106 protein-coding genes, 1 other RNA gene and 2 pseudogenes (2 of these 109 only partly in view) are annotated in these 113,278 nt (G+C 61.2%); 58 read left to right on the top strand and 51 right to left on the bottom strand.

Features of this window, described 5'->3' with window-relative positions; all coding sequences use genetic code 11:
• A protein-coding gene (locus tag V3W39_RS09095; protein WP_003208757.1) for a c-type cytochrome crosses the window boundary here: on the top strand, positions 1-133 show its final stretch. Its footprint begins 284 nt before the window's first position; only the last 133 of its 417 coding nucleotides appear in the window; its start codon lies beyond the left edge, outside the window; it ends in the stop codon at positions 131-133.
• 135 nt (positions 134-268) lie between these two features.
• Positions 269-2,191, top strand: coding sequence for an acetyl-CoA hydrolase/transferase C-terminal domain-containing protein (locus V3W39_RS09090; RefSeq protein ID WP_330212516.1), 1,923 nt, complete (start codon positions 269-271; stop codon positions 2,189-2,191).
• A 161-nt stretch (positions 2,192-2,352) separates the two neighbouring features.
• Here V3W39_RS09090 and V3W39_RS09085 read toward each other — a convergent pair whose 3' ends face one another.
• Together V3W39_RS09085 and rep are read right to left on the bottom strand one after the other, a co-directional pair.
• Positions 2,353-2,925 (bottom strand): xanthine phosphoribosyltransferase, encoded by a 573-nt coding sequence (locus V3W39_RS09085; protein WP_177043730.1) that lies wholly within the window; start codon positions 2,923-2,925, stop codon positions 2,353-2,355.
• A gap of 58 nt (positions 2,926-2,983) precedes the next feature.
• A complete protein-coding gene (rep, locus tag V3W39_RS09080) occupies positions 2,984-4,993 on the bottom strand; it encodes a DNA helicase Rep (protein WP_008439414.1) in 2,010 nt (669 codons plus the stop codon).
• A gap of 267 nt (positions 4,994-5,260) precedes the next feature.
• Here rep and V3W39_RS09075 point away from each other — a divergent pair, with 267 nt between their 5' ends.
• A complete protein-coding gene (locus tag V3W39_RS09075) occupies positions 5,261-6,931 on the top strand; it encodes a putative bifunctional diguanylate cyclase/phosphodiesterase (protein ID WP_177043731.1) in 1,671 nt (556 codons plus the stop codon).
• A 157-nt stretch (positions 6,932-7,088) separates the two neighbouring features.
• Here V3W39_RS09075 and V3W39_RS09070 read toward each other — a convergent pair whose 3' ends face one another.
• A complete protein-coding gene (locus tag V3W39_RS09070) occupies positions 7,089-8,492 on the bottom strand; it encodes a NorM family multidrug efflux MATE transporter (protein WP_330212515.1) in 1,404 nt (467 codons plus the stop codon).
• Between the two features lie 152 nt (positions 8,493-8,644).
• On the opposite strand from V3W39_RS09070, the gene V3W39_RS09065 reads away from it, so the two are divergent.
• Positions 8,645-9,565: a LysR substrate-binding domain-containing protein gene (locus V3W39_RS09065; protein WP_177043733.1), complete on the top strand. Its 921-nt coding sequence runs from the start codon at positions 8,645-8,647 to the stop codon at positions 9,563-9,565.
• A gap of 178 nt (positions 9,566-9,743) precedes the next feature.
• Positions 9,744-11,720 carry a methyl-accepting chemotaxis protein gene (locus V3W39_RS09060; protein ID WP_259195492.1) on the top strand — a complete coding sequence of 659 codons (1,977 nt, stop codon included), beginning with the start codon at positions 9,744-9,746 and terminating at the stop codon, positions 11,718-11,720.
• Positions 11,721-11,896: 176 nt separating this feature from the next.
• Here the strand turns inward: V3W39_RS09060 and V3W39_RS09055 are convergent, their stop codons facing one another.
• From V3W39_RS09055 to V3W39_RS09040, 4 genes are all read right to left on the bottom strand, one after another.
• On the bottom strand, positions 11,897-13,393 hold the full coding sequence (locus V3W39_RS09055) for a YifB family Mg chelatase-like AAA ATPase (RefSeq protein WP_177079181.1): 1,497 nt from the start codon (positions 13,391-13,393) through the stop codon (positions 11,897-11,899).
• Positions 13,394-13,600: 207 nt separating this feature from the next.
• Positions 13,601-14,227 (bottom strand): hypothetical protein, encoded by a 627-nt coding sequence (locus tag V3W39_RS09050; RefSeq protein ID WP_330212514.1) that lies wholly within the window; start codon positions 14,225-14,227, stop codon positions 13,601-13,603.
• 146 nt (positions 14,228-14,373) lie between these two features.
• Positions 14,374-14,892, bottom strand: a complete 519-nt coding sequence (locus V3W39_RS09045) for a BRO-N domain-containing protein (RefSeq protein WP_330212513.1) — start codon at positions 14,890-14,892, stop codon at positions 14,374-14,376.
• A 354-nt stretch (positions 14,893-15,246) separates the two neighbouring features.
• Positions 15,247-16,155 (bottom strand): LysR family transcriptional regulator, encoded by a 909-nt coding sequence (locus V3W39_RS09040; RefSeq protein ID WP_330212512.1) that lies wholly within the window; start codon positions 16,153-16,155, stop codon positions 15,247-15,249.
• A 234-nt stretch (positions 16,156-16,389) separates the two neighbouring features.
• On the opposite strand from V3W39_RS09040, the gene cfa reads away from it, so the two are divergent.
• The gene (gene cfa / locus V3W39_RS09035; protein WP_177043738.1) at positions 16,390-17,502 is read left to right on the top strand and encodes a cyclopropane fatty acyl phospholipid synthase; all 1,113 of its coding nucleotides are present in this window, start codon (positions 16,390-16,392) and stop codon (positions 17,500-17,502) included.
• A gap of 51 nt (positions 17,503-17,553) precedes the next feature.
• Here the strand turns inward: cfa and V3W39_RS09030 are convergent, their stop codons facing one another.
• Positions 17,554-17,814: an accessory factor UbiK family protein gene (locus tag V3W39_RS09030; protein WP_003208783.1), complete on the bottom strand. Its 261-nt coding sequence runs from the start codon at positions 17,812-17,814 to the stop codon at positions 17,554-17,556.
• 422 nt (positions 17,815-18,236) lie between these two features.
• Here V3W39_RS09030 and glnK point away from each other — a divergent pair, with 422 nt between their 5' ends.
• The 4 genes from glnK (at position 18,237) to sutA (ending at position 21,015) form a co-directional block, all read left to right on the top strand.
• Entirely contained in the window at positions 18,237-18,575 is a 339-nt protein-coding gene (gene glnK / locus V3W39_RS09025) for a P-II family nitrogen regulator (RefSeq protein ID WP_002555808.1), read from the top strand.
• Positions 18,576-18,609: 34 nt separating this feature from the next.
• The gene (locus V3W39_RS09020) at positions 18,610-19,950 is read left to right on the top strand and encodes an ammonium transporter (protein WP_177043739.1); all 1,341 of its coding nucleotides are present in this window, start codon (positions 18,610-18,612) and stop codon (positions 19,948-19,950) included.
• 209 nt (positions 19,951-20,159) lie between these two features.
• On the top strand, positions 20,160-20,585 hold the full coding sequence (locus V3W39_RS09015; protein ID WP_017476675.1) for a secondary thiamine-phosphate synthase enzyme YjbQ: 426 nt from the start codon (positions 20,160-20,162) through the stop codon (positions 20,583-20,585).
• Positions 20,586-20,688: 103 nt separating this feature from the next.
• A complete protein-coding gene (gene sutA, locus V3W39_RS09010; protein WP_064454697.1) occupies positions 20,689-21,015 on the top strand; it encodes a transcriptional regulator SutA in 327 nt (108 codons plus the stop codon).
• 255 nt (positions 21,016-21,270) lie between these two features.
• Here sutA and V3W39_RS09005 read toward each other — a convergent pair whose 3' ends face one another.
• From V3W39_RS09005 to lptM, 6 genes are read right to left on the bottom strand one after another with little or no spacing between them, the layout of a single operon-like run.
• Positions 21,271-21,969 (bottom strand): HAD family hydrolase, encoded by a 699-nt coding sequence (locus V3W39_RS09005; RefSeq protein ID WP_330212511.1) that lies wholly within the window; start codon positions 21,967-21,969, stop codon positions 21,271-21,273.
• Positions 21,966-22,865, bottom strand: a complete 900-nt coding sequence (gene xerC / locus V3W39_RS09000) for a tyrosine recombinase XerC (RefSeq protein ID WP_177128876.1) — start codon at positions 22,863-22,865, stop codon at positions 21,966-21,968. The genes V3W39_RS09005 and xerC overlap by 4 nt, the downstream gene beginning before the upstream one ends.
• Positions 22,866-22,867: 2 nt before the next feature.
• A complete protein-coding gene (locus V3W39_RS08995; RefSeq protein ID WP_167664014.1) occupies positions 22,868-23,584 on the bottom strand; it encodes a DUF484 family protein in 717 nt (238 codons plus the stop codon).
• 13 nt (positions 23,585-23,597) lie between these two features.
• Positions 23,598-24,428 carry a diaminopimelate epimerase gene (gene dapF, locus V3W39_RS08990; RefSeq protein ID WP_177043743.1) on the bottom strand — a complete coding sequence of 277 codons (831 nt, stop codon included), beginning with the start codon at positions 24,426-24,428 and terminating at the stop codon, positions 23,598-23,600.
• A 4-nt stretch (positions 24,429-24,432) separates the two neighbouring features.
• The gene (gene lysA, locus V3W39_RS08985) at positions 24,433-25,680 is read right to left on the bottom strand and encodes a diaminopimelate decarboxylase (protein ID WP_177043744.1); all 1,248 of its coding nucleotides are present in this window, start codon (positions 25,678-25,680) and stop codon (positions 24,433-24,435) included.
• 9 nt (positions 25,681-25,689) lie between these two features.
• Positions 25,690-25,851 carry an LPS translocon maturation chaperone LptM gene (gene lptM, locus V3W39_RS08980; RefSeq protein WP_003208801.1) on the bottom strand — a complete coding sequence of 54 codons (162 nt, stop codon included), beginning with the start codon at positions 25,849-25,851 and terminating at the stop codon, positions 25,690-25,692.
• A gap of 239 nt (positions 25,852-26,090) precedes the next feature.
• On the opposite strand from lptM, the gene cyaY reads away from it, so the two are divergent.
• The 3 genes from cyaY (at position 26,091) to rnk (ending at position 27,186) form a co-directional block, all read left to right on the top strand.
• Positions 26,091-26,423 carry an iron donor protein CyaY gene (gene cyaY, locus V3W39_RS08975; protein ID WP_177043745.1) on the top strand — a complete coding sequence of 111 codons (333 nt, stop codon included), beginning with the start codon at positions 26,091-26,093 and terminating at the stop codon, positions 26,421-26,423.
• A gap of 2 nt (positions 26,424-26,425) precedes the next feature.
• Positions 26,426-26,644, top strand: coding sequence for a DUF1289 domain-containing protein (locus tag V3W39_RS08970; protein ID WP_177043746.1), 219 nt, complete (start codon positions 26,426-26,428; stop codon positions 26,642-26,644).
• A 131-nt stretch (positions 26,645-26,775) separates the two neighbouring features.
• Positions 26,776-27,186, top strand: a complete 411-nt coding sequence (rnk, locus tag V3W39_RS08965) for a nucleoside diphosphate kinase regulator (protein WP_010168013.1) — start codon at positions 26,776-26,778, stop codon at positions 27,184-27,186.
• Here the strand turns inward: rnk and V3W39_RS08960 are convergent.
• From V3W39_RS08960 to V3W39_RS08950, 3 genes are all read right to left on the bottom strand, one after another.
• Entirely contained in the window at positions 27,183-30,023 is a 2,841-nt protein-coding gene (locus V3W39_RS08960) for a class I adenylate cyclase (protein WP_330212510.1), read from the bottom strand. The two genes, rnk and V3W39_RS08960, sit on opposite strands and share 4 nt — an antisense overlap.
• A 168-nt stretch (positions 30,024-30,191) precedes the next feature.
• The gene (locus V3W39_RS08955; protein WP_177119991.1) at positions 30,192-30,440 is read right to left on the bottom strand and encodes a TIGR02647 family protein; all 249 of its coding nucleotides are present in this window, start codon (positions 30,438-30,440) and stop codon (positions 30,192-30,194) included.
• 148 nt (positions 30,441-30,588) lie between these two features.
• Positions 30,589-30,873 carry a hypothetical protein gene (locus V3W39_RS08950; RefSeq protein ID WP_088422102.1) on the bottom strand — a complete coding sequence of 95 codons (285 nt, stop codon included), beginning with the start codon at positions 30,871-30,873 and terminating at the stop codon, positions 30,589-30,591.
• A 125-nt stretch (positions 30,874-30,998) separates the two neighbouring features.
• Here V3W39_RS08950 and V3W39_RS08945 point away from each other — a divergent pair, with 125 nt between their 5' ends.
• Positions 30,999-31,658: a glutathione S-transferase family protein gene (locus tag V3W39_RS08945; RefSeq protein ID WP_177043749.1), complete on the top strand. Its 660-nt coding sequence runs from the start codon at positions 30,999-31,001 to the stop codon at positions 31,656-31,658.
• Between the two features lie 110 nt (positions 31,659-31,768).
• On the opposite strand, the gene argH is transcribed toward V3W39_RS08945, so the two are convergent.
• The gene (gene argH / locus V3W39_RS08940) at positions 31,769-33,163 is read right to left on the bottom strand and encodes an argininosuccinate lyase (protein ID WP_177043750.1); all 1,395 of its coding nucleotides are present in this window, start codon (positions 33,161-33,163) and stop codon (positions 31,769-31,771) included.
• A 564-nt stretch (positions 33,164-33,727) separates the two neighbouring features.
• On the opposite strand from argH, the gene V3W39_RS08935 reads away from it, so the two are divergent.
• From V3W39_RS08935 to V3W39_RS08905, 7 genes are all read left to right on the top strand, one after another.
• The gene (locus tag V3W39_RS08935; RefSeq protein ID WP_259195498.1) at positions 33,728-34,474 is read left to right on the top strand and encodes a LytR/AlgR family response regulator transcription factor; all 747 of its coding nucleotides are present in this window, start codon (positions 33,728-33,730) and stop codon (positions 34,472-34,474) included.
• A 138-nt stretch (positions 34,475-34,612) separates the two neighbouring features.
• Positions 34,613-35,554, top strand: coding sequence for a hydroxymethylbilane synthase (gene hemC, locus V3W39_RS08930; RefSeq protein ID WP_177043752.1), 942 nt, complete (start codon positions 34,613-34,615; stop codon positions 35,552-35,554).
• Positions 35,551-36,318, top strand: a complete 768-nt coding sequence (locus tag V3W39_RS08925) for a uroporphyrinogen-III synthase (protein WP_177043753.1) — start codon at positions 35,551-35,553, stop codon at positions 36,316-36,318. Before hemC ends, V3W39_RS08925 begins: the two co-directional genes overlap by 4 nt.
• Positions 36,319-36,336: 18 nt before the next feature.
• Entirely contained in the window at positions 36,337-37,455 is a 1,119-nt protein-coding gene (locus V3W39_RS08920; RefSeq protein ID WP_177043754.1) for a uroporphyrinogen-III C-methyltransferase, read from the top strand.
• A gap of 5 nt (positions 37,456-37,460) precedes the next feature.
• Complete coding sequence (locus V3W39_RS08915; protein ID WP_177128888.1) at positions 37,461-38,702, top strand: heme biosynthesis protein HemY; 1,242 nt, start codon at positions 37,461-37,463, stop codon at positions 38,700-38,702.
• A 237-nt stretch (positions 38,703-38,939) separates the two neighbouring features.
• Complete coding sequence (locus V3W39_RS08910) at positions 38,940-39,461, top strand: disulfide bond formation protein B (protein WP_177043756.1); 522 nt, start codon at positions 38,940-38,942, stop codon at positions 39,459-39,461.
• A gap of 206 nt (positions 39,462-39,667) precedes the next feature.
• On the top strand, positions 39,668-40,126 hold the full coding sequence (locus V3W39_RS08905; RefSeq protein ID WP_008439329.1) for an Rsd/AlgQ family anti-sigma factor: 459 nt from the start codon (positions 39,668-39,670) through the stop codon (positions 40,124-40,126).
• Between the two features lie 51 nt (positions 40,127-40,177).
• Here V3W39_RS08905 and V3W39_RS08900 read toward each other — a convergent pair whose 3' ends face one another.
• The gene (locus V3W39_RS08900; RefSeq protein WP_177043757.1) at positions 40,178-40,843 is read right to left on the bottom strand and encodes an FKBP-type peptidyl-prolyl cis-trans isomerase; all 666 of its coding nucleotides are present in this window, start codon (positions 40,841-40,843) and stop codon (positions 40,178-40,180) included.
• A 192-nt stretch (positions 40,844-41,035) separates the two neighbouring features.
• Between V3W39_RS08900 and V3W39_RS08895 the strand changes: the two are divergent.
• Positions 41,036-42,031 (top strand): annotated as a pseudogene (locus V3W39_RS08895) (AlgP family protein); the annotation flags it as partial.
• A gap of 278 nt (positions 42,032-42,309) precedes the next feature.
• Here V3W39_RS08895 and V3W39_RS08890 read toward each other — a convergent pair.
• The gene (locus V3W39_RS08890) at positions 42,310-42,771 is read right to left on the bottom strand and encodes a TIGR02444 family protein (protein WP_330212508.1); all 462 of its coding nucleotides are present in this window, start codon (positions 42,769-42,771) and stop codon (positions 42,310-42,312) included.
• Positions 42,772-42,821: 50 nt separating this feature from the next.
• On the opposite strand from V3W39_RS08890, the gene V3W39_RS08885 reads away from it, so the two are divergent.
• The 3 genes from V3W39_RS08885 (at position 42,822) to V3W39_RS08875 (ending at position 46,216) form a co-directional block, all read left to right on the top strand.
• Entirely contained in the window at positions 42,822-44,732 is a 1,911-nt protein-coding gene (locus V3W39_RS08885; RefSeq protein ID WP_177043760.1) for an ATP-binding cassette domain-containing protein, read from the top strand.
• Complete coding sequence (locus V3W39_RS08880; RefSeq protein WP_177043761.1) at positions 44,732-45,295, top strand: mechanosensitive ion channel family protein; 564 nt, start codon at positions 44,732-44,734, stop codon at positions 45,293-45,295. Before V3W39_RS08885 ends, V3W39_RS08880 begins: the two co-directional genes overlap by 1 nt.
• A 288-nt stretch (positions 45,296-45,583) precedes the next feature.
• Entirely contained in the window at positions 45,584-46,216 is a 633-nt protein-coding gene (locus tag V3W39_RS08875) for a LysE family transporter (RefSeq protein WP_003208844.1), read from the top strand.
• A gap of 138 nt (positions 46,217-46,354) precedes the next feature.
• On the opposite strand, the gene V3W39_RS08870 is transcribed toward V3W39_RS08875, so the two are convergent.
• The 4 genes from V3W39_RS08870 to V3W39_RS08855 are packed head-to-tail and all read right to left on the bottom strand — an operon-like array spanning position 46,355 to position 49,498.
• On the bottom strand, positions 46,355-47,098 hold the full coding sequence (locus V3W39_RS08870) for a penicillin-binding protein activator LpoB (protein WP_259195505.1): 744 nt from the start codon (positions 47,096-47,098) through the stop codon (positions 46,355-46,357).
• Positions 47,099-47,101: 3 nt separating this feature from the next.
• Complete coding sequence (lpoB, locus tag V3W39_RS08865; protein WP_010167979.1) at positions 47,102-47,689, bottom strand: penicillin-binding protein activator LpoB; 588 nt, start codon at positions 47,687-47,689, stop codon at positions 47,102-47,104.
• Between the two features lie 29 nt (positions 47,690-47,718).
• A complete protein-coding gene (locus V3W39_RS08860; protein ID WP_003214024.1) occupies positions 47,719-48,090 on the bottom strand; it encodes a YcfL family protein in 372 nt (123 codons plus the stop codon).
• Positions 48,091-48,100: 10 nt separating this feature from the next.
• Positions 48,101-49,498 carry a COG3014 family protein gene (locus tag V3W39_RS08855; protein ID WP_177119994.1) on the bottom strand — a complete coding sequence of 466 codons (1,398 nt, stop codon included), beginning with the start codon at positions 49,496-49,498 and terminating at the stop codon, positions 48,101-48,103.
• A 296-nt stretch (positions 49,499-49,794) separates the two neighbouring features.
• Between V3W39_RS08855 and V3W39_RS08850 the strand changes: the two genes are divergently transcribed.
• Entirely contained in the window at positions 49,795-51,690 is a 1,896-nt protein-coding gene (locus tag V3W39_RS08850; RefSeq protein WP_177079187.1) for an FTR1 family protein, read from the top strand.
• A 2-nt stretch (positions 51,691-51,692) separates the two neighbouring features.
• The gene (locus V3W39_RS08845) at positions 51,693-52,145 is read left to right on the top strand and encodes a YaiI/YqxD family protein (protein WP_177043765.1); all 453 of its coding nucleotides are present in this window, start codon (positions 51,693-51,695) and stop codon (positions 52,143-52,145) included.
• Here the strand turns inward: V3W39_RS08845 and elbB are convergent.
• Positions 52,142-52,807 (bottom strand): isoprenoid biosynthesis glyoxalase ElbB, encoded by a 666-nt coding sequence (gene elbB, locus V3W39_RS08840; RefSeq protein ID WP_177043766.1) that lies wholly within the window; start codon positions 52,805-52,807, stop codon positions 52,142-52,144. The genes V3W39_RS08845 and elbB overlap by 4 nt on opposite strands.
• A gap of 115 nt (positions 52,808-52,922) precedes the next feature.
• Between elbB and V3W39_RS08835 the strand changes: the two genes are divergently transcribed.
• Positions 52,923-54,158, top strand: coding sequence for a sterol desaturase family protein (locus V3W39_RS08835; RefSeq protein ID WP_177043767.1), 1,236 nt, complete (start codon positions 52,923-52,925; stop codon positions 54,156-54,158).
• Here the strand turns inward: V3W39_RS08835 and V3W39_RS08830 are convergent.
• Complete coding sequence (locus tag V3W39_RS08830; protein WP_177043768.1) at positions 54,139-54,777, bottom strand: DedA family protein; 639 nt, start codon at positions 54,775-54,777, stop codon at positions 54,139-54,141. The two genes, V3W39_RS08835 and V3W39_RS08830, sit on opposite strands and share 20 nt — an antisense overlap.
• A 229-nt stretch (positions 54,778-55,006) precedes the next feature.
• On the opposite strand from V3W39_RS08830, the gene hemB reads away from it, so the two are divergent.
• Complete coding sequence (gene hemB / locus V3W39_RS08825; protein ID WP_177043769.1) at positions 55,007-56,020, top strand: porphobilinogen synthase; 1,014 nt, start codon at positions 55,007-55,009, stop codon at positions 56,018-56,020.
• Between the two features lie 18 nt (positions 56,021-56,038).
• Positions 56,039-58,267 carry a polyphosphate kinase 1 gene (ppk1, locus tag V3W39_RS08820; RefSeq protein ID WP_177043770.1) on the top strand — a complete coding sequence of 743 codons (2,229 nt, stop codon included), beginning with the start codon at positions 56,039-56,041 and terminating at the stop codon, positions 58,265-58,267.
• An 88-nt stretch (positions 58,268-58,355) separates the two neighbouring features.
• Here the strand turns inward: ppk1 and ppx are convergent, their stop codons facing one another.
• Positions 58,356-59,858, bottom strand: coding sequence for an exopolyphosphatase (ppx, locus tag V3W39_RS08815; protein ID WP_177043771.1), 1,503 nt, complete (start codon positions 59,856-59,858; stop codon positions 58,356-58,358).
• A 473-nt stretch (positions 59,859-60,331) separates the two neighbouring features.
• Here ppx and V3W39_RS08810 point away from each other — a divergent pair, with 473 nt between their 5' ends.
• From V3W39_RS08810 to V3W39_RS08795, 4 genes are all read left to right on the top strand, one after another.
• Complete coding sequence (locus V3W39_RS08810) at positions 60,332-60,994, top strand: DUF1120 domain-containing protein (RefSeq protein WP_177079188.1); 663 nt, start codon at positions 60,332-60,334, stop codon at positions 60,992-60,994.
• Positions 60,995-61,117: 123 nt separating this feature from the next.
• A complete protein-coding gene (locus V3W39_RS08805; protein ID WP_330212507.1) occupies positions 61,118-61,834 on the top strand; it encodes a fimbria/pilus chaperone family protein in 717 nt (238 codons plus the stop codon).
• 40 nt (positions 61,835-61,874) lie between these two features.
• The gene (locus V3W39_RS08800) at positions 61,875-64,364 is read left to right on the top strand and encodes a fimbria/pilus outer membrane usher protein (RefSeq protein ID WP_330212611.1); all 2,490 of its coding nucleotides are present in this window, start codon (positions 61,875-61,877) and stop codon (positions 64,362-64,364) included.
• Entirely contained in the window at positions 64,315-64,932 is a 618-nt protein-coding gene (locus tag V3W39_RS08795; protein WP_177119998.1) for a hypothetical protein, read from the top strand. The genes V3W39_RS08800 and V3W39_RS08795 overlap by 50 nt, the downstream gene beginning before the upstream one ends.
• Before the next feature lie 4 nt (positions 64,933-64,936).
• On the opposite strand, the gene V3W39_RS08790 is transcribed toward V3W39_RS08795, so the two are convergent.
• The 4 genes from V3W39_RS08790 to V3W39_RS08775 are packed head-to-tail and all read right to left on the bottom strand — an operon-like array spanning position 64,937 to position 67,783.
• Positions 64,937-65,674, bottom strand: coding sequence for an amino acid ABC transporter ATP-binding protein (locus V3W39_RS08790; protein WP_177043776.1), 738 nt, complete (start codon positions 65,672-65,674; stop codon positions 64,937-64,939).
• The gene (locus V3W39_RS08785) at positions 65,661-66,311 is read right to left on the bottom strand and encodes an amino acid ABC transporter permease (RefSeq protein WP_177043777.1); all 651 of its coding nucleotides are present in this window, start codon (positions 66,309-66,311) and stop codon (positions 65,661-65,663) included. Before V3W39_RS08785 ends, V3W39_RS08790 begins: the two co-directional genes overlap by 14 nt.
• Positions 66,308-66,976, bottom strand: a complete 669-nt coding sequence (locus V3W39_RS08780) for an amino acid ABC transporter permease (RefSeq protein WP_003213995.1) — start codon at positions 66,974-66,976, stop codon at positions 66,308-66,310. The genes V3W39_RS08785 and V3W39_RS08780 overlap by 4 nt, the downstream gene beginning before the upstream one ends.
• A gap of 21 nt (positions 66,977-66,997) precedes the next feature.
• Complete coding sequence (locus V3W39_RS08775) at positions 66,998-67,783, bottom strand: transporter substrate-binding domain-containing protein (RefSeq protein ID WP_017476630.1); 786 nt, start codon at positions 67,781-67,783, stop codon at positions 66,998-67,000.
• Positions 67,784-68,037: 254 nt separating this feature from the next.
• On the opposite strand from V3W39_RS08775, the gene V3W39_RS08770 reads away from it, so the two are divergent.
• The 6 genes from V3W39_RS08770 to V3W39_RS08745 all read left to right on the top strand — a co-directional run bounded on the left by V3W39_RS08770 (position 68,038) and on the right by V3W39_RS08745 (position 75,343).
• Positions 68,038-68,733, top strand: a complete 696-nt coding sequence (locus V3W39_RS08770) for a FadR/GntR family transcriptional regulator (RefSeq protein ID WP_177043778.1) — start codon at positions 68,038-68,040, stop codon at positions 68,731-68,733.
• Positions 68,734-68,854: 121 nt separating this feature from the next.
• Positions 68,855-69,184 carry a thioredoxin TrxA gene (trxA, locus tag V3W39_RS08765; protein ID WP_003213989.1) on the top strand — a complete coding sequence of 110 codons (330 nt, stop codon included), beginning with the start codon at positions 68,855-68,857 and terminating at the stop codon, positions 69,182-69,184.
• Positions 69,185-69,418: 234 nt separating this feature from the next.
• Positions 69,419-70,678 carry a transcription termination factor Rho gene (rho, locus tag V3W39_RS08760; RefSeq protein ID WP_008438874.1) on the top strand — a complete coding sequence of 420 codons (1,260 nt, stop codon included), beginning with the start codon at positions 69,419-69,421 and terminating at the stop codon, positions 70,676-70,678.
• Positions 70,679-70,833: 155 nt separating this feature from the next.
• On the top strand, positions 70,834-72,819 hold the full coding sequence (locus V3W39_RS08755; protein WP_177043779.1) for an acyltransferase family protein: 1,986 nt from the start codon (positions 70,834-70,836) through the stop codon (positions 72,817-72,819).
• Between the two features lie 89 nt (positions 72,820-72,908).
• The gene (gene ubiD / locus V3W39_RS08750) at positions 72,909-74,375 is read left to right on the top strand and encodes a 4-hydroxy-3-polyprenylbenzoate decarboxylase (protein WP_177128922.1); all 1,467 of its coding nucleotides are present in this window, start codon (positions 72,909-72,911) and stop codon (positions 74,373-74,375) included.
• On the top strand, positions 74,375-75,343 hold the full coding sequence (locus V3W39_RS08745; RefSeq protein WP_330212506.1) for a CDP-6-deoxy-delta-3,4-glucoseen reductase: 969 nt from the start codon (positions 74,375-74,377) through the stop codon (positions 75,341-75,343). Before ubiD ends, V3W39_RS08745 begins: the two co-directional genes overlap by 1 nt.
• Here the strand turns inward: V3W39_RS08745 and V3W39_RS08740 are convergent.
• Positions 75,340-75,816: a sn-glycerol-3-phosphate transporter gene (locus tag V3W39_RS08740; protein WP_177079194.1), complete on the bottom strand. Its 477-nt coding sequence runs from the start codon at positions 75,814-75,816 to the stop codon at positions 75,340-75,342. The two genes, V3W39_RS08745 and V3W39_RS08740, sit on opposite strands and share 4 nt — an antisense overlap.
• A 327-nt stretch (positions 75,817-76,143) precedes the next feature.
• Between V3W39_RS08740 and V3W39_RS08735 the strand changes: the two genes are divergently transcribed.
• The gene (locus V3W39_RS08735) at positions 76,144-78,537 is read left to right on the top strand and encodes a TonB-dependent receptor plug domain-containing protein (protein WP_177043782.1); all 2,394 of its coding nucleotides are present in this window, start codon (positions 76,144-76,146) and stop codon (positions 78,535-78,537) included.
• Positions 78,538-78,577: 40 nt separating this feature from the next.
• Entirely contained in the window at positions 78,578-79,231 is a 654-nt protein-coding gene (locus V3W39_RS08730; RefSeq protein ID WP_177043783.1) for a gamma-glutamylcyclotransferase, read from the top strand.
• On the opposite strand, the gene glpT is transcribed toward V3W39_RS08730, so the two are convergent.
• From glpT to V3W39_RS08715, 3 genes are all read right to left on the bottom strand, one after another.
• On the bottom strand, positions 79,228-80,565 hold the full coding sequence (gene glpT / locus V3W39_RS08725) for a glycerol-3-phosphate transporter (RefSeq protein WP_088422139.1): 1,338 nt from the start codon (positions 80,563-80,565) through the stop codon (positions 79,228-79,230). The two genes, V3W39_RS08730 and glpT, sit on opposite strands and share 4 nt — an antisense overlap.
• Before the next feature lie 220 nt (positions 80,566-80,785).
• Positions 80,786-81,403, bottom strand: coding sequence for a flagellar basal body-associated protein FliL (locus tag V3W39_RS08720; protein ID WP_177043784.1), 618 nt, complete (start codon positions 81,401-81,403; stop codon positions 80,786-80,788).
• 75 nt (positions 81,404-81,478) lie between these two features.
• Positions 81,479-82,456: an NADPH:quinone oxidoreductase family protein gene (locus V3W39_RS08715; RefSeq protein ID WP_330212505.1), complete on the bottom strand. Its 978-nt coding sequence runs from the start codon at positions 82,454-82,456 to the stop codon at positions 81,479-81,481.
• Positions 82,457-82,605: 149 nt separating this feature from the next.
• On the opposite strand from V3W39_RS08715, the gene V3W39_RS08710 reads away from it, so the two are divergent.
• Complete coding sequence (locus tag V3W39_RS08710) at positions 82,606-83,013, top strand: flagellar basal body-associated protein FliL (protein WP_177043786.1); 408 nt, start codon at positions 82,606-82,608, stop codon at positions 83,011-83,013.
• A gap of 159 nt (positions 83,014-83,172) precedes the next feature.
• On the opposite strand, the gene V3W39_RS08705 is transcribed toward V3W39_RS08710, so the two are convergent.
• From V3W39_RS08705 to V3W39_RS08690, 4 genes are all read right to left on the bottom strand, one after another.
• The gene (locus tag V3W39_RS08705) at positions 83,173-84,291 is read right to left on the bottom strand and encodes an ABC transporter permease (RefSeq protein ID WP_177112415.1); all 1,119 of its coding nucleotides are present in this window, start codon (positions 84,289-84,291) and stop codon (positions 83,173-83,175) included.
• A 1-nt stretch (position 84,292) separates the two neighbouring features.
• Complete coding sequence (gene rbbA, locus V3W39_RS08700; protein WP_177043788.1) at positions 84,293-87,013, bottom strand: ribosome-associated ATPase/putative transporter RbbA; 2,721 nt, start codon at positions 87,011-87,013, stop codon at positions 84,293-84,295.
• On the bottom strand, positions 87,010-87,975 hold the full coding sequence (locus V3W39_RS08695; RefSeq protein WP_177120001.1) for an HlyD family secretion protein: 966 nt from the start codon (positions 87,973-87,975) through the stop codon (positions 87,010-87,012). Before V3W39_RS08695 ends, rbbA begins: the two co-directional genes overlap by 4 nt.
• A gap of 139 nt (positions 87,976-88,114) precedes the next feature.
• Positions 88,115-88,564 (bottom strand): EVE domain-containing protein, encoded by a 450-nt coding sequence (locus V3W39_RS08690; RefSeq protein ID WP_259195516.1) that lies wholly within the window; start codon positions 88,562-88,564, stop codon positions 88,115-88,117.
• A 196-nt stretch (positions 88,565-88,760) separates the two neighbouring features.
• Between V3W39_RS08690 and V3W39_RS08685 the strand changes: the two genes are divergently transcribed.
• A complete protein-coding gene (locus V3W39_RS08685) occupies positions 88,761-88,910 on the top strand; it encodes a hypothetical protein (protein WP_177043791.1) in 150 nt (49 codons plus the stop codon).
• A 7-nt stretch (positions 88,911-88,917) separates the two neighbouring features.
• On the opposite strand, the gene V3W39_RS08680 is transcribed toward V3W39_RS08685, so the two are convergent.
• The 4 genes from V3W39_RS08680 to V3W39_RS08665 form a co-directional block, all read right to left on the bottom strand.
• Positions 88,918-89,547, bottom strand: a complete 630-nt coding sequence (locus V3W39_RS08680; RefSeq protein ID WP_330212504.1) for a 5-formyltetrahydrofolate cyclo-ligase — start codon at positions 89,545-89,547, stop codon at positions 88,918-88,920.
• 56 nt (positions 89,548-89,603) lie between these two features.
• Positions 89,604-89,782, bottom strand: a non-coding RNA gene (gene ssrS, locus V3W39_RS08675) — 6S RNA.
• 30 nt (positions 89,783-89,812) lie between these two features.
• Positions 89,813-90,130, bottom strand: a complete 318-nt coding sequence (locus V3W39_RS08670) for a cell division protein ZapA (RefSeq protein WP_003213956.1) — start codon at positions 90,128-90,130, stop codon at positions 89,813-89,815.
• Complete coding sequence (locus V3W39_RS08665; RefSeq protein WP_003213954.1) at positions 90,127-90,336, bottom strand: TIGR02449 family protein; 210 nt, start codon at positions 90,334-90,336, stop codon at positions 90,127-90,129. The genes V3W39_RS08670 and V3W39_RS08665 overlap by 4 nt, the downstream gene beginning before the upstream one ends.
• 138 nt (positions 90,337-90,474) lie before the next feature.
• Here V3W39_RS08665 and V3W39_RS08660 point away from each other — a divergent pair, with 138 nt between their 5' ends.
• The 9 genes from V3W39_RS08660 (at position 90,475) to gcvH (ending at position 99,946) form a co-directional block, all read left to right on the top strand.
• A complete protein-coding gene (locus tag V3W39_RS08660; RefSeq protein WP_003213952.1) occupies positions 90,475-91,032 on the top strand; it encodes a YecA/YgfB family protein in 558 nt (185 codons plus the stop codon).
• 20 nt (positions 91,033-91,052) lie between these two features.
• Entirely contained in the window at positions 91,053-92,375 is a 1,323-nt protein-coding gene (gene pepP, locus V3W39_RS08655; RefSeq protein WP_259195517.1) for a Xaa-Pro aminopeptidase, read from the top strand.
• Entirely contained in the window at positions 92,372-93,559 is a 1,188-nt protein-coding gene (ubiH, locus tag V3W39_RS08650) for a 2-octaprenyl-6-methoxyphenyl hydroxylase (protein WP_330212503.1), read from the top strand. Before pepP ends, ubiH begins: the two co-directional genes overlap by 4 nt.
• Entirely contained in the window at positions 93,552-94,037 is a 486-nt protein-coding gene (locus V3W39_RS08645; protein ID WP_330212502.1) for a DUF4442 domain-containing protein, read from the top strand. Before ubiH ends, V3W39_RS08645 begins: the two co-directional genes overlap by 8 nt.
• 9 nt (positions 94,038-94,046) lie before the next feature.
• On the top strand, positions 94,047-95,264 hold the full coding sequence (locus V3W39_RS08640; RefSeq protein WP_330212610.1) for a 2-octaprenyl-3-methyl-6-methoxy-1,4-benzoquinol hydroxylase: 1,218 nt from the start codon (positions 94,047-94,049) through the stop codon (positions 95,262-95,264).
• Between the two features lie 209 nt (positions 95,265-95,473).
• Positions 95,474-96,478, top strand: coding sequence for an extracellular solute-binding protein (locus tag V3W39_RS08635; protein ID WP_259195519.1), 1,005 nt, complete (start codon positions 95,474-95,476; stop codon positions 96,476-96,478).
• Between the two features lie 177 nt (positions 96,479-96,655).
• The gene (locus V3W39_RS08630) at positions 96,656-98,272 is read left to right on the top strand and encodes an ABC transporter permease (RefSeq protein ID WP_177079202.1); all 1,617 of its coding nucleotides are present in this window, start codon (positions 96,656-96,658) and stop codon (positions 98,270-98,272) included.
• Between the two features lie 156 nt (positions 98,273-98,428).
• Entirely contained in the window at positions 98,429-99,511 is a 1,083-nt protein-coding gene (gene gcvT, locus V3W39_RS08625; protein ID WP_177043797.1) for a glycine cleavage system aminomethyltransferase GcvT, read from the top strand.
• Positions 99,512-99,562: 51 nt separating this feature from the next.
• A complete protein-coding gene (gene gcvH / locus V3W39_RS08620) occupies positions 99,563-99,946 on the top strand; it encodes a glycine cleavage system protein GcvH (protein WP_177043798.1) in 384 nt (127 codons plus the stop codon).
• Positions 99,947-99,988: 42 nt separating this feature from the next.
• Here the strand turns inward: gcvH and V3W39_RS08615 are convergent, their stop codons facing one another.
• From V3W39_RS08615 to V3W39_RS08580, 7 genes and pseudogenes are all read right to left on the bottom strand, one after another.
• Positions 99,989-101,128, bottom strand: coding sequence for a DegT/DnrJ/EryC1/StrS family aminotransferase (locus V3W39_RS08615; protein WP_177043799.1), 1,140 nt, complete (start codon positions 101,126-101,128; stop codon positions 99,989-99,991).
• Between the two features lie 158 nt (positions 101,129-101,286).
• Complete coding sequence (locus V3W39_RS08610) at positions 101,287-101,958, bottom strand: outer membrane protein (protein ID WP_259195523.1); 672 nt, start codon at positions 101,956-101,958, stop codon at positions 101,287-101,289.
• Positions 101,959-102,116: 158 nt separating this feature from the next.
• Positions 102,117-102,434 carry a DUF2388 domain-containing protein gene (locus tag V3W39_RS08605; protein ID WP_010167882.1) on the bottom strand — a complete coding sequence of 106 codons (318 nt, stop codon included), beginning with the start codon at positions 102,432-102,434 and terminating at the stop codon, positions 102,117-102,119.
• Positions 102,435-102,503: 69 nt separating this feature from the next.
• Positions 102,504-102,950, bottom strand: coding sequence for an NfeD family protein (locus tag V3W39_RS08600; RefSeq protein WP_177043801.1), 447 nt, complete (start codon positions 102,948-102,950; stop codon positions 102,504-102,506).
• A 10-nt stretch (positions 102,951-102,960) separates the two neighbouring features.
• Positions 102,961-103,881, bottom strand: a complete 921-nt coding sequence (locus tag V3W39_RS08595; protein ID WP_003213925.1) for an SPFH domain-containing protein — start codon at positions 103,879-103,881, stop codon at positions 102,961-102,963.
• A gap of 59 nt (positions 103,882-103,940) precedes the next feature.
• Positions 103,941-105,645: pseudogene (locus V3W39_RS08585) on the bottom strand (GspE/PulE family protein).
• A gap of 84 nt (positions 105,646-105,729) precedes the next feature.
• Positions 105,730-106,068 carry a hypothetical protein gene (locus V3W39_RS08580; RefSeq protein WP_330212501.1) on the bottom strand — a complete coding sequence of 113 codons (339 nt, stop codon included), beginning with the start codon at positions 106,066-106,068 and terminating at the stop codon, positions 105,730-105,732.
• Positions 106,069-106,195: 127 nt separating this feature from the next.
• Between V3W39_RS08580 and V3W39_RS08575 the strand changes: the two genes are divergently transcribed.
• Positions 106,196-106,666 (top strand): Lrp/AsnC family transcriptional regulator, encoded by a 471-nt coding sequence (locus tag V3W39_RS08575; protein ID WP_010167872.1) that lies wholly within the window; start codon positions 106,196-106,198, stop codon positions 106,664-106,666.
• Between the two features lie 86 nt (positions 106,667-106,752).
• Here V3W39_RS08575 and V3W39_RS08570 read toward each other — a convergent pair whose 3' ends face one another.
• A complete protein-coding gene (locus tag V3W39_RS08570) occupies positions 106,753-108,120 on the bottom strand; it encodes a CYTH domain-containing protein (protein WP_003213918.1) in 1,368 nt (455 codons plus the stop codon).
• Between the two features lie 158 nt (positions 108,121-108,278).
• On the opposite strand from V3W39_RS08570, the gene argE reads away from it, so the two are divergent.
• From argE to V3W39_RS08550, 4 genes are all read left to right on the top strand, one after another.
• Entirely contained in the window at positions 108,279-109,427 is a 1,149-nt protein-coding gene (gene argE / locus V3W39_RS08565; protein WP_177043804.1) for an acetylornithine deacetylase, read from the top strand.
• A gap of 135 nt (positions 109,428-109,562) precedes the next feature.
• Positions 109,563-110,861, top strand: coding sequence for an amino-acid N-acetyltransferase (gene argA / locus V3W39_RS08560; RefSeq protein ID WP_177043805.1), 1,299 nt, complete (start codon positions 109,563-109,565; stop codon positions 110,859-110,861).
• 594 nt (positions 110,862-111,455) lie between these two features.
• Entirely contained in the window at positions 111,456-112,814 is a 1,359-nt protein-coding gene (locus V3W39_RS08555) for an OprD family porin (protein ID WP_177043806.1), read from the top strand.
• 276 nt (positions 112,815-113,090) lie between these two features.
• On the top strand, positions 113,091-113,278 hold the start of the coding sequence (locus V3W39_RS08550; RefSeq protein WP_177112435.1) for a peroxiredoxin. It continues 451 nt past the right edge of the window; the window shows 188 of its 639 coding nt (coding positions 1-188); its start codon is at positions 113,091-113,093; its stop codon lies off the right edge, out of view.

The following is a 113,278-nucleotide window of genomic DNA, read 5'->3' as shown; positions in this document are numbered from 1 at the left end:
CCAGGGTGGCCTCGACGGCCTGCTGGCCAAGGCCATCACCGGCCTGAACGCCATGCCGCCAAAAGGCACCTGTGCCGATTGCTCGGATGCCGAGCTCAAAGGCGCGATCGAGAAGATGTCGGGTCTGAAATAAACCGATCTTCGCCAAAAAAGCCGCTGACCAGCGGCTTTTTTGTGCCTGCGATTTGCCTTTTGAGGCTGTTCTTTGCAGCAAAGACCCGGCAAGCTCGGTCCAACCCCAATTCATGGAATGTTCGGGAGAAGTCGGATGGTGCAGTTGTGTTCAATCGAGCAAGCGGTCGACGACGTACTGGCACGGTTGCCGGCGCATATTCACATGGGCATGCCCCTGGGCCTGGGCAAACCCAACCTGTTCGTCAATGCGCTGTACCGGCGCATCGCCAAGCTGCCGGACCGGGCGCTGACGATCTACACCGCATTGGCCCTGGGTCGCCCGACCTTGGGCGATGGTTTGCAGAAGCGCTTTCTGGAACCCTTTATTGAGCGGGTTTTTGGTGATTATCCCGAGCTGGATTTCCTTGCCGCCCTGCGCAAGGACAACCTGCCATCCAACATTCACGTGCAGCAGTTCTTCATGCAGCCCGGCAGTTTGCTCCACAGCCTTTCGGCCCAGCAGGATTACGTCAGCAGCAACTACAGCCACGCCGCCCGTGATATCAACGCTGCCGGCCTGAACCTTGTCGCGCAACTGGTTGCCAGCAGCGCCGAACACCCGGACCGCCTGAGCCTGAGCTGCAACCCCGACATCACCCTCGACCTGTTGCCGATGATCGCCAAGCGCCGTGAGGCCGGTGAGACCATTCTGGTGGTGGGCCAGGTTCACAGTGATTTGCCCTACATGCCCGGCGATGCCGAGTTGGGCATGGACGCATTCGACTTCCTGATCGACGAGAAGGACAGCACCACGCTGTTTTCCACCCCGAACATGCCGGTGGGTTTCCAGGATCACTTTATCGGTTTGCACGCCAGCACCCTGGTGCGCGACGGCGGCACCTTGCAGATCGGCATTGGTTCCATGGGCGACGCACTGACCGCCGCCTTGCTGGCGCGCCAGGCGGACAATGAGGCGTATCGCCTGCTGTTGACCGACCTGGATGTGTACCAATGGGCGCCGCTGATCAGCCATGAAGGCGGCGTCGCGCCCTTTGCCCGTGGCCTGTACGGTTGCAGTGAAATGTTCGTCAACGGCCTGCTGGTGCTGGCCGATGCCGGGATTGTGCGGCGCAAAGTGTACCCGGACGTGGCGACCCAGGAGCGGGCCAACGCCGGCACTCTGGACGAAGCGGCGCAGACCGACGGGATATCGGTGCACGGCGGCTTCTTCCTCGGGCCGCGCAGTTTCTACGAGCGCCTGCGGGACTTGCCCCAGAGCAAGCGCCTGGAATTCAACATGACCCGCATCAGCTACATCAACGAGCTGTACGGGCAGGAAGAACTCAAGCGTTTGCAGCGCCTGGATGCGCGGTTTATCAATAGTGCGTTTACCGTGACCCTGATGGGCGCGGGCGTGGCCGACCAGTTGGAAGACGGTCGCGTGCTCAGCGGCGTGGGCGGCCAATACAACTTTGTTGCCCAGGGCCATGCGCTGGAAGGCGCGCGTTCGATCCTGATCCTGCGCAGCTGGCGCGAATCAGGCGGCGAGGTCAGCTCCAATATCGTCTGGGAGTACGGCCACTGCACCATTCCCCGGCACCTGCGAGACATCGTCATCACCGAATACGGGATCGCGGATTTGCGTGGGCAGACCGATGCCAAGGTGATTGAAAGGCTGCTGAACATCACCGACTCGCGCTTCCAGGACGACTTGATCGAACAGGCGCAAAAAGCCGGGAAGTTGCCGAAGGATTTCCAGCTGGATCCGCGCTTTGCCGACAACACGCCGGAGCGTTTGCAGGGGATTCAGGCGCGGCATCCACGGTTGTTCCCGGAGTATCCGCTGGGTAGTGATTTCACCGAGGAAGAGCGGGATTTGTTGCGGGCATTGAACTGGCTCAAGAGCAAATTCAAGCTGACGGAGATTCTGGAGTTGGGCAAGGCGGCGCTGGATGCACCGGAGCCGGAGGCGTTTCCCGAGCACTTGGTGCGGATGCGGCTGGATAAGCCGGAGGGGTTGAAAGAGGACCTGTACCAGCGGCTGCTGCTCGCCGGCCTACAGGCCACCGCGCACTAACAAACACCACAAATCAAATGTGGGAGCTGGCTTTTGTGGGAGCTGGCTTGCCTGCGATAGCATCAACTCGGTATGAATGAAGTACCGAGGTGCCTGCATCGCAGGCAAGCCAGCTCCCACATTTTGAACTGTGCTCACCCCAGCATTTGAGGCGTTATCGATTACTCGATGAAGGTCACAACCCCACCCGCCAACGACTGCACCCGCGCCAGCGACTCAACCCGGTAACCCTGCGCATCCAGCTCCGCACGGCCGCCCTGGAACGACTTCTCGATCACAATCCCCAAACCAGCCACGGTCGCGCCGGCCTGCTTGATGATCGAGATCAGCGCCTGGGACGCCTTACCATTGGCCAGGAAGTCATCGATGATCAGCACGCGGTCGCTGCTGGTCAGGTGGCGCGGGGAAATCGCCACGGTGCTTTCGGTTTTCTTGGTGAAGGAATACACCGTGGCCGACAGCAGGTTTTCAGTCAGGGTCAGGGACTGCTGCTTGCGGGCGAAAATCACCGGCACGCCCAGGTTCAGGCCGGTCATGATCGCTGGCGCAATGCCCGAGGCTTCGATGGTGACGATCTTGGTGATCCCCGAATCCTTGAACAACGCAGCGAATTCGTCGCCGATCAGTTTCATCAGCGCCGGGTCGATCTGGTGGTTCAGAAAGGCGTCGACCTTGAGTACCTGATCGGAAAGCACGATGCCCTGTTCGCGAATTTTTTTGTGCAGTGCTTCCACGGAAAGCTTCCTCTGTTGGCGCAACACGCGCCGAAAGTAGATTAAAAAGTAGTCGATTCTAGCGCTTTAACATCGCGCGTATATCCGCCAGGGCGGTGTTGCCGCGAACGGCTTTGACTTCGGTGGGTGTGTCGTCGTTGCCTTCCCACGCCAGGTCGTCCGGCGGCAGTTCGTCGAGGAACCGGCTGGGGGCACAATCGATGATTTCGCCGTACTGCTTGCGCTTGGCGGCAAAGGTGAAGGCCAATGTCTGACGCGCGCGGGTAATGCCCACGTAGGCCAGGCGCCGTTCTTCCTCGATGGTGTCGGCTTCGATGCTGGAGCGGTGCGGGAGGATTTCCTCTTCCATGCCCATGATGAACACGTAGGGGAATTCCAGGCCCTTGGACGCATGCAAGGTCATCATCTGCACGCCTTCGGCGCCGTCTTCCTCTTCCTGCTGGCGTTCAAGCATGTCGCGCAACACCAGCTTGCCGATGGCGTCCTCGACGGTCATCTCGCCTTCTTCGTCCTTCTCCAGGGTGTTTTTCAACGCCTCGATCAGAAACCACACGTTGCCCATGCGGTAATCGGCGGCCTTGTCGCTGGAGCTGTTGGTGCGCAGCCAGTTCTCGTAGTCGATATCCATGACCATGCTGCGCAGGGCGCTGATGGGATCTTCGCCGGCGCACTGCTCGCGCACCTTGTCCATGAAACGCTTGAAGCGCGCCAGGCGATCGGTGAAGCGGGTGTCCAGGTGTTCGCCCAGGCCGATTTCGTCGGTGGCTGCGTACATCGAGATCTTGCGTTCGGTGGCGTAGTTGCCGAGCTTTTCCAGGGTAGTCGAACCGATTTCCCGGCGTGGGACGTTGATCACCCGCAGGAAGGCGTTGTCGTCGTCCGGGTTCACGATCAGCCGGAAGTAGGCCATCAGGTCCTTCACTTCCTGGCGTCCGAAAAAGCTGTTGCCGCCTGACAGACGATAAGGGATCTGGTGGTGCTGCAGCTTCAACTCGATCAGCTTGGCCTGATAGTTGCCGCGGTACAGGATCGCGAAATCGCTGTAGGGCCGGTCGGTGCGCAGGTGCAGCGTGAGCAGTTCGACGGCCACGCGCTCGGCTTCGGCGTCTTCGTTGCGGCAGCGGATCACACGGATCTCGTCGCCATGGCCCATCTCGCTCCACAGCTGTTTTTCAAACTCGTGGGGGTTGTTGGAGATCAGCACGTTGGCGCAACGCAGGATGCGGCTGGTGGAGCGGTAGTTCTGCTCCAGCATCACCACTTTCAGGGATGGGTAATCGTCCTTGAGCAGCATCAGGTTTTCCGGGCGGGCGCCGCGCCAGGCGTAGATCGACTGGTCGTCGTCGCCCACCACGGTGAACTGGTTGCGCTTGCCGATCAGCAACTTCACCAGCAGGTATTGGCTGGCGTTGGTGTCCTGGTATTCGTCCACCAGCAGGTAGCGGACTTTGTTCTGCCACTTTTCGAGGATGTCGGCGTGTTCCTGGAACAGCTTTACCGGCAGCAGGATCAGGTCGTCGAAGTCCACCGCGTTGAACGCCTTGAGCGTGCGCTGGTAGTGGGTGTAGACGATGGCGGCGGTCTGTTCCTTGGGGTTGCGCGCAGCTTCCAGGGCTTCGGCGGGCAGGATCAGGTCGTTTTTCCACGAGCCGATCATGTTCTTGATCTCGTCGACGCCGTCGTCGCCCGCGTATTCCTTCTGCATGATGTCGGTCATCAGCGCCTTGACGTCAGTCTCGTCAAAGATCGAGAAGCCCGGCTTGTAGCCCAGCCGCACGTGCTCCTTGCGGATGATGTTCAGCCCCAGGTTGTGGAAGGTACACACGGTGAGGCCACGGCCTTCGCCACCCTTGAGCAGGGTGCCGACGCGCTCTTTCATCTCCCGCGCCGCCTTGTTGGTAAAGGTCATGGCGACGATGTACTGGGCACGGATGCCGCAGCTCTGGATCAGGTGCGCGATCTTGCGGGTGATCACGCTGGTCTTGCCGGAACCGGCACCGGCGAGCACCAATAGAGGGCCGCCGACGTAGTTCACGGCTTCTTGCTGCCGGGGATTGAGTCGGGACATACGAAATTCAGGAAGTCATTGATCAAAAGGGCGGGCATTTTAACAGGCTGGCAAGATTCTGCTGCCTCTGAACGACAGTGTGACGTACCACTCGATCTAAATTTGCCGGTTTTGTTACTTTGCCGCAGGATGTGCAGGGTATTTCGGACTATTGTTCGGTCTAGAGCTGCGCAGTGCGTATTTGATAAGCCCTGTCATTGGTCATTATCGGGTCGCACGTCATAATGCCCGCCGCCAACGAAATTTTGCAGAGTCTAGGGAGCTAGCTTGTCTACGCCTGTCGAACCCTTGCGTTTGCTGCTACTGGCCGATGAGCCAGCGTGGGCAGCGTTATTGCGCGAGTGCCTGGCGCCGATGGGCATCGGTGCCGTGTTGATCAGCGCACCCAACTGGGAGTCTGTGAGCAATCTGTTCGACGACGATCACAGTGCGGTGTTGCTGACCACGGCCAACCTTCAGCCCGGCCCCGGTCGTTGCAGCTTGCCAACGGTATTGCTGTTGGAAGAGGAACCTTTGGTTTCGCCCCTCGGCGTCAGCGACTGGCTGGTGCTGAATGCATTGGATGTGGATACATTGCGCCGTTGCCTGCGGCATGTGCGCGAGCGCGGTGTATTGGAAAACACCCTGCAACGCCTGGCCGAGCAAGACCCACTGACCGGTATCGCCAACCGCCAGGGTTTCCAGACCCTGTTGACCGCCCGGTTGGCGGAAAACGACGGCCGTGGCGTCGCCCTCGGTCACCTCGACCTGGACAACTTCCGCCACGCCAACGACGCCCTCGGCCACCAGGCCGGCGACCGGCTGATCCTGCAAGTGGTCTCGCGGCTCAAGAGCCAGCTGGAGGCCGGCGATCAACTGGCGCGCCTGGGCAGCGATGAGTTCGCCCTGCTGATCGACACCCGCCGTGCGCCCCAGCGCGCCGAATGGATGGCCGAGCGCATCGTCGAAGCCATGGCCGAACCGTATTGGGTCGATGGCGAAAGCCTGCTGATCGGCTGCAGCCTCGGCGTGGCCCATGCCCGCGCCAAGGCCGGCGCCGACCCGCTGATGTGGCACGCCCATATCGCCATGCAGCAAGCCAAGAGCACCCAGGGCTGCACCTTTCATATCTTCAACGAACGCATCAACCGCAATGCCCGCAGCCTCGCCGACCTTGAAAGCGAACTGCGCCGCGCGTTGCGCCGTGACGAACTGGAGCTGCATTACCAACCCCGGCTGGACCTCGACGACGGGCATATCGTCGGCCTCGAGGCGCTGGTGCGTTGGCGCCACGGTGAGCGCGGCCTGTTGCCGCCGAGCGAGTTCGTGCCGCTGGCCGAGCAAAGCGGGTTGATCGTGCCGCTGGGTTACTGGGTGATCTCCCGGGCCCTGCGCGACATGCAAGACCTGCGCGAACGCGGGATTGCGCCGCTGCACATGGCGGTCAACCTGTCGTTCCGCCAGTTCCAGGACAGCCAATTGCTCAGCACCCTCAGCCGGCTGATTGCCGAGCGTGGCGTGGAAGCCCAGTGGCTTGAGTTTGAGCTGACGGAAACCGCCGTGATGCGCCGCAGCGACCTGGTCAAGCAGACCATGGACGCCCTCGGCCGGCTGGGCGTGCGCTTTTCCCTGGATGACTTCGGCACCGGCTTCTCGTCGTTCGTGCACCTCAACAGCCTGCCGATTGCTTTGCTCAAGATCGACAAGAGCTTTGTCGGCGGTATGGAAGAGCGCGAAGAGAACCGCAAGCTGGTCCACGCCATGATCAACCTGGCCCACAACCTGAACCTGGAAGTGGTGGCCGAGGGTGTGGAAACCGCGGAACAACTGGCGTTGCTGCGGTTGTTCGGCTGTGATCAGGCCCAGGGTTACCTGATCAGCAAGCCGCTGCCGTTGGCGGAACTGGTGGACTACCTGACCTTTGGTGACAGCCAGCAGTTGGTAGGCGGCGTGATCTGACCGTGTAAACCCAATCAAACTGTGGGAGCCCGCTTTTGTGGGAGCTGGCTTGCCTGCGATAGCATCACCGCGATGTGTCTGACCGACCGAGGTGCCTGCATCGCGGGCAAGCCCGGCTCCCACATAAGCCAACTCCTGCACTGACCGAGTACATTCGTTACTCAGGCTGTGCGGCTTGAAACCCGCGGTGGGTTTCAGGCTCCTGGCGAATCATCCGCTTCATCTTCCGCTCAAACGCCCACGTCAGGCTGACTGCCGCGCACGCCAGGCCCAGGGCCAGGCCCCACCACACGCCCGTCGGCCCCCAACCAAGATTAAACGCCATCAGCCACGCGGCCGGTGCGCCGATCAGCCAGTAGCAACCCAGCCCGACCAGGAACGTGGTCTTGGCGTCCTTGAGCCCGCGAATGCAGCCCATGGCGATAGTCTGCACACCGTCGAACAGCTCAAACCACGCGGCCACGGCCAGCAGGCTGACGGCGAGGTTGATCACGTCGCGAAAGGCCGGGTCGTTCTGGTCGAGGAACAAGCTGATCAATTGGTGCGAGAACAGCCACAGCACCGCTGCAAAGCCCAGCATCACCAGCGCGCCAAAGCCGATACCGACCCGCCCGGCGAGCCGCGCCTCCAGCAACTGCCCTGCACCGTAATGCTGGCCGATGCGCATGGTGATCGCGTAGGACATGCCTGCCGGCACCATGAACGCCACCGACACAATCTGCAGGGCAATCTGGTGCGCAGCCAATTGCGTGCTGCCCATGGTGCCCATGCACAGCGCCGCGAAGGCAAACAGCCCGACTTCCACCGCATAGGTGCCGCCAATCGGCAGGCCCAGGCGCCACAGTTCCCGCAGGTAATGCAGGTTGGGCCGCAGCAGGCCCTTGCGCAGCGGATAGGCGTCGTAGGCGCGGTTGTATTTGATGTACCAGATCAGCGCCAGGGCCATGCAGTTGGCGACGATGGCCGTGACCAGGCCAATGCCCATCAGCCCGAGTTTCGGCAGGCCGAACATGCCTTCGATCAGCGCGTGGTTGAGCAGGTAGTTGATCACCGTGCCGCCCAGGCTGATGACCATCACCGGCGTGGCCTTGCCGATGGCGCTGGTGAAGCCGCGCAGTGCCATGAACGTCAGGTAGCCGGGCAGGGCGAACGGCAGGATGGTCAGGAACTGGCCGGCGGAGGCGACGTTGGTTTCGGTTTGGCCGAACATCAGCAGCACCGGCTTGAGGTTCCACAGTAGCAAACCGGCCACCAGCGCCATCAACCAGGCCAGCCACAGCCCGGCCTGGGTCAGCCGGGTGGCGCCTTCGATGTCGCCCGCGCCCTGGCGGATCGCGACCAGGGTGCCCACGGCTGCGATCACGCCGATGCAGAAAATCGACACGAACGAATAGCTCGCCGCCCCCAGGCCGCCGCCGGCCAGGGCCTCGGGGCTCAGGCGGGCCATCATCAGGGTGTCGGTCAGCACCATCAGCATGTGGGCCAACTGTGAGGCAATCAGCGGCCCTGACAGCCGCAGAATGGCCCAGAGTTCGGTACGTGCCGGATGCTGCATGATCATCACGCTCAAAAAGTCAGGGAAGGGTGGAAGGGTTGATTCTCGGCGCTCACAGCGCTTTGCACAAAGGGATAAATCCGATGGTTAGCATGATTAAAACTCATGCCTGAATGATTCTGGTAGGGTTTCGATATTGCGCCGTCGGAGCTTTCGCCATGTCTCGTCGTCTTCCTCCTCTTTACGCCTTGCGCGCCTTTGAAGCCGCGTCCCGCTACAACTCGTTCACCCGGGCGGCGGAAGAGTTGTCGATCACCCAAAGTGCGGTGAGCCGGCACATTCGTACCCTGGAGGAGCATTTCGCCTGCCGCCTGTTCCAGCGCAGCGGCCGCACCTTGCAGCTCACCGAGGCGGCGCGCCTGCTGCTGCCGGGCGTGCGCGAAGGCTTTGCGGCCTTGGAGCGCGCCTGCCATACGTTGAATGCGGAAGACGACATCCTGCGCATGAAGGCCCCGTCCACCCTGACCATGCGCTGGTTGCTGGCGCGCCTCAGTCGCTTCCGGCACTTGCAGCCGGGCAATGAAGTGCAGCTGACCAGCGCCTGGATGAGCATCGATGAAGTGGACTTCAACCAGGAGCCGTTTGATTGCGCGGTGTTGCTGAGCAATGGGCATTTCCCGCCGGACTGGGAGGCGAGCTACCTGTTCCCCGAGTTGCTGATTCCGGTGGGCGCGCCGAACCTGTTGAGCGACGGCCCCTGGGATGTCACACGGCTGGCCACTGCCGAATTGCTGCACCCGACGCCCGACCGTCGCGACTGGCGCTACTGGCTCGAGCGCATGGGGCTGTCATCCCAGGTTTCGCTCAAGGGCGGGCAGGTGTTCGACACCTTGGAGTTGGGCATGATCGCCGCCGCCCGAGGGTACGGCGTATCCATGGGCGACTTGCTGATGGTGGCCGAAGACGTCGCCCAGGGCCGCTTGAGCCTGCCATGGCCCACCGCCGTGGCCAGTGGGGAAAATTACTACTTGGTGTGGCCGAAAACCCGGCCCGGAGGCGAGCGTTTGCGACGCTTGGCGGACTTTCTCCAGGGCGAGGTGCAGGCGATGGAATTGCCCCGGGTGGAGCGCCTCGATTGAGGTGTTTGCGCGCCTCGGAGCAATCGTTTGCGTGATACCCCTGCGAATTGCTCAAGTATTGAGCTTGCCCGCCGAAGTAGGGTTGTTGGAACTAGCGTTCTACAACGTTTCCCCTATTAGAATTTTGCCGAGCAGCGCTATGAGATCAGGATGATCCTGGCCTCGGCCAGGAGCCTTCATGTCTCAACCTCGCGCCCGGATCGCCTCCCAACTGGGGCTTGCCCTCGCCGTGATACTGGCGGTCGTCATCAGCGGCAGCACGGTGTTCGCCTTGCGTTCGCTGGACTCCGCCAACCTCGACACCCGCGAGGAACACCTGGCCAGCGAGGCCCGGTTGCTGGCCGACCAACTCAATACCTTCCACAGCACCCTGCGCGAAAGTACCCAGCGTTTGAGCGGGCTGTTTGAAAAGCGCTTCAGCGCTGGCTTGAGCACGCGCCCCGACCAACCGGTGACGGTGGCGGGCGTGCAGACCCCGGGCCTGTACCTGGGCGAGGAAGTGCTGAACAACAACTTCGCTGAAGTCGACGAGTTCAAGCAGATGTCCGGCGGCGTGGCGACCTTGTTCGTACGCAGTGGCGAGGACTTTATCCGCGTCAGCACCTCCCTGACCAAACAGGACGGCAGCCGCGCCATCGGTACGGCGCTGGATCACCAGCACCCGGCCTATCAGCGTTTGCTCGGCGGGCAGGGCTACGTCGGCCGCGCGGTGTTGTTTGATCGCTCCTACATGACCCAATACAGCCCGGTGCGTGACGCCAGCGGCAAAGTGATTGCGGTGCTGTTTGTCGGCTTCGACTACACCGACGCGCAGAACGCCCAGTTCGACAACCTCAAGCGCTTCCGCATCGGCCAAACCGGTTCCCTGGCGCTGCTGGACGAACAGAAGCACTGGCTGGTGCCGCCGGCGGGTGTGCAGGCGCTCGACCAGGCGATCCCGGTGATGCTCGATCTGGCCGCCAAACCCGGCAAAGGCCGCTTCTGGAGCGACAAGAACGAAGACTTCTACAGCGTCGCGGTGCCGTTTGAAGGCGGCCCGTGGTCGGTGGTGGCGAGCATGCCGAAAGCCGAAATTCGTGCGGTGACCTGGTCGGTGGGCATTCGCCTGGTGATCGGCAGCTTGCTCGCGATGTTGCTGGCGGTGGGCGCTGCGGTCTGGCTGCTGCGCAGCAAGTTGCAGCCGTTGGGCGACCTGGTGCGTCAGGCCGAAGCCCTGGGCGCTGGTGATTTGAGTGCGCGGCTCAACGTTTCCAGCCATGACGAAATCGGCCAGTTGGCCCGCAGTTTCAACCAGATGGGCGAAGCGCTGTCGACCATGGTGTCGCACATCCGTAAGGCCGCTGAAGACGTGAACAGCCGCGCCCAGGCGCTGTCGGGTTTGTCTGGCGGTGCGTATGAAGGCATGGAGCAACAGTCCGGCGAAATCACCAGCATGGCCGGCGCAGTGGAAGAGTTCAGCGCCACCTCGCTGAACATCGCCGACAACATGGGCAATACCGAACGCCTGGCCCAGGACAACGCCCAACAAACCAAGATCGGCCGCACCTCGATGCAAGAGGCGTCGTCGTCCCTGGAACACATCGCCACTGCACTGAACAGCACGGCCACGGTGATTAACACCCTGGGCCAGCGCTCCCAGGAAATCGGCGGGATCGTCGGTGTGATCACCGCGATTGCCGAACAGACCAACCTGCTGGCGCTCAACGCCGCCATCGAAGCCGCACGGGCTGGTGAGCAGGGGCGCGGGTTTGCGGTGGTGGCGGATGAAGTACGCAACCTCGCGTCGCGCACCCGTCAGGCCACGGACGAGATCTCCGGGATGATCCAGAGCATCCAGCAGGAAACCGGCAACGCCATCAGCACCATGGAGCAAGGCAACGTGCTGATGCAGGAAGGCCTGGCGCGCAATGCTGACGTGGCATCGGCGCTGGCGCGGATCGACGAGCAAAGCCGCTCGGCCGGCCAGCAGTTTGCGGCGATTACCACTGCCACCCAGGAGCAGAGCAGCACGGCGACCTTGCTGAGCAGCAACCTGCAGAGCATTGCCCTGGCCAACAGCGAGCAGCGTGAAGTGGTGTCGAACCTGGCGATCACCGCCAAGGAACTGGAAACCCTGGCGGCGGGCTTGCGGCATGAGGTTGACCGGTTTCGTTGATTGACTGTTCGGGCCCCATCGCGGGCAAGCCCGCTCCCACAGTTGACCGTGTTGTTCTGAAGTACGCGGTCCACTGTGGGAGCCGGGCTTGCCCGCGATGACGGCCGATCCGACGCCTCAAGCCTCGGTCCGACAGCCCAGCACCTGGTTGCGCCGCGCGGTGCTCCTGGGGTTGCCTAGGAAGCGCTGGCAGGCCGGTACTGCAAGGCTTCCGCCAGATGATGGCGGGCGATGGCATCCACCTGTTCCAGGTCGGCCAGGGTGCGGGCGACCTTGAGCAGGCGATGCGCCGCCCGCAACGACAGCGTCAGCCGTTCGCACGCGCTCTCCAGCCAGCCTTCATCGGCCTTCACCAGCTTGCAGTGCTGGCGTAGCCCCGGCAGGTCAAGAAAGGCATTGGCGCAGCCCTGGCGCCGTTGCTGACGCTCCCGGGCCTCGGCGACGAGCACGGACGCGCTGGCGGTGTCATCGCCGGACTGTTTGCCCGGGTTCAGCGCGGTGCTTTCCCGGGCGACAGTCACGTGCAGGTCAATCCGGTCCAGCAGCGGCCCGGAGAGTTTGTTGCGATAGCGCTGGATTTGCTCCGGCGTGCAGCGGCAACGGCCGCTCGGCTCGCCCACATAGCCGCAAGGGCAGGGATTCATCGCCGCCACCAACTGGAAACGCGCCGGGAAACTCACTCGGTCGCGGGCGCGGGAAATCACGATATGCCCGGATTCCAGCGGCTCCCGCAGCACCTCCAGGACCTTGCGATCAAACTCCGGAAGCTCATCGAGAAACAACACACCGTGATGGGCCAGGGTGATTTCCCCCGGCTGCGGTTTCGACCCACCGCCCACCAGCGCCGGGCCGGATGCCGAATGGTGCGGCTGGCGAAATGGCCGGTGCGGCCAGTGGCTCAGCGGCGCCAGGCTGACCACCGACTGAATCGCCGCGACCTCCAGCGCTTCCTGCTCACTCAAGGGCGGCAACAACCCCGGCAGCCGGCTGGCGAGCAAGGTCTTGCCGGTGCCCGGCGGCCCGCTGAGCAACAGGTTGTGGGCGCCCGCCGCAGCGATCAACAGGGCGCGCTTGGCTGCCAGTTGGCCCTGCACTTCACTGAGGTCCGGGTAGGGCTTGTTCAGGTACATCAGGCCACTGGAAACGAAGGGTTCGATCGGCACGTGACCGTTCAGGTGCGCCACCACTTGCAGCAGATGATCCACCGCAATCACCTTCAACCCCGAGGCAAGGCACGCTTCCTCGGCATTGGCCCGAGGCACGATCAAGGTGCGCCCGGCCTTGCGCGCCGCCAGGGCTGCCGGCAACACACCTTTCACCGCCCGCACCTCGCCGGACAGCGCCAGTTCGCCCAGGCATTCCACGTTATCGAGGGTCAGCGTCGGCACCTGCACGCTGGCGGCGAGAATCCCCAGGGCAATCGCCAGATCAAAACGCCCGCCGTCCTTGGGCAGGTCGGCGGGCGCGAGGTTGAGGGTGATGCGGCGGGACGGGTATTGCAGCGCGGAATTGAGAATGGCGCTGCGCACGCGGTCTTTGCTTTCCTTGACCGCGGTTTCCGGCAGGCCCACCAGCGTCAGCGACGGCAAGCCGTTGGCCATGTGCACCTCGACGGTGACGGCGGGGGCTTCGACGCCAATCTGGGCGCGGCTGTGGACAATGGCGAGGGACATGCTCGATCCTTGAAATGAGTGGCCGCTTCCTGCGGTTTTTCAAGGGTAGTTCAGAGGTTGCTGCGTGCGCCCTGGAAGTTTTACAGGACATCTCACAGGTGGCAGCATTGAACGATGGATTGCAGCTTACCAAGCAAAAGCTCTTCTTCGCACAATAATTTAAGACTGACTGCGTTCAATTAGAAGCAGTCAGGCCAAAATATTACGTTAAATTTTTATCCGGGTTTTTTCATTTTTTACGATGATGAGTGGCACATGTTTTTCTTGTTCTTTGACTAGCGCTTCACCTCTCATGATTTTCATGGCGCTGCGTAACGCGTCAAAGGCAAAGAATCCGCATCCAGGGATTGTGACTAAGGCCAATAGCATGAATCTTGGACCAAGGTTTAAGGGCGCAGCCAGCAGGAGTGGGGACATGGCTAACAGGGAAGCTAATATGTAGATAAAGATATAGAAGGATTTTCTCCATATTCTCGAAAAATTACTTTGGTACTTTGACCTAAAATCAATTCTATGAAGCTTTTTGTTGAGCTCGACATACTTTCTTGAAAGTGCGTAATCTCTAAGAGACTTATCGGGATTGGAGAGCGTAATAAGATATTTAATATCTGAAACTTGTATTGAAGAAGTTCCCGCTAGAGCGTAGTAGCCGCGTTCAACGGCAAGGTGATGAGGTGGTATCTCCTCATCCAAGTCGGTGAGGAATTCTTTCGCAAATTTATACTCCTCTCTTAATTTCAATTTACTGCTGGAGGAGAGTTCATAGATGATTTTTGCCACACCAATTATCGCGCCGATAGCCATGATAATTTTGACGATGTTTCCTATTTCCATTGGGGATTTTATCCGTCCGAGGTTTGAAGGTTAAAGCGAGCTTCTGAATGATATCAAAGTGCTTCCATGCTGTGATCCTGGGTACTTATTGATTGCTGCGCTTAGGCTACTTAGATCCTCTCAAAAGCCCTTGTCCGGCCCGTCCCCTAATCTGGAGAACGCAGGCGGAAAAGGCGTCTCCACCATGATTTTTCGCTGGGCCTGGACTGCCCTTGCTCCGGTAGCACATGGGGCACGTCCTGCAGGCTGATCCACGCTTTATTATTCCAATGCAGAAGGCTCAGAGACATCTGTGGCCAATCGAGCAAGCTCAAGACTGGATGCTCACATCGGCTGGTTACTTGAGCATCGCGTAATGCTGGGATCACATCATGGGTCACCCACTCACGAAGGCTCCGGTACTCCGGGCAGTAGTGATAAACCAACAACGCATAGATGCCGGACTCGCTGATCAGAAGCGTTCGTTCCACGGCACCATGGTGGAGCACCTTTCGGTATTGGTGTTGGTCAGGGTCAAGCTTGCGCAGCGCCCGTTCATCCAGGTAAAGGCGTAAAAATCGCCCCAAATCACGAGCACTGAACCAAGCCTGATTTTCCAGTAATAGGGCATGAAGATGCAGATTGTGCCGCGTAAAAACGTGAGGAACGAGATGATCGTTTTCCATGGTGCAGTACCCATATTCGCTTGAGTGAACTGCCGGTTACCGTCGCCAAACGATAAGGGTGGCAGCTGCGTGCGGGTTGGCGAACCGGTGCAAGCGAATACCGGCAGACCCTAAGGTCTCCCACACACAGCCGCCATAAACGAGTCGCGAGCTAATGCCCGATATCGGATGGTGGACGCCATGCGTCGCATGCTTTCCGGGTCGCCAAACCCAGCGCTGAATATTCAGCAGCAAGCAGCCTAGAGAGCGATGGCATGGGGATGCTATCGGAAAGCGTCAGTGCGTGTCGTAGGAAACTGCCCGAAACGACCTTAGCTACGCAAGGACAGTTGGAAGACCGGCACTACCTTCGCATCAAACTTTATCGGCCGGCACACACAGAAACTCCTTCGCCAACGTCAACCACGCCTGCGCCGCAAACGACAGCTTGCACTGGCGCCGCCACGCCAGCATCAGCCGCCAGTTCAGGGCCGGCGACTGAATTTCCGCAATGCTGAATTGGCTGGCGTCGAGGGTGTCGCAGAACGCCCGGGGCAGCAGGGTGATGCCCACGCCCAGCCGCACCAGGGAGGCGATAAAGTCCCATTGGCTGCTGCGGCCGCTGATGCGCGGCTCAAAACCGGCTTGGGCGCAGGCATCGAGTACAAACTGGTTCAGGGTGAAGGTGTCATCGTAAAAGATGAATTCGCAGGCGTGCAGTTCGCTCAGTTGCACCGAGCTGCGTCCCTGCCAGGGCGAGTCGTGGGGCGCGAGCAGGCACAGCGGCGATTCGAACAAGGGCATTGATTCGAATTCGGACCAGATATCCGCCACGCGCGGTGAGTCCAAAATGGTGCCGAACTCCAGGGTGCCCTGGCGCAGGTCCTGAAGGGTGACGTTGCCGCCGCTTTCAAACAGTTTCAGTTCGATCTTCGGATAGCGGGCGTGATATTCGGCAAAGATCGGCGCCAGCGCGAGGTGCGTGGAGGGTGAAAGCCCCATGCGCAGGGCGCCACGGCCGACCTGCTGCAGGTCTTGCAGCTCTACGGTCATCTCGTCGTGCAGCGCGATCATTTCCTTGGCGCGCTTGAGCACGATCTCCCCGGCGTCCGTCAGGGTGAAGCGTTTTCCCATGCGGTCCAGCAGCCTCAGGCCAAGGCTCGATTCCAGTTGCTGCACCATCTTGCTGACCGTGGGTTGGGTCAGGTGCAGTTTGGTGGCGGCTTTGGTGAAGCTCTGCTGGTCCACGACTTCTACGAAATAACGGAGCGCCCGGATGTCCATCTTGCATTCCAATTTTGCATGGTTTTCATAATATTAATTCATTATATCTTTAAAAATTGGCTGGATAAGATTTGTTACATCTGTTCCCAGCCAGCGTTCCCGGTCATGCCGCAAGGGCCTTTCCAGACGCTTCCATGGCCAGATTTCTCGCAGTGTATGAATCAAAGGCAACGCTATTTCTGGAGAGCAATTGTGCTTAACAAAACGCGTCATTCTTTTTCCGGTTCTGATGAGATGTCTCAGGGAGCGCGCTTCGTTAAGGAGTTGCTGGCGCAGGCGCAGATCGAGGTCAACGGACCGTCGGCTGCGGATATGCAACTGCACCACAGTGCCACGTTCGACCTGGCCCTGGCCAAGGGAAACCTGGGGCTTGGCGAAGATTATATGGACGGCGGCTGGGATGCCGAGGCGCTGGATGAGTTTTTCTACCGGCTCATGCGCTCCGGCGTGATCGACCAGGCCAACCCGGCCACCTTGTTGTTTCACGCGTTCAGTTCCCGATGGCTGAACCTGCAAAACAAGAAGCGCGCCTGGCAAGTCGGCGAAGCGCACTACGACCTCGGTAATGACTTTTACGCAAGCATGCTCGACTCGCGCATGACCTACACCTGCGGCTACTGGAAAGACGCCACCACCCTGGAACAGGCGCAGTTCGCCAAGCTGGACCTGATCTGTAAAAAACTGGGGCTCAAGCCGGGCATGCGCGTGCTGGATATCGGCTGTGGCTGGGGGAGCTTCATGAGCCATGCCGCCGAGCACTACGGCGTCGAGTGTGTCGGTGTGACCATCTCCAAGGAGCAGGCGGAGTGGGGCCGCGCCAAGTACGCCCATCTGCCGATCGAGTTTAGGCTGCAGGACTATCGGGATATCGACGAGCAATTCGACCATATCGCCAGCGTCGGCATGTTCGAGCACGTGGGCCGCAAGAATCATCGGGCGTATATGGAGGTCGCCAACCGCTGCCTGAAGGACGAAGGGCTGTTCCTGCTGCACACCATCGGCAAGAACCAGCGCAACAGCACGCCGGACCCGTGGATCGATAAATACATCTTTCCAAACGGCGATTTGCCCTCGATCGGGCAGGTTGGCGATGCCATGGACGGATTATTTGTTGCCGAAGATTTGCACAACTTTGGCGCCGATTACGACAAGACGCTGATGGCCTGGTGCGAAAACTTCGAGTTGGCGTGGCCCGAGTTTGCAGAAACCTTTGGCCAGCGTTTCTACCGGATGTGGCGCTATTACCTGCTGTCGTGTGCAGGGGCGTTTCGCGCGCGGGATATCCAGCTGTGGCAGTGGGTGTTGTCGAAGAAGGGCGTTGTCGGCGGGTATCAGCGGGTAAGCTGACGGTAGCAACGGTTTAACGGGGACAGGCAAGACCTGCCCCGGTTGGCCGGTTTATTCGGCGGCAGGCGTCAATCGCGCTTCCAGCTCCGCCACCTTGGCCTCAAGGCTTTCCAGCCGCGCCCGAGTGCGCGCCAACACCACCATCTGGCTATCAAACTCTTCCCGGCTGACCAGGTCCAGCTTGCTGAAGCCGCTCTGCAGCAGCGCCTTGAACTGGCTTTCAATTTCATTGCGTGGCAGCGGTGTGTCGCTGCTGAACAGGCGGGAGGCGTGGCCGCTCAGGGCGTCGAGGAGGTCTTTGGGCGCGAGCATGGGAAATAGTCCGGAAAATCTGTTGGCCGGCAGTGTATCACGCAGCGTCTATAGTCTTTTTTACCGCCGCCGGCGCACGCTTTTCGCGCATGGGGCCGGGCGGTCGCGCACTGTTTTCGTGCGTATCTTCGCGGCAACAGCGCCCGGCAGGTGGGCACAAGCGAACAAAGGACTGATTTCAGTGATTTTTACGGAGCTGGCAAGCTTTCTGCTTAGACGATCATGACCCATGCACTGATGCAGTCGCTGTGACGATGCAGTGCGCCGACGGACCAGCGGTACATGTTTCGTCACCAGTGGTTAGCGAGCGTCGCAATGGCAAATGCCAGGGCGACGAAGCGTTACAAAGCCAGGCACTGCGCTTAGACTTGAGACGGGTTTGTTTTCCTGGGGCAAGTCCACCAATTCGGGAGAGAGTTTTCATGAAGCTAGTCACTGCCATCATCAAGCCGTTCAAGTTGGACGATGTACGCGAGTCACTGTCCGAGATCGGCGTGCAGGGCATTACCGTTACTGAGGTCAAAGGCTTCGGTCGGCAGAAGGGTCACACCGAGCTGTATCGCGGCGCGGAATACGTGGTCGATTTCCTGCCAAAGGTGAAGATTGATGTCGCCATTGACGACAAGGATCTTGACCGGGTTATCGAGGCGATAACCAAGGCCGCCAACACCGGCAAAATCGGTGACGGCAAGATCTTCGTGGTCAATCTGGAACAGGCTATTCGCATCCGTACCGGCGAAACCGATACCGACGCAATCTAAGCCGCCAAACCCCAACGCCCCAGGAGAAAACAATATGACTCTGCGTAAATTCGCAGGGCTAGGAGCCCTGTTGTCCCTCGTAATGCCGGCCCTGGCCATGGCGGCGGACCCAGCACCTGCTCCAGTCCTCAATTCCGGCGACACCGCGTGGATGCTCACGTCCACCGCGCTGGTGCTGTTCATGACCATTCCAGGCCTCGCGCTGTTCTACGGCGGCATGGTTCGCTCCAAAAACATTCTTTCCGTGATGATGCAGTGCTTCGCCATCACCGGCCTGATCACCATCCTGTGGTTCGTCTACGGCTACAGCATGGCGTTCGACACCACCGGTATGGAAGCAGGCGTCGTCAACCTCAACTCGTTTGTGGGTGGCTTGTCCAAACTGTTCCTCTCGGGTGTGACCCCGGCCAGCATCACCGGCCCGGCGGCGTTGTTCCCTGAGGCGGTGTTCGTGACCTTCCAGATGACCTTCGCGATCATCACCCCGGCGCTGATCGTCGGTGCGTTCGCCGAGCGTATGAAGTTCTCCGCGATGCTGATCTTCATGGGCGTCTGGTTCACCCTGGTCTACGCACCGATTGCCCACATGGTGTGGGGCGGTCCGGGTTCGTTGCTGGGCGACTGGGGCGTGCTGGACTTCGCCGGCGGCACCGTGGTGCACATCAACGCCGGTGTGGCTGGCCTGGTAGCGTGCCTGGTACTCGGCAAGCGTAAAGGCTTCCCAACCACCCCGATGGCACCGCACAACCTGGGTTACACCCTGGTGGGCGCGGCCATGCTGTGGGTCGGCTGGTTCGGCTTCAACGCCGGCTCCGCTGCTGCGGCCAACGGCACTGCCGGCATGGCGATGCTGGTCACCCAGATCGCTACCGCTGCTGCAGCGCTGGGCTGGATGTTCGCCGAGTGGGTCACCCACGGTAAGCCAAGCGCCCTGGGCATCGCCTCGGGTGTGGTTGCGGGCCTGGTGGCAATCACTCCAGCCGCTGGCACCGTGGGCCCGATGGGCGCCCTGGTGATCGGCCTGGCTGCCGGTGTGGTGTGCTTCTTCTGCGCCACTACCCTGAAACGCAAACTGGGCTACGACGACTCCTTGGACGCCTTCGGCGTGCACGGTATCGGCGGTATCCTCGGCGCGATCCTGACCGGCGTATTTGCTGCACCGGCGATGGGCGGCTTCAACGCCACCACCACCGACATCGCGGCACAAGTCTGGATCCAGTGCAAAGGCGTCGGCTTCACCGTCATCTACACCGCTATCGTGACGTACATCATCCTCAAGGTGCTGGACGTGGTGATGGGCCTGCGGGTGACCGAAGAAGAAGAGGCAGTTGGCCTCGATCTGGCGCAACACAACGAACGCGGCTACAACTTGTAAGTACGCGAAAAAAAGATGCCCGGCTTGCCGGGCATTTTTTTGCCTGGGGTTTGTCTGTGGCTAAAGGTGTATGGGTTTTTTCACGACTTTGTGATGCTATCCACACCGCACTTTTCACTGTGCGAATGTCTTACAGGCATGTAGGCGTATTCGGCACTTTGTTTTTTCCCTGAGCGCGCTAGAATGCGCGCCGATGGGCGGAGAACTGTATGTGGCAACAGACCCTGATAACCCTGCGGGCCAAGCCCCGGGGCTTTCATCTGGTAACGGACGAGTTGCTCGCCGGCCTGCCTGAATTGAAGGCCTGTCGGGTGGGCCTGTTGCATTTGTGGCTGCAGCACACCTCGGCCTCGTTGACGGTCAACGAGAATGCCGACCCGGCGGTTCGCCGTGACTTCGAGCGTTTTTTCAATGCGCTGGTGCCGCAAGGCATGGCGGGATATGAACACAACGACGAAGGTCCGGATGATCTGCCGGCGCACTTCAAGGCCAGTCTCCTGGGCTGCCAGCTGAGTTTGCCGGTAAGGGCCGGCCGCTTGGCGATGGGGACCTGGCAAGGTGTTTATCTGGGCGAGCACCGTGATCATGGCGGTGCTCGTAAAGTCCTCGCCACCTTGCACGGTGATGGGGCATAAGCCACTGGTTAACCGGTGGATGTTGATTTTTTTCCGGCCGCCGTCGACAGGTGGCGAAGCTGGGCTATAACTAATCTGCTTTTCGCAAGTCATGAGGTAGAACATGAGCGACGATGATCTGGAAAACGACGACCTCGAAGTAGGCGACGACGACGAAACCGAAGAAGGTCTTGAGGCGGCTGCCGAAGACGTGGCTGACGACGACGGTGGCGACGATGCACCGGCCCCGGCAGCCAAGGGCAAGGCCAAGGCTGCGGTGTCGGTTGACGAACTGCCGAGCGTAGAAGCCAAGAACAAAGAGCGCGATGCGCTGGCCCGTGCGATGGAAGAATTCCTCGCTAAAGGCGGCAAAGTGCAGGAAGTCGAGGCTAACGTGGTGGCTGATCCGCCGAAGAAGCCGGATAACAAGTACGGCAGCCGGCCTATCTAAGGGCCGCTGTCCGCTTGCTGAAAAAGCCCGCCGTCGCTGCGGGCTTTTTCATGGGCGAATCAAAAGGGTCAGTCCCAACACCCATCTAAGAATGAAGCGTTTGTGGTGGCGAGGGAGCTTGCTCCCGTTGGGGCGCGAAGCGGCCCCTGGTTGGGTCGACGCGGTCTTTCAGAAAGGCCGTCGTGGCTGGTTCAGGGGCCGCTTCGCAGCCCAACGGGAGCAAGCTCCCTCGCCACAAAAGCGCTTCATCGTCAGTTATACGTTCCAACGGGCGAGGACTTCTGGCAACTCGGTCAGGCTGCGAATCTCGGCATCCGGGCGCTTTTGCGCTTCCCAGGCCTTGCCCGCCGGGTTAAACCACACCGCCCGCAGTCCCGCCTGCTGCGCCCCGGCAATGTCATCCCCCGGATGATCCCCGACATGCACCGCCGCGCCCGGCTCTACGCCACCGCGCTGCAAGGCCTCCTGGAACAACCGCGCATCCGGCTTGGCGATACCAATGTCTTCAGCCCGCAGGGCAAAGTGAAAGTAATCCGCCAGCCCCACACGCTGTACATCGGCATTGCCGTTGGTGATCACCCCAAGCAAATAGTGCTGGCGCAGCGCCTGGAGCATCGGCTCGGCCTCGGGAAACACCGTGAGCTGGTGGCGCGCGTGGATAAACGCTTCAAAGCACACATCCGCCATCTGCGCCGCTTCCGGCAGTGGGTATCCGGCTTCCTCGAAGGCATGTTGCAGCACCTTGTGGCGCAACACGCTGATGCGGTATTTGAGCTCGGGATACCGCTCCAGCACCTGCTGGCGAAGGCTGGCGAACTTCTCCAGGGGCAAGTCGCCCACCTTGGTGGCGTGGGTCGCCAGCCATTCGCGCATCGATGCCTCGGCGCTGATGATGACCGGCACGTTATCCCAGAGTGTGTCGTCCAGGTCGAAGGTGATCAGCTTGATGCTCATGAGTCACTGCCCTTAATGCGTTTGGCCCGTGGATGGGCGCTGTCGTACACCGTTGCCAGGTGCTGGAAGTCCAGGTGGGTGTAGATCTGGGTGGTCTTGATGTCGGAGTGGCCCAGCAGCTCCTGCACGGCGCGCAGGTCCTGGGACGACTCCAGCAAGTGGCTGGCAAAGGAGTGCCGCAGCATGTGCGGGTGCAGGTTCTGCCCCAGCTCGCGCTCGCCGGCGGCCTTGACCCGCACCTGAATGGCCCGCGGCCCGAGGCGCCGGCCTTGCTGGCTGATGAACACGGCATCATCCGCCGGGTTGGCCAGGGCGCGCAGCGGCAGCCATAGCAGCAAGGCTTCGCGGGCCTTCTTGCCCACCGGCAATACGCGGGTCTTGCTGCCTTTGCCGAGCACCTGCACCAGGCCGTCCGCCAGGTCCAGTTGATCGAGGTTGAGCCCGGTCAGCTCCGACAGGCGCAGGCCCGAGGAATAGAACAGTTCGAGGATCGCCTGGTCGCGATGGGCCAGGAAATCGTCCTCCACGGCGCCATCAAGCAATTGCAGGGCGCGATCCGTGTCGAGGGTCTTGGGCAGGCGGCGTTCGCCCTTGGGCGGCGCCAGGCCGTTGGCCGGGTCGTGGTCGCACAGGCCTTCGCGGTTCAGGTAGTGATAGAGGCCGCGTACCGCCGACAGCAGGCGCGCCAGGCTGCGGGAGGATTGGCCTTGTTGGTGCAGGCGGGCGATCAGGCTGCGCAGACCCTGAATGTCCAGGGCCTTCCAGCTGCCGATGTGGTGTTTCTCACAGAACGCCAGGACCTTGTTCAAGTCCCGCCGGTAGGCTTCCAGGGTATGCGGCGACACCTGGCGCTCGCTGCGCAGGTGAGCGCAGTAGGCGTCCAGTTGTCGTTCCATGGCTAGCGCACCGCGCGCAGGGCGGTGGTGAAGCGTGGCAGGACGCGGCCCAGCACTTCGGCGATATAGCTCAGGAACAGTGTGCCCACCGAGCTTTTGTAATGCTGTGGATCACGGCTGGCGATGGCCAGCACGCCATGCAAGCCTTGATGACTGAGGGCGACCACGGCGGTGGAGCCGATCTGCTGGCGCTGCTCGGCGCCAAACAGGAAGTCCAGCTCATGCTCACGCAGGGTGCCGCTGATGGTCTTGCCTTCGGACAGCAGGCCGCCAATGGCGGTCTGGGCATCGCTGCCACTGACCCAGCGGCCCACCGGCATCGGGTTGTCGCTGAACAGGATCAGGCTCACAAAGGGCACCTGGAAGTCCTGGCGCAGGCTGTCTTCGACGGCAATCACCGCTTCTTCCAGGCTGGCGGCGTCCATCAGGGTCAGGACCAGGCGGCGGGTCTTGTCGAACAGGCGGTCGTTGTCGCGGGCCACGTCCATCAGTTGCGAGAGCCTGTGGCGCATCTCGATATTGCGCTCGCGCAGGATCTTCATCTGCCGCTCCACCAGCGACACGGTGTCGCCGCGCTGGTGGGGAATACGCAGGGCCGGCAACAGCTCTTCGTGTTCGACGAAGAAGTCCGGATTAGCCTCCAGATACGCCGCAACGGCTGCGGCCTCCAGACTTTCGCTTGGGGATGCTTGCGCGGGTACTTGAGGCTTATCAGTCATTAGATTTGCTCACTCATAGACGGACCTGTCCTTCGTAGACGCGGGTGGCCGGGCCGGTCATTTTCACCGGTTGGCCGGGACCTGCCCATTCGATGGACAGGCGTCCACCGGGCAGGTCGATCAGCAGCGGCGAATCCATCCACCCCTGGCTGATGGCGGCGACGGCAGCGGCGCAAGCACCGGTGCCGCAGGCCTGGGTTTCGCCGGCACCGCGTTCCCAGACGCGCAACTGCGCACGGGAACGGTCGATGACCTGCAGGAAACCCACGTTAACCCGCGCCGGAAAGCGCGGGTGGTTTTCGATCTTCGGCCCCAGTTCATGAACCGGTGCGCTGTTGATGTCATCCACCCGCAGCACGGCGTGGGGGTTGCCCATGGACACGGCGGCCAGGTTGACGGTCTTGCCGTCCACGTCCACCGGGTAGCTCAGCGCTTGCTCGGTAGCCTGGAACGGAATGTCCGCCGGCACCAGCCGTGGCGCGCCCATGTTGACGCCGATCTGGCCGTCGCTGCGAATATCCAGCTCGATGATGCCGCTTTTGGTCTCGACGCGAATCTGCCGTTTGGCGGTCAGGCGCTTGTCCAGCACAAAGCGGGCGAAACAGCGGGCACCGTTGCCGCACTGTTCCACTTCGGAGCCGTCGGAGTTGAAGATCCGGTAACGGAAATCCACTTCCGGGTTGCTCGGTGCTTCCACCAGCAGCAACTGGTCGAAGCCGACACCGGTGTGCCGGTCGCCCCACAGCTTGGCGTGTTTGGGCAGGATGTGCGCGTGCTGGCTGACCAGGTCGAGGACCATGAAGTCGTTGCCCAGCCCGTGCATCTTGGTAAAACGCAGCAACATGACCTTACTCCGGCAGCAGGCTTTCGCCAGCAAACAACTCGGCTACCGTCTCGCGGCGACGCACTTCAAACGCTTGATCACCGTCCACCAGCACCTCGGCGGTACGCCCGCGGGTGTTGTAGTTGGAGCTCATGACAAACCCGTAGGCACCGGCCGAATGCACGGCCAGCAGGTCGCCTTCTTCCAGGGCCAGCTGACGTTCCTTGGCCAGGAAGTCGCCGGTCTCACAGATCGGGCCGACGACGTCGTACGCGCGGCCAACGCCTGCACGTGGCTTGACGGCCGTCACGTCCATCCAGGCCTGGTACAGCGCCGGGCGGATCAGGTCGTTCATCGCCGCGTCGACGATGGCGAAATCCTTGTGCTCGGTGTGCTTGAGGTACTCGACCTGAGTCAGCAGCACGCCGGCGTTGGCGACGATGTAGCGGCCCGGCTCGAACATCAGCGTCAGGTCGCGGCCTTCGGTGCGCTCGCGCACGGCCTTGATGTAGTCGCTGACCAGCGGCGGCTCTTCATCGCGATAACGCACGCCCACGCCGCCACCGAGGTCGATGTGGTGCAGGTAGATGCCGCACTCGCCGAGGCGGTCGATCAGCGCCAGCAGGCGGTCGAGGGCATCGAGGAACGGTGGCAGGCTGGTCAGTTGCGAGCCGATATGGCAGTCGACGCCCAATACTTCCAGGTTCGGCAACTGGGCGGCGCGGATGTACACGTCCTCGGCGTCGGCAATGGCGATGCCGAACTTGTTCTCTTTGAGACCGGTGGAAATGTATGGGTGAGTGCCGGCGTCTACGTCCGGGTTGACCCGCAGGGAGATCGGCGCGCGAACGCCCATCTCGGCGGCGACCACTTGCAGGCGCTCCAGCTCGTCGGTGGATTCGACGTTGAAGCAATGCACGCCCACTTCCAGGGCGCGGCGCATGTCTTCGCGGCTCTTGCCGACGCCGGAGAACACGATCTTGTCAGCCTTGCCGCCAGCGGCCAGTACACGCTCGAGCTCGCCCCGGGACACGATGTCGAAACCGGCGCCCAAACGCGCCAGGACATTTAGTACACCCAGGTTGGAGTTGGCTTTTACGGCGAAGCACACCAGGCTCGGCGTACCTTCCAGTGCGTCGGCAAAGGAGCGGTATTGGGCTTCGATGTGGGCACGGGAGTACACGTACGTCGGGGTACCAAAGCGCTCGGCAATGGCGGACAGCGCGACACCTTCCGCGAACAGCTCGCCGTCCCGGTAGTTAAAAGCGTCCATGATGTTCCCTTAGTAGGTGTCGTGCTTGTGCGCTTTGGTTTGCGACGACTGCGCCTGTTCATTCGGGTCTTTGCTGTCATCGGGCAGATACAGCGGGCCTTTTTGACCACAGGCACTAACGAGGCAAGCGACCGCGACGAGCGCAGCAAGGGAAGAGATCAGGCGCTTCATGGCGAAATCCTTGAATATGCATTAATTGCGCCCGAGTATACCGACCACCTGCCGGATTGCCTATGCGCCGAAATACCCGTCCGGCGGGGCTTTGCCGAGTTTGTCGCGATTGCGCTTACATCAGTTGAGGATAATTCACACGGCTTCGGGTAATGAAATCGGTATCCTTTGCAATCATGATGGCGCGTCCGTATTGTGCGGCGCTTGAGCGAGACCAGACACTTTTCGAGGTTCCCACAATGAGTTTGACCGAAGCGCGTTTTCACGACCTGGTGGATTCGACCCAGCAAGCGCTGGAGGATATTTTCGACGACAGCGGCCTGGATGTGGACCTGGAGAACTCGGCCGGTGTACTGACCGTCAAGTTTGAAAATGGCACCCAGCTGATTTTCAGTCGCCAGGAGCCTCTGCGTCAGCTATGGCTGGCGGCGCGTACCGGTGGTTTCCACTTCGATTACGATGAAGAAGAAAACCGCTGGACCCACGACACCACCGATGAGCTGCTGAGCGAAATGCTCGCGCGCCTCACCCAGGAACAAGCCGGCGTCGAGCTGGACTTCGACGAGATCTGATCGTGACGCAGCCCGCACCTGTACGCCCGCCCAAGCCGCTGTTCAGCAATGTCAGCCCGGCGGTGCCGTCACCTTGTATCAGTTTATGTCGGCTGGATGAGCAGAAAGTCTGCCTCGGCTGCTTCCGCCACGTGGAAGACATCCGTGAATGGCGCTCTGCCGATGATGCGCGGCGCCGCGTGATCGTCGCCCAGGCCGAGCAGCGCAAGGCCTCCACCTGAGGCCGTCTTGTTTATTTATTGTGCTGTGGTAGTGTCCGGGTACACCTCAACTCATCGAGGTCCGTGAGAACCCCGCCTTTTTCTGGCGGGGTTTTGCTTTTTTGTGCAGAAAAAAGGAGTCTGCCTGAATCATGACCGCACCTTCCATCATCCTCACCCGTCTTGACGTGCAGCGTCTTGAGCAACTGATCGACCGTGTAGGCGAGGCGTCGCCGGGGGTTGAAGCCCTGCAACACGAACTCGACCGCGCCGAAGAAGTGGTTGGCCACGATGAAGTGCCTGCAACTGTCGTGACCATGAACTCCAGCGTGCATTGCCGTGAACAAGGCAGTGGCAAGGACTATCACCTGACCCTGGTCTACCCCAAGGACGCGAACGCCGACGAAGGCAAGATATCGATCCTGGCGCCGGTGGGCAGCGCGTTGCTGGGCCTGCAAGTCGGCCAGCACATCGACTGGCCAGCGCCGGGCGGCAAGACCCTCAAGCTTGAATTGCTCAGTGTCGAAGGCCAGCCAAAAGACGGCGGCGCGTTCTCGCTTTAAACCTGGTTCAGCGCTTCATTGAGCGCCAGTTCCAGATCAGCCTTGTAGCGCAGGTACAGATTGCTCGGGCTTTGAACATCACCGAGCAGGCCGGACAGGTCCAGATCGGTGATGTAGCAGCGGTAGCGCTCGGCCTCCTGGCGTTGCCCGACGATTTGCTGGGCGACCACCGCAAACAGCTGGTCGCCAAATTCCAGCTCGGAAAACTCCCGTTGATTGCAGTACAAGGTGATGCCCACCTGGCCCGGTGCAGCCTTGCCGATAATCGCCTGCACGTCGTAGAACGGCTTATTGGCCGGGGTTTGCGGCGCCGGGCGTGGTTCAGCCCGGCGTGCGCGACTGCTGCCGGACGGCAACAGCTGGTAATACAGGATTTGCACCGCGCCCAGCGGCTGTTGCGGGTCCAGCGGCAGCAGTGCGTCGCGGCGATAAATGATCGACTGCAGGAAGCGCTGCAACGGCACCAACAGGCTTTGCTCGTCGTGAAACGGCAGGCGCTGCTGCCAGAGTGCGTTGAATTCATCCAGCACGTACAGCTCGGCGACCCCCTCGTTGATCCGGTAGAACACCTGTACGCAGTCGGGCAGGCCCATGGGCAGCAGCAGTGCCAGGTCGTGGTCTTCCAGGGCCATGGTATCGAGGTGCAGCGGGCTGTAGCTGGCCTGTTCTTCGCTGAGGTAGGCGATCAACGCGTCCTGGGTCGCCAGTGACACATGGTTGGCCTGGCCGGGCGTCAGTTCCATCACGTGGTAGTGCTGTTGCACCTGCACCAGGTAGCGATGGTTTTCCTGGCCCAGCAGCAGGTTTTGCGCGGTGTCGAAGATTTCTTCCACGCGCTGGGCGATGAATTGTGCGCGGTTGTGACAGAAGCAGCGTACCCGCAACCGTGGCAAATGATCGGCGGGTAGCTGATTCAAGTAGTCCCGCAGGCAGTCGAGCAGTGCGTGGGGGCCGTCGTAGCGACTGACCATCACCTCGTTCCAGCTGTTGACGGTGACCTGGTCCAGGGTCAGCACCAGGTTTTCCCGTACGCCCGCATAACTCAGGGAGTCGGTGCGCTCGGTGGTCATCAGGATGTTCAGGTCGCGGTGATGCTTGAGCGGGTCGACACCGACGTTGATCAGCAGCAGCACTTCCTCGGGCACTGCCGAGCGCAGCAGGCGTTCCTCATCCACGCTGGCCAAAGGCAGCACGACAGTCTGTTGCAGGCTGCCCAGCAGGTTGAACAGCTCGAACTCGGTCATGTCACTGCTACCGGGATGCAGCGCCAGGCGGGTACTGCTGTCGATCACGCCGTTGCGGTGGCACCAGGTGAGCATTTCCAGCAGGTCGCGGCTGCGCTTGATCGGCGCAAAATGCTCCCATTCCAGAGCGGTCAGGCTGCCGTTGTACAGGCCCCAGTGATACTGGCCCGGCTCTTTGCGGTTGGGCGACTGCACCAGCGTCAGGGTGTCTTCGGCCAGGTCCGGGGCGATGCCAGGGTTGATGAACTCGACCTTGCCGGCCTTGCGCTCGAATGCGGCGTACAGGCGCCGGCCCAGCACATTGAGGTCGCGCTTGTTGATCAGGCTGACGGTCTGTTCGGTGCGGGCAAACTGGGTCAGGAAGCGGTAGCTGTAGTTAAGCTCGTTGACCAGCGCTCGGCGTTCGGAGGCCACCTGGCGGACTTTCCATTGGCTGCGGCTGTCCAGCAGGGCCAGTTGGCGCTGGTCCCAACCCCACTCATGGGCCAGGCGCTCCAGCAGCAAGCGCTGCCAGCCGGATGCGCGCTGGCCGGCCGTGAGTTTGCGGTTGACCTTCAGGTACAGGCTGCGCCGTACCAGTTCCAGGCGTTCCGGCTCGTTGCGGGCCTTGAGGTATTCCTCGATCCGGCGGTAGACCACGATGTACGGGTCCAGCTCGTCCAGGTCCACCTGGTTGGCAAACACCGCCCGCTTGAAGCGCAGGCTCAGGCACTGCACCTTCGGGTGCTCGCTGGCGTAGACCTCGGTCAGCAGGAGTTTGAGCACCGACTTGTAGGGCGATTCGATGCCCTTGAACAATTGCCACAGGCCGGCGCCGATAAATTCACCCGGCGGGATGTGGGCCAGGTGGCCCAGGTCGAGGGTTTCGTCGGCGCGGATAAAGCGCTTGGAGATCAGCGCATGGGTGAATTCGGCGTAGCGGGTTTCTTCGTACACCGGCACCAGCCACCAGATCGGCGTGCGCCCGGCCAGCCAGATGGCGGTGCGGTAGAACTCGTCCAGCAGCAGGTAATGCTGGCTGGTGCCGCAGTCTTCGGAGCTCAGTTGGGTGTCACGCTCGCCCTGGATAAAGCGCGTCGGCTCGATCAGGAAGAAGTGCGCCTCGGCGCCCATGCTCAGGGCCCAGGTTTCCAGCAGCTGGCATTTTTTGCGCAGCTCGGCCAGTTCGTTTTCCCCAAGATCGGCGGCGTGGCAGACCCACACGTCCATATCACTTTGATCGGCCTGGGCCAGTGTGCCCAGGCTGCCCATCAGGAACAGGCCGTGAATCGGTCGCGGCGGGTTGCCGTGCCGGGGCTTGTAGCAAAACGTGCGGGTCAGGCGCTGGGCCTCGGCCAAGGCTTGTGCGTCGGGTTCAAAATTCGACAGGCCGGCCGGCGTACTGCCCGACACATAGCCCGGCAGCAGTGGGTGATTGACGTGGAAAAACAGTGGCAGCAGCGTCAATACGCTTTGCTGGCGCGGCGTCAGCCCTTCAACGGCCCGGGCCATGCGGCCCTCGTTCAGGGCCAGAAACCGCGCGCGCAACTGGGCCAGCACCTTGCGGTCGATGCCTTCGTCCAGGTCGGGGCGGATTTCGTGGGTGCGGGTCATGTCGAACTCGGTGGCTCGCAGGGCCCGACGTGGGCGGCCGTTGGGGAGTTTACAGCCAGTAGCGTAGGAGGTTTAGCGGGAATTTGTGTTTGGCGCCGGAATTTTATCCCGGGCGCAGGAATGCCCGCGGAATCCGTGAAAAGAGGATCCCGTGGGCGATACGAAATGTCAGGCGGCTTCTTTGGCGGTCTTCAGAATAGTCAGCAGGCTTTGTGCGTGTTCGGCAGCATCCCGGCCGAGGCTGGTGAGGTAACCACCGTCTGGCTGGTCGATCAGGTCTTTATCAAACAGGCGCCGGGCAGCGGCAATGGCAGTGGGAGCGGCAGTCTGATGAACTTTCAGACCTTCCTGGGAGCTGCCCAGGTTGAAGAGTGCAAGGATTTCCAGTTCGGCAACCAACTCAGGGGTATACGACATAAGGACTCCAGACTTTCTAGGAATTTTTAGACGTTAGCAGCCATAAGGTGAACGCACTTTGGCGGCCTGTCCAGTCGGAACTCATGCGGCGTTGATGTAGGGCAGGATTGTGGCCAGCAAGAGTTTGCTGGCCAGCGCGGGGTGGCGCTTATTGCTTCTCGGGCGGCAGCTCTGGCAGTGCGCGCAAGGTAGTTTCATACCATTCGGTATTGAAGGCGCGGTCTTCTTCGAGCAGGGCGTCGATTTCGATGGCCAGGACGTGGGCCATCATTTGCAGGATGTCTTCGCGCTCGTAGCCCACCAGGGTCAGCTTGTTGAACGTGGCCTTGGCGGCGGGCGGGTTGTCGCTTTCGATCTGGTTTTCGATCGCTTCAATCAAGGTGGTCTCGGCGAACTCTTCTTCGTCGTTGTCGATATCGGTTGGCTCGCTCATGGCAGGCTCCTGAAGGAAAGGGCGCCAGTCTACCCCCATTCACTCGGGTGATGCTGCTGGCCAGGCGTGGCATCCCGATCTATAACCACTGCTGCCAACCCCGTACACGGCCTGGAGGCTTTGTGATGCTCAAGCTTTATGGATTTTCGGTCAGCAACTACTACAACATGGTCAAGCTGGCGCTGCTGGAGAAAGGGCTGCCCTTCGAAGAGGTGCCGTTCTACGCAGGCCAGACCCCTGAAGCCTTGGCCGTGAGCCCGCGGGGCAAGGTGCCGGTGCTGGGTGTCGAGCAAGGGTTCATCAATGAAACCAGCGTGATCCTCGAATACCTCGAACAGACCCAGGGCGGGCGTTCGCTGCTGCCGAGCGATGGGTTCCAGCGGGCCCAGGTGCTGGCGTTGTGCAGGGAGATCGAGCTGTATATCGAGTTGCCGGCCCGGGCGTGTTTCGCCGAGGCGTTTTTCGGGATGCCGGTGCCGGAGGCGATCAAGGACAAATCCAGGGCTGAGCTATTGCTTGGGGTTGCGTCACTGGGGCGGCATGGGAAGTTCGCGCCGTATGTGGCGGGGGACAGTTTCACGATTGCGGATTTGTATTTCGTGTACAGCGTGGACCTGGCGTGTGCCGTGGCCGGGAAGCTGTTCGGGCTGGATCTGTTGGCTGAGATGCCGAAGGCCAAGGATTTGCTGGCGCGCTTGCAGGCGCTGCCGAATGCCCAGCGGGTGGCGGCGGACAAGGAGGCGGCGATGCCGGCGTTTATGGCGATGGTTGCGGCGAAGAAGTAGATAGCTGGCGTCTGTGAGGGCGCCATCGCGGGCAAGCCCGGCTCCCACAGGTGACCGAGTTGTTCTGAAGAACTCGATCTACTGTGGGAGCTGGCTTGCCTGCGATGCTTTTAGCGGCTGGCGAGCAACGCCTGGCCGCGAACCACGGCAGCCTTCACCTGCGCCGGTGCAGTCCCGCCGATATGGTCACGGGCATTCACCGACCCTTCCAGGGTCAGTACCGCAAAGACGTCCTGCTCGATCTGGTCGCTGAACCGGCGCAGTTCTTCCAGGCTCATTTCCGCCAGGTCCTTGCCAGTGTCCACGCCGTACTTCACCGCATGCCCGACGATTTCGTGGCAGTCGCGGAACGGCAGGCCACGGCGTACCAGGTAGTCCGCCAGGTCGGTGGCGGTGGAGAAACCGCGCAGGGCCGCTTCACGCATGATGGCGTGCTTGGGCTTGATCGCCGGGATCATGTCGGCAAACGCCCGCAGCGAGTCGCGCAGGGTATCGGCGGCGTCGAACAGCGGTTCCTTGTCTTCCTGGTTGTCCTTGTTGTAGGCCAGCGGCTGGCCTTTCATCAGGGTCAACAGGCCCATCAGCGCGCCGAATACCCGGCCGCTTTTGCCGCGTACCAGTTCCGGCACGTCTGGGTTTTTCTTTTGCGGCATGATCGAGCTGCCGGTGCAGAAGCGGTCCGGCAGGTCGATGAACTGGAATTGCGCACTGGTCCACAGCACCAGCTCTTCGGAGAAACGCGACAAGTGCATCATCGCAATGCTGGCCGCGGCGCAGAATTCGATGGCGAAGTCACGGTCCGACACGCCGTCCAGGGAGTTACCGCCCACGGCGTCGAAACCCAGCAGTTGCGCGGTGTATTCGCGGTCGATCGGGTAGGTGGTGCCGGCCAGTGCGGCGCTGCCCAGCGGCATGCGGTTGGCGCGCTTGCGGCAGTCCACCAGGCGCTCGTAGTCGCGGCTGAGCATTTCGAACCAGGCCAGCAGGTGGTGGCCGAAGGTCACAGGCTGCGCGGTTTGCAGGTGGGTGAAGCCGGGCATGATGGTGCCGGACTCACGCTCTGCCTGTTCCAGCAGGCCTTTTTGCAGGCGGGTGATTTCCGCCAGGATCAGGTCGATCTCGTCCCGCAGCCACAGGCGGATATCGGTGGCCACCTGGTCGTTACGGCTGCGACCGGTGTGCAACTTCTTGCCGGTCACACCGATGCGGTCGGTGAGGCGGGCCTCGATGTTCATGTGCACGTCTTCCAGGTCGACGCGCCAGTCAAAGGTGCCGGCTTCGATCTCGCCACGGATGGTGGTCAGGCCGTCGATGATGCTGTCGCGCTCGGCGTCGGTCAGCACGCCGACCTTGGCCAGCATCGTGGCGTGGGCGATCGAGCCCATGATGTCGTGGCGGTAGAGGCGCTGGTCGAAGGTGACGGAGGCGGTGAAGCGCGCGACGAAGGCGTCGACGGGTTCACTGAAGCGGCCGCCCCAGGACTGGTTGGTCTTGTCGGTGCTCATGGATTCGCTCGTGATCTGCTGGAAAGAGGGCATGAAAGTGTGGCGCCGATAATAACAGGGTTGCCCCCGGAGGCGATGATGCCGGGGCGCGGCATTTTTATTTGTTTCCAAGATGGCTAAGTGCCTTGCTCCCGGCCTCGCGCAGGACGAGACTGGAGCCAGGACCGAACGGGGGTTTAAAACTTGCGGTCCTGGGCCTGGCAAAGCGTGTTTATTGAAACGATATTTGACGATTGAGCAATATCGTCTTCGCGAGCGTCTACAGTTGCACTGATAGAGCATCGCGCTGACAGAAGGTGCATTGCACCAATGCCGGGCGATGAGGTCGAACTCCAGGCTATCCATTAGAGAGGGGGTGTTCGTATTGTGTATCAGCAAACCCTACGACGATGCCCGAAGGCAGCAGGCTTTGGGCGCGATTGAACAGGTCCGGGTAAATATTGGTGCCACTCTCGGGGCACTTTTTGCCGCTCGCGCTAGTCTTAGCGTGGATCGCCGTGACGGAAGTCACCGCACCTGTCTACGCTATCCTTGTGCGAGACTCACGCAGGAATCCAGCGCAATATGAATGTCCTGATCGTTGATGACGAACCCCAAGCCCGCGAGCGACTGAGCCGTTTGGTCAGTGAACTCGAGGGTTACAGTGTCCTTGAGCCGAGCGCCACCAGTGGCGAGGAAGCCTTGGCCCTTATTGACAGCCTCAAGCCGGATGTCGTTTTGCTCGACATCCACATGCCGGGCCTTGATGGCTTGCAGGTAGCTGCCCGCCTGAGCGAGCGAGAGTCGCCGCCTTCGGTGGTGCTGTGCGCCTCCCAGGATGAGTTCTCTTCCGAGGCCCTGGATGCCAGCGGCGTCAGCTTCCTGGTCAAGCCGATCAATGCCGATGCACTGCTTCGTGCCTTGAAGAAGGCCGAGCGTCCCAACCGTGTCCAGCTCGCCGCCTTGACCCAGCCCGCAGCCCAGGGCGGCAACGGCCCGCGCAGTCATATCAGCGCCCGCACCCGTAAGGGCATCGAGCTGATTCCTTTAGACCAGGTGGTCTATTTCATCGCCGATCACAAGTACGTGACCTTGCGTCACGAGGCCGGTGAAGTGCTGCTCGATGAGCCGCTCAAGGCCCTGGAAGACGAATTCGGCGACCGCTTTGTGCGCATCCACCGCAACGCGCTGGTGGCCCGCGAGCGTATCGAGCGCTTGCAGCGCACGCCGCTTGGGCACTTTCAGCTGTTCCTGAAAGGCCTCAATGGCGACGCCCTGATCGTCAGCCGGCGCCATGTCGCCGGTGTGCGCAAGATGATGCAGCAGCTTTAGCCCGAGGGCTGAGGCGAGCTTCACCGCCCATATCCCGGTGCGACGCGGCCAGGGAGGCCCCGCACTTGCTGATTCAAATCAAAGCGCCTTTGCCTGAGCTGTTATTATCTGCCGTATCTATTCAGTACGGATTGATCCATGTCCTCTCGCGAAATCCGCATCGCCACCCGTAAAAGCGCCCTGGCCTTATGGCAGGCCGAGTACGTCAAAGCACGCCTTGAGCAGGCCCATCCCGGCCTCAAGGTGTCCCTGGTGCCCATGGTCAGTCGCGGCGACAAGCTGCTTGATTCGCCATTGTCGAAAATCGGCGGCAAGGGTCTGTTCGTCAAGGAACTGGAAACCGCGCTGCTGGAGAACGAAGCCGACATCGCCGTGCATTCGATGAAAGACGTGCCCATGGACTTCCCTGAAGGCCTGGGCCTTTTTTGCATCTGCGAGCGCGAAGACCCGCGTGACGCCTTCGTTTCCAATACCTACGCCTCCCTTGATGAATTGCCCCTGGGCAGCGTCGTCGGCACCTCCAGCCTGCGTCGCCAGGCACAGTTGCTGACCCGTCGCCCGGACCTGCAGATCCGCTTCCTGCGGGGCAACGTCAATACCCGCCTGGCCAAGCTCGACGCCGGCGAATATGACGCGATCATCCTCGCGGCAGCTGGTCTGATTCGCCTGGGCTTCGAAGACCGCATCACCTCGGCCATCAGTGTCGAAGACAGCTTGCCGGCTGGCGGGCAGGGTGCCGTAGGTATCGAATGTCGCACCGCCGACAGCGAAATCCATGCGCTGCTCAAGCCCCTGGATCACCACGACACTGAAGTTCGCGTCACCGCCGAACGTGCCCTTAACAAGCACCTCAACGGTGGCTGCCAGGTGCCGATCGCCTGCTACGCGGTGCTTGAGGGCGAGAACCTCTGGCTACGTGGCCTGGTGGGTGACCCGAGTGGCGGGCTGCTGCTCACCGCAGAGATTCGCGGGCCGCAAAGCGAGGCGACCAGCCTCGGTATCAAAGTCGCCGAAGAACTGCTGGAAAAAGGCGCCGGTGCCATCCTGCAAGCCGTGTACGGCGAGGCCGGTCCGCAGTGACGCAATGGCGTGTGCTGCTGACGCGGCCTGGCGATGAGTCGGCCGCCTTGGCGGCGACGTTATCCGAAGCAGGCATCTTCAGCAGCAGCCTGCCATTGCTGGAGATTGAAGCGCTGCCCGTCACGCCTGAACAGCAGGCGGTTTTTCGCGAGCTGGACCGTTATTGCGCGGTGATCGTGGTGAGCAAGCCGGCGGCGCGCCTCGGCGTGCAGTTGCTGGCTCAACACTGGCCGCAGCCACCGGCCGTACCGTGGTTCAGCGTCGGCGCTGCCACGGCGCAGGTCCTGGCGGATCACGGCCTTGATGTCAGCTATCCCCAGGACGGCGATGACAGCGAAGCCTTGCTTGAACTGGCCGCCTTGCGCGAGGCTATCGCACGGCCCGCTGCCCGGGTGCTGATCCTGCGGGGCGAGGGCGGGCGCGAGCTGCTGGCTGAGCGTTTACGCGAGCAAGGTGCTAGTGTCGACTATCTGGAGTTGTATCGCCGTTTCCTGCCGGATTACGACAGTGCAACCCTGACCCGGCGCATAAACGTGGAACGCTTGAACGGCGTGGTGGTCAGCAGTGGGCAGGGTTTTTTACACCTGCAGGCCCTGGCTGGCACAGAGTGGCCCCAGGTGGCCCGGCTGCCGTTGTTCGTGCCCAGCCCGCGAGTTGCCGAAATGGCGCGTGCCGCTGGCGCGCAAGAAGTTGTGGATTGTCGTGGCGCGAGTGCCGCGGCTTTGTTAGTGGCGTTACGGAGCGTTTCCGTTCCCACTCTCTAATACGCAAAGGATGGATACGTGAGCGAAACAGCCTTGCCTAAAGATGAAGCTCAGCCCGTGCTTGAAGCGCCTGTTGAGACACCGGTCACCACCGCTCCGCGCCGTGGCAACGGCCTGGCCATCGTGGCCTTGTTGCTCGGTGCTGCTGGCGTTGCCGCCGGTGGCTGGGGGATCTGGCAGGTCCGCGCACTGCAGGCGAGCAGCCAGCAACAGCTGGGCCAAGTGCAAACCCTGGATGACCAATCCCAGAGCCTCAAGCAGAGCCAGCAGCAGTTGTCGGCACGCTTGGGGCAACTGCCAGGCGCTGATGAACTGGAAGAGCGCCGCCGGCTGGTGGCGCAATTGCAGGGCGATCAACAGCGCTTGAGCCAGCGCCTGGAAACCGTGCTGGGTGCCAGCCGCCAGGACTGGCGCCTGGCCGAGGCCGAGCACCTGATTCGCCTGGCCAGCCTGCGTCTGTCTGCCTTGCAGGACATCAACAGTGCGCAGGCGCTGGTCCAGGGCGCCGACGAGATCCTTCGCGAACAAAGCGACCCGGGCTCCTACGCCGCGCGTGAGCAGTTGGCCAAGAGCCTCGCTGCCTTGCGCAGCCTTGAGCAGCCGGACCGCACCGGGCTGTATCTGCAACTGGCGGCATTGCGCGATCAGGTGGTGCAACTGGCGGCCATCGCCCCGGAATATCAACTCCCGGAAGCCGCCAATGAGGGTCGCCCGACCACCGATACGGACAGCCGCTGGAGCCAGTGGTGGGAGCAGATCTCGCGGTATTTCCGCATCGACTTCAACCCGGATGACAACATTCGCCCTCTGTTGGCAGGTCAAGGCCTGAACCAGGTGCGCCTGGCCCTGAGCCTGGCGCTGGAGCAGGCGCAGTGGGCGGCACTCAACGGCGAGCCGGCGGTGTACAGCCGATCCCTGGGCGAGGCCCGCAGCGTGTTGCAGGACAACTTCAATCAGGACAACCCGCAAAGCAAAGCCATGCTGGCCCGTATTGCCGAGCTCGAGCCCAAGGCCGTCTCGGTGGTGACGCCGGACCTGGCCGCGAGCCTGGCCGCCGTGCAGGCTTACCTTGACCGTCGCCACCTGTCTGCCGAAGAAGCCAAGGCTTCCGCTGGCAAACCGGCGACCCAGGAGTAAAGCCGATGAAGCGTTTCTATGTGATCCTGGTGCTGGCGATTGCGATCGCCCTGGCACTGGCTGTGGGCATTTCGAAACACACCGGCTACGTGTTGATTACCTATCCCCATGTGCTGCATTACGAGTCCGGGCTGTGGTCGACGCTGGTGGCGCTGTTTGCCATCGGCCTGGTGATCTATTTGGTCCGGGTGCTGCTGGGCCTGGTGCTGACCTCCGGTGGCGTGGTCAATCCGTGGTCGCGACGCAACCGCAGCCGCCGGGTCCAGGTCGCCATTGAGCAGGGCCAGATGGACCTCGCCGAAGGGCGTTGGGCCAGTGCCGAGCGTCACTTGCACCGTGCTGCCGAAGCCGAACGCCAGCCATTGCTGTATTACCTCGGCGCTGCCCGCGCAGCCAACGAGCAAGGGCGTTATGAGGAAGCGGACGGCTTGCTGGAGCGTGCCCTTGAACGACAGCCCCAGGCCGAACTGGCGGTGGCCTTGAGTCATGCGCAGTTGCAGATGGACCGTGGCGACACTGACGGTGCCCTGGTCACCTTGCAGGCCATGCATGAGCGTCACCCCCATAACGCTCAGGTACTGCGTCAGCTGCAGCGCCTGTATCAACAGCGCGGTGATTGGTCTTCGGTGATCCGGCTGTTGCCGGAACTGCGCAAGGACAAGGTGCTGCCACCTACCGAGCTGGCCGACCTGGAGCGTCGCGCCTGGGGCGAGAACCTGACCCTGGCTGCCCAGCGCGAAGAGCTGGGCGAGGCGGGCCAGCAGTCTCTCGAGCGAGCGTGGCAACAACTGACTTCCGCCCAGCGCCAGGAGCCACAACTGGTGCTGGCTTACGCCGAACAACTGCGCCAATTGGGCGCAGACGCCAAGGCCGAAGAAGTGTTGCGCGGTGCGCTCAAGCGCGAATACGACAGCCATCTGATCAGGCTCTACGGTTTGCTGCGTGGCAGCGACTCGGCGAAGCAGTTGAAGTTTGCCGAAGGCTGGCTAAAGGATCACCCAGGCGATGCCAGCCTGTTGCTGACCCTCGGGCGCCTGTGCCTGCAAAACAGCTTGTGGGGCAAGGCGCGGGACTACCTGGAAAGCAGCCTGCAGGTGCAGCGCAACCCTGAAGCTTGCGCCGAACTGGCGCGCCTGTTGGCGCAGTTGGGCGATACCGAGCGCAGCAACCAATTGTTCCAGGAAGGTCTGGGCTTGCTGGACAAGCGTTTGCTGGCATCCCCGCTGCCGGTACCGGCCCGGGTTTGACGTAGGAAACAGCGTTAGGGTTGGCTCAGAAATGTCTGGCGGCCAACCCTTCGATGCCACCCACTAGCTGTAGTCAATACGGCTTGTAGTAAACTCCTACACAGACGCGCGTTTAATCACTCTGCTTTTGGCGGGATATCCCTACGCTCTCGCGGAATCGTCTGCTCTGGCGCGTATTGAAAGGGGTAAGGCCTTTCCTCTACCGTAACTACCTATCTCTTGCGTTGCGGATAAACAATGTCTTTGGCCCCCTCACGCTCCCTCTTCCTCCTGGCTTTTTTGGCTGGTGCGCTGACGCTGGGCGCGTCCTTTTACCTGGAATATGCCGCGCTTTTGCGTCCTTGTTTCCTTTGCCAGGTGCAACGAGTTCTTGTGGCAGCCTTCACACTGATCAACCTGGTGGCGGCAATTCACGGGCCCAGGCGGTTCGGGATCTACCTGTATTGGCTGGCGAGCATGGGCTGTGCCGTATTGGGCGCCATCACTGCCGTACGCCAGGTGCTGTTGCAAAATACGCCGCCGGAACAGCTACCGACCTGTTGGCCCAGCCTCCAATACATGATCGAAAACCTGTCGCTGCGGGAGGCGTTGGCGCTCGTGTTCAAGGGCACCGTCGACTGTGTGGAAATCAACTGGACGCTGTTCGACTTGAGTATTCCCGAGTGGAGCCTGCTGTTCTTCGTGGCCATGCTGATCCTTGGCGTGACGCAGTTCTCGCGGTTGCTGCTGAGCCAGCGTTTTGGCCTTGCGCGGCACTGACCGGTGCCCGCGGGTTGTAGGAAGGGATTAAACACTTGTATGAACTTTCTCTCCTGCGTACCTTGATGCCATAGTCGTGCGGGCATAATCTGGCCCGCACGCGTTATTGAAACAGACTGTTCGATGCACCTTTGCCCGGTGGCCGCTTTAACCTTGAAGTGTTGCGCGGGCAGCGGGCGGCGCCCCTATAGGGAAGAGAGATCATCATGCTGGAAAGTTGTCAGAATGCTCAGGAACGCTGGGGTGGGGTGCACAAACTGATCGATGGTTGGTTGAAAGCGCGTCACGAACTGGTTCGGGCCTTTGATGCTCTCGGTGCCAAGCCCGAAGCGCTAAGCGAGAACCGCAAGCCATTGCAGGAATTCTGCGGCGTCTTGGTGGATTACGTCTCGGCGGGGCACTTCGGTGTCTACGAGCAGTTGACCAAAGAGGCCGAGGCCTTCGACGATCAACGTGGCCTGGACTTGGCCGAGACGATTTACCCGCGCATCGACGTCATCACCGAGAAGCTGCTGGCGTTCAACGACCTGTGTGATGCCGGCAAGTGTGTTGCAGAAAAATTCAAAGAGCTGGGCGGTTTGCTTCACGAGCGTTTCGAGTTGGAAGACTGCCTGATCGAAGTGCTGCACAACGCTCACAAGGAAGAGTTGACGGCCAAGGCCTGACTCGTCGCAACAAAAAAACGGTGCGCATTGCGCACCGTTTTTCGTTTGGGCTCAGGCGCCCGCGGCGAGCAACTCGATCTCGAATACCAGTGGCGTATAAGGCGGGATCAACTCGCCGGCACCATCAGCGCCATAGGCCTGGTTGGATGGAATCACCAGGCGCCATTTCGCGCCCACCGGCATCTGTTGCAACGCACTGCGCCAGCCGCTGATCACACTGTCCAGACGAAACCACTGCGGCTGCGTGCTCTTGTCGAAGACGGTCCCGTCGGGTAATCGCCCCACGTAATTCACTTGCACGCGATCATCGGCCGCCGGTTTTTTTCCGCTGCCGGGGGTCAGTTCGGTCAGCAGGATGCCGTCTGCCAATTCGCGCACACCAGTTTTGGATTTCTCGCTCGCCAAAAATTGTTGCTCTGCCGCGAGTGCCTGTTCACTTTGTGGCGCCCGATTGTCTGGCGCGTTTTGCGCTTCGTGCTGGGCGAGGATCTGTTCGATGCGGGTGTCGTCCAAGGCCAGTGGCTTGCCTTGGTAGGCCTGTTTGAGTCCGTCGATCAGCGCCTCCATCTGCAGGCCCGGCATCTCCTGGCGCAGGCGTTCACCCAGGCTTGCGCCCAGGCTGTAGGCCAGGTCGTGGTCATCTTTGGACGGGGATTTCTCGCTCGCGTTGGCCGCTGAAAGCGCCACGCTCAACACTAAAAAAAGGTAACGCGACATGGGCGTTCTCCAGCCGAAAGTGCGATGGATTATGCCAGTGTGAATGCTTAAAAAGTGGCGTGGATTTTCGTTATATCGATAAGAATTTTCGTGCGGTGCAACGCAAGCCATTCGATACTGTCAACATGCCCTAGCGGCGGTAAGAGCAGAGGGCTAGTATGAGCCGCACCCACGTCAGCCAGGAGGTAAACCATGTCGGCCAAACAGAAGCCTGTAAATACCCCGTTGCATTTGCTCCAACAACTTTCGGGCAGCCTGCTCGAGCATTTGGAAAGCGCCTGTTCACAAGCCTTGGCTGATGCTGAGAAGTTGCTCGCCAAGCTTGAAAAACAACGCGGCAAAGCTCAGGAAAAACTGCACAAATCCCGTACCAAACTGCAAGGCGCAGCAACCGCTGGCAAAGCCAAGGCACAAGCCAAAGCCAAGGACGCCGTCAAAGAACTTGAGGACCTGCTCGACGCCCTCAAGGATCGTCAATCCGAAACCCGCACCTACATTTCCCAACTCAAGCGTGATGCTTCCGAGAGCCTGAAACTGGCTCAGGGCATTGGTCGTGTGAAGGAAGCTGTCGGCAAAGTGCTGAGCACCCGTGCTCCGGCCAAAGCCGTTGCAGCCAGCGCGGCGAAAAAGCCTGCCAGCAAAGCAGTCGCCGCCAAGGCACCTGCAAAAGCTGCGACCAAGCCTGCGGTAAAAGCACCGGCTAAACCGGCTGCTAAAACTGCTGCTGCGAAACCGGCTGCCAAGCCAGCCGCTAAAACTGCTGCTGCCAAACCGGCCGCCAAGCCAGCTGCTAAAACTGCTGCTGCGAAACCGGCCGCCAAGCCAGCTGCTAAAACTGCTGCTGCGAAACCGGCTGCCAAGCCAGCCGCTAAAACTGCTGCTGCGAAACCGGCCGCCAAGCCAGCTGCTAAAACTGCTGCTGCCAAACCAGCTGCCAAGCCAGCCGCTAAAACCGCTGCTGCCAAACCGGCCGCCAAGCCAGCTGCTAAAACCGCTGCTGCAAAACCAGCTGCCAAGCCGGCTGCTAAAACTGCTGCTGCCAAACCGGCCGCGAAGCCAGCTGCTAAAACTGCTGCTGCCAAACCGGCCGCGAAGCCAGCTGCTAAAACTGCTGCTGCAAAACCAGCTGCCAAGCCGGCGGCTAAACCTGCTGCTGCGAAACCAGCCGCGAAGCCAGCTGCTGCCAAACCAACTGCTGCCAAGCCGGTCGCTAAGCCGGCTGCCGCTAAACCAGCTGCTGCCAAGCCGGCCGCCAAGCCAGCTGCCGCAAAACCTGCTGCTGCGAAACCAGCCGTCAAGCCAGCCGCAAAACCAGCAGCCGCCAAGCCTGCACCGGCCAAACCAGCAACTCCAGCTGCCAAGCCTGCAACTGCAGCCGCGCCTGCTGCCAGCACTGCAGCACCTGCCGCACCGGCCAGCAGCACGCCTGCACCGGCAGCGCCAAGCGTCACTCCAACCAGCGCTTCCTAAGTGCCGGTAGCCGCGGCGCGCAGCTGATGCAGCGCGTCGTGGTCAAGGTTGGCGGCTTCGGCCGCCAGTCCTTCAAGCCATGCTTGATCTTTCACCTCGGCCATCGGCCAATCCTGCGCCACACCTTCCAGTCGCAATAACAGCAAGCGCTCGGCTTCCAGCTCCAGTGCCTTGACCCGCTCCCGTAACGCGCCCAGTTCAGCATCGTGCTGCGCCAGGGGCCGCCATTGCGTGCGTACGTACCGCAGCGGTTCAACCACCTCGGCCTGCCACGGCCCGGCCATCTGCCGCAATGCCTGCAAACGCGACGGTTGCGCCGCCACACCGCGCTGCTCCAGCCACAACCCGCACAACACCAGGCACACATCAGCCCCTTGCGCCTGCAAGCGCAGGCAAGCGTCCTCGACGCCCGGGCGGGCGTAAGTCGAGAGGGCAAAGCTCCACAGGTCAGCGCACATATTCACACCCAAGCCAGCGGCCAACGAAGCTGGTAGACTCCGCCGCCATTATGATCCGACTTCAAAGCCTAACATTACAGCGTGGCCCGCAACGTCTTCTCGAAGACGCCGAGCTGACCCTGCACGCCGGTCACAAAGCCGGCCTGATCGGTGCCAATGGCGCCGGCAAATCCACGTTGTTCGCCTTGCTGCTGGGTGAGCTGACGCCCGACTCCGGGGATTGTCTGCTCCCGGCCGACTGGCGCATCGCCCATATGCGCCAGGAGATCGACACCCTCGACCGCATTGCGATCGACTACGTGCTCGATGGCGACCTGCGCCTGCGCCAGGTGCAACACGACCTCGCCGAGGCCGAGAAAGCCCAGGACGGCGCCGCACAGGCCCGCCTGCACTCGGAACTGGACAGTGCCGACGGCTACACCGCCGACGCCCGTGCCCGCAAGATGCTTGCCGGCCTGGGCTTTACCAACGAACAGATGGACCGCCCGGTCGCCGACTTCTCGGGTGGCTGGCGCATGCGCCTCAACCTGGCCCAGGCACTGATGTGCCCCTCGGACCTGTTGCTGCTCGATGAACCGACCAACCACCTGGACCTCGATGCGATCCTGTGGCTGGAAGACTTCCTGAAGAGCTACCCGGGCACCTTGCTGCTGATTTCTCACGACCGGGATTTCCTCGACGCCGTGGTGGACAACATTGCCCACGTCGACCAGAAGAAAATCACCCTGTACCGCGGCGGCTACAGCGCCTTCGAACGCGCCCGTGCCGAACGCATGGCCCAGCAACAGCAGGCCTACGAGAAGCAGCAGGCGCAACGTGCGCACATGGAAAGCTACATCGCCCGGTTCAAGGCCCAGGCCACCAAGGCCCGTCAGGCCCAGAGCCGGATCAAGGCCCTGGAGCGCATGGAAGAACTGTCGGCGGCCCACGTCGATTCACCGTTCGACTTTGTGTTCCGCGAGTCGGTGAAAATCTCCAGCCCGTTGCTGGACCTGTCCGACGCCCGCCTGGGTTATGGCGACAAGACCATCCTCGAGAAGGTCAAGTTGCAGCTTACCCCAGGCGCGCGGATCGGCCTGCTCGGCCCCAACGGTGCGGGCAAGTCGACCCTGATCAAAAACCTCTCGGGCGAATTGCAGCCGTTGGCCGGTCGCCTGGTGCGCGGTGAGAACCTGGTGGTGGGCTACTTCGCCCAGCATCAGCTCGACTCCCTCGACGCCAAGGCCAGCCCGCTGCTGCACTTGCAGCGCTTGGCGCCGACCGAACGCGAACAGACCCTGCGGGACTTCCTCGGTGGTTTCGACTTCCGTGGTGCGCGCATCGACGAGCCGGTGCTGAACTTCTCCGGTGGCGAAAAGGCCCGCCTGGCCCTGGCGTTGATCGCCTGGGACCGGCCAAACCTGCTGCTGCTCGATGAACCCACCAACCACCTGGACCTGGAAATGCGCCTGGCGCTGACCATGGCCCTGCAGGAGTTCAGCGGCGCGGTGTTGGTGGTGTCTCACGATCGGCACCTGCTCAAGAGCACCACGGATAACTTCCTGCTGGTGGCTGACGGCAAGGTCGAGGAATTCGACGGCGACCTGGAAGACTACGCCCGTTGGCTCTCGGACTACCGCCTGCGCAACGCGCCGGTCAGCAACACGCCGGTCAACCCGGACAAGACCGACAAGAAGGCCCAGCGCCAGGCCGCCGCTGCCTTGCGGCAGCAGCTTGCACCCCACAAGCGCGAAGCCGACAAACTGGAAGCCGAGCTGGGCAAAATCCACGAGAAGCTGGCGAAGATCGAAACCAGCCTCGGTGACAGCGCCGTGTACGAGCCGGCCCGCAAGGATGAGTTGCGCGACCTGCTGGCCGAACAGGCCAAACTCAAGGTGCGTGAAGCGCAGTTGGAGGAGACCTGGATGGAAGCCCTCGAACTGCTGGAATCCTTGCAAGCGGAGCTGGAGGCGCTGTCCTGATGGAAGCGCTGCAACTGCCGCTGCCGGCACAATGGGTCGCGCCGATCTGGGTGGCCGTACAAATTCTGCTGATCCTGCTGGCCGGCTACTTCACCCAGCGTTTCGTCGCCAAATGCCTGAACCGCCTGGGGGAGCGTTATCCGTTCCCGCCGCAGTTGCTGATGCCCCTGCGCGGCGGCCTGCGCTGGCTGATCATGGGCAGCGCGCTGATATTCGTGCTGGAGCGCCTGGGCGTGTCCGCCACGGTGCTGTGGACGGCGTTGTCGGGTTTCGTGGCGGTGGCGGCGGTGGCGTTCTTCGCCATGTGGTCGGTGTTGTCCAACCTGCTGTGCGCCATCCTGATTTTCACCGTGGGACCGTTCCGCCTTGGCGACGTGGTCGAGCTGGTGGACACCGTCGACAAGCCTGGCGTCAAAGGCCGGGTGGTGGCAATCAACCTGCTCTACACCACGCTGATCGAAGTGGAAGAGGCCGGGACGGGCAGCGTCATGGTGCAAGTGCCCAACAGCCTGTTTTTCCAGCGCTCGGTGCGCCGCTGGCGCGGCAGTGACGTGCTGCCTTAACCTGTGGCGAGGGAGCTGCTGTGGCGAGGGGGCTGATGTGGTGAGGGGGCTGCTGTGGCGAGGGAGCTTGCTCCCGCTGGAGTGCGCAGCGCTCCCAAGATTTTGGGGCCGCTACGCAGCCCAGCGGGAGCAAGCTCCCTCGCCACAGCAAGCTCCCTCGCCACAGTAAGCTCTGTGGCCACAGCAAACTCCCTCACCACCCAGGCCCAGACCAAAATTTTTGTAGCCATTTCTCGGGCAGCAGCGTTAGTTTAGAAACATTCAGCAAACTCAGCTCTGAGGTGTGTAATGGCACTCGACACATGGCTGGCCTTTTTCCTGGCCAGTTGGATCATCAGTCTCTCTCCTGGCGCCGGCGCCATTGCGTCGATGTCCAGCGGCCTGCAGTACGGTTTCCTGCGCGGCTACTGGAACGCCCTTGGCCTGCAATTGGGCCTGGCGATGCAGATTGCCGTGGTCGCCGGTGGCCTGGGGGCGATTCTCGCCGCATCCTCTACCGCGTTTTATGCGATCAAATGGTTTGGCGTGGCGTACCTGGTGTACCTCGCCATCAAGCAATGGCGCGCACTGCCCACCGACCTGAGCGATGACGCGGCGATCCGCCCGATCGGCAAGCCGATGGCGATGATGTTCCGCGGGTTCCTCGTCAACGCCAGCAACCCCAAGGCCCTGGTGTTCATGCTGGCGGTGCTGCCGCAGTTCGTGAACCCACAGGCGCCGCTGCTGAATCAATACCTGATCCTGGGCGCGACGATGATCTGCGTGGACATGATCGTGATGGCCGGCTACACCGGGCTGGCCTCGAAAGTGTTGCGGTTGCTGCGCACACCGAAGCAGCAGAAGCGCATGAACCGCACGTTTGCCGGGTTGTTCGTTGGGGCGGCAGGTTTTCTTGCCAGCCTGCATCGCGCAACGGCGTAACTGGCGAAACCGGATCAAAAATGTGGGAGCTGGCTTGCCTGCGATAGCATCACCCTGGTGTAACTGATACACCGAGGCGTCTGCATCGCAGGCAAGCCAGCTCCCACATTGGTTTTGTGTTGCTTGTACTTGCAGTAATCAGCGCAAGATCTTCGGCGCTTCATCCCGTGGCAGGTTATTGCGCAATGCAGGCTGCCCAGGTGCTTCCTGATAACCACCGCCGAGTTGTTCGGCCAACTGCCGCGCCACATCCTCGCCCAACGCCTTCGACACTTCCCGCACCACACGCGGCCGGTTCAGGCTCACGCGCACGTCACGGTTGTTCACCAGCTTGGTGTCCTGGCCTTCGCCCATGGCGGTAAACGCGGAGGTGATTTCAAAGGTGCGGGTGTTGATCAGGCTGAAATCCGCCACCAGCGTCAGGCCCAGCACCGCCGAATAGCTGTTGGTGTGGTCCAGCGCATTCACATCCTGGGTGAAGTCGATGTCCGACAAGGTGCCGAACAGCACGTAGTCCGCGCCCTTGAAGTTGCCGGCCTTGATCCGCTTGATCACGTCATATACGTCGCCCTTGGCGTCGGCGGTGTAAGGCGTGCCCTGCACCAGCTGGAACTGCCGCAACTTGAGGATTTCACCCTTGATGTCGCCGCTGAACTTGCGCAGTTCGGTCTGCTCGATGTAGCTGGTACGGCTCTCATACTCGCTATAGCTCGAACCGCCGCTGGCGTTGTAGGCGCTGGCCTGGAAGTTGTTGCTGGCGGCGACCTGGTGGATGTACTCCTCCACCCTGGCCTCGTAGGCCAGGTCGGTCACCGCGATCTTCGGTGCGGCCGAGGCGCCAAAGGCGCACAGCAGGCCGATCATGCCGATCCATGCACGCATTGCTTAGCGCTCCGTGGTCTTGCGGATTTCTTTTTCGTCCATCCACTCGGCCAGGCCGCTTTCAACATCCACCAGTTGCAGGCTGAACTTGTAGAACACGTCCTTGTAGTCCGAGCTGCGCTTGACGATGGAGCTGATGGAGCCTTCCAGGCGGTACTTGGCGGCGACCATGTTGCCGGTCTTGCTGACGGTGGACTTCTTGTACAGGCCGCTCTGGTTCTGCAACTTCAACTGGTCGACCTGGCTTTGCATGTCGGTGTTGTCGCTGGCGAAGCGGGCGGTGCCGGTCTTCATCAGCTGGGTCTTGATCGACGTGGTGATCTCGCGGGTGTCGATGTACTCGCTGGTCTTGTTCTTCACGTCATACACCTGCACCACCGGGCGGCCTTGCAGGATGCCGGACTGGGCCAGGGAGCGGGTCATGCTTTCGGCGATCATCTGCAGGTCGGTGGAGCCGAACTCGTTGGTCACCAGTTCCACGGCCTTGGTGTCGCCGTAGCTGATGTTTTTACCGCCCAGTACCGGCGATGTGTTGGCGCAGCCACTGGCCAGGACGGCCACCACGGCGAGGAACGAAAAGCGTGCAAACATGGGGAAATCTCTCAAGAAGGGTGGACGGCTTAAGGGGTTTTGACTTCAAGACGGAAGTCCGCCGCCTGGGGCAGGTTGGCGATGGCTGGCAGGAAGGTCGCCTGGTTGGCGTAGAGGTTCAGCACCTTCCAGGTCTCTTCATCGCCCACCGGGAAACCGTCGGCCCCCAACCAGGCGAAGCGGTAATACATCATCTGGTTGCTGCTGGTGATGTTGCTCAACTGCACCTTGGCGGTCAGGAAACCGTTTTCCCGGGCGACGCGGATGGCGCCGACGGCAATGCCCTTGAACTTGCCCATCACCACGATTTTGCTCGCGGCGCTGCCGGGTTCCGGTGGTGGCGGGGTGGCGCAGCCGGCCAGCAGGATCAGCGCCAGGGCGCCGAGGATGAAGTGACGCATAGCGTGCTCCTTAAGGTTGTTTGAGAGTGGCGACGGCTTGCGGCGGGTTGCTCTGCACCACGTGGGCCGCAAGACCGCCGGCGAATACCTGGTTGCCGACCACGCGCAGAGTGATCACCTGATAGCGCTGGTCGGCCTTGACCGTCACCAGCGTGCCGCCCAGGGCGTTGGGCAGGCTGACCTGGTGCTCGCCGTGCTTGAGGCGCAGGCGCGTCACCTGGGTCATGTCCGGCAGGGTGCGCCAGGTGCGGGTGTCGGCGCCTTCGGTGACGGCCGAGGCGATACCCAGTACCAGGCCGGCCATCGGGTTGGTCTTGTTCAGGTTGTTCTGGGTGATACCGCGAGTGACGGCGCGCACGGTGGTGCGCAGGATGATGCCCGGCATGTCATCCCGCAGGGCGCGGCGAGACATGGCAGTGATGCTGTTGAGGGCGGTGAGGTTCTGCTGCTGGCCGTCGACACCGATCTGGGCGAAGGTCGCGGTGGAGGTGTCGGGCTTGATCACCGGGAACGACAGCGGGGTGATCACCAGGTGGCCGTCGATGGGGATCGGCAACGGCAGGCGAATCGAGTCGCGGGCTGGGGCCAGGCCGCTTTGCACCACGATCAGCACGTCGGTCTCATCGGCGCTGACTTTGGATTTATCCAGGTCGAGCAGGGCCTGTTCCAGCAGCGGTGTATTGGGGCGCAGTTCGGCCGCCTTGCGATAACCCGGCGCGGCCAGGTCTTTTTCCCCCAGGGCTTCGTAGACGAAACCGGCCAGGTAATGGCTGAACGCACTCTGATAGCTGTTCTTCAGGCCCACCACTTCCGGGGCATTGAGGCTTTCCACCGGGTAGCCGCGCAGGTCCTTGAACTGGGTCGCGATGCCCTGGCGCTCGGCTTCGTTTTCGCTCTTGAGGTATTCCTTGTCCCGCAGGTCGGCGATCACCGCCTCGCGTTCGTGGGTTTTCTTGATCTCGGTGCGGGCACCGTCGAAGTCATTCAACGCCAGCAGGTTCAGGGCCATCTGGGTGGTGAGCATGACTTTTTCGTAGTCGTAGCCTTCGTAGCGGCGGACCTTGTCATTGACCAGGAAGGCGCCGAACTGCGCGAGGTACTTGTCGGTGTCGAACTTGACCGACTCTTCCCACTTGTAGACTTGCAGGTCGGCACTGCGCCAGGCGACCTGGCTGCCGGTCAGGTCGCCCTTGGCCCGCAGCAACTCACCCTTTTCGAAGTAGTAGAGAAGGTCTTTGTCGTCGCCGGTGTTGTTCTTCTCAAGCAGGGTCAACGCGCCATCGACATTGCCGGTGGCCAACTGCTGGTTGGTGGCTTGCAGCTCGGTGTCGTAGCTGCGAAACATCGAACAACCGGACAACAACGTGACCGCCGCGAGCGCGAGCGAAGTAAAGGCGCGAGATGCCATCGAAGAGCTTCTTCCCTGAACGTAATCGGCCGAATGTGCTGGTCGGGCCGAATCACCAATGGCAGGAAAGCGTCGCTATCCTGTCAATTCCTCATAAAAAGAGGAGCGAAAATGCCATTTCGCAATAACGAAGGCGCGGCATTATAAGCTGCATTACTGGCAAAACAATGGCCTTTTGGATCCATATTTCAATGAAGATGCCACTACCCGCGCCTACACAAAATCACTAACGCCTTGAGTCAAACGGCTTAAGGTTTGACAATGTGTTACTTCGTATTTCCATTTGAGATTCATTCATGATTGCCCCTTCCCGCTTTCTTGCCTGGCTGGTACTGCCGGCGTTGATGTCGTGCAGCGTCAACCTGCTGGCTGCAACTGCCGAGGGTGCCCCCCAGGCCCTGCATTTACTGGACTACATCGGCGCGGACTACCCGCCGACGGTGGAGGCGGGCAAGGTCATCGATGATTCGGAATACCGCGAACAGGTGGAATTTCTTGGGGTTTTGCAGGGGTTGGTGGCTGAGCTACCGGAAAAACCCGAGCGAGCCGAGCTGATAAAAGGCGTGGATGAATTGCTGGCCGCCGTGACGGCCCATCAGGATGGCGCGGCGGTTGCCCACCAGGCCCGGCAATTGGGCGCCAAGCTGGCGGTGGCATATGAAGTCAGCCAGGCCCCGGCCATTACGCCGGACCCGACCCGTGGCGCACCGCTGTACGCGCAAAACTGCTCGGTGTGCCACGGCGCCACCGGCGCCGGTGATGGCCCCGCAGGCGTCGGCATGACCCCGCCGCCCGCCAACCTGCGGGACGCTGCACGCCTCGACCGCTTGAGCCTCTACGCGATCTACAACACCCTTGGGCTGGGCGTCGAAGGCACCGACATGCCGTCGTTCGCCGATCAACTGGACGACCGCCAGCGCTGGGACCTGGCCACCTATATCGCAGGTTTCACCGCCGACCCGGCTGCCGCGAAAAGCGAAAAGTCCTTCAACCTCGCCGACCTCGCCCGCCAGACCCCTAACGAAGTGCTGGCCGCCGAAGGTCCGGACGCAGTCGCCACCTTCCGCGCCCAGCGTGCGCAACCGCCGCAGGTCAAGCGTGGCCCGGCGCAGTTGCTCGATTACACCGCCGCAACCCTCGACAAAAGCCTCGCCGCGTTCCGCAATGGCGAGCATGAGCAGGCCTACGACCTCTCGGTAGCGGCTTACCTGGAAGGTTTCGAGCTGGTTGAAAGCTCCCTCGACAACGTCGACGCCAACGTACGCAAGGACACCGAAAAGGCCCTGATGGCCTACCGACAGTCGTTGCAGGACGGTTTGCCGATCGAACAAGTGCAGCAGCGCCTGGACGTAGCCAAGGGCAAGCTCACCGAATCGGCCGGCTTGCTGGGCAGCGATGGCCTGAGTTGGTCCCTGAGCTACATCTCCGGTTTGCTGATCCTGTTGCGCGAAGGCCTGGAAGCGATCCTGGTGCTGGCCGCGATCCTCGCGTTCCTGCGTAACACCGGCCAGCAATCGGCGGTGCGCAGCGTCAACGTCGGCTGGGGCCTGGCGCTGTTGGCCGGTTTGGCGACGTGGGCGTTGGCGGCGTATGTGATTGACGTCAGCGGCGCCCAGCGTGAGTTGCTGGAAGGCTGCACCGCGCTGTTTGCCAGCGTGATGGTGCTGTGGCTCGGGGTGTGGATGCACGACCGTCGCCACGCGGCGGCCTGGCAGGACTACATCAAGAGCAGCCTGGTGGGCGGTGGCGGGCGTTTCGGCTTTGCCATGCTGGCGTTCTTCTCGGTGTACCGCGAGCTGTTCGAAGTGATCCTGTTCTACGAAACCCTGTGGTTGCAGGCCGGTCCCGCCGGGCACAACGCGGTATTGGCCGGTGGTGCCACGGCGCTGGTGCTGTTGGTGGGCCTGGCCTGGGTGATTCTGCGGGGCTCGGCGAAACTGCCGCTGGCGCTGTTCTTTGGCATCAACGCGGCGTTGCTGTGCGCGCTGTCGGTGGTGTTTGCCGGCCATGGCGTCAAGGCGTTGCAGGAAGCCGGGATCTTCGGTACCCGGCCGGTGGCGTTCTTTGACTTCGACTGGCTGGGTATCCACGCCGATGCGTATTCGCTCGGTGCCCAGGCCGTGGCGATCCTGGCGATTGTGGTGCTGTACGGCCGCAGCCGGCTGGCTGAAAAACGCCGCGTGGTGGCCTAGCCATGCGCGTGTGGATCGATGCAGACGCCTGCCCGCGGGCGGCCAAGGACCAGGTGGTGAAGTTCGCCCTCAAGCGCCAGTTTGAAGTGGTGCTGGTGGCCGGGCAGAGCCAGATCAAGCCGAGCTTCGCGTGTGTGAAGCTGATCGTGGTGCCCAGCGGCCCGGATGCGGCCGATGACTACCTGGTGGAGCACGCGGTGCCCGGCGACCTGGTGATCTGCAGCGATGTGCCGTTGGCCGACCGCCTGGTGAAGAACGGCGTAGCGGCGCTGGACCCGCGAGGCAAGGAGTTCAGCCCGCAGAACATGAGTGAACGGCTGGCGGTGCGTAACCTGTTCACCGATTTGCGGGAACAGGGGCAGATGGGCGGCGGCCCGCCGCCCCATGGGGACAAGGACAAGCAGGCGTTTGCCAACTCGCTGGATCGGATCCTGACCCGGCTGATGAAGGCCTAATCGTTCTCGTGAGTCAGTTCCAGCACCCGGTCCACCAGCTTGTTGATGCCTGAAGCCACTTCGCTGATGCGCTTGCCCAGCATATAGGCCGGCGTGCTCACCAGTTTGCGCGCCTTGTCTTCGACGATGTCGTCTACTGCGCATTCCTGGTGGGTGGCGCCCATCTTGTCCATGGCGGCGGCGGTGTCGGCATCGTTGCCGATGGTGCAGGTCACGCCCGGGCCATAGATCTTCGCCGCCAGGGCCGGCGAGATGCAGATCAGCCCGACGGGCTTGCCTGCTTCGGCAAACGCCTCGGCCAATTCCAGCACCTGCGGGTTGACGCTGCAGCCGGCGCCTTCCACGGCAAAGTTCGACAGGTTTTTCGCTGCGCCAAACCCGCCGGGCACGATCAGCGCGTCGAAATCCTCGGCGTTGGCGTCACGGATATCCTTCACCTCGCCCCGGGCGATACGCGCCGATTCCACCAGCACGTTGCGCGACTCGGGCATCTCTTCGCCCGTGAGGTGGTTGATCACATGCAACTGGGCAATGTCCGGTGCAAAGCACTGCACCTCGGCGCCGCGCTGGTCCAGGCGCAGCAGGGTGATCACGCTTTCATGAATCTCGGCCCCGTCGTACACGCCACAGCCGGAAAGGATCACTGCAATCTTTTTGCTCATGGGCATTTCTCCTGATTCATGGCGTTAAATGTCTACTCATTTGTCACTCATTGCCAATGGGATATCCAGCCGCTACACCTACTCTAGATGTAACAATAATTGACCGGACTTGCCCATGGACTTCGTCCCTTACGCGGTACCGTTTTTCATTGCCTTGATTGTGGTCGAACTGCTGGCCGACTACCGGCGCGGCCAGCGCAATTACCGGGTGGCCGACGCCATCAACAGCCTCAGTACCGGCGTGTTGTCCACCACCACGGGGCTTTTGACCAAAGGGGTGGGCATCCTCACCTATGCCTTCGCCCTCAAGCACCTGGCAATCATCGAACTGTCGGCCCAGAGCGTCTGGACCTGGGTATTCGCCTTTGTGTTCTATGACTTCTGCTACTACTGGCTGCATCGCTGTGGCCATGAACGCAACATCCTCTGGGCCGCCCATTCGGTGCATCACCAGAGCGAGGACTACAACCTCAGCACCGCCTTGCGCCAGACCAGCACCGGCTTTCTGCTGAGCTGGATTTTCTACCTGCCGCTGGCCGTGCTTGGCGTGCCGCTGGTGGTGTTTATCAGCGTGGCGTCCCTCAACCTGCTGTATCAATTCTGGGTGCACACGCGCCATGTGCCGAAGCTCGGCTGGTACGAGTGGTTCTTCGTCACGCCGTCCAATCATCGGGCCCACCATGCACAGAACGCTCTCTACATGGATCGCAACTACGGCGGTGTGTTCATTATTTGGGACCGTCTGTTCGGCTCCTTCCAGGAAGAAGACGATAACGAACCGGTGATCTTTGGCGTGACCACGCCATTGGCCAGTTGGAACCCGTTGTGGGCCAACCTGCAGTTTTATGCGCAACTGTGGAGTGATGCGCGGCGCACCGAAAGTGGGTGGGACAAGCTGCGTATCTGGTTTATGCGTACCGGCTGGCGGCCGGCCGATGTGGCGGCGAAGTACCCGATGACCAAGCCGGATTTGAGCCAGTTCCGCAAATTCGAGGTGCCGCTGGATGGGCGCCAACAGATCTACATTGCCCTGCAATTTGCCGCGTACGTGGGGTTTGGCAGCTATCTGATGAATTTTGGCGAGGGCTTGCCGACCGCCGCCCTGGTGTTGGGCTGGAGCGCGATGGCGTTGGGGTTGTTCACCCTGGGGGTGGCTTTGGAGAATCGCCCGTGGGCGCTGAAGGCTGAGCTGGTGCGCCTGGCGCTGAATGTGCCACTGGTGTGGCTGGCGCCGCTGGTTGGGCTGTGGCCGGCCAGCTCGTTAGGCTGGCTGGGCCTGGTCAGTTACAGCTTGCTCAGTGGCATCGGTCTCTACTGTTGCAGAGACCGGCTTACTCGACTGGCGTCGTAGGTTTTTCGGTTGTTTCCGGTTCGCCTGCGGCCAGGCGAACCTTTTCGGCGGCGCAGGCTTCACGGGTCAGCCGGGCGTTCTTGATGCGCCGGCGTAGCCACAAGCCCAGGCCCAGCACCAGCAGTGCGCCCAGCACCCACAGCTCATACTTCTTGACGCTGCCCAGCATGCCTTCCAGTACCGCGCCGAAATGGTAAGCCGCAGCCCCCAGCGCAGCGGCCCACACGGCGGCGCCGATCCCGTTGAGTAACAGGTAGCGGCCCGGCGGGTAGCCCGACAAACCGATGGCGACCGGCATCACCGTGCGCAAACCGTAGACGAAGCGGAAGCTCAGCACCCAGATGTCCGGGTGCTTGCGGATATGCTCCAGGGCCCGGTCGCCCAGCAATTGCCAGCGCGGTTTGCGCGCCAGCAGTTTGCGGCCGTGCTTGCGTCCCAGGAAGTACCACAACTGGTCGCCGGCGTAGCTGCCGAAAAAGGCAACGACCACCACCAGGTTGATATCCATGTATCCACGGAACGCCAGGAAGCCTGCGAGAACCAAAATGGTTTCGCCTTCGAAGAAGGTGCCTAGGAACAGCGCAAAGTAGCCGAAGTCATGCAGAAATTGTTGAAGCATGGTCTGGGTGCTGGCGAAATGAACGCGCAGCCTACGCCTTCGTGAACATTCATGAAAGTATCGAGATGTGTCACGAAGTGAACAATTCCTACATAAACGACGAATGCGACTACAGGTCGCACGGCGGTTGCCTTACTGCGTATGAGCTAACCACAACTGTAATTCCTTCGTCATAATGGCCGCTTATAACTGTCACGCTCGCCCGTCAACCCGGGCTCAGGAGTCTGCCGTGAGCTTTACCCCCGCCAACCGTCTGTTTCCCGCCACTCGTCTGCGTCGCAACCGTCGTGATGACTTTTCACGTCGTCTGGTGCGTGAAAACGTCCTGACGGTGAATGATCTGATCCTGCCGGTGTTTGTGCTGGACGGTGAAAATCGTCGGGAAGCGGTGGCGTCGATGCCGGGCGTGGAGCGCTTGACCATTGATTTGCTGCTTGAAGAAGCGGCGAACTGGGTCGAACTGGGGATTCCGGCGCTGGCGCTGTTTCCGGTCACGCCGCCCGAGCTCAAGTCTTTGGACGCCGCCGAAGCCTGGAACCCGGACGGTATCGCCCAGCGCGCCACCCGTGCCTTGCGCGAACGCTTTCCGGAACTGGGGGTGATCACCGACGTGGCCCTGGACCCGTTCACCACCCACGGGCAGGATGGCATTCTCGACGAAGAAGGCTATGTTCAGAACGACATCACCGTTGATGCACTGGTCAAGCAGGCCTTGTCCCACGCCGCAGCGGGCGCCCAGGTGGTGGCACCGTCAGACATGATGGACGGTCGTATCCAGGCGATTCGCGAGGCCCTGGAGCTGGCCGGCCACGTCAATGTACGAATCATGGCCTACTCGGCCAAGTACGCCAGCGCCTACTACGGCCCGTTCCGCGATGCAGTGGGCTCGGCGCTGAACCTGGGCAAGGCCAACAAGGCCTCGTACCAGATGGACCCGGCCAACAGCCACGAAGCCCTGCACGAAGTGGCGGCGGACCTGGCCGAAGGCGCCGACATGGTCATGGTCAAGCCCGGGATGCCGTACCTCGACATCCTTTATCGGGTCAAAGAGGAATTCAAGGTGCCGACCTTTGTCTATCAGGTCAGCGGTGAATACGCCATGCACATGGCCGCGATCCAGAATGGTTGGTTGAGTGAAGGGGTGATCCTTGAATCCCTGACTGCCTTTAAACGCGCGGGTGCCGATGGCATCCTGACTTACTTCGCCGCCCGCGCCGCCCAATTGCTTAGAGAGCAACAATAGCCCTCACAGGAACACTCGATGAATACCGAAGGACTCACAGAAGTTGCCGTAAAAGACGCTCACCCGGTGGTCGAACAAGTCACCGAGACCCCGCCGGAGCTGGAGCCGGCGCCACCTGCTGCGGCAGCGGAAGCGCCAGCCGCCGCACCGGCGCCGGTGGTTGCGATTACCAACCTGGATGACAGCAGCCTGTACATCCATCGCGAGCTGTCACAACTGCAATTCAACATCCGCGTGCTGGAACAGGCGCTGGATGAGTCCTACCCGTTGCTGGAGCGGCTGAAGTTCCTGCTGATCTTCTCCAGCAACCTGGACGAGTTCTTCGAGATTCGTGTCGCCGGCCTCAAGAAGCAGATCACCTTCGCCCGTGAACAAGCCGGCGCCGACGGCCTGCAACCGCACCAGGCCCTGGCCCGAATCAGCGAGCTGGTGCACGGCCATGTGGACCGCCAATACGCGATCCTCAACGACATCCTGTTGCCGGAACTGGAAAAACATCAGGTCCGCTTCATCCGTCGCCGCTACTGGACCACCAAGCTCAAGACCTGGGTACGCCGGTTCTTCCGCGACGAGATCTCGCCGATCATCACCCCGATCGGCCTCGACCCGACGCACCCGTTCCCATTGCTGGTGAACAAGAGCCTGAACTTCATCGTCGAGCTGGAAGGTATCGACGCCTTCGGTCGCGACTCGGGCCTGGCGATCATCCCGGCGCCGCGCTTGCTGCCACGGATCATCAAGGTACCGGAAGAGGTGGGGGGGCCTGGTGATAACTATGTATTCCTTTCGTCGATGATCCACGCCCACGCCGATGACCTGTTCCAGGGCATGAAGGTCAAGGGCTGCTACCAGTTCCGCCTGACCCGTAACGCCGACCTGGCGCTGGACTCCGAAGACGTCGAAGACTTGGCCCGTGCCCTGCGCGGCGAGCTGTTCTCCCGTCGCTACGGTGACGCGGTGCGGCTGGAAGTGGCGGACACCTGCCCGAAACACCTGTCTGACTACTTGCTCAAGCAGTTCAACCTGAGCGAGAGCGAGCTGTATCAGGTCAATGGCCCGGTGAACCTTACGCGCCTGTTCAGCATCACCGGCCTGGACAGCCATCCGGAGCTGCAATACAAGCCGTTCACCCCGCAGATCCCGAAACTGCTGCAAAACAGCGAGAACATTTTCAGTGTGGTGAGCAAGCAGGACATCCTGTTGCTGCACCCGTTCGAGTCCTTCACTCCGGTGGTCGACCTGCTGCGCCAGGCCGCCAAGGACCCGCACGTGCTGGCCGTGCGCCAGACCCTGTACCGCTCCGGTGCCAACTCGGAAATCGTCGATGCGCTGGTAGACGCCGCGCGTAACGGCAAGGAAGTCACCGCGGTGATCGAGCTGCGCGCGCGGTTCGACGAAGAATCCAACCTGCAACTGGCCAGCCGCCTGCAAGCGGCCGGTGCGGTGGTGATCTACGGTGTGGTGGGCTTCAAGACCCACGCCAAGATGATGCTGATCCTGCGCCGAGAAGCTGGCGAGATCGTGCGTTACGCCCACTTGGGCACCGGTAACTACCACGCCGGCAACGCCAAGCTCTACACCGACTACAGCCTGCTGACCTCCGACGACGCCTTGTGTGAAGACGTCGGCAAGTTGTTCAGTCAGTTGATCGGCATGGGCAAGACGTTGCGCATGAAGAAGCTGCTGCATGCGCCGTTCACCCTGAAGAAGGGCATGCTCGACATGATTGCCCGCGAGACCCAGTTCGCCCTCGAAGGCAAGCCGGCGCACATCATCGCCAAGTTCAACTCGCTGACCGATCCGAAGATCATCCGCGCGTTGTACAAAGCCAGCCAGTCGGGCGTACGTATCGACCTGGTGGTGCGTGGCATGTGCTGCCTGCGTCCAGGCATCGCCGGGGTTTCCCACAACATCCACGTGCGTTCGATCATCGGGCGCTTCCTGGAGCACACCCGGGTGTTCTACTTCCTTAACGGTGGCGAGGAGCAAATGTTCCTCTCCAGTGCCGACTGGATGGAGCGCAACCTCGACAAGCGTGTGGAGACTTGCTTCCCGGTGGAAGGCAAGAAGCTGATCATGCGGGTCAAGAAGGAGCTGGAGAGTTATCTCACCGACAACACTCACAGTTGGAGCCTGCAGTCGGACGGGCGCTACGTGCGCAACACGCCGACCGGCAACCAGAACCCGCGCAGCGCCCAGGCGACATTGCTCGAGAAGCTGGGCAGCCCGATTCTGACGGTGAATTAAGCAAGGTATACGCGGGCCCATGTGGGAGCTGGCTTGCCAGCTCCCACATGGGCCCGCACATTTGTTTTGTGGCGTTATATAGATCGTTTTAGCGAACGTTCAGCGCGAACCCAACCCGCGTCAGCCACTCCGCTTCCTGGGCGAAATCCGCCTGGGTCAGCTGGTTTTCATCCAGCCAGTCCTTGGGGAAAACCACGTCCAGGCTGTCGGCATTGGCACGCAGCACCACTTGCGGCATTTCCTGGGTACCACGGATGTGGTGGAACAGGATCGCAAAGCGCAGCAGGGCGCACAGGCGAATCAGCTTGATGCCCTCGGCGCCGAACTCGGCAAACTTGTCTTTCGGAATATTGCGACGGTGGCCGCGTACCAGCAACGCGAGCATCTGTTGGTCTTCCCGGGAAAAACCGGCCAGGTCCGAGTGCTCGATCAGGTAGGCGCCGTGCTTGTGGTAATGGTAGTGGGCGATGTCCAGCCCCACTTCATGCACCTTGGCCGCCCAGCCCAAGAGTTCGCGCCAGACGCCATCTTCCAGGTCCCAATCCTCGGCCACCTGGTCAAACGCATGCAGCGCCTTGCGCTCAACCCGCGCCGCCTGTTCCAGGTCGACGTGGTAACGCTCCATCAACGAGCTGAGGGTGCGCTCCCGGACGTCCTCGTGGTGATGGCGGCCCAGCAGGTCGTAGAGCACGCCTTCACGCAGGGCGCCGTCGCAGTGGTCCATGCGTTGCAGTTCGAGGGCATCGAAAATCGCTTCGAGGATCGCCAGGCCCGCCGGGAAAATCGTGCGGCGGTCAGGCTTGATGCCCTCGAAGTCGATTTTTTCGGCATCCCCCAGCTTGAACAGCTTGCGCTTGAGCCAGGCCAGGCCTTCGGCGTTGACCTCGCCGGTGCCGTGGCCGCCGGCCTTGAGCGCCAGGCCAATGGCGCGGATGGTGCCGGACGAACCGATAGCCTCATCCCACGTCAGGCGGTGCAGCGCGTGCTCGATGCTCATGATCTCCAGCCGCGCCGCCGTATAAGCCTGGGCGTAGCGGGCCGGGGTGATCTTGCCGTCCTTGAAATAGCGTTGGGTGTAGCTCACGCAACCCATCTGCAGGCTTTCGCGCAGCAGCGGTTCGAAGCGCTGGCCAATGATGAATTCGGTGCTGCCACCGCCGATGTCGGCGACCAGGCGCTTGCCCGGTGTGTCGGCCAGGGTGTGGGACACGCCGAGGTAGATCAGGCGGGCCTCCTCGCGACCGGAGATGACCTCTACCGGGTGCCCGAGGATCTCTTCGGCGCGGCGGATGAATTCGCCACGGTTGCGGGCCTCGCGCAGGGCGTTGGTGCCGACGATCCGCACGGCGCCCGGGGGCATGCCGTTGATCAGTTGGGCAAAACGCTTCAGGCAATCGAGCCCGCGTTGCATGGATTCTTCATTGAGTTGACGTTCGTCGTCGATCCCGGCGGCCAGTTGCACTTTCTCGCCGAGCCGCTCAAGGATGCGGATTTCGCCGTTCTGGGCCTTGGCCACGACCATGTGAAAGCTGTTGGAGCCCAGGTCGATGGCGGCGATCAGGGACAGATTCTTGGCTTGGGATTGCGGCATGGTTAGGGGGTCTCGGTCGATAACCTCGACATCGTGCCACGATCAACCGCTGACGCCAACGCGAAGTGCTTGGGGAATTTTCCCACCGGCGTCTTTGAGCAAAATTTACGGGATGCGTAGGACGATTCTCGATATGGCTGGCGATTGGTCTGTAAGGCAACAGGAATAACAGAAATTTCTAATTTTAATAGGAAAGGCGAATATCCCTACACGCGTGGGTTATTTGTTTAAGTGGATAATTAAGTCAGGACTACTGCCGGGATGACTTAAAGGGGCATTATTTTTTTACGGCTCTTACATTAGATCAGGCGTCGTCTCATTCTTTCTTTTGGTACTAACGAGAGAGACTGTCACTCGGCGATTGTGCCGTGGTGTTATTTATTTGTAGTTCGCTTATCAAGGTCGATAGTTGTTGGGCATGGAGTTGCCCGGTGAACCAAATGCACCTGATAACTTTCAGTGACAGGATGAACATGAAAAAACAATTTGGTTTGGCAATAGGTATTGTGTGCTTGGCGGCCAGTATGGGTGCTCAAGCAGATACAAGTGGCTCCGGGAACCTGAGGGTTATCGGCACCATTAAGCCAGCGGCCTGCACGGTAGGCCTCGGCGCCAGTGGCGGCACTGTTGATTACGGTACGATCAATGCGTCGAGCATCCCGCCATCCTCTTTTCTTCCCCTGCAAGAAAAGACGCTACCCCTGACCGTCAACTGTGGAACGGCTGCTGCTCAGATGGCACTGTCCGTTACGGACTCGCAGGCAACCAGTACAGTGGCCGGTATTCTGGGAACCGGCTTTCCGGAGAGCCAGAATTTTGGCCTGGGCATGGTCGGGACCAACCGTACCGGCGGGTATTCGGTCAGGCTGTCCAATTTGACCAGCGCGGGCACCGCCCTGTATCCGCTTAAAAGGGCCAGTTCAAGTGGCGCGTGGGTGTACAGCAGCGATGGCAGGGTAGACAAGCAGCCTTACCAGCACTCCTGGAGCCGTAATACCAGCCCCACTCCAGCCTCGGTCACTTCAGTTACCGGCACCCTCGTAGTCAGGGCCGTTATCAATCGTGGCAGTGCGTTGGACCTTAGTAGAGATATTCCGTTGAATGGACTTGCCACTTTGGTGGTGACTCGGATCTAACGATATAAACACGACCAGCATTTGGCATGTGGACATGCGCCACAGCTTTGTGCTGGTTGTTTATGCGCCTAAATGTGCTTCGTAGTTATCAACGGTGCTTTATTTGTTTGCGGGTAGAGTTTGATGAGTCGTCTTTTAAACACGGTTATTACCCTGTTCTCGTGTGCGAGCCTTTCTTTTTTTGTTAGTTGCGGTGTGATGGCAGACGGAATGGAGCCCGAGACGTCTGTCGTTATTGTTTATGAAGAAAATGGCGAGGCAACCATCAATATAAAAAACACGGACGCTGCTCCGGCGTTACTTCACTCGGTCATTCAGAACGTTCCGGAAGACTTGGCGCCGCTGTTGATCGTTACGCCACCTATCGCCCGTGTCGAGCCTGGCGAAACACAACTCGTGCGGTTTATCAGTACCCTGAAGGAGCCGCTCAAGACTCAGCGTTTGAAGCGTGTCACCTTTGAAGGGATTCCACAGGCCCGGGCAGAAGGGCGCGCGACAATTGGCATTACCATTCGACAGGATTTGCCGTTGATCCTGCACCCCAAAGGCTTGCCACGGAATCAAGAGCCATGGAAGTTGCTGAAGTGGAAGCTGCGGGGCGATCGGCTGACGGTTCATAACGACAGTGCTTACGTGGTTCGGATGGGACTGGAGGTGCACCTCCTGCCGTCAAGGCACCCGGCGATATTGCCGCGTACTTATATCCTGCCGGGCGAGGTGTTATCGACCAGCATCGAAGGGGCGGTGGCCCAGGTCAGTGGTATTGAAATTCAGCCGGCGACCGTTTACGGCTATTCGGCGACCGCCTACGAAGCCTCCGTTGTAGTCGAGGCGGGCTGATCGGTCTATGAGAGTCGCTACCCATGCAAACTGTTTGGACCTGTCTGTACTGCCTGCGCGAACCTCGGTTTCCCGGGCTTGCGGTTCTGGAATCTTTATCGGCCTGGCAACGCTGTGGAGCGTTCCGGCACAGGCGCTTGAGTTGGGGGAGGGCTTTGATCTCGCCGTTTTGTCGGCGAACGGAATCGACCCGAAGGTGGCCCACTACTTTCGCAGCGCAGCGCGATTCCGCGAGGGCGCTCATGTGGTAGGGCTGCAGGTCAACGGTAACTCATTAGGCCTGGTGGAGGCGCGCTTCGACTACCAGGGACAGCTGTGTTTTACCCCGGGACTTTTGGAAAAAGCCGGTTTAAGGGTGCCAGTCGCCGTCATCCGACAGGGCACTGCTCCCGATCAGGCGTGTCATGACTTTCTTGGCGAGTACCCCGCGACGATCGTCAGGTTGCGTCCCGGGAGCGATGAGGTCTTGCTGGTCGTGCCCACTCAGTCAATACGTGATCCCGAGTGGGAAGCCGGGAGTTTTTCCCGGGGCGGATCAGCAGCCTTGTTCAATTACGATGTTCAGGGGTTCGAGGACCGCTTCGAAAGCGGCTCTTCGCGCTCCGTTTCCGCCTACACCGAGGCGGGATTCAACATCGGGAACTGGATTGTTCGCAGCCGCCAGTTCTATGTCTCCGACAATGGCAAGAGCAGTACCGAGCATGTGAATGCGTACGCCCAACGCGATTTCGTATCCCTGAAGTCAACGTTCCAGGTCGGGCAGATTTCCAGCAACAATCCGTTGTTCGGTGGGTTACAGATGTCTGGTTTCCAGCTCTCACCCGATGGCCAGTCGCGCAGTCCGGGTGGTGGCAGCCGTGTGGTGGTCGAAGGATTGGCCCAAAACCCGTCCCGGGTTGAGGTGCGCCAGGCTGGGGTGCTGATCCATACGACACTGGTGCCGGAAGGCCCGTTCGCCTTGAGCGGGTTACCACTGCTCAATGGCACCAGTGATCTTGAGGTCAGTGTCATTGGTACCCGCGGCGGTAGACATAGCTTCACCGTACCCGCTGCGTCCTTTGCGAGTGGGGTACCGGTAGTGCCCGGTTATTACTTCTCCTTGGGTAAGGTGCGTGGGGCAACGCAGGATGCAGGGGAGTCGCCGGTCGTAGCGATGGGAAGCGGGACTTGGGGCATGGGGCGGGACTCGTCATTGGGCTTCGGCCTGCTGAGTACCGACGAATACCAGGCGGCGGGGGGAGTGTTGAGCAGTGTATTTTTCCAGCGCCTTTCGCTTGGCGTGCGCCAGAACCTGTCACGCGATGGCCAGGGTGATGTTAGCGGGGCTCGCAGTTCCATTTCCGTGGGCAGTCCGCTGGTTGCCGGCATTGAAATGAGCTTGAGTGCCACTACCCAGACGCGGGGCTATCGGGAGGTACTGGAAGCGGGGCAATCGACGCGTAATGACCTGTTGGATACCCGTTTCAAGAATCAATACACGCTGGGTTTGAGCTGGGCAGATCGGTCCTTGGGAGGCTTCTCCGTCAGCTACTCTCGCAACTCACAATTTGATGGTCAATCGGCCGAGCACGTATTTGCCTCATGGAATCAGGCATTCAATGGCACCCAGGTGGCATTGATTGCGGACTCCCGGGTGGGCGGCTCTCGGCCGCGCAAGATCAAAAACACCCAGCGTGATGAGCGCAGTGATGTGTCCGACAAGGGGCTTTCGCTTCGGTTGCAGGTCACGGTGCCGTTTGGTGGGGATCGCCGTGTCACGTCTTATGCCAGTCGGCGTGGTGACAGGGTCGATCTTGGAACCGCGTTCAGTGATCGGATCAACGATTACGTGAACTATGAAGTAGGTGTTGCACGTGAGCAGGCAAGCGGTACGGAGTCTGTTCAAGCCCGTGTGAATGCGATGCCGCGTTACACCCAGCTTGGGTTAGGCGTGCAGCGTGACTCATTGGGCACCGGTTACACCGGTCAATTGCAAGGCGGCGTGGTGGCTCACGAGCGGGGCATGACGTTCTCGCCCTACGCCATCCAGGACACCTTTGGAATCGTCTCGGTGGGCGATGTCGGGGCGGCCAAGATTTCGACGCCGCAGGGTCCCGTTTGGACCGATTATCGGGGGCAGGCGGTGATCGCAGGCCTGCCTGCCTATCACCGCAGCCAGGTTGAAGTGCAAACCCAATCCCTGCCCAAGCGCGTTGATCTGAAAAACGGTACCAAGGTCCTTTCTGCCGGACGCGGCTCTTTCAATACGGTCGATTTTGAGGTGGTGAAAGTGCGACGTTTATTACTTGAGGTTCGTGACGAGCATGGACACCCTTTGCCGCAAGGGGCCTCGGTATTCGACAGCAACAATGCTTTCCTGACCAGCGTAGTGGGCGAGGGCGCAGTTTTTCTAAACAGCCTGGATGAGTCCCGCACGCTGAGTATCTCCTTGCCGGACTCAACCACCTGCGAGTTGCAACTGAACCTTGAGCCTGAATCCAATGACGACAAATTCTACGAAACAGCTTCGGCAATCTGCCGTGCCCGGTGAGCCAGCGAAGTGTTTTGAATGGGGACGCTTGCGTTACGGGCTTTTCCTCTATGTGCTGCTTTTTGTGGTGATGTTGGCCAATGAGGCCCGGGCCGATAACTGTCGTGTGTCCTTGAGTCAGCCTCGGGTTGATTACGGCTTGATCCGCCGAGCCGAGCGGTTGGATATGCCGGCCGGTCAGCCGCAGCTCGCTCTGGGCAAGCGCACCCTGCGCCTGAGCATTGCCTGTGAGGAACCGGTATCCATGGCGCTGCGGTTTACGGGCATACCCGCTGGCGCACAGGGGTTTCGGTTTGGGCGCCAGGGGCATTTCACCCTGAGTCTGCAATCCGCTCAAGTCGATGGAAAAGCCGTTGAACTGGCGATGTCACGCTTGCCAGGCGAGCCCGCGACCGGGCAATTGTTGCCAGGCCATGCGCTTGTTGCACAGGCGGCCGGTATGCCTGTGCAGGGGCGCCGCTTTACTGCCGTGGTCAACGTCGAGACCTTCCTGCCTGCCTTACAGGCAGTAAGGGATGAGACGATATTTGAAGGGCAGGGAGGTTTTGAGTGGGCTCCTGGGGCCTGATGTGTCAGGCCGTGTGCTCCACTGAGCCAATAAAATTGGCCAGCTCGGCCGTCTGCGGGTTGGCAAACAGGACTTTCGGGTCGCCGACTTCGTGCACCTTGCCCTGGTGCATGAACACCAGTTTGTCACCCACTTCCCGGGCAAACCGCATCTCATGGGTGACCATTATCAGGGTCATGCCATCCTTGGCCAATTGGCGCACCACGCTGAGCACTTCGTTGACCAACTCCGGGTCCAGGGCCGAGGTGATTTCATCGCACAGCAACACCTTGGGCGACATCGCCAGTGCCCGGGCAATGGCTACACGCTGCTGCTGCCCGCCGGACAGGCGATCGGGAAAGGCGTCGAACTTCTCCCCCAGTCCCACCCGCTCGAGCATCTGCCGCGCCAGTTGCGCGGCCTTGGCCCTGGGTACTTTCTGCACCACTTGCGGAGCTAGCATGACGTTCTCCCCCACGGTCAGGTGCGGGAACAGGTTGAACTGCTGGAACACCATGCCGACCTTCTGGCGCAAGGTACGCAGGTCGGCACGGGCGGCATCGAGGTATTCACCGTCGACTTCGATCACTCCGTCGTTGATCGATTCCAGGCCATTGAGGGTGCGCAGCAAGGTGGATTTACCCGAGCCGCTGCGGCCGATGATCGCCACCACCTGGCCTTCTTCGACACTCAGGTCGATGCCCTTGAGTACGTGGTGATCGCCGTAATACTTATGCAGGGCGGAAATTCTAAGCAGAGGCATGCAGTCTCCTTTCCAGGTAGCGCGCACTGAGGGACAACGGGTAGCAGAGCAGGAAGTAACCCAGCGCCACCAGGCCATAGACCATGAAGGGTTCGAAGGTAGCGTTGGCGAGCATGCCGCCGGTTTTGGTCAGCTCGGTAAAACCGATAATCGAGGTCACGGCGGTGCCTTTGACCACTTGCACCGAGAAACCCACGGTTGGCGCCACGGCAATGCGCAGGGCCTGGGGCAGGATCACGTAGCGCAATTGCTCGAGCGGGTTGAGGGCCAGGCTCGCGGACGCCTCCCATTGCCCGTGGGCGATGGAGTCGACGCAGCCGCGCCAGATCTCGGCCAGGTAGGCGCTGGTAAACAGGGTCAAGGCAATCGCCGCCGCCAGCCAGGGTGAAATGTCCACCCCAAGCAAGGCGACACCGAAAAACACCAGGAACAACTGCATCAACAGCGGCGTGCCCTGGAACAGTTCAATGTAGGTACGGGCGAGGTTGCGCGGGAACGCTTTGCGGCTGATGCGCATCGTCATCACCAGCAAACCGATCACGCCGCCGCCAATAAACGCCACCAGCGACAACAACAACGTCCACTGCAAACCGGTGAGCAGGTTGCGCACGATGTCCCAGAAGGAAAAATCACTCATCGGGCGTTCCTCATCACGTAGCGTCGACCGATCCAGTTCAGCAGTTGGCGGATCATCAGCGCCATGCACAGGTAGACCAAGGTCGTCAGCGCGTAGGTTTCAAACGCGCGGAAGTTGCGCGACTGGATAAAGTTGGCGGCAAAGCTCAGCTCTTCAGTAGCGATCTGTGAGCAGACCGCCGAACCGAGCATCACGATGATGATCTGGCTGCTCAGGGCGGGCCAGACCTTGCCCAGCGCCGGCAGCAACACCACATGGCGGAACGCCTCGAAACGCGTCATCGCCAGTGCGGCCGCTGCTTCCAGTTGGCCGCGAGGGATCGCCTGGATCCCGGCGCGGATGATCTCTGTGGAGTAAGCCCCCAGGTTGATCACCATCGCCAGCACAGCTGCTTGCCATTCGGTGATTTTCAGTCCGAGGGACGGCAGGCCGAAGAAGATGAAAAACAACTGCACCAGGAACGGCGTGTTGCGGATCAACTCGACATACACCCCGAAGATCCAGCTGAAGGGCTGGATCTTCCACGCCCGCACCACGGCGCCAACGATTCCCAGCGCCACCCCCAGCACCGCGCCGATGGCGGTCAGCTCAAGGGTGAACAGCGCGCCGCGCAGCAACAGATCGGTATTGGCCAGCACCGGCACAAAGTCGAATTGATAGGCCATGTGTAACCCTCGTTACCGCGATCAGAGATCAGCCGGCAGCGGCTCTTTGAGCCACTGCATTGCATTCTTTTCCAGGCTGCCGTCGGCCTTGGCCGCGACCAGGATCTGGTTGACCTTGTCCAGCAGCGCCGGCTCGTTCTTGTTCACGCCCACGTACACCGGCGAGTCCTTGAGCTTCACTTTCAGTGCAGGTACGCGCTTGGGATTGCGCTCGCTGATGGCCACCATCACCACGTTGCCGCTGGCAATCAGGTCCACCTGGCCGGCCAGGTAGGCGGCGATGGTCGAGTTGTTGTCCTCAAAACGTTTGATCGTGGCTTCCTTCGGGGCAACGGCAGTCAGCTCGATGTCCTCGATGGCGCCACGGGTCACGCTGATGGTTTTGCCCTTGAGGTCGTCAACGGTGCTGATCGGCGCATCCGGCGGGCCGAATACGGCGAGGTAGAACGGCGCGTAGGCCTTGGAGAAGTCGATGACCTTCTCGCGCTCGGGGTTCTTGCCCAGGCTGGAAATCACCAGGTCGACCTTGCCGGTGGTGAGGAACGGAATGCGGTTGGTGCTGTTGACCGGGGTCAGTTCAAGTTTGACCTTGAGCTGGTCGGCCAGCAGTTTTGCGGTGTCGATGTCCAGGCCACGGGGCTTCATGTCGGGGCCTACCGAGCCGAACGGTGGGAAATCCTGAGGTACGGCCACCTTGAGGGTGCCACGGGCGACGATATCGTCCAGACCGTTGGCCTGGGCGGGCGCCTGGCTCAGCATCAGGCTGGCAAACAGGGCAGTGAGCAGGGCGCTGCAACGCTTGGTCATGGCAACTCTCCGAAAAGGACGAAAGGATTTTCTGAGTTTCGCCAGTGCACAGCCCATGCCAGCACTGCCTTAATGACCGCAGAGGCCGGTAGTCATTGAGTTCTGGCGGTCTTACTGGTCTGAACAGTTGCTGCGCTTTCTGCACCCTTTTCGAGCGTCGCCAAAAACCCGCGAGCCCCTTTGGGGCGTGGCTTGCCGGGCGCCGTGAATAGCTTTACAACTAGCTGCTCAGTTGACTGGAAACTTGAGTTTTTATGAATTCCATCGCCCAAGCCGTACCGGAAGTGGCGCTACAGGCCATCCGCAAATTGATCGCTGACGAGGGCTTCGGGCCGGGCGATGCATTGCCCTCCCAGCGCGATTTGGCGCTGCAATTGGGCGTGAGCCGGGCCTCGTTGCGTGAAGCCTTGTCATCCCTCAGTGCCTTGGGCGTGGTGAGTGTGCAGCCGGGCAAGGGTGTGTTCGTCCAGGCGGCTGAAGAGCCCCCGGGTTTGGCCTGGCCGTTTACGGCGCAGGCGACGCCGCTGGATATTTTTCAGCTGCGCTACGCCCTGGAAGGCTTTGCGGCGGGGCTGGCAGCCGTGACGTTGACCACCGGGGAGCTGGACATCCTGGAAGATAATGTCGAGGCGATGCGCAAGGAGCTCAAGGCCTTGGACTTTGAAGCGGCGGCGCGGCTGGACTTCGAATTCCACCAGCGCATCCTGCTGGCCAGCGGCAATCAGGCGATGGTGAGCATCCTCAGTGCCAGTGCCGAGGTGTTCCTGGAGAGTCAGAAGCTACCGTTCATCCGGCCGGAACGGGCCATGGAGACCTGGCAGGAGCACCGCAAGATCCTCCGTGCACTGGCCCGGCGCGCCAGCGGGGCGGCGCAGAAAAGCATGCAGGAGCACGTACGTAACGCCGCGCTGCGCACCGGCATTGCCTTCATCACTCCCGTGACCCCTTGAGTTGGGCTATACCCAAACTCATGCGCCATCATAGGAAGAGTCAATCAGCTGCGGCTTCCTGAACGCGGGAAGGGCGGCTATGATGGGCAACGTTTTTTTTGCTTACAACCCGGAGACATCCATGAGCAACGATCTTATCAAGCACGTCACCGACGCGACCTTTGAGGCCGAAGTACTGAAGGCCCAGGGCCCGGTGCTGGTTGACTACTGGGCTGAGTGGTGCGGTCCTTGCAAAATGATCGCTCCGGTCCTGGACGACATTGCTACCACTTATGAAGGCAAGCTGACCATCGCCAAGCTGAACATCGACGACAACCAGGAAACCCCGGCCAAGCACGGCGTGCGTGGTATCCCGACCCTGATGCTGTTCAAGAACGGCAACGTCGAAGCCACCAAGGTCGGCGCGCTGTCGAAGTCCCAGCTGCAAGCTTTCCTCGACGCCAACATCTAAGCGTCCTCAAAAAGCCCCGCAAATTGCGGGGCTTTTTCGTGAAACAGGGCTAGACGCTCTGAAACTCAGGTGGTACATTCGGCCCCGCACTGGTTTCTCCACTGCCCCCTGCAAGCCGTCGCCGACGCTCTCCTTTTCGATTAGTACGCGATCCTGTCGCCTTCTCTGCGGCGCGGCCTCATTAAGCCAAAAGCTTAATTTCCCCCCCTCCATAAATGATTACGTCATTCCTATATGAATCTGACTGAACTCAAGCAAAAGCCGATTACCGAACTGCTCGAATTGGCCGAACAGATGGGCATAGAAAATATGGCCCGTTCGCGCAAGCAGGACGTGATTTTCTCCCTGCTGAAAAAGCACGCGAAAAGCGGCGAGGAAATCTCCGGTGATGGCGTGCTGGAGATTCTCCAGGACGGCTTCGGCTTCCTCCGCTCTGCAGACGCCTCCTATCTTGCCGGCCCAGACGATATCTACGTCTCGCCGAGCCAGATCCGTCGCTTCAATTTGCGCACCGGTGACACCATCGTTGGCAAGATCCGCCCTCCAAAGGAAGGCGAGCGTTATTTCGCCCTGCTCAAGGTCGACACGATCAACTACGATCGTCCCGAGAACGCGAAAAACAAGATTCTCTTCGAGAACCTGACCCCGCTGTTCCCGACCGTGCGCATGAAGATGGAAGCCGGCAACGGTTCCACCGAAGACTTGACCGGTCGTGTCATCGACCTGTGCGCCCCGATCGGTAAAGGCCAGCGCGGCCTGATCGTTGCGCCGCCGAAAGCCGGTAAGACCATCATGCTGCAGAACATCGCAGCGAACATCGCCCGTAACAACCCTGAAGTTCACCTGATCGTGCTGCTGATCGATGAGCGTCCGGAAGAAGTGACCGAAATGCAGCGCACCGTGCGCGGCGAAGTGGTTGCCTCGACGTTCGATGAGCCGCCAACCCGCCACGTGCAGGTTGCCGAAATGGTGATCGAGAAGGCCAAGCGCCTGGTCGAACACAAGAAAGACGTGGTGATCCTGCTCGACTCCATCACCCGTCTGGCCCGTGCCTACAACACCGTGATCCCGAGCTCCGGCAAAGTGCTCACCGGTGGTGTAGATGCCCACGCCCTGGAGAAACCGAAACGTTTCTTCGGCGCTGCGCGCAACATCGAAGAAGGCGGCTCGCTGACCATCATCGCCACCGCGCTGGTTGAAACCGGCTCGAAGATGGATGAAGTGATCTACGAAGAGTTTAAAGGTACCGGTAACATGGAACTGCCTTTGGACCGTCGTATCGCTGAGAAGCGTGTGTTCCCGGCCATCAACATCAACCGTTCCGGCACACGCCGCGAAGAGTTGCTGACCGCCGACGACGAACTGCAGCGTATGTGGATCCTGCGCAAGCTGCTGCACCCGATGGACGAAGTTGCAGCCATCGAGTTCCTGATCGACAAGCTGAAAACCACCAAGACCAACGACGAGTTCTTCTTGTCGATGAAGCGCAAGTAACACGACGCTTCAGGTCCAAAAGAATGGCGCCCCACGGGGCGTCATTTTTTTTGTGTCAAAAAAGGGAGGTTTGGCGCAAGCGTGTGTCTGTTTAGAGACAAAAGGCGAGCGTGACTGCGCTTGCTGTCAATCTGACCGGGCTAATAACAAGATTTATGACCACTCTCGCTTATCGCAGGGACATTGACGGCCTGCGTGCCATAGCTGTTATCGCGGTTGTGCTGTTTCATTTTGGTGTGCCGGGTTTCACTGGCGGTTTTGTTGGTGTCGACGTTTTTTTCGTGATCTCCGGTTATCTGATCACCTCGATCATCTGGCGCGAACGTCAGGCGGGGCGGTTCAGTTTCATCGAATTCTGGGCCCGACGCGCTCGGCGTATCCTGCCGGCGCTCTTCGTGATGATGCTCGGCACGCTGGCGGTGGGATGGTTTCTGCTGGCGCCCAAGGATTACAGCGAGTTGGGCCGCTCGATGCACAATCAGGTGGTGTTTATCTCCAACCTGTTTTTCATGCGCCAGGATGGCTATTTTGACGTGGCCTCCGACCTCAAGCCATTGCTGCATACCTGGTCGTTGTCAGTTGAAGAGCAGTTCTACATTGTTTTCCCGCTGCTGCTGACGCTGCTGTCGAGCCGGCTCAAACACTGGCGTACAGCGCTGTTCGTGTTGTTGCTGGTGTCTTTCGGGATGAGCGCGTGGGCGGTCGCTCACGCTCCGGAAAGAGCCTTTTTCCTGCTGCAGATGCGTGCCTGGGAGCTGCTGGCCGGTGCCATGCTGGCGGTTATCCCGGCACGCGAGTACCGCGCGAGCCTGGCCTTGGCGCAGGCCGTCAGTCTTGCCGGCCTTGGCCTGATCCTGCTGGCGGTCTTCGCCTATGACCCGAGCACCCCGTTTCCCGGTGCTGCGGCCCTGTTGCCGGTGCTGGGTGTGGTGTGCCTGATCTGGGCCAACGGCCAGCAAGCCACCCTGGCGGGCAAGCTGCTGGGCAGTCGCCTATTGGTGGGGATTGGCCTGATTTCCTACTCCTGGTACCTGTGGCATTGGCCGGTGTATGTGTTCGGCAAGTACGCCAGTGTCGACGGGCTGGGCCCGTGGGAGCTCGGCGCGCTGTTTGGGTTGAGCCTGGTGCTGGGTTATGGATCCTGGCGCTTCGTCGAGGCGCCGTTCCGTGAGCGTCGGTTGTTGGCAGGGCGCAAGCAAATCCTGGTGGTGGCGGGTATCGCGCTGCTTGGGGTGGGGCTGCTCGGCAAAGGACTGGTCTGGACGCAGGGTTTGCCTTGGCGCCTGTCGCCCGAGGCGTTGCAATTTGCCCAGGCGCGCACGTGGAGCCCGGACCTGATGGCCTGCCTGGTAGATGGGGGGAAGAATCGCCACCATGGATTTTGTCATTTCGGCCCTCAGTCGGGCCCGACACGCGCGCTGGTTTGGGGTGATAGTCATGCCACGTCCCTGGTTCCGGCATTGCAAGACGGTGCAAGCAAGTACGGGGTCAGCGTCACCCAGGCGGGTTATGCCGGTTGCCTGCCGTTTAATCGCAAAGAGAGCGTTCCAGGCTGCTTGAGCTTCAACCAGAAGGTCACCCAACTGCTGGGCCAGGAAACCTTTAGCGACGTGGTGCTGGTGGCGCGCTGGAGCCTGTACGTTTATGGGCAGCGCGATGGCGACACCGAGTTCTCGCTGCTGGACCCGAAGACCGGAACCTATGACCGGGCCTTCGCCGAGCAGCGTTTCGACGAAAGCATACGTGCCCTTGTGCAGCAGTTGCGCTCCGGTGGCCATCGGGTGTGGCTGGTCAAGGAAGTCCCCCTGCAGGAGTTCAGTGCGCCTTATCGCCTCAGCCGCCTGGCGATGCTCGGCCGGCCCACCGACAAAGAGGGAATGCCCCTGGCTGAACATCTCCAGCGCCAGGCCTATATCAGCCACGTATTCGAAAAAATCGCTGCTGCTGATCCTGGGGTGAAGGTGCTGGATCCGGCCCCGAAGTTATGCAGTGTGAATGACTGGTGCCGTGTGGAGCTGGGGGGGCAGTCGCTGTACACCGACGACAATCACCTCTCTGCAGTCGGTTCGCGGTATGTCGAGGGGTTCCTTGAACCGTTGTTCAAGGCCTTGAGAGATGAAACCCAGGCATCGGCTCTTTGAGTCGGTGTCGTCGGCAATGCTGCTCAATAAGCTGCCAGCGACCGTAAGAGCAGGTAGGATGTACGCCTATTTTACGGGTGGCATGGTTAATGAAATTCAAGGATCTTCGGGATTTCGTGCAGCAACTTGAGCAGCGCGGAGAGTTGAAACGTATCCAGGTGCCGATTTCCCCGGTGCTGGAAATGACTGAGATTTGCGACCGCACCTTGCGCAACAAGGGCCCGGCGTTGCTGTTCGAAAAACCGGTGGGCTTTGATATCCCGGTGCTCGGCAACCTGTTCGGCACCCCCGATCGCGTGGCGTTTGGCATGGGCGCCGAGTCGGTCAGCGAACTGCGCGAGATCGGCAAGCTGCTGGCCTTCCTCAAGGAGCCCGAGCCACCCAAGGGGCTGAAGGATGCCTGGTCCAAGCTGCCGATCTTCCGCAAGATCATTGCCATGGCCCCCAAGGTCGTCAAAGACGCGGTGTGCCAGGAAGTGGTCATCGAAGGCGATGACGTCGACCTCGGCATGCTGCCCGTACAGACCTGCTGGCCCGGCGACGTCGGCCCGCTGATCACCTGGGGCCTGACCGTCACCAAGGGCCCGAACAAGGACCGCCAGAACCTCGGTATCTACCGTCAGCAAGTGATTGGCCGCAACAAGGTCATCATGCGCTGGCTGAGCCATCGTGGCGGCGCGCTGGATTTCCGTGAGTGGTGCGAAAAGCATCCCGGCCAGCCATTCCCGGTATCCGTGGCCCTGGGCGCCGACCCGGCGACCATCCTTGGCGCCGTGACGCCGGTGCCCGACAGCCTGTCCGAGTACGCCTTCGCCGGCCTGTTGCGTGGCAACCGTACCGAGCTGGTGAAATGCCGCGGCAACGACCTGCAAGTGCCAGCCACCGCCGAAATCATCCTTGAAGGGGTGATTCATCCGGGCGAAATGGCTGATGAAGGCCCTTACGGCGACCACACCGGCTACTACAACGAAGTGGACAGCTTCCCGGTGTTCACCGTGGAGCGCATCACCCACCGGATCAAGCCGATCTACCACAGCACCTACACCGGCCGTCCGCCGGATGAGCCGGCGATCCTCGGCGTGGCGCTGAACGAAGTGTTTGTGCCGATCCTGCAAAAGCAGTTTCCGGAAATCACCGACTTCTACCTGCCGCCCGAAGGCTGCTCGTATCGCATGGCCATCGTGACGATGAAGAAGTCGTACCCGGGCCATGCCAAGCGGGTAATGCTGGGTGTGTGGTCGTTTTTGCGACAGTTCATGTACACCAAGTTCGTTATTGTCACCGACGACGACATCAACGCCCGGGACTGGAACGACGTGATCTGGGCCATCACCACGCGCATGGACCCCAAGCGCGACACGGTGATGATCGACAACACGCCGATCGACTACCTCGACTTCGCCTCGCCGGTATCGGGCCTCGGTTCGAAAATGGGCCTGGATGCCACCCATAAATGGCCGGGTGAAACCACCCGTGAATGGGGCCGCGTGATCGTCAAGGACGAAGCGGTGACTGCCCGTGTCGATGCGCTCTGGAAAGAATTAGGAATAGATTGATGCGTGTAACCCTGCAGCCTTCCGGTGCGGTACTTGAACTGACGCCCGGCGAGCGGATCCTCGAGGGCGCGCGACGCCTGGGCTACGATTGCCCCCAGGCGTGCCGCAATGGCGTGTGCCACGTGTGTGCGGCGCTGTTGGTGGAAGGCCGGGTGCAGCAAGCCGGCGAGGTGCGTGACCATGGCGAGTTCTATACCTGCATTGCCGAACCGCTGGAAGATTGCATCGTGTTGTGGGATGGCGTGCTGGCGCCGGGAGAGTTGCCGGTGCGCAAATTGTCTTGCCAACTGAGTGAGTGCGTTGAAGTGGGCGGTGACGTATGGCGCGTGCGCCTGCGGGCTCCGGCCGGCAAACCGGTGCGCTACCACGCCGGGCAATACCTGATGATCGAGCGGGAAAACGGCGAGAAGTCGGCGTTCTCCCTGGCCTCGGCGCCCCATGCCGGGCGCGAGCTGGAGCTGCACGTACTGGCCCGGGAAGACAGCGCCCGCAGCCTGCTGGAGCAGTTGCAGCGCAACCAGATGGCGCGCATCGAGCTGCCATTTGGCGATACCCACCTGGCGGAATTGCCCGACGGGCCATTGGTGCTGATCGCCGCCGGTACCGGCATGGCGCAGATGCACAGCCTGATCGAACACTGCCGCGCCAGTGGCTTCAAGTACCCGGTTCACCTGTATTGGGGTGTGCGCCGGCCAGAAGATTTCTACGACATCGAGCACTGGGACCAGTGGCTGCAGCTGCCCAACCTGTTCCTGCACAAAGTGGTCAGCGACCTTTGCGGCTGGGAAGGGCGCTGCGGGCTGTTGCATGAAGCGGTGTGCGAAGACATCAGCGACCTCAAGGCCGTGCACGTCTACGCCAGCGGTTCACCGGCAATGATCTATGGCACGCTGGATGCGTTGGTCGACGCCGGCATGGATGCGCACCAGATGCGCGCTGACGTATTTGCCTACGCGCCCCGTCCTTAAAACCTCACCCCGGTTGTCACCATCGCCGCATTGAACCCGAGCAACACCAGCTCGGCGGCGACGGGCCCGTAATGAGTACCCACCGACGGGATGATCACGGGTGCTACCCCCAGCCCATTCAGCGGAATCTTGTCGCGGTACTTGCCGCGATAGCCCTGGATCACGCCCCCCGTCAGCTTCAGGTATACCGGGTAATCGGTCATGTCGTAGCGCTTGCCGGCATAGACGTAGTACGAACGCTGGCTGAACGAGTTGCGAAACGTTGCCCCGCCATACACCAGGCCTGACGCTTCATTGCGTTCCAGGCCGATCAGGTCTTGATGGTTGTTGTGATCCTTGTCCGGCGCAAAGTGCCGGGTGTAGACGCTTGTCTGCGCATACCAGAAGCCTTTCTCGTCCTGGGTCGGTGCTTCGACCGCCAGGGCGGTGGTGGCCTGTGCCAGGAGCAGCAGGCTGGGAAGTCGGTATTTCATGGTGCGACCTCGATAGTCGGTGATTGGGCGGCTAAGTGGGTCGTGACAGATGGCCATTTTGAAGGCTTAAGCCCCGTAAAGGCTGAACGGGCGCTGAAGGTACCGGGCTTGCACGGCTCAATCCTGATGAGCGGACGGGCGGTGCTTATGCATTCGCTTATTCTTTAAAGGTATTTAATTTGTTACATAAATATCATTAAGCTATATGACAACGGACTACCGACTATCTGCCAATAACCAATAAATGACCGCCACCGTCCGCCACACGGATCGATCGTATGAGCTCAGAGCATTGACGTTCTGGCTTTTGATTCCAAGGGGAGCGGTATGGGGAGCAACAAGCAGCACCTGCTGTACACGGCGATTTTGTCGGCTAATTTGCTGACCGCCGTAGGATTCAATCCAGTGGCAGCCGCCGAAGCAGCCACTGCCGATGTACCCAAACTCGATACAGTCATCGTGACCGGCACCCGGGCCCAGGAGCGCACCGCCAGTGCTTCGCTGTCACCCATCGACGTGATTTCCGGCGACACCTTGCGCAGTACCGGCTCTGATGAATTGGGCGCGGTACTGGCCCGCCTGATTCCTTCCATCAACTTCCCGCGTCCAAGCCTGGTAGACGGCGCCGAACTGGTGCGTCCGGCGCAACTGCGCGGCCTGTCGCCGGACCAAGTGTTGGTGCTGGTCAATGGCAAGCGCCGCCACACCAGCGCCTTCGTCAACCTCGGCGGCGCCGTGGGGCGCGGCTCGGCCCCGGCGGATCTGAATGCGATCCCGCTGTCGGCGGTGGACCATATCGAAGTGCTGCGTGACGGCGCCTCCGCCCGTTATGGCTCGGATGCGATTGCCGGGGTGATCAACGTGATCCTCAAGCATGACGACCACGGCGGCTCGATCACCAGCAAGTTCGGCGAGTACAAGAAGGGTGACGGGATCCAGCGCAACCTCAGCGGCAACACCGGTGTGGCGTTGGGGGATAACGGTTTTATCAATATCTCGGCCGAAGGAGCCGACAACGATTACACCAACCGCGCCGGCAAGGATTTGCGGCCGGGCAGCGTCGGTTCTACGACCTATGGCCAGCGCGTGTTCCGCCAGGGCGAACCGGCTACCGACCAGGGCAAGCTGTTTCTCAACTCGGCCTATTCCTTCAGCGACGCGGCTGAGTTCTACGCGTTTGGCGGCTACAGCAAGACCCGCGGCGAGACCGCAGCGTTCTATCGGGCCAGCAACGCGAGCAACAACATTCCTGCTCTCAACCCCAACGGTTACCTGCCGCTGATTCGCGGCGACGTGGAAGACACGTCCCTGGCGGTTGGCCTGCGCGGGTTGTTGGCCTATGACTGGCACTACGATGTGTCGGTCAACTACGGCAAGAACCAGTACCAGATCGGCACCGAAACCATCAACACCTCGCTGGGCCTGGCCACGCCGCGCAAGTTCGACAACGGCACCCTGGTCAATGACCAGAAGCAACTCAGCCTGGACCTGTCGCGGGAATTCAGCCTGGGCTGGTTGCCGTATCCGGTGTCGGTGGCGTTTGGTGGTGAATACCTGGATCAGGGTTATCAAATCAAGGCGGGTGATCCGGCGTCCTACTACCAGACCGGCAGTTCGGGCCTGGGCGGCTTCCGTGATTCAGACGCCGGCACCAGCACGCGGCATAACTGGGCGCAGTACCTGGACCTGGAAACCAACTTCACCGAAAAACTCAGCGCCTCGGCTGCCGTGCGTCACGAGGACTACAGTGATTTTGGCTCCAACGTCAGCGGCTCGCTCTCGGCCCGCTACGACTTCACCCCGCAAGTGGCCTTGCGCGGCAGTGTTTCCAACGGTTTCCGCGCGCCGTCCCTGGCGCAGCAGAACTTCGCCTACACCTCGTCGCAATTGATCGGCAACACCATCCAGGAAGCCGGTACGTTCCCGGCCAACAGCCAGGTGGCACGCCTGTTGGGCGCTGAAGACCTGAAAGCCGAGAAGTCCCGCAACTACAGCCTTGGCCTGGTGCTGGAACCAACTGACAACCTGACTGTGACTGCCGACGTCTACCGTATCGACATCAGCGACCGCATCAGCCTGTCCTCCAACCTGGACCTGAGCAAAAACCCGGCCGCGCTCGCGTACCTGCAGGCCAACGGCGTGGGCAACATCAACTACACCACGGTGCGTTACTTCACTAACGCCACCGACACCACCACTAATGGCATCGACCTGGTGGCCAACTACCGCTACCAGCTGGATAACGGTGTGCGCTGGAACAGCACCGTGGGCTACAACTACAACCACACCAAGGTCACCGACGTAAAAGCCAACCCGGCTGTACTGGATAGCCTGGGCGCCAGCCTGGTTCGGGTGGACCGGCGCGAGCGCATCGGCCTGCTGGGCGACACCACGCCCCAGCACAAGCTGAGCCTGGGCAACGACCTGAGCTTCGGCAATTGGGCGCTGCACAGTAATCTGGTGCGCTATGGTTCATTTACCAGCTACCAGGCAGATCCGACCAACGACCAAAGCTTCAAGGCCGCCTGGCTGTTGGACCTGTCGGCCGACTACAAGCTGAAAAACTGGACCTTCACCGTCGGCGGCGACAACGTCACCGACAAGTACCCGGAAAAGCTCAATGCCTACGCCAGCAGTGGTGGCAATTTGGCCTATAGCACTTTTTCGCCGTACGGTTACAGCGGCGCGTTCTATTACGGTAAAGTTGCTTACAACTGGTAACAGCTTCTCGTAACCACAAAGGAGACCTAAGCGATCTGCCATGACCGCCATTGAATCTGATCTTTTGCAATTGGCTTACCCTCCGCGGCTCGATCTTGGGCCGCAGCTCACTCACGAACAGTTGATGAGTTCGATGCAGGCCACCATGGCCCGGCACAAGGGTGGGCCGGTCTGGCTATTCGCTTACGGTTCGCTGATCTGGCGGCCTGAATGTTCGTCAACCCAACGGATGCGGGCACGGGTCCACGGTTATCACCGGGGCTTGTACCTGTGGTCTCACGAGCATCGGGGCACGCCGGAAATACCGGGGTTGGTGTTTGGCCTGGATCGCGGCGGCTCGTGCAGCGGGTTTGCCTACCGCTTGCCGGAAGATCAACTGGAGGCTTCGCTTTATGCCCTGTGGCAGCGCGAGATGCCTTATCCCTCCTACCGGCCACACTGGCTGACCTGCCGTCTTGAAGATGGCAGCCAGGTGCAGGCATTGGGATTTGTCCTGGAACGGCACCTGCCCAGTTATGCCGGCAACTTGCCCGATATCGTGCTCAATCACGTGCTGCAAAGCGCTTGCGGGCGTTACGGCACTACGCGCGATTATGTCGAGCAGACCGTCAACGCCCTGCGTAGCCACGCCATGCCAGACAAGAATCTGGAGGCGCGGCTCAAGCGGTGTTCCAAAGGCAATGCCTGCGATTAACGTGCGGTACTGACGCTATTGGTGTGCCACAAGGTGGGGATCAGGAACGCAATCGCCAACAGGCACGCGCCGATCAGCAGTACAAAACCGCCGTCCCAGCCGAAATGGTCAACGGTGTAGCCCATGGCCGCACTCGCAGCCACCGAGCCACCCAGGTAACCGAACAAGCCCGTAAAGCCCGCTGCGGTACCGGCGGCTTTCTTCGGTGCCAGTTCCAGCGCCTGCAGGCCGATCAGCATCACCGGGCCGTAGATCAGGAAGCCGATGGAGAACAACGCGATCATGTCGACCATCGGGTTGCCCGGCGGGTTGAGCCAGTAAACCAGGGTCGCCACGGTGACCAATGCCATGAACACAATGCCGGTCAGGCCACGGTTGCCACGGAAGATCTTGTCCGACATCCAGCCGCACAGCAGCGTGCCCGGAATGCCTGCCCACTCGTAGAAGAAGTACGCCCACGAGGTTTTATCCACGTCGAAGTGCTTGGCTTCCTTGAGGTACGTCGGTGCCCAGTCCAGCACGCCGTAGCGCAGCAGGTAGACGAACACGTTGGCGAAGGCGATGTACCACAGCATTTTGTTGCGCAGTACGTACTTGACGAAGATTTCCTTGGCGCTGAATTCGTCTTCGTGGCTGGCGTCGTAGCCTTCCGGGTAATCGTTCTTGTACTGCTCGATAGGCGGCAGGCCCACCGATTGCGGGGTATCGCGCATGGTGATGAAGGCAAACGCCGCCACCAGCAGGGCCACGGTGGCCGGGACGTAGAACGCCGCGTGCCAGTCGTTGAACCAGGCCATGCCCAGCAGGAACAGCGGGCCGATCAGGCCACCGCCGACGTTATGCGCCACGTTCCACACGGAAACCACGCCGCCGCGTTCTTTCTGCGACCACCAGTGCACCATGGTCCGGCCACTTGGCGGCCAGCCCATGCCTTGGGCCCAGCCGTTGATGAACAGCAAAATGAACATCATGGTCACACTGGACGTCGCCCAAGGTGCGAAACCGAAAATGAACATCACCCCGGCGGACACCAGCAAGCCGAAGGGCAGGAAGTAGCGCGGGTTGGACCGGTCGGACACCAGGCCCATGAGGAACTTGGACAGGCCGTAGGCAATCGCGATCGCCGACATCGCCAGGCCCAGCTGGCCACGGGTGTAACCCTCGTCGATCAGGTAGGGCATGGCCAGGGAGAAGTTTTTGCGCAGCAGGTAGTACCCGGCGTAACCGAAGAAAATACCGGCGAAGATCTGCCAGCGCAGGCGTCGGTACGTGCTGTCTATTTTTTCTTCAGGCAGGGGCGCCTGATGTGCGGCAGGACGGAAGAAAGCAAACATTCAAGAGCTCCAGATTTCTTGTTTTGACTGCGGATGCGAATGTTACAGTTTCGTTACCGAAAATAGCACCGCCTCTTATCTGCGGGCATAGGAATTGAGTGCAATTGCATGTTCTTTTACGAACATGTCGCTTAGAGGCAAGTGAGGGGCGTTTTCAGGCGGGAATTTCAAGAACCTGAGGCAAGGGAGCTTGCTCCCTTGCCACAGGCAGCGATCCGGCTCAGCCGCCGTTGGCGGCTGCAATATCGCCTGGAAGCAGGTGTTCCTGGACCTTCTGGCTGCGGGATTCCACCAGTTGGCCCTGGTCGTCGAAGCGCAGCACGATCAGCCAGTCATACACATTTTCCGGCCATTTTTTCATGCCGGTCAGCGCCGGGCCGTCGCCGCCAAAGGCTTCGATCAGCTTGTCGATATGCCCATGGTGCCAGGCGATCAGTACGGTCTGGGCCTGGTTGGACTTGCGCAGCGACTTCACCAGCTTGCCCACTTCATTGTCGGCGTAGGGTGTTTCCAGCGGGAGTTGCAGGCGCTGGGCCAGGGGCGTGAGGGTCAGGCGCGGGCGTGAGCTTTCCTTGCTGTCGCTGGTGGCGATCAGCCGCTGAGGCACCACCGAGATACCGTTCAACAGCAAGGGGTCGAAGTAGCTGGCATAGGCCGCCGCCCTTTGTTCGCCTTTGGGGCTCAGCAACGGGCCGTCATCGGGTTTTTCCGCATGGCGCACGATCAGAACCGTCACATTGCTCAGCCCTCGTACGTCCTTGTCCTCTTTATGGGCAAGGGCTTGGGCCGACACCACCATCAATACTCCCAGGAACAGCGCGCGCAACCGTGTGACCATTATTCTTCCTGCCAATGAGTGAGTGCCTCGGCCGATCATGGGCCCAGGCACCTCGTGGACAAAATGAAACAATGGTCAGCGTAGCTGCACCACGACCTTGCCGACAGCCTTGCGCTGGCCCAGGTCATTGATCGCCTGCGCCGCCTGCTCCAGTGGATACACCTGGGACACCAGCGGCTTCAGCTTGCCCTCGGCAAACCAGCCGAACAGTTGCTGGAAGTTGGCCGCGTTGTCCTGGGGCTGGCGCTGGGCAAACGAGCCCCAGAACACGCCGACCACCGACGCGCCCTTGAGCAGAGCCAGGTTCACCGGCAGCTCGGGAATACGCCCGCTGGCAAAACCCACCACCAGCAGCCGGCCATTCCAGGCGATGCCACGGATGGCCTGGTCAAACAGGTCGCCGCCCACTGGGTCGTAGATCACATCCACACCGTTGCCGCCGGTGAGGCGTTTGATCTCGTCCTTGAGGCTGGCTTCGCTGTAGTTGATCAACTCATCGGCACCGGCGGCCTTGGCCACCGCCAGCTTGTCGGCACTGCTGGCCGCAGCGATCACCCGGGCGCCCATGGCCTTGCCGATTTCCACCGCGGCCAGGCCGACGCCGCCGGAAGCACCGAGCACCAGCAGGGTTTCCCCGGGTTGCAGGTTGGCGCGCTGCTTGAGGGCGTGCATCGAGGTGCCGTAGGTCATGCTGAAGGCGGCGGCGGTGTTGAAGTCCATGCTCGACGGGATCGGCAGCACGTTGTAGCCCGGCACGGCGACCTGCTCGGCGAAGCTGCCCCAGCCGGTCAGCGCCATCACCCGGTCACCGACTTTCAGGTGGCTGACCTTTTCGCCGACCTCGCTGACCACGCCCGCCGCCTCACCGCCCGGTGAAAACGGGAACGGCGGCTTGAACTGGTATTTGCCCTCGATGATCAGCGTGTCCGGGAAATTCACCCCGGCGGCATGCACGTCCAACAGGATTTCGTTCTTCTTGATCGCCGGGCTTTCGACGTCTTCCAGCACCAGGGTTTCGGCGGGGCCGAAGGCTTTGCACAGCACAGCTTTCATCGGACTATTCCTTTTGGCGTGTTGGCCGATAAGTGTAGGTGGGCGGGGCGACGGGTCAACGAGCATGCCCCGGCCTGATAAGCCGCCATAAGCTTGTGCTCAGGGCTGCTAGCGTTATGCTACTGGGCAACCGAATTGAGGAATGAACTGTGAAAGCGTGGATCCTGTTGATGCTGGCCCTGACACTGCCGATGGCAGCCCAGGCCGAAGAAGCCAAAGAAGGCGACGCGCCGAAGGTCAGCTATATCAGCCTGAGCCCGCCGTTCGTCGGTAACTACGGCCTGGACGGCACCGCGAAGCTGCGGGTGTTCAAGGCGGATATCGCCCTGCGGGTGACCGGTCCCGAGGCGGCCGCTGCCGTCAAAGCCAACGATGCGTTGATTCGCAACCAGTTGGTGGCGCTGTTTACCCAGCAGACCAGCGACGCCATGAGCAGCGTCGACGGCAAGGAAAAACTGCGCCAGGAAGCCCTGAAGCAAACCCAGCAAGTGATGAACGACGAAACCGGCAAGCCGGTGGTTGAGGATTTGTTGTTCAACAACCTGATCATCCAGTAACACCACGGAATTGACGTCTGGTAAAAGGGCGCTCCTGTGGCGAGGGAGCTTGCTCCCGCTGGGCTGCGCAGCGGCCCCAAAATCCTGGGAGCGCTTCGCACTGGAGCGCCAGCCCGGTCCAGCGGGAGCAAGCTCCCTCGCCACAAGAGCGCATCGCTCTCAAGAGGCAAGGCTCTTCCTGAATCGCATCAACGCCACCGCAAAAAACAGCAGCCCGATCCCCGCCAGCGCCAGCAAATCCGGCCACACCACGCTCACCCCCGCATCCCGGAACAGAATCGCCGCACTCAAACTCACAAAGTGCGTCGACGGCGAGCCCTGCATTACCCATTGCAACCATTGCGGCATGCTGTCCAGCGGCGTGCTGCCGCCGGACAACAACAGCATCGGGATAATCACCGGGATCGCCAGCAAGCCGAACTGCGGCGTCGAGCGGGCGAGGGTGGCGAGGAAGATACCCAAGGCGGTACTGGCAAACAGGTACAGCGCCGTCACCAGCAAAAACAGAGTCAGCGAGCCGGCCAGCGGCACGCCGAGCAAGCCTTTCACCACCACTTCCAGCGACAGCCAGGTGCACAGCACCACCACCAGCATGTTGCTCCAGATTTTCGCCAGCATGATTTCCAGCGCCGTCAGCGGCAGCACCAGCAGATGGTCGAGGGTGCCATGTTCGCGCTCACGCAGCAGCGCGGTGCCGGTCAGCACGATGGCGAGGATGGTGATGTTGTTGACGATCTGAATCACCGCCAAAAACCAGCCGCCCTCCAGGTTGGTATTGAACAGCGCCCGGGTGGTCAGCAGCGCCGGTGCCTTTTGGGCGGCGTCAGCCTGGTTGCCATAGGTGAGCAACTCCCGCTGGAAAATCCGCCCGATGTACCCGGCGCCCATAAATGCCTGGCTCATGGCCGTGGCATCGACGTTGACCTGCACCGCTGGCTGGCGCCCGGCCAACAGGTCGGCCTGGAAATTCGCCGGCACATTGATCACGAAGGTGTACTGGCCGCTGTCCATCACCTTGTCCAACTGGTCATACGGCAACGGCACCGCTGCCTGGAATTCCGGCGGTTGCAGCGCTTCGGCCAGTTGCCGGGACAGCGCGCTGTGGTCTTCATCCACAAAGGCCACGCTGGCGTTGTGCACGCCGATCACCGAACCGGCGGCAGGCATATAGATGGCGACGGTAAAGGCGTAGAACAGGAACAGCAGCAACACGCTGTCATGGCGCAGGCTGGTCAGTTCCTTGATGCCGAGGCGCAGGATATGGGCGAACTTGTGCATCTCAGGCCTCCTGCTTCTTGAGCATGATCAGGCTAAGCCCGGTAAACCCCAGGAAAAACCCGAACAGCGCCAGGCACTGTGGCCACAGCTGACGCAGGTCCAGGGCCTTGGTAAAGGTGCCCACCGCAATATCGAGGAAGTAACCCGCCGGGAACAACATGCCCATCAACGCGGCGGCGCCTTCCAGGGACGAGCGCGGCACGATCAGCCCGGAGAACTGGATGGTCGGCAGGCTGGTGATGATCATGGTGCCCAGGATCGCCGCGATCTGGGTGCGGGTGAACGCGGAAATCAGCAGGCCCATGCTGGTGGTGGCCAGCACATACAGCAGGCCGCCAAAGGCCAGGGTCACGCCGCTGCCCTTGAACGGCACGCCGAACAGCCAGCGGTTCATTGCCACCAGCAGCCCCAGGTTGATCAGGCTTACTGCCAGGTACGGCGCCTGCTTGCCCAGCAGGAATTCCAGGCGGGTGAGCGGCGTGGCGTAGAAGTTGGTGATCGAGCCCAGCTCCTTTTCGCGCACGATGCCCAGGGCGGTGAGCATCGCCGGGATAAACGCAAGGATCAGCGCCATCACGCCGGGGCCGATGGCGTTCACGCTGACCACGTCCTGGTTGTAGCGAAAGCGGGTTTCCAGTTTGGCGGCGGCCTGCTGGTTAAGCGGTGTGCTGTTCAGCTCGGCCAGTTGCTGGAGATTGGCCTGATGCACGGCCTCGACATAATTGCGGCTGGTTTCCGCACGGAACGGCATGCCACCGTCGAGCCAGGCGGCCACGGCAGGTTGGCGACCGGCGTAGAGATCGCGACCGAACCCCGGCGGAACCTCCAGCGCCAGTTTGATTTCCGAACGTTGCAGGCGTTTGTGCAGTTCGTTGGCGTCGGTGATCGGCGGCTGCTCGGCGAAGTAGCGCGAACTGCGAAACGCCTCCAGATAGGCCCGGCTTTGTGGCGTCTGGTCCTGGTCGTAGACGGCGAAGGCGAGCTTTTCCACGTCCAGGGAAATGCCGTAGCCGAAGATCACCATCATGAAAATCGCACCCAGCAAGGCGAAGGCCATGCGCACCTTGTCCCGCAGCAGTTCCTTACCTTCGCGGCTGGCGACGGCCAACAGGCGGGCGACGCTGAACCCGCGTTTGCTGACGGGCGGCGCCATGGGTTCGCTGACGGTTTCGGCGGGCGCGGCTGCTGCTTCAGGTGCGCCTTGGGCTTGCTCCAGGCAGGTGACAAACGCCGCTTCCAGGGTGTCGCCGTGGAACTGCTGTTGCAGCGCATCCGGTGTGTCGCAGGCCAGCACCTTGCCTGCGTGCATCAGCGAGATGCGGTCGCAGCGCTGGGCCTCGTTCATGAAGTGGGTGGACAGGAAGATCGTCACGCCTTGTTCCCGGGACAGCTCGATCAGCAACCGCCAGAAATCATCCCGCGCGGCCGGGTCGACGCCCGAGGTCGGCTCATCGAGGATCAGCACTTCCGGGCGATGCAGCACCGCCACGGCCAGGGACAAGCGCTGGCGCAAACCCAGGGGCAACTCGCCGGAAGGCTGCTCGGCGACGTCGCCCAGGTCAAAACGCTTGATCAGCTCGTCGATACGTTGGCCGCTCTCGACCTTGGGCAGGTCGAACAACTGCGCGTGCAGAACCAGGTTCTGGCGCACGCTGAGTTCGCCGTACAGCGAGAAGCTTTGGGACATGAAACCCACGCGCTTGCGGGTGGCCAGGTCCTTGGCATTTACCGGGTTGCCCAACAGCGTAGCGGTGCCCTCCGTGGCGGGCATCAGCCCGGTGAGGACTTTCATGGTGGTGGTCTTGCCGCAGCCGTTGGAGCCGAGGAAGCCGAAGATCTCGCCCCTGCCAATCGCAAAGCTGACCTTGTTCACTGCCGTGAAATCGCCGAAGCGCAGGGTCAGGTCGTGGGCTTCGATGGCGATGTCGGTGTTGTCGCTTTCCCGTGGCGGTATCACCAGCGGTTCGTTGTTATGGGCGCTGTCGCCCTGGAAATGGGTGAAGGCTTCGTCCAGCTTGCCGCTGGGTGTCGCGGCAGCCAGTTCGCTGCTCAGGCCGTCGGCGATCAGCTTGCCGCGGTCGAGCATCAGGCAGTGTTCGAACTGCTCGGCTTCTTCCATGTAGGCCGTGGCCACCAGCAATGTCAGCTGTGGACGTTCGCTGCGTACGGTTTCTACCAGTTCCCAGAAACGCCGGCGGGACAGCGGGTCGACGCCAGTGGTGGGCTCATCGAGGATCAACAGATCCGGGTCGTGGATCAGCGCGCAGCACAGGCCGAGTTTCTGTTTCATGCCGCCGGAGAGTTTGCCGGCGGGGCGCTCGGCGAAGCGTGCGAGGTCGGTGGCCAGCAGCAGGTTGTGCATGCGCTGGTCGCAATCGGCTTTCGACAGGCCGAACAGCGTGGCGAAGAACCGGATGTTTTCGCTGATGGACAGTTCGGGGTACAGGTTGCCACCCAAGCCTTGAGGCATGAAGGCGATGCGCGGGTACAGGCTGTTGCGGTGACGGCGGTCTTCGATGGAGCCACCGAGCACTTCCAGCTCACCGTGTTGAAGCTTTTTGACCCCGGCGATCAAGCCCAGCAGGCTCGACTTACCGGCGCCGTCCGGGCCGATCAGCCCGCAGCGGGTGCCGGCGGGCAGGCTGAAGGCGATGTCGATCAGCGCCTGTTGCTTGCCGTAGCGATGGTTGATCCCCGTGGCGTGCAGCGCCAGGCCGCTCATTGCAGGTTGGCCGGCCAGTCCAGGTCAGCGGTGCGCACATAGCCGGCGCCGGGCATGCCCGGTTTGGCTTGGGGCACGGAGCTTGGTTGGGTCAGGCGTAGCTTGACCCGGAACACCAGCTTCTGGCGCTCGTCGCGGGTTTCCACTTCCTTGGGGGTGAACTGCGATTTCGCCGCGACAAAGCTGATTTTCGCCGGCAACGGTTGCTTCGGCAGGGCGTCGAGAAGGATCCGCGCCTCACTGCCGACGGTCAGTGCGCCGGTCACCGAGGCGGGCAGGTAGAGGTTCATGTATTGGTCGTTGGGGTCGATCAGCAGCAACACGCGGCCACCGGCGCCGAGCACCTCGCCGGGCTCGGCCAGGCGCAGCTGGATGATGCCGTCGATGGGCGCCCGCAGGCTGCTGTCTTCGATTTCGCTGGTGAGTTGCGCGACCTGGGCCTGGGCGGCGCCGATGGCGGCCTTTACCGAATTGACCTGCGCTTGGGCCGCGATTACGGCGGCGTTGCCGGTGTTCTGCTTGGCTTGCTGCTGGTCGATCAACTGGCCACTGGCGAAACCGCGTTTGTACAGCTCCTGGGTGCGCTTGAGTTCCTGGCTGGCCAACAGTTGTTCACTTTGGCGCAGTTGCACATTGGCTTCGGCGGCGGCGAAATTTTCCTTGGCCCGCAGCACTTCGGCTTCGGCCTGGGCGCGCTGGGCTTCCAGGGTGCGGGTGTCCATGCGCGCCAGCAACTGGCCCTTGAGCACCTTATCGCCTTCGTCCACCCGTACTTCGGCCAGGCGCCCGGGGATCTTGGTGGCGATCTGCACTTCGGTCGATTCCAGCCGGCCATTGCCCATGCTCAAGCCTTCGGGCAGGCGGTCCTGGGTGGATTGCCAATAGCCGAAGCCGCCGGCGGCCAGCAGCAAGACAATCAATGGAATGGCGAAAAGATGGGAGGTGCGGTGGTTCGTCGACATGGGTGCATCCTGCGGCGTTAGCGTCCTAGTTTGACCGATCCTGCCCGAGGGCCCTTGATGCGGGTCAAATGAAGCGCAAGCCTAACCCGGTTGACGCGCAGATGCATGCGCCACGGGCGTGACCGCAGGGTTCTGCCTTTTAGTGCAAGCCGAGCACAGCGGCCCACTGCTCGGCGGTGACGGGCATCACCGAAAGGCGGCTGCCTTTTTGCACCAGGGGCAACTCGGCGAGGGCGGTTTGCTGTTTCAGGTAGCCCAGCCCCAGGACCTTGGGGAAGGTCTCTACATGGGCGACATTGATTGCGCTCCACGGGTTCTTTTCGGGTGTCGCCTTGGCGTCGAAATAATGGCTGTCAGGCTCCAGCGCGGTGGGGTCCGGGTAGGCCGCCTCGACGATTTTGCCGATGCCGGCAATCCCCGGTTCCGGGCAACTGGAATGGTAGAAGAAGAACTGGTCACCCACCGCCATCGCCCGCAGGAAGTTGCGTGCCTGGTAGTTGCGAACCCCATCCCACCGGGCTTCTCCGAGCTTTTCCAGGCCGGTGATGGACAGTTCATCGGGCTCGGATTTCATCAGCCAATAGGCCATGTTTTCGCTCCTCAAAAGGCGATTGGGAAAGTTGTCCTGCAATTTTATGACAAACCGACAGTCGGTTGGCGTCAAGGTTTGCGTGTTGGTTCACGTTAACGCAGAATGCCGGGGTTTTGAGCTTGACGCAGCTGGCACGGACTACTAATGGAACGTTGCTGTCATCGTGTGCAAGATGCCTGAAGGGGGGCAATCGATGAAACGCAAACCGGATTTACTATGGATTTTGGTTATTTTGTTCGGCCTGGGCGTTGTGACCACCGGCTATGCGCAGAGCTTGTGGTCGAACAAGACTGACGCACCGATTGAGCTCGCACAGCAACAGCAGCAACCGTTCAAACGCTGACCCGTCTTTAAGGCGCTGCTGATTCCAGTAGCGTCTCTGCCATATACCAATCCTTATCGGTGACTGTGCCCTCAAGCGGTACATCCCAGCTTGCCTGCGCCAATCTTTCGACCTTCTGACATTCATGGGCCAGGCCCAGCAGCGTCGGCTTGCGCCAGGATTTACGGCGGGCCATGTAGGCCAGGCTACGGTCATAAAAACCGCCGCCCATGCCCAGCCGTCCGCCCACATCATCGAACCCGACCAAGGGCAGCAGCACCAGGTCCAGCGCCCAGACCTTGCGTTGGCGGCTGACATTCACCTGCGGCTCGAGGATGCGAAACCGGTTGGGCCTCAGCTTCTCGCCGGGCCGCACTCGCTGGAACACCATCTTGGTTCGCGGCCACGCGCTGAGCACCGGCAGATACGTCGCCTTGCCCCGGCGCTGTGCGGCGCGCAGCAGCAGGCGCGGATCGATTTCACCGTCCGTGGGTAGATATAAGGATATGTGTTTGGCCCGGCGAAACAGCGGGTGCTGTGCCAGTTGCCGATACAGGCCAAGGGCGGCCTGGCGTTGCTCGCTGGGCGTCAGGGCGCGGCGGGCTTTGCGCAGCATGCGTCGAAGTTGCGGGCGGGAAAGCAGCGCAGGTTCGGTCATGGTTTTCGGCTCATAAAACAATGCCAGTCCTAAGACTGGCATTGGATTTGGGAATCAGGCTCCCCGACAGAACCGCTGTCGACTTAGCCCTTGAACCCGAAAGTTCAAGGTGGAAGAAACAGTAGGCTTTAAGGCTTTCCGTCTAGCGGACATGCACACCAGCCCAACGTGTAACTTCCAGGGTAGTGCGAATCGGCTCAGGGACATCGCCGACTGGCAAGCACGCCAGGGAGTGGGGCGAGTATACCCGAAACCGACGCCGCAATCAGCCCTTGGGTGGCTCTGGATCGGTAGAGAGTACCAGATCGACCCGCTCCAGCAGGTCGCGTACCTGCTCGCGCGTCGAGCCGCTGGCCTGCACGTCAGGCCGTTCCTGCTTATGCAGTAAATCGTGGGTAATGTTCAGTGCGGCCATCACGGCGATGCGATCGGCGCCGATGACTTTGCCGCTGCTGCGGATTTCACGCATCTTGCCGTCCAGGTAGCGGGCAGCGCTCACCAGATTGCTGCGTTCTTCCTGTGGGCAGATGATGGAATATTCTTTGTCGAGAATCTGCACGGTGACGCTATTGCTTGAACTCATGAGTCTTGCTCCAGGGCCTTCAGGCGCGAAATCATCGATTCGACCTTACGCCGGGCGATTTCGTTTTTTTCAATGAGGTGAGCGCGTTCCTCGCGCCAGGTCTTTTCCTGAGCTAATAGGAGTCCGTTTTGGCTCTTAAGTTGCTCGACCCGGTTAATTAGCAGCTCGAGTCTGGCCATCAGCGCTTGCAGGTCGGTGTCTTCCATTGGGTTCCACTGGATTTGTCTGATGAATGGCAACTGCTGGATAAACGATCTGACGCCCTCGATAGTCTTGGTACGTCTGCCGATGCTAGGATACAGCGCTTCATTCTAGACATTGCGCCGTCTGGCGCCTAGCTCACCATGCCTATTCAGAACTCCCCGTACGATGCTTTTTCCAAACTGCTGAGTTCCAGCGGTCATCCTTGCTCGCCTGCCGAACTGCACGGCGTGCTGCTGGGCCGCAGTTGCACCGGTGTCGGCTTTGACGCCGACAACTGGCTGGCCGACGTCGCCGAGCTGCTGGAAACCGAGCCCACCGAAAACGTGCGCAACGCCCTCATCGGCCTGCAAGAGATGGTCAAAGGCGAGCTGACCGGTGATGACGTCACCGTCGTGTTGCTGCTGCCTACCGATGACGCACCGCTCACCGAGCGCGCTGCGGCACTGGGCCAATGGTGCCAGGGCTTTCTCCACGGCTTTGGCGTGAACGCCGGCGGCCTCGACCTGAGCACCGATGCCCAGGAAGTGCTGCAAGACCTGGCCGCTATCTCCCAGGTGCAAGACGCCCTGGAAGAGTCCGAAGACGGCGAAAGCGACTACATGGAAGTCATGGAATACCTGCGCGTTGCGCCGTTGCTGCTGTTCACCGAGACCCGTAAATCGGCTGAGCCCGCTGCACCCAAGCCTTCGTTGCACTAAGAAAGGAAGCCCATCTGCCCATGATCCATATCCCCAAAGCGGAATACACCCGGCGCCGCAAGGCGCTCATGGCGCAGATGGAACCCAACAGCATCGCCATCCTGCCGGCAGCCGCGGTTGCCATTCGCAACCGTGACGTCGAGCACGTCTATCGTCAGGACAGCGACTTCCAGTACCTGAGCGGCTTCCCTGAACCGGAAGCGGTGATCGTGCTGATGCCCGGCCGCCAGCACGGCGAGTACGTGCTGTTCTGCCGCGAACGCAACGCCGAGCGCGAACTGTGGGACGGCCTGCGGGCGGGCACCGAAGGCGCGATCCGCGAATTCGGCGCCGATGATGCATTCCCGATTACCGATATCGACGACATCCTGCCCGGCCTGATCGAAGGCCGCGACCGGGTGTACTCGGCCATGGGCAGCAACGCCGAGTTCGACCGGCACCTGATGGAGTGGATCAACGTGATCCGCTCTAAAGCGCACCTCGGCGCCCAGCCACCGAACGAATTTGTTGCCCTGGATCATCTGCTTCACGACATGCGCCTGTATAAATCGGCGGCGGAAGTGAAGGTGATGCGCGAGGCCGCGCGGATTTCCTGCGCGGCCCATGTGCGGGCGATGCAGGCCAGTCGCGCCGGATTGTATGAGTTCAGCCTGGAAGCGGAGCTCGACTACGAGTTTCGCAAGGGCGGGGCAAAGATGCCGGCCTATGGCTCCATCGTCGCCTCGGGGCGCAACAGTTGCATCCTGCATTACCAGCAGAATGACGCGGTGCTCAAGGACGGCGACCTGGTGCTGATCGATGCCGGTTGCGAGATCGACTGCTATGCCAGCGACATCACCCGCACCTGGCCGGTGAGCGGCAAGTTTTCCGCCGAGCAGAAGGCGATTTACGAGATCGTGCTGGCCTCCCAGGAAGCCGCCTTTGCCGAAATCGCCCCGAACAAACATTGGAACCAGGCCCATGAGGCGACGGTGCAAGTCATCACCGCCGGGCTGGTGACGCTTGGGCTGTTGCAGGGCGACGTCGACGAGTTGATCGCCAGCGAAGCCTATAAAGCCTTCTACATGCATCGCGCCGGGCACTGGCTGGGGATGGATGTGCACGATGTCGGCGAATATAAAGTAGGCGGCGAGTGGCGGGTGCTGGAAGTCGGCATGGCGCTGACCGTGGAGCCGGGAATCTACATCTCGCCCGACAACCAGAACGTGGCGAAGAAATGGCGTGGCATTGGCGTACGCATCGAGGACGACGTGGTGGTGACCAAGCAAGGCTGTGAAATTCTGACCGGTGGCGTGCCCAAGGCCGTCGCCGAGATTGAAGCGCTGATGGCGAGCGCCCGATGAGCCGGGTCAACCTGGCGATTATCGGCGGCGGCCTGGTGGGCGCCAGCCTTGCGTTGGCGTTGCAGGCCGGGGCCAAGGCTCGTGGCTGGAAGATCGTGCTGATCGAGCCGTTTGCCCCGGGCGACAGCTACCAGCCGAGCTACGACGCGCGCTCTTCGGCGCTGTCCTTTGGCGCGCGGCAGATTTATCAACGGTTGGGGGTGTGGCAGGAGATTTCCCGCCGCGCCGAGCCGATCAAGCAGATTCATGTGTCGGACCGTGGCCGCTTTTCTACCGCGCGCCTGTCGGCCATGGAAGAAGGCGTGCCGGCCCTCGGCTATGTGGTGGAAAACGCCTGGCTCGGCCAATGCCTGTGGCAAGGCCTGGACAAGGAAGTGGTCAGCTGGCGTTGCCCGGCGGAAGTCACTCGCATGGAGCCGCTTGCCGATGGCTACCGCCTGACCCTCAATGATGAAACCGTACTTGAATGCGACCTCGCGGTGCTGGCCGACGGCGGCCGCTCCGGTTTGCGCGAGCAGTTGGGGATCGGCGTTAAAACGCGGCCATACAACCAGAGCGCACTGATCGCCAACATCACCCCGAGCGAAGCCCACAACGGCGAGGCCTTCGAGCGTTTCACCGACGAAGGCCCGATGGCCTTGCTGCCGTTGCCGGACAACCGTTGCGCGCTGGTGTGGACCCGCATCGGCATGGACGCCCAGCGCCTGGCCGCGCTGGACGAGCGCAGTTTCCTCAGCGAGTTGCAGGGCGTGTTCGGCTACCGCCTCGGCACCTTGAAGCAGGTCGGCGCGCGTCACTTGTACCCGTTGACCCTCGTGGAAGCCGAAGAACAAGTGCGCTCTCACCTGGCCGTGCTCGGCAATGCCGCCCACAGCCTGCACCCGATTGCCGGGCAGGGTTTCAACCTGTCCCTGCGGGACGCCTATGCCCTGGCCGAGGCCTTGTTGGCCGGGCCGGAAGTACCGGGCGACCTGGCGACCTTGCAGGCGTACCGCGAGCGTCAGCGCCTGGACCAGAAAATCACCGTCGGCTTCTCCGATCAGGTCACCCGCCTGTTTGGCAGTGCCCAGCCGCTGGTAGCGCTGGGCCGCAACATGGGCCTGCTGGGCCTGGATTTGCTGCCGCCGGCCAAGCGCTGGTTTGCGCGTCAGGCCATGGGCCTGGGCACCCGCCCCGATGCGTGAGTGGCTGACCCAGCGCCTGGGCAAGGCACGGCTATTGCGCTGGATCATGACCCTGTACCCGCCGTACCTCGGCGCCGGGGTGCGGGTGTTGCACATCGGCAGCGATTTTCGCGAGGTCAAGGTGCGCATGGGCCTGGGCTGGTACAACCGCAATTACGTCGGCGCGCAGTTTGGCGGCAGCCTGTATTCGATGGTCGACCCGTTCTACATGCTGATGCTGATGGAGAACCTGGGCCGCGACTACATTGTCTGGGACAAGGCGGCGAGCATCGATTTCATCTCGCCGGGCAAAGGCCCGGTGTATGCCGAATTTTCCATCGACCAAGTGTTGCTGGACGAGATTCGCCAGCACACCGCCAGCGGCGACAAGTACTTGCCGCAGCTCAAGGTGCAGATTCATGACGGCTCCGGCACCCTGGTGGCGCGGGTCGACAAAACCCTTTACGTGCGGCGCAAGCCGCAATCGAGACAGGCTTAAAGCATGGACATGCGCGCAGATGTGCTGATTGTCGGGGCCGGAATGGTCGGGAGCGCCCTGGCGCTGGCGTTGCAGGGCAGTGGCCTGCAGGTGCTGCTGCTCGACGGCAGCCCGCTGAGCGTCAAACCCTTCGACCCGCACGCCGCGTTCGAGCCGCGGGTGAGCGCCTTGTCGGCCGCCAGCCAGCGCATCCTCGAGCGCCTTGGCGTGTGGGACGGCATCGTCGAGCGACGTACCAGCCCTTACGGCGAGATGCAGGTGTGGGACGGCAGCGGCACCGGGCAGATCCACTTTTCGGCGGCCAGCGTGCATGCCGAGGTGCTGGGGCATATCGTCGAAAACCGTGTGGTCCAGGATGCCTTGCTCGATCGCCTGCATGACTGCGACCTCGGCCTGCTGGCCAATGCGCGCCTGGAACAGATGCGTCGCTCCGGTGATGACTGGCTGCTGACCCTGGCCGACGGCCGCACCTTGCGCGCGCCGCTGGTGGTCGCAGCAGACGGTGCCAACTCGGCGGTGCGCCGCCTGACCGGCACCGCCACCCGTGAGTGGGATTATTTGCACAACGCCATCGTCACCAGTGTGCGCAGCAGCCAGGCGCATCAGCAGACGGCCTGGCAGCGGTTTACCGACAACGGGCCGCTGGCGTTCCTGCCGCTGGTGCGGGATGGGCAGGAGGACTGGTGTTCGATCGTCTGGTCGACCACCCCGAGTGAGTCCGAGCGTTTGATGGCGCTGGACGACGAAAGCTTCTGTCGTGAGCTTGAGCTCGCCTTCGAAGGCCGCCTGGGTACGGTGTTAAGCGCCGATCCACGGCTTTGCGTGCCACTGCGCCAGCGTCACGCCAAGCGTTACGTGGCCGAGGGCCTGGCATTGATTGGCGATGCGGCCCACGTCATTCATCCATTGGCGGGGCAGGGCGTGAACCTGGGCTTCCTCGACGCGGCGGTGCTGGCCGAAGTGCTGTTGGCCGCCAACGAGCGCGGCGAGCGCCTGGCGGATGTGAAGGTGCTTAGCCGTTACGAGCGCCGACGCATGCCGCACAACCTGGCGTTGATGGCGGCGATGGAGGGCTTTGAACGGTTGTTCCAGGCCGATCAACTGCCGTTGCGCTGGTTGCGTAATGCCGGGTTGAAGGTGGTCGAGCAGATGCCGGAGGCCAAGGCGTTGTTTGTGCGTCAGGCATTGGGTTTGACGGGGGATTTGCCGGAGCTGGCCAAAGCCTGAGATTCTCGCCGGGGTTAATGGCCTCATCGCGGGCAAGCCCGGCTCCCACCGGGGAGCGCATTCCCTTGTGGGAGCCGGGCTTGCCCGCGATAGGGCCTCAACCGCGCCACCTATTTCAGCTGTGCAACATCTGGTAACGGCTCCGTTGAGCGCTACCAAATGTGAGTCCTTATCATTTGCCCTCTTTTCGCAAATGAGAGACCGCACCCATGTTGGCACCCAAGCGCCTCCTGACTGCCCTGGCACTCACCCTTATCGGCAGCACCACCGTGCAGGCGGCCGACGAAGTCGTGGTCTACTCCTCGCGTATCGATGAACTGATCAAGCCGGTGTTCGACGCCTACACCCAGAAGACCGGCGTGCAGATCAAGTTCATCACCGACAAGGAAGCGCCGCTGATGCAGCGCATCAAGGCCGAAGGCGAAAACGCCACCGCCGACCTGCTGCTCACCGTCGACGCCGGCAACCTCTGGCAGGCGGAGCAGATGGGTATCCTGCAGCCGTTCACCTCCGCGGTGATCGACAAGAACATCCCTCTTCAATACCGCTCTTCGGCCCATGCCTGGACCGGCTTGAGCCTGCGCGCGCGGACCATCGCGTACTCCACCGACCGCGTGAAGCCGGGCGACCTGACCACCTACGAAGCCCTGGCTGACAAGCAATGGGAAGGCCGCCTGTGCCTGCGCACCGCGAAGAAGGTCTACAACCAGTCGCTGACCGCCACCCTGATCGAAACCCATGGCGCGGCCAAGACCGAAGAAATCGTCAAGGGCTGGGTCAACAACCTGTCCACCGACGTGTTCTCCGATGACATTGCCGTGCTGGAGGCGATCAACGCCGGGCAGTGCGACGTCGGCATCGTGAATACCTACTACTACGGCCGCCTGCACAAGCAGAAGCCGGACCTGGCGGTGAAGCTGTTCTGGCCGAATCAGGGCGACCGTGGGGTGCACGTCAATCTTTCGGGTATTGGCCTGACCAAGCACGCGCCACATCCGGAGGCCGCCAAGGCCTTGGTTGAGTGGATGACCACGCCGCAAGCGCAGAAGATCTTTGCGGACGTGAACCAGGAATTCCCGGCCAACCCGGCGGTGCCGCCGTCGGCGGAAGTGGCGACCTGGGGCAAGTTCGTGGCCGATACATTGCCGGTGGAAGTGGCGGGCAAGCGCCAGGCCGAGGCTATTCGCTTGATGGATCGGGCTGGCTGGAACTAAGTACACTCTTCCAAACACCGCATGACAGTGTGGGAGCTGGCTTGCCTGCGATAGCATCACCACGGTGTGGCTGACACACCGTGGTGCCTGCATCGCGGCGGTGCGACGGTTCGACAAGCCCGGCTCCCACACTGTTTTGTGGCGAGTTCAAGATATTATTCCCAGAGATACGATCCTTTGGCCCATCCCGCCCAACGCCGCTGGTACCTGCCGGTCTTCACCGTCGCCGCCCTGGTGCTGCTGCCGCTGAGCGTCTTGCTGCTGTCGTGGCAAACCATCGACCAACAGATCTGGTCCCATCTGTGGGAAACCCAGATGCCACGCCTGTTGGGTAACACCTTGACCCTGGTGCTGGGTGTCGGTGTGGGTGTCACGCTGTTGGGCGTCAGCTTGGCCTGGCTGACCAGCCTCTGCGAATTCCCCGGCCGGCGCTGGCTCGACTGGGCGTTGATGCTGCCGTTTGCGATTCCCGCCTACGTCCTGGCCTTTGTCTTCGTCGGCCTGTTGGACTTCTCCGGCCCGGTACAAACCCTGCTGCGCGACGTGTTCGGCATGGGCCTGCGCCTGCCCCGCGTGCGATCAACCAGCGGCGTGATCATCGTGCTGGTGCTGGTGTTCTACCCCTACGTTTATCTGCTGGCGCGCACGGCCTTTCTCGCCCAGGGCAAAGGCCTGATGGAAGCAGCGCGGGTATTGGGCCAGTCGCCGTGGCAAGCATTCTGGCGGGTGGCCTTGCCCATGGCGCGCCCCGCCATCGGTGCGGGCGTGGCCTTGGCGCTGATGGAGACCCTGGCGGATTTCGGTGCGGTCTCGGTGTTCAACTTCGATACCTTCACCACCGCCATCTACAAGACCTGGTACGGCTTTTTCAGCCTTTCCAGTGCCGCGCAACTCGCCAGCCTGCTGTTGCTGGTGGTGATGCTGGTGCTCTACGGCGAACGCCGTGCCCGGGGCGCCAGCCGGCCGAGCAACGAGCGACCGCGCGGCAAGGCGTTGTACCACCTGCGCGGGTTCAAGGCGCTGGCAGCCAGTGGCTGGTGCGGTTTTGTGTTCGCCTGCGCCTTTGTGATTCCGATGCTGCAACTGGTGGCCTGGTTCTGGCAGCGCGGGCGTTTCGACCTGGACGAGCGCTACGCCGGTCTGATCGTGCATACCCTTTACCTGGGCGGCATGGCGGCCCTGATCACCGTTAGCGTGGCGCTGGTGCTGGCGTTCGCCCATCGTTTGGCGCCTACCCGAGCCATCCGCTCCGGCATCAGCCTGGCCAACGTGGGCTACGCACTGCCGGGCTCGGTGCTGGCGGTGTCGATCATGTTGGCGTTCAGCTACCTGGACCGTGAACTGGTGATCCCGGTTTCCGGCTGGCTGGGCGGGGCCGGCAAGCCGCTCCTACTGGGCAGCCTGTCGGCGCTCTTGCTGGCGTATCTGGTGCGTTTCATTGCGGTGGCCTACGGGCCGCTGGAAAACAGCCTGGCGCGAATCCGCCCGTCCTTGCCCGAAGCCGCGCGCAGTCTGGGGGTCAGCGGGCCGCGACTGTTTTGCAAAGTGTATCTGCCACTCTTGCTGCCGGGCACCCTGAGCGCGGCGTTGCTGGTGTTTGTCGATGTGCTCAAGGAAATGCCGGCCACCCTGCTGATGCGCCCGTTCGGCTGGGACACGCTGGCGGTGCGGATTTTTGAGATGACCAGCGAAGGGGAGTGGGCGCGGGCTTCACTGCCGGCCCTGACCCTGGTGCTGGTGGGCCTGTTACCGGTCATCGGGCTGATCCGACGTTCGGCGAGACGAATCGGCTAGGTGCCAGTCCTACGCCTTGAGGCTACAATGCGCGGCATTCGGTGCGGTCGATCTTCCAGGTCGGGTTGCTGAGCCCGGCTACAGGCCTTGTATTTCAAGGCGTGTGGCCCGAACGGCAACCGTCCGCACCTTCGCCACGCCCGGAAGGAGAAACCCATGGGACAGCGCACGCCTCTGTATGACCTGCATCTCGCCCTTGGCGCGAAAATGGTCGATTTTGGCGGTTGGGATATGCCTTTGCACTACGGCTCGCAGGTTGAGGAGCACCATCAGGTGCGCCGCGACTGCGGGGTGTTTGATGTATCCCATATGACCGTGATCGATGTCACAGGCCCCCAGGCCAAGGAATGGCTCCAGCATTTGCTGGCCAATGATGTTGACCGACTGCACGGCTGCGGCCGTGCGTTGTACAGCGCCATGCTCAACGAACAGGGCGGCGTGGTGGACGACATGATCGTGTATCGCACCGAGGGCGGTTACCGGCTGGTGGTCAACGCCGCCACCCGCGACCAGGACATGGCCTGGATGCAGGGCCGACTCGGCAGCTATCAAGCCCAGCTTCACGAGCGGCCCGAGTTGGCCATGCTCGCCATTCAAGGCCCCCATGCCCGGCAGAAGATCGCCGAACTGGTGACCCAGTCCCGCGCCACCCTGATTCACCAGCTCAAGCCCTTTGAAGGTTTGGCCGACGGTGATTGGTTTATTGCGCGCACCGGCTATACCGGTGAAGACGGCCTGGAAATTGTCCTGCCGGCCGATCAGGCCCCGGCGTTTTTCAACGACCTGGTAGGCGCAGGCATTTCGCCGATTGGCCTCGGCGCCCGCGACACGCTGCGCCTTGAGGCCGGCATGAACCTCTACGGTCAGGATATCCACCAGGACGTATCGCCCTTGGCGGCCAATATGGCCTGGAGCATCGCCTGGGAGCCGGCCGAGCGAAACTTCATCGGCCGTGCGGCCCTGGAGGCCGAGAAAGCAGCGGGCGTGAAGTCCAAGTTGGTCGGCCTGGTGCTGGAAGAACGTGGGGTTTTACGCGCGCATCAGGTGGTTCGTATCGCCAATGTTGGCGAAGGAGAGATCACCAGTGGTAGTTTCTCTCCTACGCTAAGCAAATCCATTGCCCTGGCGCGTGTGCCGTCGGCGACTGCTGACCGGGCCGAGGTGGAAATCCGCGGCAAGTGGTACCCGGTTCGGGTGGTCAAACCGACGTTCGTGCGCCATGGCAAAACATTGATCTAACTTTTCCGGCGGGCCGATGGCCGCTGACATTTTTTCTTGAGGACACAGACTATGAGCGATATCCCTGCCGACCTGCGTTTTGCCGAAAGTCACGAATGGGCCCGTCTGGAAGCTGACGGCACCGTGACCGTCGGGATCTCGGACCATGCCCAGGAAGCATTGGGGGATGTGGTGTTTGTTGAGTTGGCCGAGGTGGGCAAAGTGTTTGCCGCAGGTGATACCGCAGGCGTTGTCGAGTCGGTGAAAGCCGCTTCGGATATCTACTCGCCGGTTGCTGGCGAAGTGATTGCGGTCAACGAAGACCTGAGTGGCGAGCCTGAGCAGTTGAATTCCACGCCTTACAGCGCCTGGATCTTCAAACTCAAGCCAAGCAACACCGCTGATCTGGAAAAACTGCTGGATGCCGCTGCCTACAAGGCTGCCATCGGCGAGTGATCCCGCTGCGGGAGCCGGCAACCGGCTCCCGCAAGGGTTTGATCAGCGCTTCAATACCGCTTTGACTGCTGCTACCGAACGCTCTACGTCCGCTTTCGTCATCGCCGTGAACATCGGCAACGACACAATCAACCGCCCCACTTTTTCCGCTACCGGGAACATGCCTTCCTTGAATCCCTGCGCCTTGTACAAGCTCAGCAGGTGGATCGGCGGGTAGTGATAGCCAATACCGACGCCATGGGCCTGCATCTGCTCCATGAACGTGGCGCGTGCCGGCAAACCGTCCTGGCGCTCCGGGAGTACCAACTGGAACAGGTGCCAGTTGCTGTTTTCGAAATCGGCCGGTGGCAATTGCGCACCGTACTTCTCTTCAAAGTCACTGCCGAAGCACTCGAAATAGTGCTGCGCCAGTTCCTGGCGGTGGGCGGTGATTTTCTCGATATGGGCAAATTGACCCAGGCCGATGGCCGCAGCAATGTCGGTCATGTTGAATTTGCCGCCAAGTACGTCCACGTCCAGGCCGTCGAAGCCAGTGCGGGTCACGCCTTGCAGGCGATATTTTTCGGCCAGGCGCGCTTCTTCAGCGTTGTTCAGCACCAGGCAGCCGCCTTCGGACGACGTGATGTTCTTGTTCGCCTGGAAGCTGAAGGACACGAAATCGCCCGTGGCACCAATCCGCTGGCCATCCCAGCTGGAACCCAGGGCCTGGGCGGCATCTTCGACGATGCGCAGGTTGTACTTGTTGGCCAGTGCGTAGAGCAACGGCATGTCCAGCGGCAGGCCGGCCAGGTAAACCGGAATAATCGCCTTGGTGCGTGGCGTGATTGCCGCTTCCACCTGGGCCAGGTCGATATTGCGGGTCACCGGGTCAATATCGGCGAACACCGGCGTGGCACCCACCTCGAGGATCACGTTGGCCGTGGCGACCCATGAAATCGGCGTAGTAATAACTTCATCTCCAGGCCCGATACCGGCGATGCGCAAGGCAATCTCCATGGTGCAGGTGCCCGAGTTGAAGGTGCGCACCGGACGCCCGCCAAAGTATTCCGACAACTGCGCTTCGAACGCCTGCACTTTCGGCCCGCTGGTGATCCAGCCGGAGCGCAGTACGTCGCCCACCGCCGAGATGGTGGCTTCATCGATGGTGGGCTTGGAAAACGGCAGAAAAGGCAGTTGGCTCATGGCGTTGAAGGCATCCGTTTCAGGTAGACGATGAGAGAAAAGCATATCAATGCCGGGCATGGTTGCACGGCTCGACTGAATATAGCCTGTCGTCTGTGAATGAAACGTCACCCTCTGGAGAAAATGCCGCCTCGGCAGCGGCACTCCTGGAGCCTGGTTCAGAAGGAAACGCGGGCCTCAAGGAACACATTCTGTTCCTTGAGCTTGCCTTTGAGCTGCTCGTCGCGGGCGTTGATACGGTTGGCGAAAGTGTTGTAGCCGGTTTCAATCCGGCCCATGTCCACGTAGCGCCAGCCTGTGCCCAGGGTCAGGGTTTCGCTGACCTTGGCGTCCAGCCCGAGGCCCACGTTGTAGGCGAAGTTGTATTGGCGATTGTCGGCGAAACGCCGGGTCTTGTTGGTCTGGTAACCCTCGGCGTCAATTTGGGCCAATCCCACTCCCGCCATGCCGTAGAACGACAGCCACTCGTTGATCGGGATGTTTTTATAACCATTGAGCATCAAGCGCTGGCTGTCGGTCTGCAGGCTGTTGACGTTGGCATTGAATGGCGCCCATTGGGATTTGAAGTTCGAATGGCTGGGTGTGGTGTATTCCCCTTCCAGGCGCCAGCCATCGGCAAAGGCATAACCCACGGCAAATGATCCGGTGAACGTTTTGCTGCTATCGGGGGCCGACACACGGTCGGTGACGCGCGGGCTGGTCAGCAGCGAGCTGGACAGATTCTGGCGGGCGCTGTTGAGCTTCGCCGACCCGTACCAGCCTTCTGCCTGAGCATAAGGGGTGGCAATCGCGGCGAGCAGCAGGGCGCAGGAGAGTTTTTGCATGGTCATCGATTCACTAGAACTAAAGGAATCGACAGCTTGTTGCGTGGCGTGCGGGCATCTCGACAGGACTTTTCCTGTTTGGGCGCTGAAACGCCAATATTGACTGTAGGAAAGCCAGGCAAAAAAATGCCGCTCTCAAAGAGCGGCATTTTTATGTGGCGGTGTTACTCGGAAGCAATGGCGTTTTTTGCCAGGATCGCGTTAGCCAAATCCATGTCCGTGGCTTTGAGGCCAGGGTTATCGGCGCGAACCTTCTGCATCGCAGCTTCCAGGTACGGGCCACGGATGCTGCCGTCGCTGGCGACGAAGCTACCGGCGTCGTCCTGAGCGGCGACCACCATTTTGTGGTCCTTGAACGTCAGGTACGTCGAGCCGGTTGTGGCACCCGATGAGATGACATTACGCCAGAAGCTGTCGGCCATGGCTGAACCGACAGGAAGGGAAAGCACAGCGAGGGTAGCGACAGCATATTTTAGACGCATGATGGGTGACTCCGACTGGGTTATCTGTACAGTTTGATTGTAGATAGCCCAGCCGAGTTCCATGGCTGACTAAACAGTTTCAACCTTCAGAATCACGCCGTCCTGACCGATGACACGCACATGTGCTCCCACGGGCGCGTCCGGGCCGGCTGCGATCCATACGCCATCGCCGATCTTGATCTTCCCACGGCCCTCGATAATTGCCTGATGCACCACAAAGGTGCGCCCAATCAACTCCGAACCGCGCATGTTCAGCCCCGGCTGGTCGCTGACCTTGGCGCTGCTGCGCTGGCGTCTCCACCAGTACACCGCCGTCAGGATCGACAACACCGCGAACAGCAGCAGTTGCCACTCCAGCCCGAGGCTCGGAACCAGGAACTTGATCACGCCCACGGCTGCCGCAGCGATGCCCATCCACAGCAGATAACCACCGGCACCGAACACTTCAAGAATCAACAGCACGGTGCCCAGTGCCAGCCAGTCCCAAAACGACAGGTGCTGCAGGAATTCCCACATGGTGCGTGCCTCAGGCTTTCTTGTTGTCGAAGGTGGCCTTGACGATCTCGCCGATGCCGCCGACAGCGCCGATCACCTGGCTGGCTTCCAGCGGCATCAGGATCACCTTGCTGTTGTTGGCCGACGCCAGCTTGCCGAGGGCGTCGATGTATTTCTGGGCGACAAAGTAGTTGATGGCCTGCACGTTACCGGTGGCGATTGCTTCCGATACCACCTGGGTGGCGCGGGCTTCAGCTTCGGCCTGACGTTCGCGGGCCTCGGATTCCAGGAACGCGGCCTGACGACCGCCTTCTGCCTCAAGAATCTGCGCCTGCTTCTTGCCTTCGGCGGTCAGGATTGCGGACGCTCGCAGGCCTTCGGCTTCGAGGATCTGTGCGCGCTTGATCCGCTCGGCCTTCATCTGGCCGGACATGGCGGCCATCAGGTCGGCGGGCGGGCTGATGTCCTTGATCTCGATCCGGGTGATCTTGATGCCCCACGGTGCGGTGGCTTCGTCGACGGTGCGCAGCAGTTTCTCGTTGATGCCATCCCGCTGGCTGAGCATCGCGTCCAGCTCCATGGAGCCGAGCACGGTACGGATGTTGGTTTGCAGCAGGTTGCGGATGGCGTGCTCGAGGTTGTTTACCTCGTAGGCAGCCTGGGCGGTGTTGACCACCTGGAAGAAGCACACGGCGTCGATCTGTACCGTGGCGTTGTCGGCGGTGATGACTTCCTGGGGCGGAATGTCCAGCACGCTTTCCATCACGTTGATCTTGCGACCGATGCGGTCCATGACCGGGATGATGATATTCAGGCCCGGCTTGAGGGTGTTGGTGTAGCGGCCGAAGCGTTCGACCGTCCACTGGTAACCCTGTGGAACGACCTTGAAACCCATGAAGAGGATGGCGACGGCCAAGCCTACAAATAGCAGCAGTACGGTTCCGATCTGCATAACGATTCCTTGTCTGGTGTTGGCGGTAACGCGAGGTTTGACCGATTGTAACGGTGTTGTCAGGGATAAGGACGGTTTACCGGCCCATCAAGCAAAGGATTTGTTTCTGAATCCCCAGGCGTCACTCGCAGTACTTCTTCCAGCGTTGTCAGCCCGGCCATGACCTTGCGCGTGCCGGCAGACCGCAAGCTGCACATTCCCTGGTCCAGGGCCGCGCGGCGCAGTGCCTGGATGTCGGCGCCCGGGGTGATCAGGGCCTTTAGACGGTCGTTCAGCAGCATGACTTCATAGATCCCGGCCCGCCCTTGATAGCCGCTTTCCCGACAGTCCCCGCAGCCCACAGCCTCATAGACCTGCCCGGCAGGCCGCTTGCAGTGTGGGCACAACAGCCGCACCAGGCGCTGGGCCATCACCCCCAAGCAGCGTCGCATTGATCAGGTAATGGGGAATGCCCAGTTCCAGCAAGCGGCTGATGGCACCGGGGGCGTCGTTGGTGTGCAGCGTCGACAGCACCAGGTGGCCGGTGAGGGCGGCCTGGATCGCCATTTCTGCGGTTTCCAGGTCGCGAATCTCGCCGATCATGATGATGTCCGGGTCCTGGCGCATCAGCGCGCGGATGCCGCTGGCGAAGGTCAGGTCGATGTTGTGCTGGACCTGCATCTGGTTGAAGGCCGGCTCGACCATCTCGATCGGGTCTTCGACGGTGCATAGGTTGACCTCCCGGGTGGCCAGTTGCTTGAGCGTGGTGTACAGGGTGCTGGTCTTGCCCGAGCCGGTGGGGCCGGTGACCAGGATGATGCCATTGGCCTGGCCGGTCATGGATTGCCAGCGTTGCAGGTCGTCGCTGGAGAGCCCCAGTTGCTGGACGTCCTTGTGCAGCACCTGCGGGTCGAAAATCCGCATCACCAGCTTTTCGCCGAAGGCCGTGGGCAGGGTCGACAGGCGTAGTTCCACTTCACCGCCTGCGGGGCTTTTGGTCTTCACGCGGCCGTCCTGGGGTTTGCGTTTTTCCGCCACGTTCATCCGGCCGAGGCTTTTCAGGCGGCTGACCACCGCCGTCGTGACCTGGGACGGGAATTGATAGACGTCATGCAGCAGGCCATCAATGCGAAACCGCACGCGGCCCTGGTCGCGGCCGGGTTCGAGATGGATATCACTGGCCCGCTGGCCGAAAGCGTACTGCAGCAGCCAGTCGACGATATTGACGATGTGCGCGTCATTGGCGTCGGGCTCCTGGTCGCTGGCGCCGAGGTTGAGCAATTGCTCGATGCTGGGTGAACCGGCTGTTTTTTGATCGACCGCGCCGCTGACCGATTTCGCCAGCCGGTAAAATTCCACCGTGCAGCGCTGGATAGCCTGGGGATTGGCGACCACACGCCGGATGGAGCGCTTCAAGACCTGGGCCAGGCCGGCTTCCCAACTGCTCACGTAAGGCTGGGCGCTGGCGACGGTGATGCTGTGGCTATCGACCGCAACCGCCAGGATCCTGTGCCGCTGGGCAAAGGCGTAGGACATCAGCGGCACCACCGCCGCGACATCGATTTTCAACGGGTCGATACGCAGGTAAGGCTGGCCACAGTGTCGGGCGAGCCATTCGGTGAGGGTTTCCAGGGAGGGGCCATGGCTGGCAATGCATTCAAGAGGGTGCAGCCCGCTGTTGGCCGGTACGTTCAGATCGGCGGGCACTACGCCCTGGTCGATCAGGGCTGGCAACAACTGATGGATTTCCAGCCAGCGATCCTGGGTGTTTGGCGCAACAGACATAGTGACATTCCTGGGCAACGGTTAGGCGTAGTCCTCAGGCTAGTCACCCATTGCAGTTCGGCTTCCGGGGTTTATTGCAGGCTTTTACTGACTGGCCGCCTGCACCGCCAGAGGCCGCGCGGCATCAGCCGGCTGCAGTTCCAGCGAGCACACGCTGATCAGGTTACGAAGTTTTTCACCGATCACCTGGGCACGGTGCCAGCTCAGGCCATCCATCACGATATCGATCGCCAGCAGGTCGTCTTCGCGCTGTACGTTCACCTGGAGAGGAACCAGGAACTGCAGGGCAAAATAGTTGAGCACCCGGCACAGCACGTCGGGCTCAGCCTCGGCGAGGATTTGATAGTGCGCCTGGCAGTGGGCATTGCTGACGGCCCAGGCATCGGCGCGTGTGGCGGGGCTGGCGGCTTCGACGACATGCATGATGGCTCTCCGGATTCGACTGGAGAAATTTTTACATTCGTCGTGGGAGATTTCTTGTCTAAAAAAGCCTGTAATGGCTTATAAGGGAATCATTCAATTCAAAAAAGCATGATAGATGGGTATTTATATGCACAGTGAGCTGGACGTGTACGACCGGCGCATCCTGGCGCTGTTGCAGGAAGACGCTTCGCTTTCCAGCGCGCAGATCGCCGAACAGGTCGGCCTGTCACAGTCACCGTGCTGGCGGCGGATTCAGCGGTTGAAAGAGGAGGGCGTGATTCGCGGCCAGGTCACCTTGTTGGATCGCAAGAAAATCGGCCTCAACACGCAGATTTTCGCCGAGGTGAAACTCAACGCCCACGGCCGTTCCAACTTCACGGAATTCACCGAGGCGATTCGCGGCTTTCCGGAAGTGCTGGAGTGTTATGTGCTGATGGGGGCGGTGGATTTTCTATTGCGGATCGTCACGTCGGACATCGAGGCGTATGAGCGGTTTTTCTTCGAAAAACTGTCGATGGTGCCGGGGATCCAGGAGGTCAACTCGATAGTGGCCTTGTCGGAGATCAAGTCCACCACGAGTTTGCCGGTGTTGCGCTGATAGCGGCGGCCCCATCGCGGGCAAGCCCGGCTCCCACACTGGAATGCATTCCAATGTGGGAGCCGGGCTTGCCCGCGATAGCGATCTTACAGGCGCAGCAGGGTTTTCCAGGCACGATTCTGATAAACCGCGATCGCCTGATGCATCCGCGCATCCAGTGACTCATCGGTAATCGGCTGGTTGGCCAGATGCGCCAGCTTGTTCAGCTCGCCATACAAACGGTCCAGCTCGGCGATATCCAGCACTTGGCGTGCATGGTGCAGCCAGGCCAGGATGCGCTCGATACGCGGCAGTTGCTCGGCGAGGTCTTCCGGTTGTTGCTGGTAACGCGGCAGTTGCAGGGCGACGGCGTCGTCGGCCAGCAGGCGCGGCAGCCAGTTGGCGAGTTGTGCAGCGCCCTGGCGGTTGCCACGCACGTTGCGATCGGCAGCCCAGGTACGGGCCAGCAACCAGCGGGAGGTGGTCAGGGAGAACAGGCCCCAGCGCACGTCTTCCAGTTCTTCGGCGAACTGTTCCGGCGCGGCTTTGCGGATGTCTTCGTCGTCGTCACCGGCCTGGACCAGCGGACGCCAGTCTTCCAGCAACGCGTCCAGTGCGGCCCGCAGTTCACTGGTGGACTGGCGGGGTGCGGCCTGGCCGAGGCTGCCGAGCAGGGCGCGCAGTTCGCCGAGGTTTTCCACCCAGTCTTGCAGCAGCCGCCAGTGGCCGTTGAAACGGTATTGCTCGGCCAGGCGCTGGCTGCTGCCCAGCAGGTGCCACATGACGGCGGCGAATGCGTCGTCCAGCGGCATTTCAGCGTGCAGTACCGGCGCCGGCAGGCTCAGGGAATAGCTGTTGGCGTCGAACAGGCGATAGCCACGCTCGGCCTTGCTGATATCGCAGGGCATCAGTGCCAGGGTCGCGGCGAGTTCAGCGGCCAGTTCCAGCAGGGCGGCCGGGTCGCCTTCGCGCAGCTCAAGTTCCAGCTCGCAGATTTCTTCTTTCTGCTTGCCGGCGACCACGTGGCCCAGGTCCAAAGCGGCTTCGATCACGACCTTGGCCTTGCCACGGCCCCAGGCGATTTCGGCGCGTTCGCGCACGAAGTCGGTGGTGAAGATCGGCTTGAGGGTCTTTTTGTCCAGTTCGGCCAGTTGCTCGGGCCAGCATTCGCCGTCGAGTTTCTTCACGTCGAGCTTGGCTTTGGCCAGGTCCCAGTTGTACTCATTGCGTTCCGACAAGCCGGCGACGCTCTGGCCACGGGTCTTGAGGGTCTGGATCACTTCGTCGCCGTCTTTGCGCAGGCGCAGGGCGACTTTGGCCTGGGCCAGGTCGCGTTCCGGGGTGTCGAAGTACTGGTTCATCAACTCACGGCGTTCCCAGCCACTTTTGTTGCGTTTTTTCAGTAACGGGTGCTCACGCAGCGCGGCGAGTGTTTCGCGGCTGACGCGGAGCTTGATTTCGGTTTCTTTCTGCATGGCCGGAAAATCCAGGATCGGGAGCGCAGCCGGGGAAATGTGTGGCTGCCAAGGTCGTGCAGTGTACAGGACTGAGCCCGGCAACGTGCCGCAACGGTTTATTGTGTTGTGCAGATGGCTCTATGATGGGGTTCGTCCGGGAAGTTGAGAGACAGCGCATGCCTTTACCGTCCATGAAAGAACAATTCGCCGCGCTGATTGCCGCGCCTTCGGTCAGTTGTACCCAGGCCTCTCTCGACCAATCCAACCGCCCGGTTATCGATTTGCTCGCCACCTGGCTGGGGGACCTGGGCTTTGCCTGCGACATCCAGCAGGTCAGCCCCGGCAAATTCAACCTGCTGGCCAGTTTCGGCACCGGCCCTGGCGGCCTGGTGTTGGCGGGGCACAGTGACACCGTGCCGTACGACGGCGCGTTGTGGCAGACCGATCCACTCAAGCTGACGGAAGTCGACGGTCGCTGGGTAGGACTGGGCAGCTGTGACATGAAAGGCTTTTTCGCCCTGGTGATCGAAGCGGTACAGCCATTGCTGGACCAACCCTTCAAGCAACCGCTGCTGATTCTCGCCACCTGCGATGAAGAAAGCTCCATGGCCGGCGCCCGTGCGCTGGCCGAGGCGGGTCGTCCTTTAGGTCGCGCAGCGGTGATCGGTGAGCCCACCGGCCTCAAACCCATCCGTCTGCACAAGGGCGTGATGATGGAGCGCATCGATATTCTCGGGCGCAGCGGCCATTCGTCGGATCCAAGCCTGGGCCACAGCGCCCTCGAAGCCATGCATGACGCCATCGGCGAGCTGCGCGGCCTGCGCCTGGCCTGGCAACGCGAATACCGCAACCCGCAGTTCAGCGTGCCGCAACCGACCATGAATTTTGGCTGCATCCACGGGGGCGACAACCCCAACCGCATTTGTGGCCAGTGTTCCCTGGAGTTTGACCTGCGGCCCTTGCCCGGTATGGATCCCCAGGTGCTGCGCGCCGCCATCCGCCAGAAGCTCGAGCCCTTGGCCGAGCGCCATCAGGTGAAGATCGACTACGCGCCGCTGTTCCCCGAAGTGCCGCCCTTCGAGCAGGCCGAGGATGCCGAGTTGGTGCGGGTGGCTGAACGACTTACCGGTCATCGCGCCGAAGCAGTAGCGTTCGGCACCGAAGCGCCTTATCTTCAGCGCCTTGGTTGCGAAACCCTGGTGCTTGGCCCTGGCGATATCGCCTGCGCCCACCAGCCCGGCGAGTACCTTGAAATGTCACGCTTGACGCCTACAGTGCGTCTATTGCGAGAACTGATTCAACATTACTGCCTGACACCTGCATAAATTAACCCCGGCCCATCCGTACATAGAAGGAGAGCGAGCGTGTCGCCAAGCCTGTTCCGACGATAACCAACAGCCCGCTGTGCGTTTCCATGAATCATCCTTTTTTGGCTGCTTTTTATTACAGGCCCAGGTTTTATGCCCGAATACGTCAATTGGCTTCGTCACGCTTCGCCTTACATCAATGCCCACCGCGACTGCACCTTTGTGGTCATGCTGCCGGGCGATGGTGTGGATCATCCGAACTTCGGCAATATCGTCCATGACCTGGTGCTGCTCCACAGCCTGGGCGTGCGGCTGGTGCTGGTCCATGGTTCGCGCCCGCAAATTGAAACCCGCCTCGCCGCCCGCGGCCTGACCCCGGCTTACCATGAAGGCTTGCGCATCACCGATGCCGCAACGCTGGAGTGCGTGATCGATGCTGTCGGCCATCTGCGCATTGCTATCGAAGCGCGCTTGTCGATGGACATGGCCTCTTCGCCGATGCAGGGCTCGCGCCTGCGTGTGGCCAGCGGCAACCTGGTGACGGCGCGCCCGATCGGTGTGCTTGAAGGCGTCGACTATCACCACACCGGCGAAGTGCGCCGGGTCGACCGCAAGGGCATCAACCGCCTGCTGGACGAGCGCTCCATCGTGCTGCTGTCGCCCCTGGGCTACTCGCCCACCGGTGAAATCTTCAACCTCGCCTGCGAAGACGTCGCTACCCGCGCCGCGATCGACCTGGGCGCGGACAAGCTGCTGCTGTTTGGCGCCGACCTTGGCCTGATCGACGAACACGGGCGCCTGGTGCGCGAACTGCGGCCGCAACAGGTGCCCGCGCATCTGCAACGCCTGGGCAGCAATTACCAGGCCGAGCTGTTGGACGCGGCCGCCGAGGCGTGCCGCGGCGGCGTAGGGCGTAGCCATATTGTCAGTTATGCCGAAGACGGTGCCTTGCTCACCGAGCTGTTCACCCGGGACGGCGGCGGTACGCTGGTGGCCCAGGAGCAGTTTGAGCTGGTGCGCGAAGCGGCGATTGAAGATGTGGGCGGATTGTTGGATCTGATCAGTCCGCTGGAAGAGCAGGGGATTCTGGTGCGTCGTTCCCGGGAAGTGCTGGAACGGGAAATCGAGCAGTTCAGCGTGGTGGAACGTGAAGGCATGATCATCGCCTGTGCGGCGCTGTATCAGATCGCCGACTCGGACGCGGGCGAGCTGGCGTGCCTGGCGGTGAACCCGGAGTACCGCCACGGCGGCCGCGGTGATGAACTGCTGGAGCGCATCGAGACCCGCGCCCGGGCCCAGGGTTTGAAGACCTTGTTCGTCCTCACCACCCGTACTGCCCACTGGTTCCGCGAGCGCGGTTTTGTGCCGAGCACGGTGGATCGTCTGCCATCGGCGCGGGCGTCGTTGTACAACTATCAGCGTAATTCGAAGATTTTCGAAAAGGCGTTGTAAGCCTGAAGGGGCGAGGGGGCAATCCTCTCGCCTGTCAATTTGGCGAGTCATGCATCCGGGGCGGGTGCATCGGCCCTGAATACAGGGCTTGCCGATTTATACACATAACTGACATCAAAGTGACATTATCACCGAGTACGGTGAGGTGGATTGCTGGGACGGCAAAAAAGTTTCATCGATACAAAAACTGTAACAAATTGACGGAATGATGTGCGTTTGGCCATGATGGCGTCGCATTTTTGATCGTGAGTGACGTATTGACCTTTGGGTCAGCGCGAAACGATCTAAAAAGGCGAAAAGACATGCTCTTCAGGAACACCCTTATGGAGCGGTACCGCCTTACTGGCTCGACCGTGCCATGGAAAGCGTTATTCCTGAATCGTATGAAAAAGGACGAAACAATTCTTTTTGGGTGTATGAAAAACTCATTACCCTGCAAGGACCAAATTAACTGCGGTTAGACGAAAGTAGTAGACACACAAGGTTACGATTGACTTGTCAGTCACTATCCGGTGCTAATCGCGCATCTGTGGATCGAGGGCGTCAGACCCGAGACCTAAGAAATACAAAAATTAGAAATGAGAGGAGCGGTACATGAAGAAGTCAACATTGGCGTTGGCCGTAGCTTTGGGGGCAATCGCTCAACAAGCAGGCGCCGCTGGTTTTATCGATGACAGCAAGATCACACTCGGCGTACGTAACTTTTACATCAACACCGACAACCGCGACCTGAAGCCATCGGCTACCTCGAACACCCGCAGCAAAAACGCTGAATGGGGCCAAGGTTTCGACCTGCGTTTCATCTCGGGTTTCACCCAAGGTACTGTGGGCTTCGGTCTTGACGCCATCGGCCTGTACGGCGTGCGTCTGGATTCCAGCCGCGCTGATCACGGTAACTACACAGGTACTGCTTCCGGCGGCACCGTGTTCCCAAGCGATGGCAACAAAGCTGTCAACGATTTCGCCAGCCTGGGCGTGACCGGTAAGGTCAAGATCTCCCAGACCGTGCTGAAGATCGGTACCTTGCAGCCGAACAACCCGGTGATCAAGACCAACGATGGTCGTCTGTTGCCACAAACCTTCCAGGGCGGCGAGATCTCCTCGAACGAGTTCAAGGACCTGACCCTGACTGCTGGCCAGATCGAGCACTCCAAGGGCCGTAACTCCAGCAACAATGAAGGTCTGTCCCTGGCCGGTGCCAACGGCAGCTCGAACTATGACGCAGGTAACTTCGTCAACAAGTTCTACTACGCCGGTGCTGACTACAAGATCACCAAAGACCTGACCGCTTCGTACTACTTCGGCGAGCTGAAGGATTTCTACGCTCAGAACTTCCTGGGCCTGGTCCACAACTGGGCGATTGGTCCTGGCGTCCTGAAAAGCGACCTGCGCTACTACCGTAGCCGTGACAACGGTGCCAACGGTGATACTGCTGGCTACTACACCTCCGGCTACTACTCGGATCATCCGACCAATGCCACCAAGGTCAAGGGTAAGGTCGACAACGACCTGTACAGCTACCTGGCGTTGTACTCGGTTGCCGGTCACACCTTCGGCGCTGGTTACCAGTACACCAAGGGCGACAGCGACTTCCCTTGGCTGAACCAAGGTGACGGCTCGTCGAACAGCACCATCACCGACATGCAAATCCAGAAGTTTGCCCGTGCCGGCGAACGTACCTGGCAAGCTCGCTACGCGTATGACTTCGCCAAGATCGGCGTACCTGGCCTGACTGCCGGTGTGGTCTACCTCAAGGGTAGCAACATCGACACCACCGTCGGCGAGCGTAACGAGTGGGAACGCGACCTGACCCTGGCTTACGTTGTTCCAGAAGGTCCGCTGAAAAACCTGGGCGTTGCCTGGAAAAACGCGATGTGGCGTACCGACCTGGCGAACACTCGTTCCCAGGACGAAAACCGCGTAATCCTGAGCTACACCTACGCGTTCAAGTAAGAGCGTAAAACCTTGCCCGGCGCAACGCCGGGCAGGGTGCTTTTTACTGTTCAAGTCGGGCTCAACCCCCGCAAGCCCTTCCTGAATCCCCTCTTTGTACAGCGTCTCAAGGCCTTCTCGAACCTTGAAGCCGATGTTGATCCTCGGCTGCCGCCAAGTCCAATGAACAGATTTTTAATATTCCTTTATCGTCTAGATAAATCGATATTTATTCTTTTTAAATAATCCGCGACACAGGCACAGTGGGCTCCATAAGCACTCATCAGGAGCCACACCATGAGCCTCAGACTGGGCGACATCGCCCCCGACTTTGAACAGGATTCCAGCGCCGGCAAGATTCGCTTCCACGAGTGGCTGGGCGATAGCTGGGGCGTGCTGTTTTCCCACCCGGCGGACTTCACCCCGGTGTGCACCACCGAGCTGGGTTTCACCGCCAAGCTCAAAGATGAATTCGCCAAGCGGGG

This window comes from Pseudomonas sp. Z18(2022), from assembly GCF_036346535.1.
GTDB classification, from domain to species: domain Bacteria; phylum Pseudomonadota; class Gammaproteobacteria; order Pseudomonadales; family Pseudomonadaceae; genus Aquipseudomonas; species Aquipseudomonas yamanorum_A.
This window is presented reverse-complemented; position numbering and strand designations above follow the sequence as displayed.

Coding starts and splice junctions, on each gene's coding strand:
- V3W39_RS09065 (WP_177043733.1), top strand. CDS start 8,645: ATGTCTCGTCGTCTTCCTCCTCTTTACGCCTTGCGCGCCTTTGAAGCC.
- V3W39_RS08880 (WP_177043761.1), top strand. CDS start 44,732: ATGGAAGCGCTGCAACTGCCGCTGCCGGCACAATGGGTCGCGCCGATC.
- V3W39_RS08555 (WP_177043806.1), top strand. CDS start 111,456: ATGAAGAAGTCAACATTGGCGTTGGCCGTAGCTTTGGGGGCAATCGCT.
- V3W39_RS08640 (WP_330212610.1), top strand. CDS start 94,047: ATGCGCGCAGATGTGCTGATTGTCGGGGCCGGAATGGTCGGGAGCGCC.
- V3W39_RS08855 (WP_177119994.1), bottom strand. CDS start 49,498: ATGGCATCTCGCGCCTTTACTTCGCTCGCGCTCGCGGCGGTCACGTTG.
- V3W39_RS08755 (WP_177043779.1), top strand. CDS start 70,834: ATGACCACTCTCGCTTATCGCAGGGACATTGACGGCCTGCGTGCCATA.
- pepP (WP_259195517.1), top strand. CDS start 91,053: ATGATCCATATCCCCAAAGCGGAATACACCCGGCGCCGCAAGGCGCTC.
- gcvT (WP_177043797.1), top strand. CDS start 98,429: ATGGGACAGCGCACGCCTCTGTATGACCTGCATCTCGCCCTTGGCGCG.
- V3W39_RS09040 (WP_330212512.1), bottom strand. CDS start 16,155: ATGGACATCCGGGCGCTCCGTTATTTCGTAGAAGTCGTGGACCAGCAG.
- V3W39_RS08670 (WP_003213956.1), bottom strand. CDS start 90,130: ATGAGTTCAAGCAATAGCGTCACCGTGCAGATTCTCGACAAAGAATAT.
- V3W39_RS09015 (WP_017476675.1), top strand. CDS start 20,160: ATGTGGCAACAGACCCTGATAACCCTGCGGGCCAAGCCCCGGGGCTTT.
- ppx (WP_177043771.1), bottom strand. CDS start 59,858: ATGCCGCAATCCCAAGCCAAGAATCTGTCCCTGATCGCCGCCATCGAC.
- V3W39_RS08695 (WP_177120001.1), bottom strand. CDS start 87,975: ATGTCGACGAACCACCGCACCTCCCATCTTTTCGCCATTCCATTGATT.
- V3W39_RS08570 (WP_003213918.1), bottom strand. CDS start 108,120: ATGCAGAAAGAAACCGAAATCAAGCTCCGCGTCAGCCGCGAAACACTC.
- elbB (WP_177043766.1), bottom strand. CDS start 52,807: ATGAGCAAAAAGATTGCAGTGATCCTTTCCGGCTGTGGCGTGTACGAC.
- V3W39_RS08680 (WP_330212504.1), bottom strand. CDS start 89,547: ATGACCGAACCTGCGCTGCTTTCCCGCCCGCAACTTCGACGCATGCTG.
- lpoB (WP_010167979.1), bottom strand. CDS start 47,689: ATGTTTGCACGCTTTTCGTTCCTCGCCGTGGTGGCCGTCCTGGCCAGT.
- V3W39_RS08595 (WP_003213925.1), bottom strand. CDS start 103,881: ATGCAGATCGGAACCGTACTGCTGCTATTTGTAGGCTTGGCCGTCGCC.
- V3W39_RS08905 (WP_008439329.1), top strand. CDS start 39,668: ATGCTGGAAAGTTGTCAGAATGCTCAGGAACGCTGGGGTGGGGTGCAC.
- rep (WP_008439414.1), bottom strand. CDS start 4,993: ATGTCCCGACTCAATCCCCGGCAGCAAGAAGCCGTGAACTACGTCGGC.
- V3W39_RS08850 (WP_177079187.1), top strand. CDS start 49,795: ATGATTGCCCCTTCCCGCTTTCTTGCCTGGCTGGTACTGCCGGCGTTG.
- V3W39_RS08635 (WP_259195519.1), top strand. CDS start 95,474: ATGTTGGCACCCAAGCGCCTCCTGACTGCCCTGGCACTCACCCTTATC.
- V3W39_RS08615 (WP_177043799.1), bottom strand. CDS start 101,128: ATGAGCCAACTGCCTTTTCTGCCGTTTTCCAAGCCCACCATCGATGAA.
- V3W39_RS08780 (WP_003213995.1), bottom strand. CDS start 66,976: ATGGCCTATCAATTCGACTTTGTGCCGGTGCTGGCCAATACCGATCTG.
- trxA (WP_003213989.1), top strand. CDS start 68,855: ATGAGCAACGATCTTATCAAGCACGTCACCGACGCGACCTTTGAGGCC.
- V3W39_RS08810 (WP_177079188.1), top strand. CDS start 60,332: ATGAAAAAACAATTTGGTTTGGCAATAGGTATTGTGTGCTTGGCGGCC.
- V3W39_RS08900 (WP_177043757.1), bottom strand. CDS start 40,843: ATGTCGCGTTACCTTTTTTTAGTGTTGAGCGTGGCGCTTTCAGCGGCC.
- V3W39_RS08745 (WP_330212506.1), top strand. CDS start 74,375: ATGCGTGTAACCCTGCAGCCTTCCGGTGCGGTACTTGAACTGACGCCC.
- ubiH (WP_330212503.1), top strand. CDS start 92,372: ATGAGCCGGGTCAACCTGGCGATTATCGGCGGCGGCCTGGTGGGCGCC.
- V3W39_RS08740 (WP_177079194.1), bottom strand. CDS start 75,816: ATGAAATACCGACTTCCCAGCCTGCTGCTCCTGGCACAGGCCACCACC.
- dapF (WP_177043743.1), bottom strand. CDS start 24,428: ATGTTGCTGCGTTTTACCAAGATGCACGGGCTGGGCAACGACTTCATG.
- V3W39_RS08870 (WP_259195505.1), bottom strand. CDS start 47,098: ATGCGTGCATGGATCGGCATGATCGGCCTGCTGTGCGCCTTTGGCGCC.
- V3W39_RS09020 (WP_177043739.1), top strand. CDS start 18,610: ATGACTCTGCGTAAATTCGCAGGGCTAGGAGCCCTGTTGTCCCTCGTA.
- argA (WP_177043805.1), top strand. CDS start 109,563: ATGCCCGAATACGTCAATTGGCTTCGTCACGCTTCGCCTTACATCAAT.
- V3W39_RS08835 (WP_177043767.1), top strand. CDS start 52,923: ATGGACTTCGTCCCTTACGCGGTACCGTTTTTCATTGCCTTGATTGTG.
- V3W39_RS08645 (WP_330212502.1), top strand. CDS start 93,552: ATGCGTGAGTGGCTGACCCAGCGCCTGGGCAAGGCACGGCTATTGCGC.
- V3W39_RS08935 (WP_259195498.1), top strand. CDS start 33,728: ATGAATGTCCTGATCGTTGATGACGAACCCCAAGCCCGCGAGCGACTG.
- gcvH (WP_177043798.1), top strand. CDS start 99,563: ATGAGCGATATCCCTGCCGACCTGCGTTTTGCCGAAAGTCACGAATGG.
- V3W39_RS08720 (WP_177043784.1), bottom strand. CDS start 81,403: ATGGTCACACGGTTGCGCGCGCTGTTCCTGGGAGTATTGATGGTGGTG.
- hemC (WP_177043752.1), top strand. CDS start 34,613: ATGTCCTCTCGCGAAATCCGCATCGCCACCCGTAAAAGCGCCCTGGCC.
- V3W39_RS08910 (WP_177043756.1), top strand. CDS start 38,940: ATGTCTTTGGCCCCCTCACGCTCCCTCTTCCTCCTGGCTTTTTTGGCT.
- V3W39_RS08730 (WP_177043783.1), top strand. CDS start 78,578: ATGACCGCCATTGAATCTGATCTTTTGCAATTGGCTTACCCTCCGCGG.
- sutA (WP_064454697.1), top strand. CDS start 20,689: ATGAGCGACGATGATCTGGAAAACGACGACCTCGAAGTAGGCGACGAC.
- rbbA (WP_177043788.1), bottom strand. CDS start 87,013: ATGAGCGGCCTGGCGCTGCACGCCACGGGGATCAACCATCGCTACGGC.
- V3W39_RS08805 (WP_330212507.1), top strand. CDS start 61,118: ATGAGTCGTCTTTTAAACACGGTTATTACCCTGTTCTCGTGTGCGAGC.
- V3W39_RS08660 (WP_003213952.1), top strand. CDS start 90,475: ATGCCTATTCAGAACTCCCCGTACGATGCTTTTTCCAAACTGCTGAGT.
- cfa (WP_177043738.1), top strand. CDS start 16,390: ATGTCTCAGGGAGCGCGCTTCGTTAAGGAGTTGCTGGCGCAGGCGCAG.
- V3W39_RS08600 (WP_177043801.1), bottom strand. CDS start 102,950: ATGTGGGAATTCCTGCAGCACCTGTCGTTTTGGGACTGGCTGGCACTG.
- V3W39_RS09050 (WP_330212514.1), bottom strand. CDS start 14,227: ATGGAAATAGGAAACATCGTCAAAATTATCATGGCTATCGGCGCGATA.
- V3W39_RS08775 (WP_017476630.1), bottom strand. CDS start 67,783: ATGACCAAGCGTTGCAGCGCCCTGCTCACTGCCCTGTTTGCCAGCCTG.
- V3W39_RS09070 (WP_330212515.1), bottom strand. CDS start 8,492: ATGATCATGCAGCATCCGGCACGTACCGAACTCTGGGCCATTCTGCGG.
- V3W39_RS09090 (WP_330212516.1), top strand. CDS start 269: ATGGTGCAGTTGTGTTCAATCGAGCAAGCGGTCGACGACGTACTGGCA.
- V3W39_RS08890 (WP_330212508.1), bottom strand. CDS start 42,771: ATGTGCGCTGACCTGTGGAGCTTTGCCCTCTCGACTTACGCCCGCCCG.
- cyaY (WP_177043745.1), top strand. CDS start 26,091: ATGAGTTTGACCGAAGCGCGTTTTCACGACCTGGTGGATTCGACCCAG.
- xerC (WP_177128876.1), bottom strand. CDS start 22,865: ATGGAACGACAACTGGACGCCTACTGCGCTCACCTGCGCAGCGAGCGC.
- glpT (WP_088422139.1), bottom strand. CDS start 80,565: ATGTTTGCTTTCTTCCGTCCTGCCGCACATCAGGCGCCCCTGCCTGAA.
- V3W39_RS09060 (WP_259195492.1), top strand. CDS start 9,744: ATGTCTCAACCTCGCGCCCGGATCGCCTCCCAACTGGGGCTTGCCCTC.
- ubiD (WP_177128922.1), top strand. CDS start 72,909: ATGAAATTCAAGGATCTTCGGGATTTCGTGCAGCAACTTGAGCAGCGC.
- V3W39_RS08715 (WP_330212505.1), bottom strand. CDS start 82,456: ATGAAAGCTGTGCTGTGCAAAGCCTTCGGCCCCGCCGAAACCCTGGTG.
- V3W39_RS08860 (WP_003214024.1), bottom strand. CDS start 48,090: ATGCGTCACTTCATCCTCGGCGCCCTGGCGCTGATCCTGCTGGCCGGC.
- lptM (WP_003208801.1), bottom strand. CDS start 25,851: ATGAAGCGCCTGATCTCTTCCCTTGCTGCGCTCGTCGCGGTCGCTTGC.
- rnk (WP_010168013.1), top strand. CDS start 26,776: ATGACCGCACCTTCCATCATCCTCACCCGTCTTGACGTGCAGCGTCTT.
- rho (WP_008438874.1), top strand. CDS start 69,419: ATGAATCTGACTGAACTCAAGCAAAAGCCGATTACCGAACTGCTCGAA.
- V3W39_RS08875 (WP_003208844.1), top strand. CDS start 45,584: ATGGCACTCGACACATGGCTGGCCTTTTTCCTGGCCAGTTGGATCATC.
- lysA (WP_177043744.1), bottom strand. CDS start 25,680: ATGGACGCTTTTAACTACCGGGACGGCGAGCTGTTCGCGGAAGGTGTC.
- V3W39_RS08690 (WP_259195516.1), bottom strand. CDS start 88,564: ATGGCCTATTGGCTGATGAAATCCGAGCCCGATGAACTGTCCATCACC.
- V3W39_RS08790 (WP_177043776.1), bottom strand. CDS start 65,674: ATGCCTCTGCTTAGAATTTCCGCCCTGCATAAGTATTACGGCGATCAC.
- ppk1 (WP_177043770.1), top strand. CDS start 56,039: ATGAATACCGAAGGACTCACAGAAGTTGCCGTAAAAGACGCTCACCCG.
- V3W39_RS09030 (WP_003208783.1), bottom strand. CDS start 17,814: ATGCTCGCGCCCAAAGACCTCCTCGACGCCCTGAGCGGCCACGCCTCC.
- V3W39_RS09005 (WP_330212511.1), bottom strand. CDS start 21,969: ATGAGCATCAAGCTGATCACCTTCGACCTGGACGACACACTCTGGGAT.
- V3W39_RS08665 (WP_003213954.1), bottom strand. CDS start 90,336: ATGGAAGACACCGACCTGCAAGCGCTGATGGCCAGACTCGAGCTGCTA.
- V3W39_RS08610 (WP_259195523.1), bottom strand. CDS start 101,958: ATGACCATGCAAAAACTCTCCTGCGCCCTGCTGCTCGCCGCGATTGCC.
- V3W39_RS08995 (WP_167664014.1), bottom strand. CDS start 23,584: ATGACTGATAAGCCTCAAGTACCCGCGCAAGCATCCCCAAGCGAAAGT.
- V3W39_RS08950 (WP_088422102.1), bottom strand. CDS start 30,873: ATGAGCGAGCCAACCGATATCGACAACGACGAAGAAGAGTTCGCCGAG.
- V3W39_RS08685 (WP_177043791.1), top strand. CDS start 88,761: ATGAAACGCAAACCGGATTTACTATGGATTTTGGTTATTTTGTTCGGC.
- V3W39_RS08580 (WP_330212501.1), bottom strand. CDS start 106,068: ATGCATGTCGTCGAAGCCGCCAGCCCCGCCACACGCGCCGATGCCTGG.
- V3W39_RS09055 (WP_177079181.1), bottom strand. CDS start 13,393: ATGTCCCTCGCCATTGTCCACAGCCGCGCCCAGATTGGCGTCGAAGCC.
- V3W39_RS08575 (WP_010167872.1), top strand. CDS start 106,196: ATGCACAGTGAGCTGGACGTGTACGACCGGCGCATCCTGGCGCTGTTG.
- V3W39_RS08915 (WP_177128888.1), top strand. CDS start 37,461: ATGAAGCGTTTCTATGTGATCCTGGTGCTGGCGATTGCGATCGCCCTG.
- V3W39_RS08830 (WP_177043768.1), bottom strand. CDS start 54,777: ATGCTTCAACAATTTCTGCATGACTTCGGCTACTTTGCGCTGTTCCTA.
- V3W39_RS08885 (WP_177043760.1), top strand. CDS start 42,822: ATGATCCGACTTCAAAGCCTAACATTACAGCGTGGCCCGCAACGTCTT.
- V3W39_RS08605 (WP_010167882.1), bottom strand. CDS start 102,434: ATGCGTCTAAAATATGCTGTCGCTACCCTCGCTGTGCTTTCCCTTCCT.
- V3W39_RS08785 (WP_177043777.1), bottom strand. CDS start 66,311: ATGAGTGATTTTTCCTTCTGGGACATCGTGCGCAACCTGCTCACCGGT.
- V3W39_RS08795 (WP_177119998.1), top strand. CDS start 64,315: ATGACGACAAATTCTACGAAACAGCTTCGGCAATCTGCCGTGCCCGGT.
- glnK (WP_002555808.1), top strand. CDS start 18,237: ATGAAGCTAGTCACTGCCATCATCAAGCCGTTCAAGTTGGACGATGTA.
- V3W39_RS09045 (WP_330212513.1), bottom strand. CDS start 14,892: ATGGAAAACGATCATCTCGTTCCTCACGTTTTTACGCGGCACAATCTG.
- argH (WP_177043750.1), bottom strand. CDS start 33,163: ATGAGCACCGACAAGACCAACCAGTCCTGGGGCGGCCGCTTCAGTGAA.
- argE (WP_177043804.1), top strand. CDS start 108,279: ATGCCTTTACCGTCCATGAAAGAACAATTCGCCGCGCTGATTGCCGCG.
- V3W39_RS08955 (WP_177119991.1), bottom strand. CDS start 30,440: ATGTCGTATACCCCTGAGTTGGTTGCCGAACTGGAAATCCTTGCACTC.
- V3W39_RS08960 (WP_330212510.1), bottom strand. CDS start 30,023: ATGACCCGCACCCACGAAATCCGCCCCGACCTGGACGAAGGCATCGAC.
- V3W39_RS08945 (WP_177043749.1), top strand. CDS start 30,999: ATGCTCAAGCTTTATGGATTTTCGGTCAGCAACTACTACAACATGGTC.
- V3W39_RS08705 (WP_177112415.1), bottom strand. CDS start 84,291: ATGCACAAGTTCGCCCATATCCTGCGCCTCGGCATCAAGGAACTGACC.
- V3W39_RS08735 (WP_177043782.1), top strand. CDS start 76,144: ATGGGGAGCAACAAGCAGCACCTGCTGTACACGGCGATTTTGTCGGCT.
- V3W39_RS08770 (WP_177043778.1), top strand. CDS start 68,038: ATGAATTCCATCGCCCAAGCCGTACCGGAAGTGGCGCTACAGGCCATC.
- V3W39_RS08845 (WP_177043765.1), top strand. CDS start 51,693: ATGCGCGTGTGGATCGATGCAGACGCCTGCCCGCGGGCGGCCAAGGAC.